Annotated in this window: 119 protein-coding genes and 3 pseudogenes (2 of these 122 running past the window's edge); 68 read left to right on the top strand and 54 right to left on the bottom strand. The window is 64.0% G+C overall.

The features are described 5' to 3' along the window. Nucleotides 1-161, top strand: partial view of an oxaloacetate decarboxylase gene (locus tag KI242_RS13125; protein ID WP_011060752.1) — the end only. Its footprint begins 709 nt before the window's first position; 161 of the gene's 870 nt are visible here — the last part of the coding sequence; its start codon lies off the left edge, out of view; it ends in the stop codon at nt 159-161. Nucleotides 162-194: 33 nt separating this feature from the next. Here the strand turns inward: KI242_RS13125 and KI242_RS13120 are convergent, their stop codons facing one another. Then, nucleotides 195-599 (bottom strand): response regulator, encoded by a 405-nt coding sequence (locus tag KI242_RS13120; protein WP_011060751.1) that lies wholly within the window; start codon nt 597-599, stop codon nt 195-197. A 182-nt stretch (nt 600-781) separates the two neighbouring features. Here KI242_RS13120 and KI242_RS13115 point away from each other — a divergent pair, with 182 nt between their 5' ends. From KI242_RS13115 to KI242_RS13085, 7 genes are all read left to right on the top strand, one after another. Continuing rightward, nucleotides 782-1,531: an NAD-dependent deacylase gene (locus KI242_RS13115; RefSeq protein ID WP_212806237.1), complete on the top strand. Its 750-nt coding sequence runs from the start codon at nt 782-784 to the stop codon at nt 1,529-1,531. 51 nt (nt 1,532-1,582) lie between these two features. Beyond that, nucleotides 1,583-2,248 (top strand): suppressor of fused domain protein, encoded by a 666-nt coding sequence (locus KI242_RS13110; RefSeq protein WP_212806236.1) that lies wholly within the window; start codon nt 1,583-1,585, stop codon nt 2,246-2,248. A gap of 225 nt (nt 2,249-2,473) precedes the next feature. Then, the gene (gene ppnN, locus KI242_RS13105; protein WP_011060748.1) at nt 2,474-3,847 is read left to right on the top strand and encodes a nucleotide 5'-monophosphate nucleosidase PpnN; all 1,374 of its coding nucleotides are present in this window, start codon (nt 2,474-2,476) and stop codon (nt 3,845-3,847) included. Between the two features lie 249 nt (nt 3,848-4,096). Then, complete coding sequence (locus tag KI242_RS13100; RefSeq protein ID WP_174394982.1) at nt 4,097-4,255, top strand: hypothetical protein; 159 nt, start codon at nt 4,097-4,099, stop codon at nt 4,253-4,255. Nucleotides 4,256-4,306: 51 nt separating this feature from the next. After that, a complete protein-coding gene (locus tag KI242_RS13095) occupies nt 4,307-4,507 on the top strand; it encodes a hypothetical protein (RefSeq protein ID WP_161466983.1) in 201 nt (66 codons plus the stop codon). Beyond that, the gene (locus KI242_RS13090) at nt 4,498-6,708 is read left to right on the top strand and encodes a hypothetical protein (protein ID WP_161466982.1); all 2,211 of its coding nucleotides are present in this window, start codon (nt 4,498-4,500) and stop codon (nt 6,706-6,708) included. Before KI242_RS13095 ends, KI242_RS13090 begins: the two co-directional genes overlap by 10 nt. A 119-nt stretch (nt 6,709-6,827) precedes the next feature. After that, nucleotides 6,828-8,591 (top strand): FAD-dependent oxidoreductase, encoded by a 1,764-nt coding sequence (locus KI242_RS13085; RefSeq protein WP_015635200.1) that lies wholly within the window; start codon nt 6,828-6,830, stop codon nt 8,589-8,591. Nucleotides 8,592-8,606: 15 nt separating this feature from the next. On the opposite strand, the gene KI242_RS13080 is transcribed toward KI242_RS13085, so the two are convergent. Beyond that, nucleotides 8,607-8,852, bottom strand: coding sequence for a hypothetical protein (locus tag KI242_RS13080; protein ID WP_244868192.1), 246 nt, complete (start codon nt 8,850-8,852; stop codon nt 8,607-8,609). Between the two features lie 205 nt (nt 8,853-9,057). Between KI242_RS13080 and KI242_RS13075 the strand changes: the two genes are divergently transcribed. Both KI242_RS13075 and KI242_RS13070 read left to right on the top strand, forming a co-directional pair. Beyond that, a complete protein-coding gene (locus KI242_RS13075) occupies nt 9,058-9,432 on the top strand; it encodes a DUF2784 domain-containing protein (RefSeq protein WP_011060745.1) in 375 nt (124 codons plus the stop codon). Between the two features lie 225 nt (nt 9,433-9,657). Continuing rightward, nucleotides 9,658-10,326 carry a TetR/AcrR family transcriptional regulator gene (locus KI242_RS13070; protein WP_011060744.1) on the top strand — a complete coding sequence of 223 codons (669 nt, stop codon included), beginning with the start codon at nt 9,658-9,660 and terminating at the stop codon, nt 10,324-10,326. On the opposite strand, the gene KI242_RS13065 is transcribed toward KI242_RS13070, so the two are convergent. Both KI242_RS13065 and KI242_RS13060 read right to left on the bottom strand, forming a co-directional pair. After that, nucleotides 10,323-11,174, bottom strand: coding sequence for a helix-turn-helix transcriptional regulator (locus KI242_RS13065; protein WP_212806235.1), 852 nt, complete (start codon nt 11,172-11,174; stop codon nt 10,323-10,325). The genes KI242_RS13070 and KI242_RS13065 overlap by 4 nt on opposite strands. 6 nt (nt 11,175-11,180) lie before the next feature. Then, on the bottom strand, nt 11,181-11,633 hold the full coding sequence (locus KI242_RS13060) for a GNAT family N-acetyltransferase (protein ID WP_210456889.1): 453 nt from the start codon (nt 11,631-11,633) through the stop codon (nt 11,181-11,183). A 144-nt stretch (nt 11,634-11,777) separates the two neighbouring features. Between KI242_RS13060 and KI242_RS13055 the strand changes: the two genes are divergently transcribed. Next, nucleotides 11,778-12,179 (top strand): DUF6713 family protein, encoded by a 402-nt coding sequence (locus KI242_RS13055; protein WP_041117504.1) that lies wholly within the window; start codon nt 11,778-11,780, stop codon nt 12,177-12,179. Nucleotides 12,180-12,193: 14 nt separating this feature from the next. Then, nucleotides 12,194-12,523: a DUF2834 domain-containing protein gene (locus KI242_RS13050; protein ID WP_011060740.1), complete on the top strand. Its 330-nt coding sequence runs from the start codon at nt 12,194-12,196 to the stop codon at nt 12,521-12,523. Nucleotides 12,524-12,532: 9 nt separating this feature from the next. On the opposite strand, the gene KI242_RS13045 is transcribed toward KI242_RS13050, so the two are convergent. Next, on the bottom strand, nt 12,533-13,888 hold the full coding sequence (locus KI242_RS13045; RefSeq protein WP_210482260.1) for an MATE family efflux transporter: 1,356 nt from the start codon (nt 13,886-13,888) through the stop codon (nt 12,533-12,535). A 133-nt stretch (nt 13,889-14,021) separates the two neighbouring features. Continuing rightward, complete coding sequence (locus tag KI242_RS13040; protein WP_011060738.1) at nt 14,022-15,005, bottom strand: MDR family oxidoreductase; 984 nt, start codon at nt 15,003-15,005, stop codon at nt 14,022-14,024. A 284-nt stretch (nt 15,006-15,289) separates the two neighbouring features. On the opposite strand from KI242_RS13040, the gene KI242_RS13035 reads away from it, so the two are divergent. The 3 genes from KI242_RS13035 to KI242_RS13025 are packed head-to-tail and all read left to right on the top strand — an operon-like array spanning nt 15,290 to nt 17,408. Beyond that, nucleotides 15,290-16,225, top strand: coding sequence for an ankyrin repeat domain-containing protein (locus tag KI242_RS13035; RefSeq protein ID WP_212806234.1), 936 nt, complete (start codon nt 15,290-15,292; stop codon nt 16,223-16,225). After that, the gene (locus KI242_RS13030; RefSeq protein WP_141323228.1) at nt 16,204-16,434 is read left to right on the top strand and encodes a hypothetical protein; all 231 of its coding nucleotides are present in this window, start codon (nt 16,204-16,206) and stop codon (nt 16,432-16,434) included. The genes KI242_RS13035 and KI242_RS13030 overlap by 22 nt, the downstream gene beginning before the upstream one ends. Nucleotides 16,435-16,466: 32 nt before the next feature. Beyond that, nucleotides 16,467-17,408: a class I SAM-dependent methyltransferase gene (locus KI242_RS13025; RefSeq protein WP_077933885.1), complete on the top strand. Its 942-nt coding sequence runs from the start codon at nt 16,467-16,469 to the stop codon at nt 17,406-17,408. Nucleotides 17,409-17,463: 55 nt separating this feature from the next. On the opposite strand, the gene KI242_RS13020 is transcribed toward KI242_RS13025, so the two are convergent. The 5 genes from KI242_RS13020 to KI242_RS13000 all read right to left on the bottom strand — a co-directional run bounded on the left by KI242_RS13020 (nt 17,464) and on the right by KI242_RS13000 (nt 22,384). Beyond that, complete coding sequence (locus KI242_RS13020) at nt 17,464-17,922, bottom strand: GNAT family N-acetyltransferase (protein WP_077933884.1); 459 nt, start codon at nt 17,920-17,922, stop codon at nt 17,464-17,466. Between the two features lie 129 nt (nt 17,923-18,051). Continuing rightward, nucleotides 18,052-19,170, bottom strand: coding sequence for an agmatine deiminase family protein (locus tag KI242_RS13015; RefSeq protein WP_041117493.1), 1,119 nt, complete (start codon nt 19,168-19,170; stop codon nt 18,052-18,054). A 127-nt stretch (nt 19,171-19,297) separates the two neighbouring features. Then, on the bottom strand, nt 19,298-20,377 hold the full coding sequence (locus KI242_RS13010) for an extracellular solute-binding protein (RefSeq protein WP_053151495.1): 1,080 nt from the start codon (nt 20,375-20,377) through the stop codon (nt 19,298-19,300). 43 nt (nt 20,378-20,420) lie between these two features. Continuing rightward, nucleotides 20,421-21,329 (bottom strand): N-carbamoylputrescine amidase, encoded by a 909-nt coding sequence (gene aguB, locus KI242_RS13005; protein ID WP_077935007.1) that lies wholly within the window; start codon nt 21,327-21,329, stop codon nt 20,421-20,423. Next, nucleotides 21,326-22,384: an agmatine deiminase family protein gene (locus tag KI242_RS13000; protein ID WP_212806233.1), complete on the bottom strand. Its 1,059-nt coding sequence runs from the start codon at nt 22,382-22,384 to the stop codon at nt 21,326-21,328. Before KI242_RS13000 ends, aguB begins: the two co-directional genes overlap by 4 nt. 137 nt (nt 22,385-22,521) lie before the next feature. On the opposite strand from KI242_RS13000, the gene KI242_RS12995 reads away from it, so the two are divergent. Together KI242_RS12995 and KI242_RS12990 are read left to right on the top strand one after the other, a co-directional pair. Next, nucleotides 22,522-23,391: a LysR family transcriptional regulator gene (locus KI242_RS12995; RefSeq protein WP_077933882.1), complete on the top strand. Its 870-nt coding sequence runs from the start codon at nt 22,522-22,524 to the stop codon at nt 23,389-23,391. Between the two features lie 123 nt (nt 23,392-23,514). After that, on the top strand, nt 23,515-24,129 hold the full coding sequence (locus tag KI242_RS12990) for a LysE family transporter (protein ID WP_053150793.1): 615 nt from the start codon (nt 23,515-23,517) through the stop codon (nt 24,127-24,129). Between the two features lie 4 nt (nt 24,130-24,133). On the opposite strand, the gene KI242_RS12985 is transcribed toward KI242_RS12990, so the two are convergent. Further along, complete coding sequence (locus KI242_RS12985; protein ID WP_210671638.1) at nt 24,134-25,027, bottom strand: LysR family transcriptional regulator; 894 nt, start codon at nt 25,025-25,027, stop codon at nt 24,134-24,136. Nucleotides 25,028-25,150: 123 nt separating this feature from the next. Here KI242_RS12985 and KI242_RS12980 point away from each other — a divergent pair, with 123 nt between their 5' ends. The 6 genes from KI242_RS12980 (at nt 25,151) to KI242_RS12955 (ending at nt 31,311) form a co-directional block, all read left to right on the top strand. Continuing rightward, the gene (locus tag KI242_RS12980; RefSeq protein ID WP_212806232.1) at nt 25,151-25,678 is read left to right on the top strand and encodes a GNAT family N-acetyltransferase; all 528 of its coding nucleotides are present in this window, start codon (nt 25,151-25,153) and stop codon (nt 25,676-25,678) included. A gap of 111 nt (nt 25,679-25,789) precedes the next feature. Next, a complete protein-coding gene (locus KI242_RS12975) occupies nt 25,790-26,500 on the top strand; it encodes a FadR/GntR family transcriptional regulator (protein WP_212806231.1) in 711 nt (236 codons plus the stop codon). Between the two features lie 115 nt (nt 26,501-26,615). Continuing rightward, nucleotides 26,616-27,809 (top strand): L-2-hydroxyglutarate oxidase, encoded by a 1,194-nt coding sequence (gene lhgO / locus KI242_RS12970; protein ID WP_174394993.1) that lies wholly within the window; start codon nt 26,616-26,618, stop codon nt 27,807-27,809. A 154-nt stretch (nt 27,810-27,963) separates the two neighbouring features. After that, nucleotides 27,964-29,292 (top strand): MFS transporter, encoded by a 1,329-nt coding sequence (locus KI242_RS12965; RefSeq protein WP_015635186.1) that lies wholly within the window; start codon nt 27,964-27,966, stop codon nt 29,290-29,292. An 87-nt stretch (nt 29,293-29,379) separates the two neighbouring features. Then, on the top strand, nt 29,380-30,174 hold the full coding sequence (locus KI242_RS12960; RefSeq protein ID WP_123430984.1) for a nucleotidyltransferase domain-containing protein: 795 nt from the start codon (nt 29,380-29,382) through the stop codon (nt 30,172-30,174). A gap of 138 nt (nt 30,175-30,312) precedes the next feature. Beyond that, nucleotides 30,313-31,311, top strand: a complete 999-nt coding sequence (locus KI242_RS12955) for a hypothetical protein (protein ID WP_081007125.1) — start codon at nt 30,313-30,315, stop codon at nt 31,309-31,311. Nucleotides 31,312-31,381: 70 nt separating this feature from the next. Here KI242_RS12955 and KI242_RS12950 read toward each other — a convergent pair whose 3' ends face one another. The 3 genes from KI242_RS12950 to mqo all read right to left on the bottom strand — a co-directional run bounded on the left by KI242_RS12950 (nt 31,382) and on the right by mqo (nt 34,847). After that, a complete protein-coding gene (locus tag KI242_RS12950) occupies nt 31,382-32,164 on the bottom strand; it encodes a DeoR/GlpR family DNA-binding transcription regulator (RefSeq protein ID WP_123430985.1) in 783 nt (260 codons plus the stop codon). Between the two features lie 67 nt (nt 32,165-32,231). After that, nucleotides 32,232-32,954, bottom strand: coding sequence for a GNAT family N-acetyltransferase (locus tag KI242_RS12945; protein WP_212806230.1), 723 nt, complete (start codon nt 32,952-32,954; stop codon nt 32,232-32,234). A 255-nt stretch (nt 32,955-33,209) separates the two neighbouring features. Continuing rightward, nucleotides 33,210-34,847, bottom strand: coding sequence for a malate dehydrogenase (quinone) (gene mqo / locus KI242_RS12940; protein ID WP_011060725.1), 1,638 nt, complete (start codon nt 34,845-34,847; stop codon nt 33,210-33,212). Nucleotides 34,848-35,512: 665 nt separating this feature from the next. On the opposite strand from mqo, the gene KI242_RS12935 reads away from it, so the two are divergent. After that, nucleotides 35,513-36,154 (top strand): hypothetical protein, encoded by a 642-nt coding sequence (locus KI242_RS12935; protein ID WP_011060724.1) that lies wholly within the window; start codon nt 35,513-35,515, stop codon nt 36,152-36,154. Between the two features lie 104 nt (nt 36,155-36,258). Further along, the gene (locus KI242_RS12930; RefSeq protein WP_011060723.1) at nt 36,259-36,753 is read left to right on the top strand and encodes a PaaI family thioesterase; all 495 of its coding nucleotides are present in this window, start codon (nt 36,259-36,261) and stop codon (nt 36,751-36,753) included. A gap of 27 nt (nt 36,754-36,780) precedes the next feature. Here KI242_RS12930 and KI242_RS12925 read toward each other — a convergent pair whose 3' ends face one another. Then, complete coding sequence (locus KI242_RS12925; RefSeq protein WP_169893677.1) at nt 36,781-37,236, bottom strand: tautomerase family protein; 456 nt, start codon at nt 37,234-37,236, stop codon at nt 36,781-36,783. A 98-nt stretch (nt 37,237-37,334) separates the two neighbouring features. On the opposite strand from KI242_RS12925, the gene KI242_RS12920 reads away from it, so the two are divergent. The 5 genes from KI242_RS12920 to KI242_RS12900 all read left to right on the top strand — a co-directional run bounded on the left by KI242_RS12920 (nt 37,335) and on the right by KI242_RS12900 (nt 41,697). Further along, nucleotides 37,335-38,294, top strand: a complete 960-nt coding sequence (locus KI242_RS12920; protein ID WP_011060721.1) for a helix-turn-helix domain-containing protein — start codon at nt 37,335-37,337, stop codon at nt 38,292-38,294. Nucleotides 38,295-38,373: 79 nt separating this feature from the next. Then, nucleotides 38,374-39,069: a hypothetical protein gene (locus KI242_RS12915; RefSeq protein ID WP_053157793.1), complete on the top strand. Its 696-nt coding sequence runs from the start codon at nt 38,374-38,376 to the stop codon at nt 39,067-39,069. Between the two features lie 100 nt (nt 39,070-39,169). Further along, the gene (locus tag KI242_RS12910; protein ID WP_170866308.1) at nt 39,170-40,015 is read left to right on the top strand and encodes a CAP domain-containing protein; all 846 of its coding nucleotides are present in this window, start codon (nt 39,170-39,172) and stop codon (nt 40,013-40,015) included. A gap of 214 nt (nt 40,016-40,229) precedes the next feature. Further along, complete coding sequence (locus KI242_RS12905) at nt 40,230-41,282, top strand: NAD(P)-dependent alcohol dehydrogenase (RefSeq protein ID WP_212806229.1); 1,053 nt, start codon at nt 40,230-40,232, stop codon at nt 41,280-41,282. A gap of 196 nt (nt 41,283-41,478) precedes the next feature. Then, nucleotides 41,479-41,697 (top strand): hypothetical protein, encoded by a 219-nt coding sequence (locus KI242_RS12900; protein WP_019094443.1) that lies wholly within the window; start codon nt 41,479-41,481, stop codon nt 41,695-41,697. A gap of 86 nt (nt 41,698-41,783) precedes the next feature. Here the strand turns inward: KI242_RS12900 and KI242_RS12895 are convergent, their stop codons facing one another. Next, nucleotides 41,784-42,458 (bottom strand): ATPase, encoded by a 675-nt coding sequence (locus tag KI242_RS12895; RefSeq protein ID WP_212806228.1) that lies wholly within the window; start codon nt 42,456-42,458, stop codon nt 41,784-41,786. A 246-nt stretch (nt 42,459-42,704) separates the two neighbouring features. Here KI242_RS12895 and KI242_RS12890 point away from each other — a divergent pair, with 246 nt between their 5' ends. Both KI242_RS12890 and KI242_RS12885 read left to right on the top strand, forming a co-directional pair. Next, the gene (locus tag KI242_RS12890; protein WP_041752171.1) at nt 42,705-43,346 is read left to right on the top strand and encodes a LysE family translocator; all 642 of its coding nucleotides are present in this window, start codon (nt 42,705-42,707) and stop codon (nt 43,344-43,346) included. 13 nt (nt 43,347-43,359) lie between these two features. Continuing rightward, the gene (locus KI242_RS12885) at nt 43,360-43,845 is read left to right on the top strand and encodes a hypothetical protein (protein WP_123473175.1); all 486 of its coding nucleotides are present in this window, start codon (nt 43,360-43,362) and stop codon (nt 43,843-43,845) included. On the opposite strand, the gene KI242_RS12880 is transcribed toward KI242_RS12885, so the two are convergent. Both KI242_RS12880 and KI242_RS12875 read right to left on the bottom strand, forming a co-directional pair. Then, entirely contained in the window at nt 43,846-44,028 is a 183-nt protein-coding gene (locus KI242_RS12880) for a DUF1289 domain-containing protein (protein ID WP_011060713.1), read from the bottom strand. Nucleotides 44,029-44,031: 3 nt separating this feature from the next. Beyond that, on the bottom strand, nt 44,032-44,403 hold the full coding sequence (locus KI242_RS12875) for a hypothetical protein (RefSeq protein WP_015635176.1): 372 nt from the start codon (nt 44,401-44,403) through the stop codon (nt 44,032-44,034). Nucleotides 44,404-44,517: 114 nt separating this feature from the next. Between KI242_RS12875 and KI242_RS12870 the strand changes: the two genes are divergently transcribed. Beyond that, nucleotides 44,518-46,398: an amidohydrolase gene (locus KI242_RS12870; RefSeq protein ID WP_212806227.1), complete on the top strand. Its 1,881-nt coding sequence runs from the start codon at nt 44,518-44,520 to the stop codon at nt 46,396-46,398. A 183-nt stretch (nt 46,399-46,581) separates the two neighbouring features. On the opposite strand, the gene KI242_RS12865 is transcribed toward KI242_RS12870, so the two are convergent. Continuing rightward, nucleotides 46,582-48,153 carry a L,D-transpeptidase family protein gene (locus KI242_RS12865; RefSeq protein WP_011060710.1) on the bottom strand — a complete coding sequence of 524 codons (1,572 nt, stop codon included), beginning with the start codon at nt 48,151-48,153 and terminating at the stop codon, nt 46,582-46,584. Nucleotides 48,154-48,306: 153 nt separating this feature from the next. Between KI242_RS12865 and KI242_RS12860 the strand changes: the two genes are divergently transcribed. The 5 genes from KI242_RS12860 to KI242_RS12840 all read left to right on the top strand — a co-directional run bounded on the left by KI242_RS12860 (nt 48,307) and on the right by KI242_RS12840 (nt 52,876). After that, nucleotides 48,307-49,032, top strand: coding sequence for a murein L,D-transpeptidase catalytic domain family protein (locus KI242_RS12860; RefSeq protein ID WP_053157782.1), 726 nt, complete (start codon nt 48,307-48,309; stop codon nt 49,030-49,032). 107 nt (nt 49,033-49,139) lie between these two features. After that, on the top strand, nt 49,140-49,457 hold the full coding sequence (locus KI242_RS12855) for a hypothetical protein (RefSeq protein WP_015635172.1): 318 nt from the start codon (nt 49,140-49,142) through the stop codon (nt 49,455-49,457). Nucleotides 49,458-49,510: 53 nt separating this feature from the next. Next, nucleotides 49,511-50,032: an alpha-ketoglutarate-dependent dioxygenase AlkB gene (locus tag KI242_RS12850; protein ID WP_015635171.1), complete on the top strand. Its 522-nt coding sequence runs from the start codon at nt 49,511-49,513 to the stop codon at nt 50,030-50,032. 87 nt (nt 50,033-50,119) lie between these two features. Further along, nucleotides 50,120-51,001: an alpha/beta hydrolase gene (locus KI242_RS12845; protein WP_041774176.1), complete on the top strand. Its 882-nt coding sequence runs from the start codon at nt 50,120-50,122 to the stop codon at nt 50,999-51,001. 246 nt (nt 51,002-51,247) lie between these two features. After that, the gene (locus KI242_RS12840) at nt 51,248-52,876 is read left to right on the top strand and encodes a methyl-accepting chemotaxis protein (protein ID WP_212806226.1); all 1,629 of its coding nucleotides are present in this window, start codon (nt 51,248-51,250) and stop codon (nt 52,874-52,876) included. A gap of 11 nt (nt 52,877-52,887) precedes the next feature. On the opposite strand, the gene KI242_RS12835 is transcribed toward KI242_RS12840, so the two are convergent. Beyond that, on the bottom strand, nt 52,888-54,222 hold the full coding sequence (locus KI242_RS12835; protein ID WP_174395003.1) for a PLP-dependent aminotransferase family protein: 1,335 nt from the start codon (nt 54,220-54,222) through the stop codon (nt 52,888-52,890). Between the two features lie 108 nt (nt 54,223-54,330). On the opposite strand from KI242_RS12835, the gene KI242_RS12830 reads away from it, so the two are divergent. Continuing rightward, complete coding sequence (locus KI242_RS12830) at nt 54,331-55,227, top strand: DMT family transporter (protein WP_212806225.1); 897 nt, start codon at nt 54,331-54,333, stop codon at nt 55,225-55,227. A gap of 413 nt (nt 55,228-55,640) precedes the next feature. Here the strand turns inward: KI242_RS12830 and metE are convergent, their stop codons facing one another. Further along, entirely contained in the window at nt 55,641-57,929 is a 2,289-nt protein-coding gene (metE, locus tag KI242_RS12825; protein ID WP_212806224.1) for a 5-methyltetrahydropteroyltriglutamate--homocysteine S-methyltransferase, read from the bottom strand. A 212-nt stretch (nt 57,930-58,141) separates the two neighbouring features. After that, nucleotides 58,142-58,471, bottom strand: a complete 330-nt coding sequence (locus tag KI242_RS12820; protein ID WP_015635164.1) for a hypothetical protein — start codon at nt 58,469-58,471, stop codon at nt 58,142-58,144. Nucleotides 58,472-58,890: 419 nt separating this feature from the next. Between KI242_RS12820 and yfcF the strand changes: the two genes are divergently transcribed. Continuing rightward, nucleotides 58,891-59,523: a glutathione transferase gene (gene yfcF, locus KI242_RS12815; RefSeq protein WP_212806223.1), complete on the top strand. Its 633-nt coding sequence runs from the start codon at nt 58,891-58,893 to the stop codon at nt 59,521-59,523. Between the two features lie 72 nt (nt 59,524-59,595). On the opposite strand, the gene KI242_RS12810 is transcribed toward yfcF, so the two are convergent. Further along, entirely contained in the window at nt 59,596-60,126 is a 531-nt protein-coding gene (locus KI242_RS12810; protein ID WP_212806222.1) for a DUF1993 domain-containing protein, read from the bottom strand. A gap of 187 nt (nt 60,127-60,313) precedes the next feature. On the opposite strand from KI242_RS12810, the gene KI242_RS12805 reads away from it, so the two are divergent. Continuing rightward, the gene (locus KI242_RS12805) at nt 60,314-60,751 is read left to right on the top strand and encodes a hypothetical protein (protein WP_019094994.1); all 438 of its coding nucleotides are present in this window, start codon (nt 60,314-60,316) and stop codon (nt 60,749-60,751) included. Nucleotides 60,752-60,764: 13 nt separating this feature from the next. Here KI242_RS12805 and KI242_RS12800 read toward each other — a convergent pair. After that, a pseudogene (locus KI242_RS12800) lies at nt 60,765-61,225 on the bottom strand (isoprenylcysteine carboxylmethyltransferase family protein). Between the two features lie 38 nt (nt 61,226-61,263). Next, nucleotides 61,264-61,821 carry a hypothetical protein gene (locus KI242_RS12795; RefSeq protein ID WP_212806221.1) on the bottom strand — a complete coding sequence of 186 codons (558 nt, stop codon included), beginning with the start codon at nt 61,819-61,821 and terminating at the stop codon, nt 61,264-61,266. Between the two features lie 117 nt (nt 61,822-61,938). On the opposite strand from KI242_RS12795, the gene KI242_RS12790 reads away from it, so the two are divergent. Both KI242_RS12790 and KI242_RS12785 read left to right on the top strand, forming a co-directional pair. Beyond that, nucleotides 61,939-62,340: a GFA family protein gene (locus tag KI242_RS12790; RefSeq protein WP_011060695.1), complete on the top strand. Its 402-nt coding sequence runs from the start codon at nt 61,939-61,941 to the stop codon at nt 62,338-62,340. A gap of 31 nt (nt 62,341-62,371) precedes the next feature. Next, nucleotides 62,372-62,737, top strand: coding sequence for a hypothetical protein (locus KI242_RS12785; RefSeq protein WP_015635158.1), 366 nt, complete (start codon nt 62,372-62,374; stop codon nt 62,735-62,737). Here KI242_RS12785 and KI242_RS12780 read toward each other — a convergent pair. Continuing rightward, nucleotides 62,734-63,357 (bottom strand): cell wall hydrolase, encoded by a 624-nt coding sequence (locus KI242_RS12780; RefSeq protein ID WP_015635157.1) that lies wholly within the window; start codon nt 63,355-63,357, stop codon nt 62,734-62,736. The genes KI242_RS12785 and KI242_RS12780 overlap by 4 nt on opposite strands. A gap of 302 nt (nt 63,358-63,659) precedes the next feature. On the opposite strand from KI242_RS12780, the gene KI242_RS12775 reads away from it, so the two are divergent. The 3 genes and pseudogenes from KI242_RS12775 to KI242_RS12765 all read left to right on the top strand — a co-directional run bounded on the left by KI242_RS12775 (nt 63,660) and on the right by KI242_RS12765 (nt 67,701). Beyond that, nucleotides 63,660-64,193, top strand: coding sequence for an RNA polymerase sigma factor (locus KI242_RS12775; protein WP_011060692.1), 534 nt, complete (start codon nt 63,660-63,662; stop codon nt 64,191-64,193). Beyond that, nucleotides 64,186-65,160, top strand: coding sequence for a FecR domain-containing protein (locus KI242_RS12770; RefSeq protein WP_212806220.1), 975 nt, complete (start codon nt 64,186-64,188; stop codon nt 65,158-65,160). Before KI242_RS12775 ends, KI242_RS12770 begins: the two co-directional genes overlap by 8 nt. 70 nt (nt 65,161-65,230) lie before the next feature. Further along, nucleotides 65,231-67,701, top strand: a pseudogene (locus KI242_RS12765) (TonB-dependent siderophore receptor). 58 nt (nt 67,702-67,759) lie between these two features. Here KI242_RS12765 and KI242_RS12760 read toward each other — a convergent pair. The 3 genes from KI242_RS12760 to KI242_RS12750 are packed head-to-tail and all read right to left on the bottom strand — an operon-like array spanning nt 67,760 to nt 69,708. After that, nucleotides 67,760-68,206 carry an NUDIX hydrolase gene (locus KI242_RS12760; protein ID WP_169893659.1) on the bottom strand — a complete coding sequence of 149 codons (447 nt, stop codon included), beginning with the start codon at nt 68,204-68,206 and terminating at the stop codon, nt 67,760-67,762. 57 nt (nt 68,207-68,263) lie between these two features. Further along, complete coding sequence (locus KI242_RS12755) at nt 68,264-68,893, bottom strand: DUF4375 domain-containing protein (RefSeq protein ID WP_053150720.1); 630 nt, start codon at nt 68,891-68,893, stop codon at nt 68,264-68,266. A 26-nt stretch (nt 68,894-68,919) separates the two neighbouring features. After that, a complete protein-coding gene (locus tag KI242_RS12750; protein ID WP_077933861.1) occupies nt 68,920-69,708 on the bottom strand; it encodes a hypothetical protein in 789 nt (262 codons plus the stop codon). Between the two features lie 434 nt (nt 69,709-70,142). Between KI242_RS12750 and KI242_RS12745 the strand changes: the two genes are divergently transcribed. Genes KI242_RS12745 through KI242_RS12735 form a run of 3 tightly spaced genes read left to right on the top strand, consistent with a single transcriptional unit; the run spans nt 70,143 to nt 71,319 of the window. Further along, nucleotides 70,143-70,523, top strand: coding sequence for a hypothetical protein (locus tag KI242_RS12745; RefSeq protein WP_065363708.1), 381 nt, complete (start codon nt 70,143-70,145; stop codon nt 70,521-70,523). A 27-nt stretch (nt 70,524-70,550) separates the two neighbouring features. Then, the gene (locus tag KI242_RS12740; RefSeq protein ID WP_011060685.1) at nt 70,551-70,880 is read left to right on the top strand and encodes a cyclic-phosphate processing receiver domain-containing protein; all 330 of its coding nucleotides are present in this window, start codon (nt 70,551-70,553) and stop codon (nt 70,878-70,880) included. A 4-nt stretch (nt 70,881-70,884) separates the two neighbouring features. After that, nucleotides 70,885-71,319, top strand: coding sequence for a hypothetical protein (locus KI242_RS12735; protein ID WP_152686122.1), 435 nt, complete (start codon nt 70,885-70,887; stop codon nt 71,317-71,319). 35 nt (nt 71,320-71,354) lie between these two features. Here the strand turns inward: KI242_RS12735 and KI242_RS12730 are convergent, their stop codons facing one another. The 4 genes from KI242_RS12730 to KI242_RS31765 form a co-directional block, all read right to left on the bottom strand. Then, on the bottom strand, nt 71,355-71,930 hold the full coding sequence (locus KI242_RS12730) for a GNAT family protein (protein ID WP_161466966.1): 576 nt from the start codon (nt 71,928-71,930) through the stop codon (nt 71,355-71,357). A gap of 12 nt (nt 71,931-71,942) precedes the next feature. Continuing rightward, nucleotides 71,943-72,794: an EcsC family protein gene (locus tag KI242_RS12725; RefSeq protein WP_093409056.1), complete on the bottom strand. Its 852-nt coding sequence runs from the start codon at nt 72,792-72,794 to the stop codon at nt 71,943-71,945. Nucleotides 72,795-72,878: 84 nt separating this feature from the next. Beyond that, entirely contained in the window at nt 72,879-73,178 is a 300-nt protein-coding gene (locus KI242_RS12720) for a barstar family protein (RefSeq protein WP_212806219.1), read from the bottom strand. A 57-nt stretch (nt 73,179-73,235) separates the two neighbouring features. Beyond that, a complete protein-coding gene (locus KI242_RS31765) occupies nt 73,236-73,406 on the bottom strand; it encodes a winged helix-turn-helix transcriptional regulator (protein WP_019095004.1) in 171 nt (56 codons plus the stop codon). A gap of 115 nt (nt 73,407-73,521) precedes the next feature. Between KI242_RS31765 and KI242_RS12710 the strand changes: the two genes are divergently transcribed. Further along, complete coding sequence (locus tag KI242_RS12710; protein ID WP_174824046.1) at nt 73,522-73,668, top strand: hypothetical protein; 147 nt, start codon at nt 73,522-73,524, stop codon at nt 73,666-73,668. A gap of 131 nt (nt 73,669-73,799) precedes the next feature. Here the strand turns inward: KI242_RS12710 and KI242_RS12705 are convergent, their stop codons facing one another. Together KI242_RS12705 and KI242_RS12700 are read right to left on the bottom strand one after the other, a co-directional pair. Next, nucleotides 73,800-74,732: an alpha/beta hydrolase gene (locus KI242_RS12705; protein WP_011060678.1), complete on the bottom strand. Its 933-nt coding sequence runs from the start codon at nt 74,730-74,732 to the stop codon at nt 73,800-73,802. A 356-nt stretch (nt 74,733-75,088) separates the two neighbouring features. Further along, on the bottom strand, nt 75,089-76,039 hold the full coding sequence (locus KI242_RS12700; RefSeq protein WP_015635145.1) for an AraC family transcriptional regulator: 951 nt from the start codon (nt 76,037-76,039) through the stop codon (nt 75,089-75,091). Between the two features lie 233 nt (nt 76,040-76,272). Here KI242_RS12700 and KI242_RS12695 point away from each other — a divergent pair, with 233 nt between their 5' ends. Next, complete coding sequence (locus KI242_RS12695) at nt 76,273-76,704, top strand: hypothetical protein (protein ID WP_015635144.1); 432 nt, start codon at nt 76,273-76,275, stop codon at nt 76,702-76,704. A gap of 63 nt (nt 76,705-76,767) precedes the next feature. On the opposite strand, the gene KI242_RS12690 is transcribed toward KI242_RS12695, so the two are convergent. Beyond that, nucleotides 76,768-77,193, bottom strand: a complete 426-nt coding sequence (locus KI242_RS12690; protein ID WP_011060675.1) for a GNAT family N-acetyltransferase — start codon at nt 77,191-77,193, stop codon at nt 76,768-76,770. A gap of 113 nt (nt 77,194-77,306) precedes the next feature. Continuing rightward, a complete protein-coding gene (locus tag KI242_RS12685; RefSeq protein WP_041774174.1) occupies nt 77,307-78,158 on the bottom strand; it encodes a hypothetical protein in 852 nt (283 codons plus the stop codon). A 213-nt stretch (nt 78,159-78,371) separates the two neighbouring features. Here KI242_RS12685 and KI242_RS12680 point away from each other — a divergent pair, with 213 nt between their 5' ends. Next, nucleotides 78,372-78,854: a GNAT family N-acetyltransferase gene (locus KI242_RS12680; RefSeq protein WP_155494409.1), complete on the top strand. Its 483-nt coding sequence runs from the start codon at nt 78,372-78,374 to the stop codon at nt 78,852-78,854. A gap of 129 nt (nt 78,855-78,983) precedes the next feature. Here KI242_RS12680 and KI242_RS12675 read toward each other — a convergent pair whose 3' ends face one another. Both KI242_RS12675 and KI242_RS12670 read right to left on the bottom strand, forming a co-directional pair. Further along, nucleotides 78,984-79,907 (bottom strand): NADP-dependent oxidoreductase, encoded by a 924-nt coding sequence (locus KI242_RS12675; RefSeq protein WP_171053474.1) that lies wholly within the window; start codon nt 79,905-79,907, stop codon nt 78,984-78,986. A gap of 75 nt (nt 79,908-79,982) precedes the next feature. Next, complete coding sequence (locus KI242_RS12670; RefSeq protein WP_011060672.1) at nt 79,983-80,423, bottom strand: DoxX family protein; 441 nt, start codon at nt 80,421-80,423, stop codon at nt 79,983-79,985. A gap of 219 nt (nt 80,424-80,642) precedes the next feature. On the opposite strand from KI242_RS12670, the gene KI242_RS12665 reads away from it, so the two are divergent. Then, the gene (locus KI242_RS12665; RefSeq protein WP_077933855.1) at nt 80,643-81,569 is read left to right on the top strand and encodes a LysR family transcriptional regulator; all 927 of its coding nucleotides are present in this window, start codon (nt 80,643-80,645) and stop codon (nt 81,567-81,569) included. A 110-nt stretch (nt 81,570-81,679) separates the two neighbouring features. On the opposite strand, the gene KI242_RS12660 is transcribed toward KI242_RS12665, so the two are convergent. Then, nucleotides 81,680-82,372 (bottom strand): tRNA (adenine(22)-N(1))-methyltransferase TrmK, encoded by a 693-nt coding sequence (locus tag KI242_RS12660; protein WP_026022876.1) that lies wholly within the window; start codon nt 82,370-82,372, stop codon nt 81,680-81,682. A gap of 248 nt (nt 82,373-82,620) precedes the next feature. Between KI242_RS12660 and KI242_RS12655 the strand changes: the two genes are divergently transcribed. The 3 genes from KI242_RS12655 to KI242_RS12645 are packed head-to-tail and all read left to right on the top strand — an operon-like array spanning nt 82,621 to nt 83,646. Then, nucleotides 82,621-82,881, top strand: coding sequence for a hypothetical protein (locus KI242_RS12655; RefSeq protein WP_011060669.1), 261 nt, complete (start codon nt 82,621-82,623; stop codon nt 82,879-82,881). A gap of 52 nt (nt 82,882-82,933) precedes the next feature. Beyond that, entirely contained in the window at nt 82,934-83,149 is a 216-nt protein-coding gene (locus tag KI242_RS12650; protein ID WP_019095014.1) for a hypothetical protein, read from the top strand. A gap of 14 nt (nt 83,150-83,163) precedes the next feature. Then, nucleotides 83,164-83,646: an HIT family protein gene (locus tag KI242_RS12645; RefSeq protein ID WP_077935005.1), complete on the top strand. Its 483-nt coding sequence runs from the start codon at nt 83,164-83,166 to the stop codon at nt 83,644-83,646. A gap of 51 nt (nt 83,647-83,697) precedes the next feature. On the opposite strand, the pseudogene KI242_RS12640 reads toward KI242_RS12645, so the two are convergent. The 5 genes and pseudogenes from KI242_RS12640 to KI242_RS12620 form a co-directional block, all read right to left on the bottom strand. Continuing rightward, nucleotides 83,698-84,471: pseudogene (locus KI242_RS12640) on the bottom strand (hypothetical protein); the annotation flags it as partial. A gap of 41 nt (nt 84,472-84,512) precedes the next feature. Beyond that, on the bottom strand, nt 84,513-87,347 hold the full coding sequence (locus KI242_RS12635) for a TonB-dependent receptor (protein ID WP_212806218.1): 2,835 nt from the start codon (nt 87,345-87,347) through the stop codon (nt 84,513-84,515). A 97-nt stretch (nt 87,348-87,444) separates the two neighbouring features. Next, entirely contained in the window at nt 87,445-88,410 is a 966-nt protein-coding gene (locus KI242_RS12630) for a FecR domain-containing protein (protein ID WP_015635136.1), read from the bottom strand. Beyond that, the gene (locus KI242_RS12625; RefSeq protein WP_011060663.1) at nt 88,407-88,913 is read right to left on the bottom strand and encodes a sigma-70 family RNA polymerase sigma factor; all 507 of its coding nucleotides are present in this window, start codon (nt 88,911-88,913) and stop codon (nt 88,407-88,409) included. Before KI242_RS12625 ends, KI242_RS12630 begins: the two co-directional genes overlap by 4 nt. 68 nt (nt 88,914-88,981) lie before the next feature. Continuing rightward, nucleotides 88,982-89,422, bottom strand: a complete 441-nt coding sequence (locus KI242_RS12620; protein WP_011060662.1) for an Lrp/AsnC family transcriptional regulator — start codon at nt 89,420-89,422, stop codon at nt 88,982-88,984. 139 nt (nt 89,423-89,561) lie between these two features. Here KI242_RS12620 and KI242_RS12615 point away from each other — a divergent pair, with 139 nt between their 5' ends. The 5 genes from KI242_RS12615 (at nt 89,562) to KI242_RS12595 (ending at nt 95,727) form a co-directional block, all read left to right on the top strand. Continuing rightward, nucleotides 89,562-92,609 (top strand): aminotransferase class III-fold pyridoxal phosphate-dependent enzyme, encoded by a 3,048-nt coding sequence (locus tag KI242_RS12615; protein WP_212806217.1) that lies wholly within the window; start codon nt 89,562-89,564, stop codon nt 92,607-92,609. Between the two features lie 188 nt (nt 92,610-92,797). Continuing rightward, nucleotides 92,798-93,586: an ABC transporter substrate-binding protein gene (locus KI242_RS12610; protein ID WP_011060660.1), complete on the top strand. Its 789-nt coding sequence runs from the start codon at nt 92,798-92,800 to the stop codon at nt 93,584-93,586. Nucleotides 93,587-93,649: 63 nt separating this feature from the next. Further along, nucleotides 93,650-94,297, top strand: a complete 648-nt coding sequence (locus KI242_RS12605; protein ID WP_015635134.1) for an amino acid ABC transporter permease — start codon at nt 93,650-93,652, stop codon at nt 94,295-94,297. A 9-nt stretch (nt 94,298-94,306) separates the two neighbouring features. Beyond that, nucleotides 94,307-94,966, top strand: a complete 660-nt coding sequence (locus KI242_RS12600) for an amino acid ABC transporter permease (RefSeq protein WP_015635133.1) — start codon at nt 94,307-94,309, stop codon at nt 94,964-94,966. Beyond that, entirely contained in the window at nt 94,963-95,727 is a 765-nt protein-coding gene (locus tag KI242_RS12595; protein WP_123473163.1) for an amino acid ABC transporter ATP-binding protein, read from the top strand. Before KI242_RS12600 ends, KI242_RS12595 begins: the two co-directional genes overlap by 4 nt. A gap of 168 nt (nt 95,728-95,895) precedes the next feature. Here KI242_RS12595 and KI242_RS12590 read toward each other — a convergent pair whose 3' ends face one another. Continuing rightward, a complete protein-coding gene (locus KI242_RS12590) occupies nt 95,896-96,285 on the bottom strand; it encodes a MerR family transcriptional regulator (RefSeq protein ID WP_015635131.1) in 390 nt (129 codons plus the stop codon). Between the two features lie 74 nt (nt 96,286-96,359). Here KI242_RS12590 and KI242_RS12585 point away from each other — a divergent pair, with 74 nt between their 5' ends. The 4 genes from KI242_RS12585 to KI242_RS12570 all read left to right on the top strand — a co-directional run bounded on the left by KI242_RS12585 (nt 96,360) and on the right by KI242_RS12570 (nt 99,764). Then, on the top strand, nt 96,360-97,439 hold the full coding sequence (locus KI242_RS12585) for an SDR family oxidoreductase (protein WP_015635130.1): 1,080 nt from the start codon (nt 96,360-96,362) through the stop codon (nt 97,437-97,439). 154 nt (nt 97,440-97,593) lie between these two features. Beyond that, a complete protein-coding gene (locus tag KI242_RS12580) occupies nt 97,594-98,493 on the top strand; it encodes an EamA family transporter (protein WP_161466994.1) in 900 nt (299 codons plus the stop codon). A gap of 70 nt (nt 98,494-98,563) precedes the next feature. Beyond that, on the top strand, nt 98,564-99,223 hold the full coding sequence (locus KI242_RS12575; RefSeq protein WP_077933848.1) for a hypothetical protein: 660 nt from the start codon (nt 98,564-98,566) through the stop codon (nt 99,221-99,223). 112 nt (nt 99,224-99,335) lie between these two features. Then, entirely contained in the window at nt 99,336-99,764 is a 429-nt protein-coding gene (locus tag KI242_RS12570) for a hypothetical protein (protein ID WP_077933847.1), read from the top strand. Nucleotides 99,765-99,920: 156 nt separating this feature from the next. Here the strand turns inward: KI242_RS12570 and KI242_RS12565 are convergent, their stop codons facing one another. Together KI242_RS12565 and KI242_RS12560 are read right to left on the bottom strand one after the other, a co-directional pair. Further along, nucleotides 99,921-100,607 carry a hypothetical protein gene (locus KI242_RS12565; protein ID WP_212806216.1) on the bottom strand — a complete coding sequence of 229 codons (687 nt, stop codon included), beginning with the start codon at nt 100,605-100,607 and terminating at the stop codon, nt 99,921-99,923. Further along, nucleotides 100,604-101,212, bottom strand: coding sequence for a TetR family transcriptional regulator (locus KI242_RS12560; protein WP_041752159.1), 609 nt, complete (start codon nt 101,210-101,212; stop codon nt 100,604-100,606). Before KI242_RS12560 ends, KI242_RS12565 begins: the two co-directional genes overlap by 4 nt. Nucleotides 101,213-101,317: 105 nt before the next feature. On the opposite strand from KI242_RS12560, the gene KI242_RS12555 reads away from it, so the two are divergent. Continuing rightward, a complete protein-coding gene (locus tag KI242_RS12555; RefSeq protein ID WP_212806215.1) occupies nt 101,318-102,832 on the top strand; it encodes a 2OG-Fe(II) oxygenase in 1,515 nt (504 codons plus the stop codon). 6 nt (nt 102,833-102,838) lie between these two features. Here the strand turns inward: KI242_RS12555 and KI242_RS31760 are convergent, their stop codons facing one another. Then, nucleotides 102,839-103,492, bottom strand: coding sequence for a hypothetical protein (locus KI242_RS31760; RefSeq protein WP_244868190.1), 654 nt, complete (start codon nt 103,490-103,492; stop codon nt 102,839-102,841). A gap of 696 nt (nt 103,493-104,188) precedes the next feature. Here KI242_RS31760 and KI242_RS12545 point away from each other — a divergent pair. Together KI242_RS12545 and KI242_RS12540 are read left to right on the top strand one after the other, a co-directional pair. Continuing rightward, a complete protein-coding gene (locus KI242_RS12545; protein WP_053157707.1) occupies nt 104,189-104,443 on the top strand; it encodes a bacteriocin immunity protein in 255 nt (84 codons plus the stop codon). 319 nt (nt 104,444-104,762) lie between these two features. Further along, the gene (locus KI242_RS12540) at nt 104,763-105,299 is read left to right on the top strand and encodes a hypothetical protein (protein WP_212806213.1); all 537 of its coding nucleotides are present in this window, start codon (nt 104,763-104,765) and stop codon (nt 105,297-105,299) included. Nucleotides 105,300-106,064: 765 nt separating this feature from the next. Here KI242_RS12540 and KI242_RS12535 read toward each other — a convergent pair. The 4 genes from KI242_RS12535 to KI242_RS12515 form a co-directional block, all read right to left on the bottom strand. Beyond that, nucleotides 106,065-106,472: a hypothetical protein gene (locus tag KI242_RS12535; protein WP_212806212.1), complete on the bottom strand. Its 408-nt coding sequence runs from the start codon at nt 106,470-106,472 to the stop codon at nt 106,065-106,067. Between the two features lie 331 nt (nt 106,473-106,803). Then, nucleotides 106,804-107,739 (bottom strand): PoNe immunity protein domain-containing protein, encoded by a 936-nt coding sequence (locus KI242_RS12525; protein WP_212806211.1) that lies wholly within the window; start codon nt 107,737-107,739, stop codon nt 106,804-106,806. 149 nt (nt 107,740-107,888) lie between these two features. After that, nucleotides 107,889-108,437 (bottom strand): cupin domain-containing protein, encoded by a 549-nt coding sequence (locus KI242_RS12520; RefSeq protein ID WP_015635120.1) that lies wholly within the window; start codon nt 108,435-108,437, stop codon nt 107,889-107,891. A 268-nt stretch (nt 108,438-108,705) separates the two neighbouring features. After that, nucleotides 108,706-109,663, bottom strand: the 3' portion of a protein-coding gene (locus tag KI242_RS12515; RefSeq protein WP_053157697.1) for an FAD-binding oxidoreductase. The gene runs 323 nt beyond the window's last position; 958 of the gene's 1,281 nt are visible here — the last part of the coding sequence; its start codon lies off the right edge, out of view; its stop codon occupies nt 108,706-108,708.

Genomic DNA, 109,663 nt, shown 5'->3' with positions numbered 1-109,663 from the left:
CCTACTTCGCCGCGATCAAGGCCACCTACGACTGCCTGCGCGAGCAGCGGCAGATCTTCACCCAGGCGTCGGACCTGAGCGCCACCGAGCTGGCCCACACCTACACCCAGCCCGAGGAGTACATCGTCTGGGCCAAGGAGTTCATGAGCGTCAAGGAGTAACACCGGCGATTGGCCGGGGTGAGGCGCCACGCCTCAACCCTGGGCCGATTTCAGCGCGCCTTCCACGCAGTCGAGGATCTGCCCGATGGTCCAGGGCTTGCGGATGAAGGACACCGGATAACGCACCCCGGAACTCTCGGGGGTCTCGAAACCCGACATGACCACGATCGGCAACTGCGGCCAGCGCTCGCCGCACAAATTGCTCAGGCTCGCGCCATTGAGGGTGCCGGGCATGGTGATATCGGTCAGCAGCAGGGCCACGTCCGCGGCCTGTTCCTGCAGGAATTCCCAGGCCCGATCCGCGCTGTCCATCGCCTGGGTGGCAAACCCTTCGTCCTGCAGGATCTCGCAGAGAAACTCCAGCACCGTCGGCTCATCCTCCACCACCAGGATCAAACGGGATTGGGCGCCGGGATTGACTGGCGTGGCTGGGTTCATGAGGGTGACACTCCCTGACGGATTGAGGCGGCTACACACAGGACCGCTGACAAGAGTTATGAGCGGCGCCTTGACGATAAATTCATTTACGCTGCAAGGCCGGCGCGTTTTTAGTACCGGTCCGATCCGCACGCGGAAGCGGGCGCCCCGTTCTTTCACCCACGGCAGGAACATCTTCAACCATGCAGTTCGATCCCAAGCGCCTGGCCCTGGCCCGGCATGTGGTGGTATTCAGCGGTGCCGGGGTCTCGGCGGAAAGCGGCATCCCGACCTTTCGTGACGCCCTGACCGGCCTGTGGGAACACTTCGATCCGGCGCGCCTGGCCACCGTGCAAGCCTTTCGCGAAGACCCGGCGCTGGTCTGGGGCTGGTATGAATGGCGACGCCAGAAAGTGCTCCAGGCCCAGCCCAATCCAGCCCATCTGGCCCTGGCCGAACTGGCCCGGCGGGTGCCGCGCCTGACCCTGATCACCCAGAACGTCGACGACCTGCACGAACGCGCCGGCAGCCCCTCGGTGCTGCACTTGCACGGCAGCCTGCACACCCCCAAGTGCTTTGCCTGCAACCGCCCGTTCAAGGGCCAACTGCCCTTGCCGGACTTGCCGGAACAGGGCGCCAGCCTGGAGCCGCCGCGCTGCACCGGTTGCAACGGCAAGATCCGGCCCGGGGTGGTGTGGTTCGGCGAACCCCTGCCCCAGGCAACCCTCAAGGCCGCCTTCAACGCCGCCGAAGCATGCGACCTGCTGCTGTCGGTGGGCACCTCCGGGCTGGTCCAGCCGGCGGCGCGAATTCCCCAACTGGCGCTGCAGCACGGCGCCTGCGTGGTGCATATCAATCCCCAGCCCCAGGCTTGCACCGGCGCCGAGGAATACAGCCTGGAGGGCAAGGCCGGGCAGTTGCTGCCGGAACTATTGCGCCAGGCCTTTGCCTGATTCCCTGGCAGCTCAAGCCGGGCCGCCGCTTCTGTTCAAGGACGCTTTCACATGCCGCAATCCCCCGACTCTTCATGGCTCGAAGCCGCCTGGGCGCAACGTGAAGAACAGATCTACCCGGCGCTGTTCGGCGCACTGGGCCCGGGAATCTATCCCCTGGACATGGCGCTGTTCAGCCAGGTCTTTGGCCAGCACGACGTCGATCCGCGCTGGCTCAGCCACGGGGTCTTCGAATCACCGCCCAATGCCGGACGCAGCAGTTGGCTATACGTCACTTCGGGCCTGTCCAATGCCTGGGAAGATGCCCGGCCCGATGCCGATGGCGAATCCGGCATGGGCCACGAACTACTGCTGGAAACCCGCGAACAGTCACCCTGGGCCCTGCGCCTGTTACGCAATTTCTGCGCCTACCAATTGCTGCTGGCCGCCGGCCGTTGTGGCGAGCAGCCGCCGTTTGGCGAATGGGACCGCATGCGTACCGGCGAGCCGATCAATGGCGGCGACAGCCTGTTGCAGGCACTGCTGTTCATCCCCGCGCCGGGTTTTGCCGGCCCCCGGCAACTGCTGAGCGGGCGCTTCGGATTTCTGCAGATCATCGGCCTGACCCTGGCCGAACACGCCTGGGGCCAGGCCGAGGGCTACCCGGCCCTGATGGAGCGCCTAGCCCTGGCCGGGGCAGCGCCGGTGCTGGACCCGACCCGAGCCAGCCTGGGCTGAAGGCCGGTGAAAAATCCGCCACGACCAGGGCGGATCGTCATTTTTCCCGCCACGCCAGGCCCGCATGAGGTAGATTCAAGCAGCGAACAATCTCGCGACGACGTTTGCTTTCTTGCCCTGCCGCTGGAAACCAAGCCCCGTACCGGTGGCTCTGTTCACTGCCCCGCTATTTTTTCGCCACTGGCCGCGCATGGTGCGGTGGCGACGCTTTCAGGAAATGGATGAATGCCGCAAAGACAAGTGATCAATGCTTCGGTGAGCCCGAAAGGCAGCCTGGAGACCCTCTCGCAACGTGAAGTGCAACAGCTCAGCGCCGCCGGTTCCGGCAGCATCTATACCCTGTTCCGCCAGTGCGCCCTGGCCATCCTCAATACTGGCGCCCACGTCGACAACGCCAAGACCATCCTCGACGCCTACCACGATTTCGAAGTGCGCATTCACCAGCAGGATCGCGGCGTGCGCCTGGAACTGCTGAACGCACCGGCCGATGCCTTCGTTGATGGCGAGATGATCGCCAGCACCCGGGAAATGCTCTTCAGCGCCCTGCGCGACATCGTCTACACCGAGAACGAACTGGACAGCCAGCGCATTGACCTGGACAGCTCCCAGGGCATCACCGACTACGTCTTCCACCTGCTGCGCAACGCCCGCACCCTGCGCCCCGGCGTGGAGCCCAAGATGGTGGTGTGCTGGGGCGGCCACTCGATCAATACCGAAGAATACAAATACACCAAGAAGGTCGGCCACGAACTGGGCCTGCGCAAGCTGGACATCTGCACCGGCTGCGGCCCGGGCGTGATGAAGGGCCCGATGAAAGGCGCGACCATCGCCCACGCCAAACAGCGCATGAGCGGCGGCCGCTACCTGGGCCTGACCGAGCCGGGGATCATCGCCGCCGAGGCGCCGAACCCCATCGTCAACGAGCTGGTGATCCTGCCGGACATCGAGAAGCGCCTGGAAGCCTTCGTCCGCGTCGGCCACGGCATCATCATCTTCCCCGGCGGCGCCGGCACCGCGGAGGAGTTCCTCTACCTGCTGGGCATCCTGATGCACCCGGACAACCGCGACCTGCCCTTCCCGGTGATCCTCACCGGCCCCAAGAGCGCGGCGCCCTACCTGGAGCAGCTCAACGCCTTCGTCCTGGCAACCCTGGGCGAAGCGGCGCGCCAGCACTACCAGATCATCATCGACAACCCGCCGGAAGTGGCGCGGCAGATGACCGAGGGGCTCAAGACCGTCAAGCAGTTCCGCCGCGAACGCAACGACGCCTTCCACTTCAACTGGCTGCTGAAGATCGACGAGAGCCTGCAACGTCCCTTCGATCCGACCCACGAGAACATGGCCAACCTGCAACTGAGCCATGCCCTGGCGCCCCACGAACTGGCGGCCAACCTGCGTCGTGCGTTCTCCGGCATCGTCGCGGGCAACGTCAAGGACCAGGGTATCCGCCTGATCGAGCAGAAAGGCCCGTACAGCATCCACGGCGACCCGGCGATCATGCAGCCCCTGGACCAGCTGCTCAAAGCCTTCGTCGAGCAGCACCGCATGAAGCTGCCCGGCGGCGCCGCCTACGTACCGTGCTACCGCGTGGTCAACTGAGCCCTGCCCTGCCGCCTTGAACAACGCCGCGTTCGCTGCCTGGGAACGCGGCTTTTTTTTGCCCGGCCTGTACCGTTCGCCACGCGTCCCGTCCTGCTCCATGCCACTGCAACGCCCCTCTGGCGGGCCGTGCCTCGGGGTAAGTATTTTTCGTTTTTTTTGCGCCACCGGCGCCGCCGCCCATCATTCACTGCCTGAGTACTATCGCCTCACTGCCACTTCCGGCGGTACCTAAAGGAGATGACTCACATGGCTAAAAAAGCCCCTTCTGCCAAGCCCTCGCCGATGAACCAGCCGGCAGCTTCGCGCATCGCCAGCACCACCGCCAAGGCCGGCAACGGCCAGGTGGCGGCGGACAGCTTCGCTGCCCGGGCCGAACGCGCCGCGGCAAAAAACGCCAATCCTTGATCCTCTCGCCCCCACCGGCCTTCGCCGGTGGGGTCAGGCCAGGAGGCCGACATGACCCATTACAGCAATGACAAGGACATCGCCCGGCTGGTCCGCCAGCAATTACGTCTGGGCTGGCTGTTCCATCATGGCAAATGCCATGGGAAGCTCACTGCCCCAGGCAAGGGCTCGATCCCGGTGCCCTGCACACCCAGCGACTGCCGGGCACTGCAAAACTTCAAACTGATGCTGCGGAGGCTCGAATGCCGATAGCCCGTTCCCCCTTTCCCAGCCTGGGTGAGTGCTACCAACTGCTGACCGCCGCGTTCGATACCAAGGCCAGCGACCCAACGCGGCGCAAGCAACTGGCCAGGCTGGCAGACAGCGATCACGACTGGAGCCTGTTTCCCGCGATCAAGCGTGACCTGCTGATCGAACCCCTGGCCCAGCTGGACTGCGAGTTCGCCCAGTACGTGGAAGCCTTCATCGATTATCTGCAGGCGCACTACCTGGATCTGATCAAGAACGTGGAACTCGATAGCCTGAGCCGCGAGCAGGCATTACCGGTACTGGTCGAACACTATGCCGGCCTGGTCGGCGGCTTCCTCCAGCAACTGCAGCAACGCTTCGGCGGCCCGAACCTGGGGCAACTGCTGGACCCGGACCAGACGGCCTTCGGGCAGGTCTTGCAGTGGTATCAGCAGCACAGTGGCGACTCGCTCCAGCAACTGGCCCAGCGCCTGTATCCCGAGAGCAAGGATGCCCGTGACCAACTGGCCCGCTGGCACAACGGCACACGGCTGGCCGACCTGTCGAGCCTCAAGGTCCTGCTCAAGACCCTGGAACAGGCCGCCAGCCCGCCCCTGCTGGTGCGCAACCTGGGGCGCTGGCTGGTGATTGGCCGGGCCCTTGGCTACCTCGATCAACAGCTGCTCGGCGCCGGGCGCGGAGCTTTTCGCCAGCCGGTATTGCAGGCCCTGTTGCTGATGCCCACCCCGGACAGCGGCCGGCACGCGCTGCGGCGCCTGAATCTGGCGGCCGGCCAGCGCCTGAATATCCTCAAACCCGGGGCCCGATGGCTGAGCGAACACCTTGACCCGAGCCGAGACAAGGACAGTACCTGCCAGGCCCGAACCCGGCAGATGCTGGACGACTTCATCACCCTGCAAACCCGTTATGACGAAGATCACCGCACCGGCTATTTCAGTGCCTGGTACGAGGGCCGCTGGCAGTTGCTCTCGGGCAACTCCCCTGCCGCCCTGCGGCATTACGCCAAGGCCCTGGACGCGGCCCTGTATCGCGCCGGGCCCTTGCAGCTCGGCCTGCTGGAGGAAGCCCTGAGCCTGGCGGCGGCGCTGGAGGACAAGATCCTGCTCAAGCGCATGAAACATCAGGCCGTGGTGCTGGGACTGTTCAGCACCCAGGGCATGGAGCAGGGCCCGGTGATCAGTGACTGGGAAATCATTCAGTTGAAACAGGTCTTCGCACGGCTGTTCCCGCCGCAGGGTTTGTTCCCCCAGGCCGAGCGCCAGGAACTGCAGGTGGAGCGGCCCTTCCTGGCTTTCGACCCTGCCGAGATCGCCCGGATCAAGGTGGACCTGAAGCGCCCCGACCGGGTGATCACCGTGCATGCCCTGGACGGCCAGAAGCGTCGCTATCCGCAATTGCTGTGGTTCGCCTCCGAAGGTCAGGCCGATGCGGTGAGTGCGCTGTTGCAGGCCGGCGCCGACGTCAACCCGGGCGACGAGGCCGCTGGCTCGGCGCTGCTATGCGCCCTGCAATACGCCCACGATAGAAACCAGCGCGGCGCCCTCGACCTGCTCCTGGCCCGGCCTCATGCCGTCGCTACCCTCGACCGCCGCACCCACAGAAAACAACTGACGCCCCTGATACAGGCCATCGACATGGGGGATGCCGAACTGGCGGCCCGACTTCTGCAGATGGGCGCCTCGGCCGACGCGCGAGGGCTGTATCCGCTGCTGACCCCGCTGTATCACTGCCTCGGAAAGCTGTGCCAGGTGCAACGCCCGGACAAGACACTGGAGTTGGTACTCGAAAGGATCGGGCAACAGGACCCGGTCAGCCGCGAAGTCCTGCGCCGGACCCTGGGCAGCAGCGCCGGAACCTTCGGGCAACGGATGCCCATACCACCCGGGCACCCGCTGTATCAACAGGTGCTAGAAATGCTCCTGGAACTGCAGAGTGAACGCTGCGACCCCGGGCAACTGATGCATATCGCGCAACTGCTGCTGCATCACGGTGCCGACCCCAACGCTGTCCACGACTACCCCTGCGCCGGCCGGACCCCACTGATGCTGGCGGCCGAAGACGACCAGTTGGAGCTGTTCAAGGCCATGCTCGCGGCCGGCGGCGAGCCACAGCGCCAGGATCGCGAAGGCGCCGATTGCTGGCAAATCGCCCTGGCCCATGGCGCCCATCGGGTTCTGGCGTGGCTGCGCTCGATGCCGTCCTGAGAACCGTAGCCTGAAACTCCGGGACGGTTTGACAGCGTCCTGAGCAGTGTGGAATAGTTTTCCATAATAATGGAACACAGTTCCATTTTATCTCACTGATCGAAAAAGGCCCTGTCATTGTGAGCGACGTTCCCGCTGCAACCCTCCTGCCCCTGGATTGTGATTTGCTGGTGATCGGCTCCGGCGCCGCCGGCCTGGCCTGTGCGGTGACCGCCGCGTGGCATGGCCTGAAGGTGATAGTTGTGGAAAAGGATTCCACTTTTGGCGGTGCCAGCGCTTGGTCCGGCGGCTGGATGTGGGTGCCGGGCAATCCCCTGGCACGCCGCGCCGGCATCCATGAAAACCCGCAGCAACCGCGCACCTACCTCAAGCATGAGCTGGGGGAGCGCTACGATGCCGCACGCATCGACGCCTTTCTGGATAACGGGCCGCAGATGGTGGCCTTCTTCGAACAACACACGGCCCTGCAATTCGTCGACGGCAATGGCATCCCGGATATCCACGGCCAGGTGCCCGGGGCCGGGATCGAGGGCCATCAGGTGATCGCCGCGCCGTATGACGCCCGGGCCATCGGCCCACTGCTCAAACGGCTGCGCAAGACCCTGCGGGAAACCTCGTTCCTGGGCATGCCGATCATGGCCGGGGCCGACCTGGGGGCCTTTCTCAGCATGACCCGTTCCTTCAGGTCGCTGCTGCATGTGGCCGGGCGCTTTGCCCGCCACCTGCGGGACCTGGCGCTACACGGCCGGGCCATGCACCTGGTCAACGGCGTGGCGCTGATCGGCCGGCTGGGCAAGTCCGCCGAGGACCTGGGGGTCAACCTGCTGGAGTCCACACCGGCCCGCTCGCTGCTGCGCGATAGCCAGGGCGTGCAGGGCGCCCTGGTGGACACGCCTGAGGGGCCGCGGGAAATCCGCGCCCGGCGTGGAGTGCTGCTGGCCGCCGGCGGCTTCGCCAATGACCTGCCCCGCCGCCAGGCGTTGTTTCCCCGTGCCCCGGGGCCGGACGAGCACCTGGCCCTGCCGCCGCGCAGTTGCTGCGGCGACGGCATCCGCCTCGGCGAACAGGCCGGTGCCGTGCTGGCCACGGACCTTGCCAGCCCGGTGGCCTGGGCCCCCGTCTCTCGGGTGCGGCATGCCGACGGCAGCATCGGCCACTTTCCCCACATCATCGACCGGGCCAAACCCGGGCTGATCGGCGTGCTGGCCAACGGCAAGCGTTTCGTCAACGAGGCGGACGGCTACTACGACTACACCGCGGCCATGCTGGAGGCGGTTCCCGCGGGCGAGGAAGTGGCGTCCTGGCTGATCTGCGACCACCGCTTCCAGCGCCGTTACGGCCTGGGTTATGCCCGGCCCTTCCCCCTGCCGGTGGGGCCGCTGGTGCGCAGCGGCTACCTGGTACGGGCCGACTCCATCCAGGCCCTGGCCAGCCAGTGCGGCATCGACCCCCAGGGCCTTGCGGCCACGGTGCAGGCATTCAACCAGCATGCCCGCAACGGCCAGGACCCCGAGTTCGGCCGCGGCTCGACGCCCTACAATCGCAAGCAGGGCGACGCCCTGTATCCCGGGCCCAACCCCTGCGTGGCGCCCATCGAACAGGGGCCTTTCTACGCGGTGAAAGTGCTGCCCGGCAGCTTCGGCACCTTTGCCGGGCTCAAGACCAACGCCCAGGCCCAGGTGCTGGATTCGCACGGCACGGCGATCCCCGGGCTGTATGCCGCAGGCACCGACATGGCCAGCGTGATGGGCGGCTTCTATCCCTCCGGCGGTATCAACCTGGGGCCGGCCATGACCTTCGGCTACATCGCCGGGCGCCATGCGGCCGGGGTCAGTGACTACGAAGTGCCGCTGGATCCTGGTGCCGAGGCCACCCGCGGCTGAGCCGCCAGGACGGGTTCAGGGGCTCCGGCCATTGCCGGCGTCATCATTGACCAGCGGCGCCTGCAGCTGGCGTTCGAGCTGCTGGCCGAGGTAATACACCCCGGCCATGACCCCATGCTCGGGGTCATGCAACTGCCTGGCCCAGGCCTGATCGAAGGCCGCGCCCAGGTCCCGTCGGGTCTGGGCCTGCAGGCCTTCCCGGTCATGGTCCTGGACCAGCACCAGGACCCCGTGGCGGCAGCAGAGCATCGTTGGCCGCAAGGCATGTACCTCCCGCAAAGGCCGCGCCAGGCTCGACAGGTCGCCCTGGCGTTCCAGCAGTATAGGTGGCGCAAAGGCGGGCCCGATCGATTGCGAGCCGGGCTTTTTTCCTGCACCACGAAGAAACACTGCCACCGCCCACCGGCCCTCGGTATATTGCGCCCCGGCGCCTGCGCCACGGATCTGCCCCCTACAAGGAACCCCCATGCTCTACCGTATTGCCGCCGACAGCCTGGTGCTGTTTCACCTGTCCTTTATCGTCTTCGTGCTGCTGGGCGGCCTGCTGGTGCTGCGCCACCCGCGGCTGATGCTGCTGCACCTGCCCGCCGCGGCCTGGGGCGTGGCAGTGGAAGTGCTGCACCTGGAGTGCCCGCTGACCCGCTGGGAAAACCTGCTGCGCCACGCCGCCGGCCAGGACGGCTACGGCGCCGGCTTCATCGAGCATTACCTGATCCCGCTGATCTACCCCGCCGGGCTGACCCCGGGCATTCAGCTGTGGCTGGGCAGCCTGGTGCTGCTGATCAACCTCTGGGTCTACGGCTACCTGGCCCGACGCTGGCTGCGCAAGCGCCGCGCCTGAGCCTGCCGCCAGCCGGAACGGCGCACCGTTCCGGCCTTGCCTCCTCTGTTCGCCCCTCTACGAAACAGCCGAGACAGCAGCGCCGGCGCCTGAGGCAGGTGTTTCGCTATATACTTTTGTATATTGCGATTTCACACCCCCGAGATTTGCCCATGCACTGCCCCTCATCCACCCCGTTTTGCCCGCCCCCCGCAGGCGCTTGAGGCCGACTCGGCAGCGCCCCGGGTGCCAGCGCCAGCCCGCCAGGAACGCCGCTCGCGCCTGCGGCATCGGCAACTGATCCTCGATGCCGCCCGCAACGAGTTCGCCGCCAAGGGCTTCAGTGCCTGCCAGACCCTGGATATCGCGCTGCGCGCCGGGGTGCCCAAGGCCAACCTGTACTACTACTTCCACACCAAGGAAAACCTCTACGCCGAAGTCCTGCAGCCCCTGCTGGAACCCTTGCACCAGGCGTCGCGGCTGCTGCACCCGGAGGCCGATCCGGCGCAGGCGTTGCAGGCCTACATCGAGGCGCGGATGCAGATCGTCGAGGATTTCCCCCTGCGTTCGAAGATTCTCTGCAGCGAGTTGCTGCACGGCGCGCAGCAGTTGCCAGAGGCCTGGCGTGAAAGCCTGGAGGCGCAGAACCGCAGTGAAATCGCTTGCCTGCGCAATTGGGCCGAACGTGGCCTGATCCGCGCCATTGCCCCGGAGCACCTGCTGCTGTTCATAGGAGCGGCGACCCAGACCTACCCCACCCTGGGCTGGCAGATCGCCCTGATGAGCGGCGTAGCCCAGCCCTCCAGCAGGGACTTCCAGAGCGTCGCAGCCACCCTGACCCGCATGGTGCTGGCCGGGGCACTGCCGGCGCTGGCGAGCGCCCAGGGGCTGCCGGCCCGGGCCCTGGCGATCTAACCCGGTTCGAGTTCGCCCAGGCGTTCGCAAGCCAGGGTCAGGGCCTGCCAGGTCGGCTCGTCAGCGGGAATCAGGTGTTCGATGCGCAGCGACGCCACGGTTATGTCCTGGGGCATGCCGAAGGTGGTGAAGGTGGACAGAAAACGCAGCTCGCCCCCGGGCCCGCGCACCCGGGTCAGCAGCAACGGCTCGGCCGGGCTCGGGGTCGCCGGCGATTCTCCGGGGAATGGCAGGCCGGCCAACAGCGCCGCCAAGCCGGGGTCGCCCATGGCTTCCCGGGAGGCCCGCTGCCAGGCCACCTGGCGCACCTCCTCGGCATTGATCAGGCAGTCACCGAAACCACCGGGCTCCAGCAGGGCCGTCAACAGGTTGAAGCCCTGTTCCATGGCGTGTTGCGACAACCCCAGCAGTTGGAACAGCGCCGCGGTAGCCTGATTGGCCGCCAGCACTTGCCAGCCACTGTCGATGACGATCGCTGGCGCCGGGTTGTTGGCCTTGAGCAGGTGCATCAGCGCTGCGCGCACCGGCGCCAGGCCGGGGTCGGCCAGGGGCAAGGCGGCGTAGCGCGGCGCATAGCCCGCGGCGAGGAACACCCGGTTGCGCTGGGGCAAGGGGGTGTCCAGGGTGGTCAGCAGTGCATCCAGCAAGGCCGGGCTGGGCTGGGCGCGACCGGTCTCGACGCAGCTCAGGTGGCGTTGGGAAATCCCCGCCTGCAACGCCAGGTCCAACTGGCTCAAGCGCGCCTGGCGCCGTAACTGGCGCAACTGTGCGCCCATCGGCAAGGGCCCGGCGCGGGGAGCTTCAAGGGTGCAGGGCATGGCGGCGCGACCGCTGTCGGGCACAGGCATCCCGGCTCAGCCCACACGCTTGCAGAAGATCAGCTCGGGGTCCTGCTCGTCGAGGTTCTCGATCACCCCACTGGGCTGGAAACCGGCCTTGGCAATCAGGCCCCGGGCCGCCAGGTTCGACTGGTTGGTGGAGATGAACAGCCGGGGCGTGCGACAGGCCTGCTCGGCGGCGCCGAGCAAGCGCCGGGCCACGCCCTGGCGTTGCTGCCCCGGAGCCACCACCACCAGGGACACGAAGCCATGGTCGAAGAAGTCATGGTTCAGCAGCAGGTAGCCGGCGACCCGGCCGGCCGCCACCTCCACCCAACCCTGGCCACGGCCCACCGCCACGCGTACGGCATCGCCCCGGCTGGCGTGGGCCTGGGCATAGGTGTCGCACTCGAGCATGGCCGGCACATCATCGGGCCCGGCCACGCGGATCACCCGGCCTGCGCCGGGAGCCTGCTGGTTGGAAGTCATCGCTGTTCAATCCTTGAAAGTGAAAGTCGCACCGCCCCAGCTGACAGCCTGAAGCGCCCCGCTGTCTATGACCTGGGGGGTCATTGAGTGACAACAGGCTTGCCACTTAGCCTGTTCGCTCCCGCTTGTTCAAGGATTTTCACCGTGAAAAACACACTCTGGCGACTCTGCATCGGGCTGTTCGCCGGCCATGAGCTGGATGCCGTGGCGCAGCGTGAATGGCGCCTGCTGTATGGCCTGCGCGACCTTGACCCCATGCTCGGGCAGCACCTGTTCATTGCCCTGCACGTCCCCCTGTGTGCCGGGCTGGCCCAGCTGTGCGGCCATCGGCGCCGTCGCGTGCGCGAGCTTGCCCGCCAGTGGCTGGCGGCGCTCGCCCTGGTGCATGCCGGGTTGCATCAACGCCTGCGCGACGACCCGCTGTACCTGTTCGACTCCCTGCTGTCGCAAAGCCTGATCTTTGGCTGTGGCGCAGCCGGCCTGCTGTATCTGCTGCTGGGCCTGGCCACCCGCAACCGCCGCGCCGTACACCCTGCCCATCCCTGATCGAGGACTGCGCCATGCGCCACCCTTACCCCGCCCTGCTGGCTCTACTGGGCTTCAGTGCCTACACCCTGTACTGCCTGTTCCAGGCCGAACAGTCGCTGCTGCAATTCGGCCTGCAACTGCTGTCGCGCCCGGACACCGCACAAGTGGTGATCGACCTGTACCTGATGGCGCTGCTGGCGGCTGCGTGGATGCTGGGAGACGCCCGCGCCCGTGGGCGCTCCTGGCGTTCGGTGCTGCCCTATCTGCTGCTGACGGCGGTCTTCGTCTCCATCGGGCCCTTGCTGTACCTGGTGGTTCGCGACCTGCGCCCGCCCCGGCAGCCACTGGCCGGCGGCGCTTGAGCGCGGGCTTCAGATCAGGCGCTGAATCTCCTTGTGGCGCCACACCAGCTTGAAGTAGCAGACCTGCAGCACCAGCATGGTCAGGTAGGCCACCGGGAACGCCATCCACACCCCTTGCAGGCCGAAATGCGCGTCCAGCACATAGGCCGCCGGCACCTGCACCCCGAGGATGCAGAAGATCGAGATCGCCACCGGCACCAGCACCGTGCCGCTGGCGCGCATGATGCCGCCGACCACCGCCTGGAAACCGAACACCAGGATGCTCCAGAGCATGATGTGCAGCAGGTGCTGGGCCTGTACCAGGGCTGCCGGGTCGATGATGAACAGGCCCAGCAGCCAGTGGGAAATCAGGTAGCCGAGCAGCACCAGGGCGCCGGTGAGGCACAGGTTGATCGCAAGCCCGGTACGCAGGATCGGGGTGATGCGCTCCAGGCGCCCGGCGCCGATGGCCTGGGCGCCGAGGATCGAGGCGGTGATAGCGATCGACAGCGCCGGGAACTGCACGTAGTTGACGATCTGGGTCACCGCGCCATAGGCCGCCGTGGCCTGGGAACCGTGGCGGTTGACCAGGGCCAGGATCACCAGTTCGGAAAGCGAGATGACCACCATCTGCACCCCGGTGGGCAGGCCGATGCGCAGCACCTTGCCGAGAATCGCCCGGTTCAGCCGCAGCGCCGCTAACAGCGCCCGGTCCGGGGCCAGGGGGTGGTCGCGGCCACTCAGGCGCCAGACCAGAAACCCCATGGCCAGGATATTTCCCGCCAGCCCGGCGAAGGCCGCACTCTGGATACCCATGGGCGGCAGGCCCAGCCAGCCACGGATCAACGCCGGGGTCAGCAGCAGCCCCGCCAGGGTCGAGACCATCAAGGCCAGCAGGGGCGACAGGGTATCGCTGACACCCCGCAGCAACTGGGTGTAGAGCACGAACACCAGCAGCAGCGGCATGATCAGCATCATCACCCGGGCATAGCCCACTGCGTCGTCCAGTACATCCGCCGGTGTGCCCAGGCCCTGCAGGGCCGGGCGGGCGAACAGCATGCCCAGCACCGCCCCCAGCAGGCCGATCAAGGCCCCCAGCATCAGGGTACTGCCGGCCACCGACTTCACCGCATCCAGCTCCCGGGCACCCCAGGCCTGGCCGATCAGCACCGAGGCGCCGGCCCCCAGGCCGATCACCAGGGCAATGAAGAAGAACACGATGGGGAACATCCCCGACACCGCCGCCAACGCCTGGGTGCCCAGCAACTGGCCAATGTAGATACCGTTGAGGGTGCCGGAAAACGACTGCAGGAAATTCGACAGCACCATGGGCAGCAGGAAGACCAGGTACACCTGCCAGAGGGGGCGCTGAGGGGAAATGGACATGAAACAGGCAACCTCGGATCAAGAGGACGAAGGGCCGCGAAGAAGCCCCGTGGCACGGGGCTCGCGTCGGACCTGAAACATGTAGCAACCCAGGCCGCGCACGGCGTTCCGACAGCGCGGCCCGGGGTTTATATCAGTGGTTGACGTCGACCACCACCCGCCCGCGAACCTTGCCTTCAAGCAACTCGTGGGCGACGGTCAGGGCCTCTTCCAGGCCCACTTCGCGGGTGATCCGCTGCAGGTGCTGCTGGTCCACCTCGGCGGCCAGGCGTTCCCAGGCATGCACCCGCTCGTGATAGGGACGGGTCACGCTGTTGATCCCCAAGAGGCTCACCCCACGCAGGATGAAGGGCGCCACCGAGGCCGGGAAATCCATGCCCTGGGCCAACCCGCAGGCGGCCACCAGGCCATCGGCGGCGGTGCCGGCACAGACGTTGGCCAGCGTATGGCTGCCCACCGAGTCGATGGCCGCCGCCCAGCGTTCCTTGGCCAGCGGACGCCCCGGCTGGGACAGCTCGGCGCGCTCGATGATGCGGCTGGCGCCCAGCGCCTTGAGGTAGTCGGCCTCCTCCGGACGCCCGGTGGCGGCGATCACCGAGTAGCCCAGGCGCGACAGCAGGCTGATGGCAAAACTGCCGACCCCGCCGCTGGCACCGGTGACCAGCACCTCGCCGTGTTCGGGGGTCAGGCCGCTGCGCTCCAGGGCGATCAGGCAGAGCATGGCGGTGTAGCCGGCGGTGCCGATGGCCATGGCCTGGCGCGCGCTGAAGGCTTCAGGCAGGTGGATCAGCCAGTCGCCCTGCAACCGGGCCTTCTGCGCCAGCCCGCCCCAGTGGCTCTCGCCCACGCCCCAGCCATTGAGCAGCACCTGTTCACCCGGGCGAAAGCGCGGATGGCTGCTGGCTTCGACGGTGCCTGCCAAGTCGATACCGGGGACCATGGGAAACTGCCGCACCACCGGGCTCTTGCCGGTGATTGCCAGGCCGTCCTTGTAGTTCAGGGTGCTGTAGGCCACCCGCACCGTGACATCGCCCTCAGGCAGTTGCGCCTCCTCCAGCTCGCGCAGATGGGCGCGATAACCTGCAGTGTCTTTGTCGATCACAATGGCCTTGAACATCATGGACTCCTGTTGGCAAGGGAGGCTGCAGCGCTGGCTGCAACGGCGTAGAGCGCGAACGCGCCATCCTACGCAAGCCTCCGCAAGGCGTCCATGAGCCTCCCCTCCCCACTCGCGACGCTCGAAACAGCCCACTGCCCACGCCGGCGTCGCGTATCGCAGTACAGCCCAGCGCGCCCGGCCTGCCGGAACCGGGGCGTGGAGTAGCCCGGGCGTGGCAGAACCTGGCCCCAGAGCGCTACCATGCGGCGGCATCTGCCCCCTGACCGAACGGATTTCCGACCTTGTCCCATCTCCTGGAAAAAGCCGCCGCGCGCGGCGACCTTGCTGCTCTCGAGCGCCTGCTGGATGCGGGTGCGGACCTTGAATGGCAGCACAAGGGCACCGGCCGCACGGCCTTGCTGGCCGCCACTATCGCCGGGCACCAGCCGGCCGTGGCGCTGCTGCTGGCGCGCGGCGCGAATGTCCTGCAGCCGTGCAAGGCCCTGGGCTACAGCCCCCTGGCCTGGGCCGCCAGCCACGGCGACACCGCCCTGGCCGAGTTGCTGATCGCCCATGGCGCAGCGCTCGAACAGGCCAGCCCCGAACTGCAACGCACCGCCCTGATGAACGCCGCCCAGGCTGGCCACGAGGCAATGGTGGCCTTGCTGCTCGAGGCCGGCGCCAACCCCTCGCCCGTGGATTTCCAGCAACGCAACGCCTGGTCCCTGGCCGAAGAAAATGGCCATGCCCAGGTCATGCAACAGCTGGAGCAGGCCGGTACCGGGGCACCGCCAGCGCCTGCACCGGCCCCTTCCCTGCCCTGGCCGCCGCTGGTGCCTGGCACTGACAGCAGCGCAGATCCGGTCACCCAGGTGCGGGCCTATACCCTGGCTTTGTACTCTTGGGAACAGCGCGGCAACGCCCTGGGCCACGACGCGCTCGACGCCGCCTTCTGGGGCGAACCGCAACAGTTGCTCGAACGTTTTTGTACCCTGCGACCGCGGGCCTATCCGCGAGCCTCCTATGGTTACCCCACGACCCACGCCGAGGCCGACGAGCTACTGGGCTGCCAGTTGCTCAAGCCCGCCCAGGCCGAAGTGCTGGTGCGCGACCCGGCGTCCCGGGCCCTTTGCTACGAGCATCGCTTTGTGGTCAAGCGGGTTGCCGGCCAATGGCGCATCGACAGCGTCAAGCGCCGCCTGGCCGGCACCCAGAAATGGGCAAACGCCATTCTCTAGCGGGGGCAACGGGCAAGAGCGAACGGGCGCAGCCTGCTCGACGTGCGGCACGGTTCGAGCTCGTCGCCCTTGGCGTGCAGTTACCCGCCATCACCACCGCTGTCGAGATTCGCGTTGAAACACGTGCCGACAAGCCCCTGGCCCGGCAGCAGGCGGCCGCCAGCCAGCAGCAATTGCTGGTTGGCAGGCGGGCTGCTGCCCGTGGTTAAATGCCGCCCCGAAAAAATGACCGGCCCCGCTGATGACCCCTCTCGCCCTCGCCACCCTCAACCAGCACCTGTTGACCGCCCTGGCCGCCGCGCCCGGCGAAACCCGGCGCCTGTTCCATGGCCGCGGCCGCTGCTGGCCGGGGCTGGAACAGCTGACCGTGGACTGGCTGCAGGGGGTAGTGCTGGTGTCCTTGTTCAAGGAACCCGAAGCCGGGCAACTCGAAGCCCTGCAGCAGTTGCTGGCGGACCTGGGCTCGACCCCGCAATGGGAGGCCAGCGGCGCCCGCAGCCTGATGCTGCAACACCGCTACCTGCCCGACAGCCGTGGCGAGTGGCTGCTGGGCGAGGCCATCGACAGTTGCACCATTACCGAGGAAGGCCTGCGCTACCAGGTGGACCTGGGCAGCAAGCAGAACAACGGGCTGTTCCTCGACATGCGCTACGGGCGCAACTGGGTGCGGGCCAATGCCCGGGGCAAGAATGTCCTGAACCTGTTTGCCTATACCTGCGGCTTCTCGGTGGCGGCGATTGCCGGCGGCGCCGAGCGGGTGGTCAACCTCGACATGTCCCGGGCGGCCTTGAGCCGCGGCCGCGACAACCACCGGCTCAACGGCCACGACACCAGCCGGGTGAGCTTCCTCGGCCATGACCTGTTCAAGTCCTGGAGCAAGGTCAAGCAGGGCGGGCCCTATGACCTGGTGATCATCGACCCGCCGTCGTTCCAGAAAGGCAGCTTTGTCCTCGGCAAGGACTATGCGCGGGTGCTGCGGCGTCTGCCGGAGTTGCTCACGGCCGATGGTTGCGTCCTGGCGTGCATGAATGATCCGGCGTTTAGCGTGGATTTTCTTCTGGAGGGGATGGCCGAAGCGGCGCCGGGGTTGCGCTTTGAACAGCGGCTGGAGAACCCGCCGGAGTTTCCGGATGCGGATCCGCAGTGCGGGCTCAAGGCACTGGTATTTCGGCATGGGGCATAGGCCTTGATCCTGGCTGGATAGCCGTTGCTGCAGCAACGGGCATCCAGCCAGGCCCTTACAACTCCATCCGATACTCGATCACCCCCGGCTTGTGCGCCAGCCAGTCATACAACCGTTGCGCCCGCTTGTTGCTCTCCTGGGTATGCCAGTACAAACGAGCGCACTGGTGTTGCCGGGCAAAGGCCTGCACCCACTCGATCAACAGTTTCCCCGCCCCGCTGCCGCGAATCGACGGGGCCACGTACAGGTCTTCCAGATAGCAGAAGTCGCCGACGGCCCAGGTCGAACGGTGCAACACCAGGTTGACGAAGCCGATGACTTCATCGTCCTGCACCGCCACCGCCGAATACATCGGTTCCCGCGAATCGAGGAAACGCTCGAACGTGCGGCGACTGACCTCTTCGCTCAGCGTCACCTGATAGAAATCCTGATAGGCCAGCCACAGCGGCAGCCATTGCTGGTAATCCCCAGGCTGAATCGCCCGTACCGTCACCGCAGGTTGTTGATCGCTCATTGCGCGCTCCTCTTGATCATCCACACCGGGATCAGCCCCGGTTATTGAAGAGTGCGCAGGTTAGTGCGTGAGTGGCGGACTTTATCAGGCCAATTCTGCCATCTGTAACAGACCACTTTGCCCAAACCCTCACAGCCCGGGCTGCTGATGGGTCACGCAGTGAATGCCGCCGCCCCCTGCGGCGATAGCGTCGATATCCAGCTGGATCACCTGCCGTCCGGGGTACAGGCTGGCGAGCAGGCTGTGGGCCTTGGCGTCGGCCTGCCGGTCACCGAACTGCGGTGAGATCACCGCCCCATTGATCACGAAATAGTTGATATAGCCGGCGGCGAAGTCCGGGTTGCCCCGGCTGAAGCGGTTCTGCCGGGGATTCATCGGCGGCGACAGGGTATGCACCTGCAGCTTGCGACCATCGGCGTCACTGGCGGCTCGCAGGATCTCCAGGTGCTCGAGGGTTACCGAGTGGTCATAGGAGTCGGGATCGTTGTCGAGGTTGGCCACCACCACCCCCGGCCTGACGAAACGCGCATAGAAGTCGACATGGGCATCGGTGATGTCCCGGCCCTTGATCCCCGGTAGCCAGATAATCTTGCGCAGGCCGAGGCAAGCCTTGAGTTCCTCTTCGACCTCGGCCTGGCTCCAGCCCGGGTTGCGGTTGCCGTTGATCCAGCTGCTTTGGGTCATGATCCCGGTGCCGTGGCCGTCCACCTCGATGCCGCCGCCCTCGCCCACCAGTTCGCTGCGCAGATAACGGGCGCCTGCAGCGTCGGCCATCTGCCGCGCCAGCCGGGCGTCCCTGGCGTGGCGCTGTTTGTTGCCCCAGCCATTGAAGTTGAAGTCCACCGCGCCCAATCCGCCTTCCCCATCGACGACAAAGTTGGCACCGATGTCGCGCATCCAGATGTCGTCCAGTTCGGTGCTGACAAAAGTGATGTTGTGCGAGCCGCACAGCTGCTCGGCCAGGCCGCGCTCCTCTGCCCGGCAGAACAGGGTCAGGGGTTGATAGGCGGCAATTGCCCGGGCGATCCGCCCCTGGGCCTGTTGCACGTCGCCGGTAAAGTCTTCCCAGATGGCCTCCTGGGCACCAAAGGCCATGAAGGCCCGCTGCTGGTGGTCGCCTTCATCGGGCAGGTACCAGTGGCCCTGCTCCCCGGCCCGGGCACTGCGCGATCCCAGGCCGAGGGCCGGCATGGCGGCGACAGCGGCCAGCAACGAGGCCTGTTTGATCAGTTGACGTCGGGTGGGCATTGGACGGTTCTCTTGTCGAAGGTATTGCATGAAAAGGTTCGGGGGTGCGGCGCGGGCCCTCGCCGACACGCCGGCTCCTACCCGGGAGTGTAGGAGCCGGTTTGCCGGCGAACCGCATGGCGCCCGGTCAGTGGCGGGCAGCGGTGGCCGTCTTGAACTGGGTCCAGGTGCGCATTCGAGCCCGCATATCGGCCTGGGGAATGTCGCGGCCGGGAATCAAGCGTTCGAAGGTGGCGGCATCCGGGTAGATATCCGGGTTGTTGCCCATCTGCGGGTCGACACTTGGCCGCGCCCGGGCATTGGCCGTGGGGTAGCCGGTGAAGTTACTGATGGCCGCCATGTTCTCTGGTCGGGTCACGAAGTTGATGAAGGCATAGGCGTATTCCGGGTGCCGCGCATCCTTGGGGATCGCCATGGTGTCCATCCACACCGTGGTGCCTTCCCGGGGAATGCGGTACTGGAACTCGACCGCTTTGCCTGCGGCGTCGGCGGCGCGCTGGGCCTGGGTCATGTCACCGCTGTAGCCCAGGGACAGGCACAGGTTGCCATTGACCAGGTCGGTCACCGGCTGCGACTGGAACTTGCGGATATAGGGCCGCAGCTTGCCCAGCAGCTCGCCGGCGGCCCGCAGATCCTCGGGCCGGGCGCTGCGCGGGTCGCGCCCCAGGTAGTGGAGCGCCACCGCCAGCACCTCATCCGGCGAGTCGATCAGGGAAATTCCGCAATCGGCGAAGCGCGCCGCCAGCTCCGGCTTGAACAGCAGGTCCAGGCTGTTGACCGGGGCGTCGGGCAGGCGCTCGGCAATCTGCCGGGCGTTGTAGGTCAGGCCGATGGTGCCCCAGGTGTAGGGCACCGTGGCCTGGCGGGCCCCGGGGTACTGGGCGCGCAGCTTCTGCAGGCCGGGCTCGATGTCGTCCTGGCCGGTCAGCCGGGCCGGATCCAGGGTCTGCAGGCTGCCGGCGCGCATCAGGCGCTCGGCCACGGTGTCACCGGGAAAGATCAGGTCGTAGCCGCTGCCGCCGGTCATCAGCTTGGCTTCCAGCACTTCGCTGCCCTCCATCACGTCGTAGATCACCCTGATCCCGGTTTCGGCGGTGAAGCGCGCCAGGGTATCGGCGGCGAAGTAGTCGGCCCAGTTGTACAGGCGCAGGGTCTTGTCCTCGGGTTCGGCCTGGGCCTGGAGCGCTACCAGGGTCAGGGCCAGCATGCCCGCGCAGCGGCGTTTCCAGCGTTTGCCTGTGATCTGCATGTCATGCCTCCCGGGGGTTCCAGCGTGGGTGAAGGTGGTGGCCGTCCAGGCTCAGCAGCGGCCCGTACATCTCCGGGCGACGGTCGCGGAAGATGCCCCAGGTGCGACGCTCCTCGGCCATGGCGGCCAGGTCCAGGCGCTGCAGCAAGACCCCTGTGCTGTCACGATCGGCCTCGGCCAGCAGCCGGCCCTTGTGGTCGCAGATGAACGATGAGCCGTAGAAATCCATGTGCAACGCCGGGTCACCGGTAGCCACTTCACGGCCGACCCGGTTGGCCGCCACTACCGGCAGCAGGTTGGCCGCCGCGTGCCCGCGCATGGTCATCTGCCAGTGATCCCGGGAATCCAGCCCGGCGCTGCCCGGTTCGCTGCCGATGGCGGTGGGAAACAGCAAGACCTCGGCGCCTTGCAGCGCCAGGCACCGGGCGGTCTCGGGGAACCACTGGTCCCAGCAGATGCCGATGCCCAGGCGGCCGAAAGCGCTGTCCCAGACCTTGAAACCGGTATCGCCGGGGCTGAAGTACTCCTTCTCCTGATAACCCACGGCGTTGGGAATGTGGGTCTTGCGGTACACCCCCAGCAAGCGGCCGTCGGCATCGGCGACGCTCAGGGAATTGAAATAGGCCGTACCGGCCCTTTCGAACCAGCTCAGGGGCAGCACCACACCCAGCTCCCGGGCCAGGGCGGCGAAACGCTGGAGCACCCGGCTCGCGGGGTACTCCTCGGCCAGGGCCAGGTGCCGGTGCTGCTGTTCGATGCAGAAGTACGGGGTGGCGAACAGCTCTTGCAGGAGGATCACCTGGGCGCCCCGGGCTGCCGCTTCGCGCACCAGCTGTTCGGCGCGCTCGAGGTTGCCCGGCAGGTCCCAGGTGCAGGGCATCTGGGTGGTCGCGACGGTCAATGGGTTCATGCCTGGGCCCTCGTTGGCCATTGGGGTTGCTGCTGGGTGATGCAATGCACGCCACCGCCGCCGTGGGCCAGATGGTTGATCCGCACCGGCACCACCTGCCGGTCAGGGAACGCCCGGGCCAGCACCTGGGCCGCTTGCTGGTCGGCGGCGATGCCGTAGGCCGGCATGATCACCGCGCCATTGGCCAGGTAGAAGTTGGTGTAGGAGGCGCAGAACACCTCGGCCCGGTGGTCCACCGCGGCGCTGGCCTCGAACAGCTCGATCAGCTCGAAGGCGCGCCCGCGGGCATCCCGCGCCAGCTCCAGGGCACGACGGTTCTCGCGCACCACTTCGGCGTACACCGAGCCCCGGTCATGGGTGGCATCCACCAGCAGCACCCCGGGGCGGGCAAAGGCGCAGATCCCGTCGACATGGCCGTCGGTCATGTCCCCGGTCACGTGGTCCGGGTCCCCCGGCAGCCAGATGATCTTCTGCACACCCAGCAGGCGCTGGAAGATCGCCTCGACCTCGGCCTTGCCCAGGCCCGGATTGCGGTTGGGGTTGAGCAGCACCGATTCGGTGGTGATCAGGGTGCCCTCGCCGTCCACATGGATGGCCCCGCCTTCGTTGGCCAGGGGCGTGCCGAAGCAAGGCAGCCCCAACTGGTCCAGCAGGCGCCGGGCCAGGCTGCGGTCCAGGCTGTGCTCGGACTTGCCGCCCCAGGCGTTGAAGCGCCAACTGACCCCGGCCAGCCCCAGCTGCGGATGGCAGATGAAACTCGGGCCGGAATCCCGGCACCAGCTGTCGTCCACCGCCTGGGGGACCAGCTCGACATTGGCGCCACACAGGCGTCGGGCACTGTCCAGGGCAGCGGGATCGACCACCAGTTTCACCGGTTCGAAACCGGCGATGGCATTGGCCACCCGGGCGAAGTCTGCCTGCACCTCGGCCAGGGTCACGCCCCATACCGATTCCCACAACCCCCGGTTGTGGGGCCAGACCATCCAGGTCGCCGCGTGGGGCGCCCACTCGGCGGGCATCCGCCAGCCACTGTCCTGCCTGTCATTGCCTTGCATGGGCCCTGCACCTCTCAAGTAAGGTTTTGTTATCAATCAACCAACAAGGTTGAAACACAGCGCCCATGCTATGGCTTTGAAAAACCGCCAACAAACGATAGATTTAGCGCACATCTGATTAGCCAGGCTTATCAATCATGCTCAAACACTGGCCACCCCTGAATGCCCTGCGAGGCTTCGAAGCCGCCGCGCGCCTGGGCAGTTTTCACCAGGCGGCGCAGGAACTGCACCTCACCCAATCGGCCATCAGCCAGCAGATCCGCAGCCTGGAAACCTTCCTCGAACAGCCGCTGTTCCATCGCAGCGGCCGCAGCGTGACCCTCACCGACGCAGGGCACGACCTGCGCAGTACCACCCAGTCGCTATTGCAACAACTGGCGGTGGGCATCCGCCGCCTGGAGCAGTACCGCAAGCCCAACCAGCTGGTGGTCAATACCAGCCCGGCCTTTGCCCGCCACTGGCTGCTGCCGCGGCTGGGGGAATTCCATCGCCTGCACCCGGAGGTGGACCTGTGGCTGTTCACCAGCTTCGAGCCACCGGACATGAGCACCCAGACCATCGACCTGACCTTGCGCGACGACCTCAGCGCCCAGGCCGAATGCAGCTACCTGGAGCTGTACAGCGACCGCCTCTACCCTGCCTGCCACCCCAGCGTGCTGGCGCAACCCGAAGCACTGCGCACCACCTTGCATGGCGAGCGGGAAATGGACTGGAGCCACTGGCTGGTGGAAGGCGGCAGCGACATTGGTCAACGCAGCAACGGCCTGAACTTTTCCGACCCGGGCCTGCTGCTGGACGCCGCCTGCGCCGGCCACGGCATTGCCCTGGTCAGCCAGCTTCTGAGCCAGCAGGCCCGGAGCCAGGGCTTGCTGAGCCCTTTGTGCGAACAGAGCGTGCGCGGCCCGACCTGGGCCTGGCTGATTCACCGCGACAGTGAAAGCAGCCCGCTGACCCGCAGTTTCTCGCAGTGGCTACAGGCTGCGCTGCAGGGTTCGGCCGAAGCTTGAGGCGCCCGCCCGGCAAGGACTGGAGCGATGCAAAACCGCTTTCCATTCCTGCCCCTAACCCCACGCGTGGCGGCGACTTAAGCTGGCGCCAGTGCAATCCGCACTGCCTTCCAGGAGCCGCCCGTGCCCCCGATCCACGACATCAACTGGCCGCTGTGGCTGTCCACCATGCTGCCCATGGCCCTGAGCGCCGGCCCCGGCAATCTGATGGTGGCCAGCTCCGGCGCCCGCAGCGGCGTGCGGCGTTCCCTGCGCTTCATCTGCGGGCTGGACCTGACCTACCTGCTCCTGGCGCTACTGGTGGGGCTGGGGCTGTATCACAGCCTGGCGGCGTACCCAGGGTTGCTCTGGGGGCTACGGATAGCGGGCAGCCTGTACATTTTCTGGCTGGGCCTGCGCCTGCTGCTGCGGCCGTTGCGCAAGCCTGGCGAGCAGAGTGAAGCCCTGCAGTTTCGTGATGGCGTGATGCTGCAACTGGGCAATGTGCAGGGTCTGGTGATGCTGCTGGTCATGTTCTCCACCTTCAGCCCGGGCGCCGATGCGGGCACTGCCGTGGTGCTGGCGCTCAGCGCCGCGCTGATCGCGGTGAACCTGTTCGGCCACCTGCTGTGGGCCAGCCTGGGCTCAAGCCTGCAGCGGCTGATGCGCGACCGCCCGCGCCTGCTGCTGGCGCAGAATGCGCTGTTCGGCTTGCTGCTGATGGCGGTGGCCGGGTGGCTATTGCTGCGTGGCGCCTAGCGCGTCAGCCGGCCTTGCCCTCACCCTGCAAGCCCTGGCGCGCCAGCAGATCGCAGAGAAATTCCGCCACCCGCTCGACCCGCTCCAGGCCCTGGGTCGCCAGGTTGCGCAGCAGCCAGATATCCGCGCGGTGAGCCGGAGCCTGGGGCAACACCCGGTGCAGGCCCAGGGGTTCTGCGATATAGGCCGGCAAGGCGGCAATCCCCAGGCCCGCCTGCACCGCCTTGAGCTGCGCCTCCAGGTTGCCGGTGCGCATCCACAACGGCTGATTACCGCTGAGCTGGTCCAGCCAGCGGGCCAGGGGCATATGGGCCAGGGTCTGGTTCCAGCCGATCAGCGAATGCTGGCGCAGCTGCGAAGGCTTCTCGGGGCAGCCATGGGCTGCGGCATAACCTGGGGAACAGAACAGCGCCTGGGTCAACTCGCCGACCCGGCGCAGGGTGAAGTTGCCGGCTTCCGGCCGTTGCAGGCGCAGCAGCAGGTCGCTGTGGCTCTGGGTGAGCTTGACCGAGCGCGCCGCATTGACGAAATCGAAGCTGATCTGCGGGTGCTGCAAGCGAAACTGCGCCAGTGCGGGAATGATCAGGTGGCTGCCCATCAACTCCGGGCATTCGATGCGCACCACCCCGGCCATGCGCGCGCCTGGCCGGGACAACTGACGTTCCATCAGGCGCAAGCGCTCCTCGATCTCCAGGGCCATGGGCAGCAGGGCCTGGCCGGCTTCGGTGAGGAAATAGCCCTGGGTGGTCTTGAGGAACAGCACGCTGCTCAAGGCCTGCTCCAGCACCAGGATCTTGCGCGAGACCGTCGAGGCCGACACTTTCAGCGCCTGCCCGGCGTCGGTGATGTTGCTGGCATTGGCGACGGCAATGAAAAACCGCAGATCGTCCCAGTTCACGCTTACCTGCCCTATCCCTGAAAACCCAGGCCCGGGATCTTATGCGAAATAAGCAGCGCAGCGGTCAGACTTTTCTCCTGTAAAGTGCCCAAAATCTTTCCTGCCCACGGATCGGGAGCCCCCATGATGGAACTGCACACCCCTCGCCTGAACCTGCGCCCCCTGAACGCCCATGACTGGGAGCTGTTCCTGGCCCTGCACAGCGACCCGGAAAACCTGCGCTATGTCTGCGATCCGCTCTCCCGGATGCAGATCGAGGAGCGTTTCACCTCGCGCCTGCCCCATTGGGACATGGATTGCGACCACTGGCTGTGCCTGGTGATCCGCGATCGCCACAGCGGCGAGGAGCTGGGCTTCACCGGCCTGCGAGTCAGCGACCGCTCCAGCGCCGAAGCCGAGGTCGGCTACCTGCTGGCCCCCGGTCATCAAGGCAAGGGCCTGGCCACGGAATCCCTGCGCACGCTGATGCAGTACGCCCGCCACAGCCTGGGCATCAAGCGCCTGGTGGCCACGGTCACCGACGGCAATGCAGCGTCCTGCCAGGTTCTGGAGCGATGCGGTTTCGTCTTCCAGCAACGTGACGAAGGGGCCTTCCGCAGGGGTGGCGAAGACTTCGACGACCTGATTTTCAGCTGCCCCCTGACGGCCTGAGTGCGGGTTTGCGCGACCCCGCCTACGCCTGCCTGGCGTGGGTTTTTCTTGACAGCGAAAATTCCCAACGGCTATTGTCTGACAACCTGACTACCAAGGTTTTACCCACCCATGCTTGAACTCCAGCGACCCGACTCTCTCGTTGTGCGCGTGGTCAATGCGATCCGCACCGAGATCGACTCCGGCCGCCTGGCCCCCGAATCGCGCCTGCCGACCGAGCAGCAACTGGCCGAGCAGTTGAACGTCAGCCGCTCGGTGATTCGCGAGGCCATCGCCCAGCTCAAGGCCGACGGCGTACTGATCGCCCGGCGTGGCCTGGGTTCGTACATTTCCAAGACCCCCGCCGGCACCGTGTTCCGTTTCCCCCAGGGCGATGGCCGCCTGCCGGACCTGGCGCAGATGTTCGAGATGCGTTTGTGGATCGAAACCCAGGCCGCGTCGATCGCCGCCCAGCGCCGCGACGCCGCCGACCTGCAACGGATGCAGGGCGCGTTGCAGGAAATGCACGACAAGCGCAGTGATTACGAAGCCGCGGGGCTGGCCGACGTGGAGTTCCACCGGGCCATCGCCGAGGCCAGCAAGAACGACTATTTCGTGGCCTTCCATGATTTTCTGCGCAGCCAGCTGACCAGCGCCCGCAAGGCCGCCTGGGAGAACTCGGCGCTGCGCATGGTGGGCGGTTCCGCCGATGCCACCCAGGAACACCAGGCGCTGTACCAGGCGATTGCCGCTGGCGACCGCCAGGCCGCCGCCGGTTGCGCCGACGCCCACTTGCGGGCTTCGGCCAAGCGCCTGGGCCTGGAGCTGCCGACTATCGATTGACCCCAGCTTCACGCTTCGAGCCGCATGCCACGGCCTGCGGTTTTTTGTCGGATTAGTTAGTCTGACAACCTGATAACCAGACCGAAACGCATTGGATCCAAGGTACCTAAGAACAATGATTTATGACTTTTGCATCATCGGCGGCGGCATCGTCGGCCTGGCTACGGCGATGGAGATCCTCAAGCGCCAGCCCGGCGCTTCGCTGGTCATCCTGGAAAAGGAAAACGTCCTGGCCAAGCACCAGACCGGGCACAACAGCGGGGTGATCCACGCCGGCATCTACTACGCTCCGGGCAGCCTCAAGGCCGACCTGTGCAAGCGTGGCGCCGAGGCCACCAAGCAGTTCTGCAGCGAGCACGGGATCAAGTTCGAGGTCTGCGGCAAGGTGCTGGTGGCGTCCAACGCCCTGGAAGTGCAGCGCATGGAGGCCCTGTACCAGCGCTCGCAACAGAACGGCCTGAAGGTGGAGCGCCTGGACGCCGAGCAACTGCGCCTGCGCGAACCGAATATCGTCGGCCTTGGCGGGCTGTTCCTCGACGCCACCGGCATCGTCGACTACCGCGAAGTCTGCGACACCATGGCCCGGGTGATCCGCCGCGAGGGCGGCGAGATCTGCCTGAGCCAGACCGTCACCGCGATCCAGGAAAGCGCCGACAGCGTCACCGTCAGCAGCCATGGCGGCAGCTGGCGGGCGAAGAAGCTGGTGGCCTGCGCCGGCCTGCAATCGGATCGCCTGGCGGTGATGGCCGGGGTGAAGATCGACCACCAGATCATCCCCTTCCGCGGCGAATACTTCCGCCTGCCGGCGTCGAAGAACAACATCGTCAATCACTTGATCTACCCGATCCCCGATCCGGAGCTGCCGTTCCTCGGGGTGCACCTGACCCGCATGATCGACGGCAGCGTTACCGTCGGCCCCAACGCGGTACTGGGCCTGGGCCGGGAGAACTACAGGAAGTTCTCCATCAACTGGCGCGACGTGGCGCAGTACGCCAGCTTCCCCGGTTTCTGGAAAACCATCTGGCAGAACCTCGGCTCCGGCACCACCGAGATGAAGAACTCGCTGTTCAAGTCCGGCTACCTGGAGCAGTGCCGCAAGTACTGCCCTTCCCTGCAAGTGGAAGACCTGCTGCCTTATGAGGCGGGGATCCGCGCCCAGGCGGTGATGCGCGACGGCAGCCTGGTGCACGATTTCCTGTTCGCCGAAACCCCGCGCATGTTGCACGTGTGCAACGCGCCCTCGCCCGCCGCCACCTCGGCGATTCCCATTGGCTCGATGATTGCCGACCGGATTTTCCAGGCCGCCTGAAACACCCCGCGCCATCACCTTGCAGCGCAGTGCCCCGGCACTGCCAAGCGGGCCGCGTGTCGCCGCAATACCCCTTGGCCGCCCTTTAGGGCGCGTCGCGCAAGGCTCGCGTCAACTCGACAATAACTACAATGATTCATGAGGATGTACGGATATGACCGCAGTTGAAACCAGCAGTACTGCAGCGGAAACCCCACAGCAAACCAAGAAACGCCTGCGCAAGGTCGCAGCGGCCACCATCTTCGGCTCGATGCTGGAGTGGTATGACTTCTACCTCTACGCCACCATGGCGGCCATCGTCTTCTCGAAAATCTTCTTCGATAACAGCAACCCGAAAAGCGCCACCCTGATGGCCTTCTCGACCTTTGCCATCGGCTTTATCGCCCGCCCCTTCGGCGGCATCCTGTTCGGCTACCTGGGGGACAAGTTCGGCCGCAAGCAGGTACTGGTGCTGACCTTCTGCCTGATGGGCGTGTGCACCGCGCTGATCGGCCTGATCCCCAGCTACGCATCGATCGGCATCTGGGCGCCGATCCTGCTGGTGGCAATCCGCATCATCCAGGGCCTGGGCGCCGGCGCCGAACTGTCCGGCGCGGCGGTCACCTCCTATGAACACGCCAGCGAGGGCAAGCGCGGCAGCCAGGGCGCCTGGCCGGCGCTGGGGCTGAACCTGGGCCTGCTGCTGTCGTCGCTGACCATCTACCTGCTGACCATCAACGGCAACGACTTCCTGCTGGCCGGCGGCTGGCGCATTCCGTTCGTCTGCAGCATCGTCCTGGTGGCCGTCGGCCTGTGGGTGCGCAACAGCATTCCGGAAACCCCGGAGTTCAAGGAACTGAGCAAGGAAAGCCAGAAAGCCAAGGCCTCGCCGCTCAAGGCGCTGTTCAAGAACGACCTCAAGGGCCTGGCCGTGGTGTTCTTCGTGGCGGTGGGCTACAACGCCCTGAGCTACATCTTCAAGACCTTCTCCCTGGCCTACCTGACCCAGTACAAGAACGTCGATGTGCACGTCACTTCGCTGTCGGTGACCATCGCCAGCCTGATCGCCATCGTCGCCGTGCCGTTCTTCGGCTGGCTCTGCGACAAGTGGAGCAGCAAGACCGTGCTGATCCTCGGCGGGCTGTTCTCGGTGCTGTTCGCCTACCCCTTCCTGGCCCTGCTCAACACCGGTGAGAGCCTGATGATCTACATCGCCATCGGCGTCGGCACCGGCATTCTGGCGCCGATGATGTTCGCCCCACAGGGCTCCTTCCTCAGCCGCCAGTTCCCCACCGCGACCCGCTCTTCGGGCTTCGGCACCGGGCGCGAGATCGGCACCGCCATCGCCGGTGGCCTGGCGCCGCTGGGCGCTCTGTCCCTGGTGACGGCCTCGGCCACCCACTCCACCGACGGCGTGGTGATCATTCTCGCCGTCGCCGCGGTGCTGGTGGTGGTGTTCGCCTTCCTCGACCAGGGCCGCAAGCACTCGGCCTTCAAGAACTGAGGCTGGACCCAACCCTGCCCGGGCCGCTCCAACGGCCCGGGCAGACTTTGCTAAGGTGGCCGCTGAACCCGCATTACAGGCCACCCCATGTCACCCGATAGCGCATTCGGCGTCGATGCCGACGGCTTGATCGCCCTTCCTGCCGAACCACCCCTGCAGCCCGAGTACCGAGCCCTGCTCGACGAGCTGTGCGCCGCCCTCACCGCTCCCGCCAGCCCGCCGCTGCATAGCCTGTACCTGTACGGCAGCGTCGCCCGTGGCACAGCCTGGCCTGGAGCTTCCGACCTGGACCTGTGCCTGATCCTGCAAGATCCCGCCGACCCGGTCGCGTGCCAGCATCTGGAAAACCTGCGCCAGGCCCTGCAAGCGCGCCACCCGCTGGTGTCGAAGATCGATTTCGATATCGGCGACCTCAACCAGGTGCTGGAAACGCGGAACCTCGACAGCTGGGGCTATTGGCTCAAGCACCATTGCCGCTGCCTGTGGGGCGAAGACCTGCGCTCGCGCTTTGCACCTTTCAGGCCCAGCCGGGAGATTGCCCTGGCGGTGAACGGTGACTTTCTCGCAGTGCTGGACGACTACGCCGAGCGCATCGACCGCGAACAGATGCCCGCCGAAGTCCTCCGGCTGCAACGGCAGGCCTCGCGCAAACTCGTTCGCGCCACCAACCTGCTGCGCCAGGAGCAGGAGCCGAGCTGGCCCCAGAGCCTGGATGAGCATGTGTGGCTGTTTGTGCAGCGCCATCCCGAGATGCGAGGGCCCATCGGCGAGTTTCGGCAAATAGCCGAAGCAAAGACATTAGCCTGTGACGGTTTCACCACGCGCTTACGGAACATCGCACAGTGGATGGCTCTACAAGCCTTCCCAGACTCTGCAATTTAGTTAACTACTGCTTCAGCTCACCAAGACACTGGCCTGACAGAGGGATAATGCGGCCCTGAAGGCTTCGGCACCTGTCTTGCAAAACTCCAGCTGAAGGCATGGCAAGCCCCTTATTGGCAATCACAAGGAGAATCAAAAGTGCTATCCCAAAAATTGATCAATGCACTAAAGAGCTCGAAGGGTATTGCAGACAATCACTATCTAGAACAACTACAACCAGCCTTGGCAGAACTTGATCAGGCCTACCAAGGCAATCCAGCACTCACTGAATATGTCATGCAACTGGACGAACTCCTGTCCAAGCCTCATTTCGAGCTGGAACCGCACCTCACCAACAAATTTGCACAACTATTGGGTGAGGCACATTTCTGGTTGCTCTGCACTCAGGCAGAGCTGAACCTCAAGCGCGTCTGCGAACAGAACGGCAAAAGAACCCCAGACTTCGAATTGTGCTCACATCCCGGCGAAGCTTTTTTTGAAGTCAAGACGCTTTCTGTCGCGACAGGCGACCTAGGAGTGGCCAAAACCATTGCCGACTCTCTGCTGACTCAACTCGATCTGGAAAGGCAGTTGCATGCAGGCAAGAGAGTCGCTTGCGCAACAACCGAGATCGCATCCTATGGGGAACAGGATCATGGCTGCCCAGACTTATTGCACGCCACACGGGTGCTGATTGAAAAGGCTCGACAAAACTTCAAGACAGATCAGTTCGCCAATCCAAATACATTCCTCGTACTGAATCTTTGCATGCTGCACCCGATCGAAAGCCACCCCCGGATACTGCGCCCCTCCTATCCTGATCTCGATGGCCAATACCCCACTTCAGTCACCGGTCAACTCTGGGCGCTCGCTTTCGGACACCCCGAAATGCTTGTACAAGGCCATTCTGAATTCGAAGGCAAGCCCTTTGTACTCGGCAAACTGGACAAAGAAGGAATCTTGCGCGAGTTCGAAAATATCAAAGGCATTCTCTTCATGATCCACCCGTTGCAAGAGCCTGCTTGTGTCTGGGCGCTGCTACGCAGCTACGAGAAGTTGAATGATGAAAACCCGCAACTGCTCGAAGAAATTCTGCGCCTTACAGGCATCCATCAGTGGAACGATGAATTGGATTGCAACGGCTTCGTCTTGAACTGAAATGCCGCGTTCAAGGAGAGCCTGCGGGCCCCACAGACCTCCTGCACTCTCCGAGACTGGTGCCTGACATTCAGATCTGCAGCACCTCGACTCCCTGCCGACGGTAATCCTCGATATCCCCGGTGATCACCTCCTGCTCGGTAATCAGCCGGTGCAAGCGGTTGCATGGCACCACCACGAAGGGTTCCATGGCGCCGAGCTTGTCGGCGGTGGTCACGGCGATGACCTCGCTGGCACTGTCGAACATTGCCTGCTTGATCGGCACCTCGTCGAAATGCAGGGAGCTGATGCCGATCTCCGGGTGGATCGCGCAGACGCCGGTGAACATCAGGTCGGCCTTGATCCCTTGGATCATGCGCAGTGCTTCATGGCCGCTGGCGGACAGGGTTGCCGGGTTGAGCTGGCCACCGGCGAGAATCACCCTGACCTTGGGGTACTCGGCCAGGGCCACGGCAATCATCGGCGAGGCGGTGACCGCGGTCAGGCTGATGCCCGCCGGCAGCGACTGGGCGATGTGCAGGGTGGTGGAGCCGGAATCGAACAGCACCGTCTGGCCGTCCTGCACCCATTGCACGGCATATTGCGCCAGGCGCAGTTTCGCCTCATTGGTTTCGCCGACCCGGGTGAAATAGTCCTTGCCGCTGTCCTTGGGCCGCGGCAGCGCGCCACCATGGACCCGCTGCACCAGGCCGCCGGCATCCAGCTCCGCCAGGTCGCGGCGGATGGTGTCTTCGGACACCGCGAAATGCCGGCTCAGTTCGGCGGCCATGACCTTGCCGTCGCGCTCCAGCAGCAGAAGGATTTTTTGCCGACGCAAGGATGGCAGCTCGGCTGGCGCGTGTTGACCTTGCATGTTTATGCCCGTTATTGCGTGTTTTCGCCAAGCTACACAGACACTCGGGCAAAAACAAGCAACCCGATCAGTTGATCAGCTGCGGCGCCCGTGAGCGGTACAAGGCCGCTTCCCCGAGGCGCTCGCGCACCAGCGCCTGGGCCTGGCGGGTCATCTGGTCCAACTGCCGGTCGCGCTTTTTCTCCGCTTCCAGCATGGCCTTGCGCCCGTGCTGGGCCAGCAGGTAGGTGTGGATCTGCCGCACTTCCACCGACTGGTAGATCGGTGCCACATCCAGCACCGCCAGCAGGCCGTTGCTGCCATGGTCCCGGGTGTTCATCAGCACCTGCGGGCCGCGGGCGCCCAGCAGCTGGAAGCCCAGGGCCTCGAAACACCCCACCTTGGCCACGTTGCAGGTAAGTTCCGCATGGGGGTAACGCGCCAGCATGGCTTGCAGCATCTGCCGGGCAATGCCCTGGCGCCGGTGGCCTTGCAGCACCGCCATGTACGCCACGGCGCAGGCCTGGGGATCGTCCTTGACCGGCAGGTACAGGGTGAAACCCAGCACCTGGTCCGGGGCCTGTGGGTCGGTGGCCACCACCAGCTCCACCGCGATCCCCCGGGAACCGTCCATGGCCTGCAGGTACAGGTGCACCTCATAGCCGACGCCGTACTGGTACAGGTTGTACAGCGGGTTGCTCGGGGCGATGGCCACCGCGCTGACGTCGGTGATGTAGTCCACCACCATCTGCTGGATCTGGCTCTGGATGGCTTCGGGCGGCGGGGCTTGGAACAGGGTGATGCTGGACATCGAGGCGGTGACTCCGAGGGTTGGGGCATGCCCGGCTACGGCGGGCGCGCCATGATAACCCGGCGCGGGTGACACAGGCGCACAACCGGGCAGCGCATCGGGTGCGTGCATCGGCGAAAAAGCGCGAATGGGATCGGGAGCAAGAGACTGGCTGGCTGCGGCTATGGCGGGGCCATGGCCGCAACCGGCACAGGATACGGATGCACCGGGGCATCCGCGGTGCCCCGCCCGACGAACGCGGGCGGGGCCGAGGGCTTACAGCGCCATGTCGGCCGCTGGGTTGCTCTCTGGCTTGGCCAGGCTGGCCGGAGCCTGAGGCGCCGCGCCCTTGACCGGCGGTGGCGGGGTCAGTTGCAGCACTTCAGCGGTGTAGGCCCATTCTTTGGCCACACGCTCAGGGCTGTCGTTCAGCGCAGTACCGTAGCTCGGCACGATCTGCTTGAGCTTCTCCTGCCAGGCCGGGGTCGCGACCTGGTCCTTGAAGACTTTCTGCAGCACGCTGAGCATGATCGGCGCGGCGGTCGAAGCACCTGGGGATGCGCCCAGCAGGCCGGCGATGCTGCCGTCTTCGGAGGCCACGATCTCGGTGCCCAGTTTCAGCACGCCGCCCTTCTCTTCGTCACGCTTGATGATCTGCACGCGCTGGCCGGCCTGCCACAGGCGCCAGTCTTCCTGCTTGGCGTTGGGGAAGTATTCCTTCAGCGCGGCGAAGCGGTCGTCATCCGACAGCATCAGCTGGCCGGCCAGGTATTCCACCAGCGGGTACTGCTCGATGCCCACCTTGGTCATCGGCCAGAAGTTGTGGGTGGTGGTGCTGGTCAGCAGGTCGAAGTACGAACCTTCCTTGAGGAACTTGGTGGAGAAGGTAGCGAATGGGCCAAACAGGATCACCCGCTTGCCGTCCAGCACACGAGTGTCCAGGTGCGGAACCGACATCGGTGGCGCGCCGACCGAAGCCTTGCCGTAGGCCTTGGCCAGGTGCTGCTCGGCCACGCTGGCGTTGTCGGTCACCAGGAACGAGCCACCCACCGGGAAGCCGGCGTATTCGTTGGCTTCAGGAATGCCCGACTTCTGCAGCAGGTGCAGGGCACCGCCGCCGGCGCCGATGAACACGAACTTGGCGTCAGTCTCGGTTTTCGAACCGTCCTTGAGGTTCTTGTAGGTCACGCGCCACGAGCCGTCTTTATTGCGCTCGATTTCCTGCACTTCGCTGGACAGTTTCAGCGCGAAGTTGGGCTGGGCTTGCAGGTGGGCAACGAACTGGCGAGTGATCTCGCCGAAGTTGACGTCGGTGCCGATCGGGGTCCAGGTCGCAGCGATCTTCTGCGCCGGGTCACGACCTTCCATCATCAGTGGAACCCACTTCTTGATCTGCTCGGCGTCTTCGGAGTACTGCATGCCGCTGAACAGCGGGCTGGCCTGCAGGGCCTCGTAGCGGGCCTTGAGGAACTTGATGTTGTCATCGCCCCAGACGAAGCTCATGTGCGGGGTGGAGTTGATGAACGAACGCGGGTTCTTCAGGACGCCGTTCTTGACCTGCCAGGACCAGAACTGCCGGGAAATCTGGAACGCTTCGTTGATCTCGATGGCCTTGGCGATCTCGATCTTGCCGTCCTTGCCTTCCGGCGTGTAGTTCAGCTCGGCCAAAGCGGAGTGGCCGGTACCGGCGTTGTTCCAGCCGTTGGAGCTTTCTTCTGCGACGCCGTCCAGGCGCTCGACCATCTCCATCGACCAATCCGGCTGCAGCTCATTGAGCCAGACCCCCAGGGTCGAACTCATGATGCCGCCACCGATCAGCAGCACATCCACTTTCTTCGGCTCAGCCGCGTGCGCGGTCGTGAGGCCTATCGACATCGCCAGCCCGATCAGGGCCGTGTTCACTTTCTTAAACATTCTGAGTACCTACGATAGAACGCCATCCGCCGCCCCATCCTCGATCCTGCGTACTCCGGTGATTGCGAAACAGTCATTTCGCAGGTCCTGGACCAACACATTCAAAAGAACTGGAGGGTGGGCACACAAGGCCGACGAGACAGGCTCGACCTCAGTTTTATATCGCTCCGGCGCTGACTTCTTGTCGTTCTTGGCTTCAGCTACTTGAGTGACAGTGTTTCTCAGGGCACGTCACGGGACGCAACCAACAGGCAGTTTCCCCCTGCCCGACCTTGCGCGCCGCAAACTGCCGGACGAACAAGAATGACGCCCGCAACTGCGGGGGCCAACAGGAAATTAGGGGTCGGGTTCAACCAAAGAGGTAAACGAACACTGCCTGACATTACATTCGGCGGGGTCGTGCAGACACTCCCACAGCCTTGCAAGGGACCCGAACAGGCCACTTGAAGCTAAGCACGGGTAAGGTATTTCTGCACAAACGATGAACCGATTCAGCGCAAGAATATCATTACGGCATCAGCCTGTCTTGGCCGGAGCCACGAGCCGCCCGCCCGGGAAAACCTCGACGCTGTACGACACCTGCCGCAATCAATGCGTCACAACGACGCTGGCCGCCCCTCATTCACAGCGGCAAATGCGCCTTCGCCAAGAGGCGACCTTGATGCATGATGGCACCGCGCCACAACACCACCTTCACCCATTTGCTGCAAAGGACGGCCATGCCAGGTATCGACAGTGTTGCAACAGAGTTCCGCGCGTTCCTGAAGTCCTGGGAACAGGAGCGCCCGCACCTTCCCTCGGCCCTCAGCGTGCTCGGCAATGGTTTCGAGGGCTGGCTGAAGTTCGAATTCTATTTCTGGCTGATCCAGCACCGGGGGTTGGCCGGGCCACGCGACGGCTGGCTCGGCGACGTGGGCGTGGAATACAAGGTCGCCCTGGACCAGCGCTGGTCCGACATGGACATTCACCATAAGCAATGTGACCTGTGGATCCGCGACGCAGACAAGCAGCGCTTCCACTTCATCGAACTCAAGGCGCCCTTTGCCAACGCCAACCAAGGCAAGTTGTTCATCTCGGCATCGGACGACTACTGGTACATGACACGCCTGAAGGCCAAGGAAGAAAAGGTCGCCAGCGGCAGCGTGATCATCTTCGGCGTCGGCTTCACAGAGGATAAATGGACAAAGCATCTGGAGGCGGTCGAGGAATACACCGGCTGGGTCGAACACGCCTCCCGCGATATTGGCGAAGTACCCGGGGTCGAGAACCTGCGCTGGGCCGTGCTGACCATGCACTACCCCAGCTAGCTGCAATCCGGCCTTCGATCGTTCAGGCAAATTGGATAGGATGCTGCGCTGCAACGCCGGGAAAGCACCCGGCGCCGCGCCCCCAAGAACAACAAGGAACAACCATGCACCCGACCTCACTGCAAGACACCACCGCCCCCGAAGGCGTGTGCTTCGGCTGCGGCAGCAGCAACCATCACGGCCTGCACATCAAGAGCCACTGGCACGAGGACGGTGTGCACGTGGTGGCCGAGCACCTGCCCGACGCCAAGTACTGCGGCTGGCCGGACCTGGTCTACGGCGGCCTGATCGCCATGCTGGTGGACTGCCACTCCAACTGGACCGCCATGGCCTACCACTACCGCAACGAACAGCGCGAGCCCGGCAGCCTGCCACGCATCGACTGCGTCACCGGCAACCTGGGCATCAAGTTCATCAAGCCCACCCCCATGGGCGTGCCCCTGACCCTGCGCGCCAGGGTCGAGGGTGAAGTAGGCCGCAAGAGCCAGGTGATCTGCGAGGTGTATGCCGGCGATGTGCTGACCGCCATTGGCGATTCGGTCTTCGTGCGGGTCGATACCAGCCAGCTCGCGGCAGCGGCTCACGGTAGAGACGCCTGAGCCGAGGGCCTGGGAAGGCGGTCGGAACTATCGCGCATGCAGGTGGGACAGGTGCCGATAGCCCGCCGCTCGGGCAAAATCCGCCAGCCGCCACAACGAACCGTTGGCCCCCCAGGTGCCATCAGCCACGTCATCCAGCAGGATCGAGGTCATCAGCATTCGCGGATCGTCCTCTGCCAGACAGGCGGCCAGCGCCTGATGCAAGCCCTCGACATAGGCCTGGCGCTGGGCAGCATCGAGCACGCCCGCCGGGACCTTGACCCGGACCATGCAAGGAACCGCCTGGGCACTGGAGTCGGCACCTCCACAACTCCAGAAGCCCGGCGCCAGCTCTTCCAGCAGTACCCAGCACAACGCCCGCTGACGGGGGTCATCACCTATTTGCTCCACCGTCAGGGCCACTTGGGTAACCTCTTGCAAGACCTTGGCACGCTGCCGGGCATCGAAAGCGCCCTGGGGGATCTTGATCAGAATATTAGGCATCGGCATCACCACTTACACAGAAAAGGAGCGGCTATTGAGCCTGTGCTCATCCCTGGCCAACAGCGACCGATTCGACATCTTTCATGCATAATCCGCCAATGAACGATTTCACCGTCTTGCTCCTACCCGGTTCCTTTGCCTCCAGCGTCGCCCTGACCCTGGACATGCTTTCCAGCGCCGCGCTGCTGGCCCCACGCCTGGGGCTCGGGGCTCCGCGCTGGCGGGTTTGTGCCTTGCAGGCTGGCCAGGTAGCCCTGGGCCAGGGCCTGCTGCTCGAGGTCGAGGCCCTGGATGCCAGGGACGATGATCGGTCCTGCTGGATAGTGCCGGGGCTGGGCATTGACACCCCCGAGGCCATCGCCCAGCGCCTGCTGCAAGCAGACATTGCCCCGTTGCTGGATGCATTGCGCGATCATCTGGAACTCGGAGGCGAAGTGGCGGCATCCTGTTCCGCCGTTTTCCTGTTGCAGGCCGCCGGGCTCCTGCCCGGGCGCCGGGTTACGACCTCCTGGTGGTTGGCGCCGCTGCTGCAAGAGTGGGCCGTCGACACCAAGGTGGATCCGGACCAGATGGTTGTGGTCGACCCTCCGCTAACCACCGCCGGAGCAGCATTTGGCCAATCGGATTTGATGCTGCATCTGCTGCGCAGCCGTTTCGGCACGAGCTTGGCAGACGCGGTGGGGCAGACGCTGCTGATTGATCGGCGGCAATTGCAGGCACCGTTTCGGGTACCGGCAATGATGGCCCAGGGCAGCACCCTGATCAGCCGGCTTACCGCCCATATCGAAGCCGGCTTGCCAAACCTGCCCAGCGTCGGCGAACTGGCCGCACAGTTCAGCATGTCCGAACGGACCCTGGGTCGCCAGATACGCAAGGTCACCGGCCACAGCAGCTTGCGCCTGATCCAGAATGTGCAACTGAACCGGGCGAGGGCTCTGTTGCAAAGCAGCAAATATTCGGTGGAGCGCGTGGCCGAACAGGTGGGATACCAGGACGCCACGGCCCTGCGCCGGCTGATGCGCAAGTTGCTCAACGCCACTCCGAGGCAATTGCGCTGAGCCCACCACGGTCCCCAGGCAAGAGGACTTTTGATACATTGCCGCTCCCTTTCTTTCGAACAGGACACCTGCCCTGACCATGGACATTCAGGAAATCCAGCGCCGCCTGGCCAAGCCGGCGCTGCAATTGATTCCCGGCGGTTTTCGCCCCTCCGGCAGCGACGAGGAAAGCTGGCTGGGCCAGGTTTTTCTATTTCGCGAGGATGAAGAGCTGCCGCGCAACAGCGCCGGGGAAACCCTGCTGCCGTTCGCCCAGTTCTATCTGCCGGCGCTGCCCTTCCATAGCCCGCTGCTGGAAAGCGTGCGGGTGCTCACGGTGTTCGTCGCCAACCCCTTTCCCGAGCCCCTGGAACCCATGGGCGAGCGCTGGCTGATCCGTGAATACCGTGCCGAGGATGTGCTGGTGCGCAAGGACCTGACTGCCCCCGGGGCCTTTCTCAAGCCCTTCCCGCTCAAGCCCGAGGCAGTGCCCGCAGACTTTCCGCTGTGGGACGGCGGTGGCGTGCCAGAGGACCTGGAGCGGGAAATCCTCGAACTGGAAAACTCCGGGCAGATCGAGTGCTACTACGACCTGGTGAACCATTGCTACCAGCACAAGCTCGGGGGCTACCCCTCGTTCTGCCAGTCGGGAATCGATGTCGGGGACGGCTTCGAATTCGTGATGCAGATTTCCTCCGACGCCAAGATCAACCTCAACGTGGTGCACGGCGGCAGCCTGATGTTCTGGAAACACCCCGCCAGCGGCGAATGGGCGCTGTACTACGACTTCCATTGAGGCGCAGCGGCTAACACCGATTTCATCCACCGGCGGATGAAATGCCCCGGCGCCGGGTGCATCATGGGCGCTGTCCAATTCCCGGGAGACTTGCATGCCCATGCGCTCACTGTTCTTGCCCGCCACAGCCCTGGCCCTGGGCTTGCTGGCGGCCACCGGCGCCGTCGCCGACGACCAGTCGCAACTGATCGAATCGATCAACGCCTACCGCAGCCAGCCGCAACGCTGCGCCAACCAGGCCTCCTCGGAGCTGCCGCCGCTGACCGGCGACCCACGGCTAATCCTGCCGGTGGACAACGTCGGTGACCTGCAGCAGGCCCTGGCCCGGGCGGCCTACCCCATGGTCAACGTGCAGGCCATCAGCCTCTCCGGCCCCCGGGATGCCCAGGCGGCGATGCAGGCGGTACGCGAGAGCTTCTGCCAGGTGGTGCTGGACCCGCAGTTCGTCGATATCGGTGTCAATCGCCAGGCCAACCAGTGGCGCATCGTGCTCGCGCGACCGCTGCTGTCCGCGCGCCTGGGGGACTGGCAGGCCGAGGGCCAGCAACTGCTCGCGCAGATCAACAGTGCCCGCGGCCAGCCCCGGCAATGCGGTGGCCAGGGTTTTGCCGCCACCGCGCCCCTGGCCTGGAACGCCACCCTAGGCACCACCGCCGAGGAACACAGCCGGGCCATGGCCAACCAGAACTACTTCGACCACAAGGACCATGACGGCCGCACCCCGGGTGACCGCGCGGAACTGGCAGGCTATGCCGGCCAGCAGGTGGGCGAGAATATCGCCGCCGGCCAGGACACGGTGCGCAAGGTGGTGGACGGCTGGCTGGCCAGCCCCGGGCATTGCGCCAACCTGATGAACCCGGCCTACAGCGAGCTGGGCGCGGCCTACGCGGTGGACCCGAAAAGCGATGCCGGCATTTACTGGACCGCGATGTTCGGCGCGCCCTGAGCCCAGTGCCCGGGGCGTGGCTGCCACGCCCTGAAGCTGCAACCGGGCCCCCAGGACAACGAAGGAGCGACACTCACTCACCCCGGCCTGCGCGGTGCGCGGCCGGTTGGCCCGCACAACCATCGGTCGGCCGTCCTCACGGTGCGCCCGGGGCTTCTATGCTTGTAGCCCTGCCTTCGGATCATTCGCTCTCCCTCACACAGGAACGCTGATCATGCAAACCTTCGGTTACGCAGCGCAGTCCGCCGGGGTTCCCCTGGCGCCTTTCACCTTCCAGCGTCGCGCCCTGCGCGCCAACGATGTGGCGATGGAAATCCTCTATTGCGGGGTCTGCCACTCCGACCTGCACCAGGCGCGCAACGACTGGGGCGCCAGCCGCTACCCCATGGTCCCGGGCCACGAGATCGTCGGCCGGGTCACCGCCGTCGGCCCCGAGGTCAAGCAGTACAAGGTCGGCGACAGCGTCGCCGTCGGCTGCATGGTGGACTCCTGCCAGGTGTGCGACCAGTGCCGCAAGGGCGAAGAACAGATGTGCCGCGAGCACAATACCCAGACCTACAACGGCCTGGACCGCCTCACCCGCGAGGTGACCTACGGCGGCTATTCCAAGCACCTGGTGGTGCGCGAAGAATTCGTCCTGCGGGTGCCCGAAGGCCTGGACCTGGCCAAGGCCGCGCCGCTGCTATGCGCCGGCATCACCACCTATTCGCCGCTGCGCACCTGGAATGTCGGGCCCGGCAGCCGGGTCGGGGTCATCGGCCTCGGTGGCCTGGGGCACATGGCGGTCAAGCTGGCGGTGGGCATGGGAGCCAAGGTCACGGTCCTGAGCCGCAGCGCCGACAAGCGCGCCGACGCCCTGGCCCTGGGCGCCGATGCACTGCTGGTGTCCAGCGACCCGCAGGCCATGGCCCGCGCCCAGTCGAGCTTCGACCTGATCATCGACACCATTCCGGTGCGCCACGACGTCTCGCCCTACATGCCCCTGCTGGACATCGACTGCACCCTGGTGATCGTCGGCCAGGTCGGGCCGATCGACGAACAACTGACCCTGCCCATGCTCCTGGGCCGGCGCCGGCTGGCCGGTTCACCCATCGGCGGCATCGCCCAGACCCAGGAAATGCTCGACTTCTGCGCGCGCAAGAACATCCTCCCGGACTGCGAAATGATCGCCATGCAGGACATTAACCAGGCCTTCGAACGCATGGAACGGGCCGATGTGCGCTACCGCTTCGTGATCGACATGGCGTCCCTGGGCAGCGGCGCCTGAAACCCGGCCTGGCACCAGCAGTGAACGCTCGCAAGTGAATGAAGGGTCGATGACGGCACCCTTGCCTATTGCTTTGCACCGCCGTGTCGATAACCCGTCACACCGCTCCCTCTGGCGCGCCGCTGCCCGCATCCGGGCCGCGACGCACCAGAGGGGGTGACCGACCTTCATTCGATAGCGAGACGATTCAATGGTTATGTTCCTGATCCTGTCAGGGCTGGCACTTACGGTGGCGATGCAGTTCGCGATTTTCTGCGTGGCCCTGAAGAATTCTTTGGGCAATGCCATCCTCAGCCTGTTCATTCCCTTCTATGTATACGTCTACGCCAGGAAAGACCCGCAAGCCCGGCCCTTTCTCTGGGGCTGGTACCTGGGCATAGCGCTGCTGGTCGCGGGGGTTCTGGCCTCGGCCTAGGCACCGCGCCACAGGCTGCCCCCGCCCAGGCACAAAGCAAAAGCCCCGAACATTCGGGGCTTTTTTTCATCAGGCCTGCCTGCAACTCATTTGTTGGCCGCCATCTGCCCCGCTTCGCCCTGGCTCACCAGGGCCTTGAGCGATGCGTCGAACTGCTTCAGGGCATCGACCTGCAACTCGGTCTGCTGGTTGATCTGCGCAGCGATCTCCGGCGCCGCCTTGCCCCGTACCCAGACCGACGGCAGTTCCTTGGCCTGGATCCCGGCTGCCTGGCCGATGTACTGCAGGTTGGTGTCATAGAACTTGGCGATGAAGCGCGCCTCGACCTTGCTGTTGCGCTTGGTCACCAGCTGGTTGTAGGTATCGAGCATCACCACCACATCGGGGTGGGCCTGGACCACCGCGTCAAGGCTGTCATAGACGGTCACCGAACCGAAATGCTTCTGCAGCGAAGCCATCAGCCAGTCGATTGCCCGTTTCGGGTCCGAGCTGTTGACGAAGGCTTGGCTGATGCGCGGATCGAGGCCGGCATTCTTCGCCCCGTTGAGCGCCACCGCATGGTAGTGCTCCAGGTATTGCAGAGTGCTGATGGTGTTTTCGCTGTACAGCACGCCTACCGACTGCGCGTGCTGCAGGTCGGTGCTGCTGTCGGCCATGGGCAGGAAGTGGCAGGAGGTGTCTTCAGTGGCGAGGGTGGCCGCAGAAGCCCCGGTTCCCGCGATCAAAAGCACCACGAGGGTCACTAGAGTCGAGATTCTCATCGGGTGTTTCCTTCTGCAGCAAGCACGGTGTAAGCGCTATCTTCCTCCTTTGCCGGAAAAACGGAACCTGCACTTTTTGATGATAACTATCGATTGCAGCAATGGTTGACAATGGGCACCGATGCGCCTCGAAGGCGGTGGCCTGCGCCGCTCGCGCCCTTCGATAAAGCCGTCAATTTCTGGCATACAGCTCGCCCTGGCCCCGATAGAATCAAGCCCCCTTTTTCTGCAAGACGAGTCCGGACCATGGATGCTCACTCGATACTGACCTACACCCTGGTGGCAGCCATCGCCATCGCCAGCCCCGGCCCCGCTACCCTGGTGGCGCTGCACAACAGCGTGGCCTACGGCGCCAAGTCCACTATCTGGTCATCGTTGGGCAATGTCAGCGGGCTGTTCTGCATGTCTGCCGCGGCCATGCTCGGCCTCGGGGCACTGATCGCCAGTTCCGAATGGATTTTCAACGCGGTGAAGATCGTCGGTGCCGGCTACCTGTTCTACCTGGGTGCCAAGCAGCTGTTCAGCAAGAGCCAACTGCTGAGCGAAGCCAGCGCAGACAGCACCAAGGTCGGCAAGCCGCCGCGCCTGAAGCTGTTCAAGTCGGCCTTCCTGACCGCCGCCACCAACCCCAAGGCGACCATCTTCTTCACCGCCCTGTTCCCCCAGTTCATCGACCAGCACGCCGCGCTGCTGCCGCAGTTCTTCATCCTGACCCTGATCTTCATGGCGCTGTCGTTGACCTCCCTCAGCGTCTACGCGGTGCTGGCCTCCCGGGCCAAGGGCGTGCTGACCCGGCCGGCCCTGTCCAAGTGGGTCAACCGGGTGGTGGGTTCCACCTTTATCTTCTTCGGCACCACCATCCTCGCCATGCGCCGGCAAACGGCCTGAGCCCTCAGACGCGATGCAAATAGACCTGCTCAAGGAATCGCTGCTGGGCCACTGGGTAACCACTGCCGGCGTGCTGCAATGCGAATTGCAGTTCGGCAGCCGCCTGGTCTACGTCCAGCACCCCAGCAACGAACCGCCCCAGCGCCGGCTCGCGACCGCGCAGCAAGGGGTACAGGCCGCCTGGGACGACATCCCCCAGGCCCTGGCCTTTGCCGAGCGCCTGTGCGTGCCCGGCATGCGCAAGGTCTGGCAGCTGTACGCACAAGGCCTGCTGTCGTGCCCGCCACTGGAGGTCTACTCGATTCATTTCGAGATCAACAGCCCTTACCCGTCCTACACCATTTCCCAGAACCCGGATTTCGACTGGGAGACCAGCCTGACGGTGGAGGACGAGCAGGGACAGGTGCACCGCCTGTCTCTGGCCGAGTACGAACCTGGGGAAGACTTCTGGCTGAGCGTGCGGCGCCTGGGCGCCGGCCAATTCCAGAGCGATACCTGATCAGCCCTTCTTTTTCTGCAAGGCCTTGAGCCGGATGCCGGCCCGCTGCACGGCGGCCATTTTTTCCGGGCGCTTCATGCGCTTCCATTTGCGGATGTCGTCCTTGCTGCGCCCGCAACTCAGGCACAGGTCGCCACTGAGCTGGCAAAGGGCGATGCAGGGGTTGTCGATTTCCTTGGCCATGGCTCAACCCCGGCCCGGGCGCAGGCGCTTCAGGCGTTGCGCCCAATCGCCACCATTGATCCGCCGGCATTGCTCTTCGCTGTCGAAGAACACACGGGTTTCCAGGGCGTCGAGGTGAACATCGGCCTCTTCCAGGGCCCGGGCCGTCAGTTCGAGCATCCGCGCGCCCTGCCCGGCCGCCAGGGCCTGCTCCTTGTGGGCCTGGGTGTCGAAGACCCAGACCACCACCAGGCTCGCCGCAAAGGCGGCGTAGTCCACTTCGTGGGTCAGCCAGGAAAAACCGACGATTTCGGCCTTGGCGGCTTCGCAGGCTTCGGTCAGGGTGGCGGCCAGCAGGCGCTCCGTGGCCGCCTGCTGGCGTTTGTTGAATGGCATGACAAGCCTTGAGTCGCAGCTAAAAGGCCGCACACCATACCTCAAGCCACTCGCCCGCGGCGGCGCTTTGCGGCTAGGCTAGTGCGCTCCTGCCCGCTTCAAGGAAGAACGCACATGCAAAAGACCTCCTTCGCGCTGCTCGTGGCAGCGCTCCAGCTCGCCAGTGCCAGTGCCCTGGCGGCCACGCCGCCGGTGGCCGACGCCATCTGGTTCAATGGCCCGATCATCACCATCGATGACCAGCACCCCAAGGCCCAGGCAGTGGCGGTGAAGGACGGCAAGATCCTCGCCGTGGGTGACCGGCAACAGGTACTCAAGAACAAGGGTCCGGCCACGCAGATGCTCGACCTCAAGGGCGCGACCCTGCTACCGGGCTTCGTCGACCCCCACGGCCATGTGTCGATGGTGGGTTTCCAGGCTGCCAGCGCCAACCTGCTGCCGCCACCGGATGGAACCAACAACAGCATCCCCGGGCTCCAGGAAACCCTGCGCAGCTTTGAACAGCAGTCGCCGATCCCCAAGCAGTTCGGCGTGCTGTTCGGCTTTGGCTATGACGATTCCCAGCTGCAGGAACAGCGCCACCCCACCAAGGCCGACCTGGACGCCGTGACCCGCGACCTGCCCATCGCCATCGTCCACCAGTCCTCGCACCTGGGGGTGCTCAACAGCAAGGCGTTGGAACTGGCGGGGATCGACGCGTCGACCCCCAACCCGGAAGGCGGGGTGATCCGCCGCGTCGACGGCAGCCAGGAGCCCAACGGAGTGCTGGAGGAAAACGCCTTCTTCAACGCCCTGATCAAGATCTTCCCCAAGCTCACCGCCGACCAGGCGGTGGACATGCTCAGCGCCGGGCAGAAGCTGTATGTCAGCTATGGCTACACCACGATCCAGGACGGCCGCTCTTCCCCGGACCAGGTCAAGACCGCGATCAAGGCCGCGGGCGATGGCAAGTTGCTGGCGGACATCGTCTCCTACCCGGATATCCTCACCCCCGGCGTCAAGCAACTGATGGTCGCCCCCTGGTATCACCCGAGCAACCAGCCGGTGGTGTACAACCAGCACTTTCGCATCGGTGGGGTCAAGCTGACCCTGGACGGTTCGCCCCAGGGCAAGACGGCCTGGCTGAGCCAGCCCTACTTCAAGCCGCCCCAGGGCCAGGACGCCAGCTATGCCGGCTACGGCGTGGTCAAGGACGCCGACGCCCTGGCCATCTATAAAGAGGCCCTGGCCAACCGCTGGCAGATCCTTTCCCACACCAACGGCGACCGCGCCATCGACCAGTTGCTCGGTTCCATGCGTGCCGCGGAACAGGCCTACCCCGGGGTCGATGTGCGGCCGGTAATGATCCACGGCCAGACCCTGCGCAAGGACCAGGTGGCCGAACTCAAGCAACTGAAGATCTTCCCTTCCCTATTCCCCATGCACACCTACTACTGGGGCGACTGGCATCGCCAGTCGGTGCTGGGGCCCGAACGCGCGGAAAACATCTCGCCGACCCAGTGGGTGCTCCAGGCCGGGATGAAATTCACCACCCACCACGATGCACCGGTGGCCCTGCCGGACTCCATGCGAGTGCTGGCAGCCACGGTCAACCGCACCACCCGCAGCGGCTACGTACTCGGCCCGGACCAGCGGGTGACGCCCTTGCAGGCGCTGAAGGCCATGACCCTGTGGTCGGCCTACCAGCATTTCGAAGAAGACCGCAAAGGCTCCATCACCCCGGGCAAGCTGGCGGATTTCGCGGTGCTCTCGGCCAACCCGCTGACCGTCAAACCCGAGACCCTGAGCGAGATCCAAGTGCTCAAGACCGTCAAGGAAGGCCGGGTGATCTATGAGCGTCCGGTAAAGGTGGCAGGCTTGCCGCCGCCGTTCGGGATGCATGGCGATCCGTCATTGCCGGTGCCCCAGGGCATCAAGGCCGTGGCCCAGGGCGACGGCGACCTGGGCCCGGCCCTGGATGTGATCTACGACCGGCTGGCGCCTGTGCAGCCTTGAAACCCGCTATGGAAAACGCCGCGACGCCCATCCAGGCACCGCGGCCTTTTTTCCGCTCGCGCAAAGGCGCCGGTGGCGAGAGAGCCTGCGTCCGCTAGAGCGCCATGAGGGCCTAGGGGCGGCTACGCCACCCAGCGGGAGCAAGCTCCCTGGCCAGGGTTTGCCTTCACCCACACAGCCACATCAGATCTTGCTGCCCAGCGCAGTCGACAGCACCTGATCATGCCCGTAGATGTCCGGGGCATACAGCAGTTGCCCGTGGCTGTCGGCCTGCACCGTCCAGTAGCTGAGCAGGATCGGCACCGGCTTGGCCAGGCGGAACTCGTGGGTCAGGCCGGTGGCCAACAGCTCGTTGGTGCGCAACCGCTCCGCCGGGCTGAGCAGCCAGTCGCGCAGTTGCAGGGCCTGCTCGACCCGCACGCAGCCGGAGCTGAAGGCCCGCGGCCCCTTGCTGAACAGCGCCTGGCTCGGGGTGTCGTGCAGGTACACCGAGAACGGGTTGGGGAAGCGGATGGCGATGCGCCCCAAGGGGTTGCGCGGGCCGGCGCCCTGGCGCAGGAGGATGTTGCCGGGGCGGTCCCAGTCGATGTCCTCGGCCGCCAGGGGCTGGCCGTTGGCATCCAGCACCTGCAGGTTCTGGCGGTTGAGGAAACCCTGGTCGCGGCGGATTTCCGGCAGCTTGTCTTCCTTGAGGATGGTCGGCGGCACGGTCCAGGTGGGGTTCAGGGTCAGCCGGGTGACCTGGGATTTGAGCAAGGGCGTCTGGCGCTCCGCGCGGCCGACCTGGGTGCGGGTCTGCCAGACCACCGCGTCGTGCTGATAGAAGGTCAGCTGGGCGGCGGCGACGTTCACCAGCACCAGGTTCGGCTCGTAATCCTGGGCCAGCCAGCGCAGGCGTTCGAGGTTGATGCGCAGCTGTTCGCGGCGCTCGGCCGGGCTGATGTTCATCTCTTTCAGGGTGCCCGCGCCGACCACACCGTCGGCCTGCAGCGAATGGCCAAGCTGGAAGTTCTTCACCGCGCTGACCAGCTCGCCGCTGTAGGCGTTGTCCGGGTTGACCACCGGGCTTTGCAGGTAGCCGCCGTGGTACAGGCGCAGGGCCAGCTCCGGCACCCGCTTGTCCTGCATGTCCGGGCGCAGCAACGGGCCGCCGGCCACGGCCTGCCACTGGGGCAAGGGTTGCTGGCGCTCATGGGCATAGGCCTGGCGCAGGTTGCGGTATTGCGCGAGGCTGGGGCGCGCCTGCTCGAAGGCCGTGGCGATGTGGGCGATGCCCGGCACGGCAATCGCCAGCAGCGCGCTCTGGCGATCGTCCGGCAGCGGCTGGGCCCGCCACATAGGCTCGAAGCGGCTTTGCGCCAGGCGACCGTAATGCAGGTCCTGCAGGGCTTGCAGGTACTGATGGGTGATATCGATATCGCTGCACAGGCCATCTCCCGCCGGGCTCGCCTGCGGCAGGCGGTAGTGGCCCGGGTCCAGCCCGTCGTCCACCAGTTGCGCCAACTGCGCCTGCAAGCTGGCCAGGCGGCCCGCCACGGACCACACCTGCTGTTCGCCCTGTTGCTGGTAGAAGCCCTGCAACAGCTGCTGGGCCGGGGTATTGAGCCGCGGCGCCAGGGCCGGGCAGGCCACGGCCAGTTGCGTCAGCGCCGTTTGCATCGGGCTCGCCGACAGCTGTGGCAGCTCATCGGCCAGCGCGACCAATGGCGCAGCGAGCAGGCACAGGGTCAAGTAACATGCGGGTTTTTTGAACAACTGCTTTACTCCAATCCGTGGGCGCCCAGCGGGCGGCCAACCATTACGGCAGATGCGGAAAACAATCGGGCCTGGGCATTAAACATATAGACCAGACTGCCGGGGGAACGACAGGACGTCAGGAGCCAAAGTGACCATGGGGACGCTCTATACATGTTGAATTTCTCGTGCCGGTTCTGCCTGGTGGCCATTGCCCTGGGCGCCTTTTCCATTTCGTCCTTCGCCGCCAGCAAAGTCCAGCCCGTCGCCAGCCCCACGCTGTACGCCAGCCTCGCCCACGCCGCCCCGCAACTCAATCCCCAGGCCCTGAAAAGTGCCCTGAGCGCCATGCAATGCGCGGTAGGCAGCGGCGCCCGACAAGCCCGCCACCTGGCGGTGATCGACTACTCGCAGCCCTCCACCGAACGGCGTCTGTGGATCTTCGACCTGCGGACCAAAAAACTGGTGCTGCGCGACCTGGTGGCCCACGGGCAGAAATCCGGGGAAAACTTCGCTACCCAGTTCTCCAATCGCCTGGGCAGCTACCAATCCAGCCTGGGCCTGTTCCGCACCCAGGAAAGCTACGAAGGCAGCCATGGCTACTCACTGCGCATGGACGGCCTGGAACCGGGCTTCAACGACCGGGCCCGGGACCGCGACATCGTGATCCATGCCGCCGACTACGTGAACCCCTTGTGGAGCCAGCGCCAGGGCCGCATCGGCCGTAGCCAGGGCTGCCCCGCGGTGCGCCCGCAAGTAGCGCGCCAGGTGATAGACAAGCTCAAGGATGGCCAGTTCATGTTCTCCTGGTACCCGGACCAGCGCTGGTTGAAAACCTCGCCCTACCTCAACTGCCAGCCACGCCAGGTGGCGAGCATCCTCAGCGCCAACGGCGGCTGAGCAAGCCGGCCGGATGCTCGGCGCCTGCCCTCTTCGCAGTTGCGCCGCACGCCGGCGGCGAGATACCGTTACCGACCTGGAACGCCACCTCGCCCGAGCTCCACGCCATGCCTTCGCCACATGCCCTGCTTCTGCAACAGCCCGGACCACGCCCGGCGTTCTACCGGGTGGCCGAACACCTGTGGGGCGCTGGCTGCAATGTGGATTCCGATGGCGACAGCCGGACCACCGACGATGACCAGTGGACCGAGCTGACCCTGATACTGCGCAATTCCAGCCAGCAACGGCTGGACATCGAGCCACTGTCCCTGGCGCCCCTGGTCCTGCTGATCCGCGCTTCCCAGGCGGACCTGGGGCAAAAGGCCGCACAGTTTATCCAGTCGGTGGCAGGCGGCACACTCCAGGCCCCCATCAAGGACCGATAAGGATCACGCCCTGCCCCCCGCAGGCGCTGTCCTTCACGACAGGCAGTACTCCCATGACTCCACCCGAAATCGACTTTTTCCCCGACTTCATCGCCGACCCGCATCGGCTGTTCAACCACCTCAAGGACTCCGTGCTGTGGGACGAGCGCATGCGTGCGCGCAAGACCGCCAGTTTCGGCGCGCCCTACGACTACTCGCAGATCACCTACCCCGCCGTGCCGATGCCCGAAGCGCTGGAGCAGTTGTGCGGGCCCATCGAGCAACTGCTGGGCTTTCGCCCCAACAACTGCCTGCTCAACTGCTACCCCGACGGCCAATCCTCCATGGGCTTTCATTCCGACGCCAATGAACAGTTGGTGACAGGCACCGGGGTGGTGATCGTCTCCCTGGGCCACGCCCGGGCCATGGTCTTTCGCCACAAGGAAAGCGGCGCCACCTTCGACTACAGCCTGGCCAGCGGCTCGCTGCTGCACATGTCGGACGAACTGCAGAAACACTGGCTGCACGCGATCCCCAAGGCGCCGGACGCCGGCGAGCGCATCAGCCTGTCGTTTCGCCAGCTCAAGACCGGCTAGTGCTGGACTCGGTCAGGATCGGCCCTTGACTCAAGGGCCGGGCCATCGACAATGCCCGGCTGTATTCAGCGTTTGCCCCGAGGCCCCATGCAGTTGCTTCCCTGGTCCTACCCCTGTCCCGAAGGCTTCACCCTGCGCGGCCTGCGCTCCGCGCCTTCGGGCAAGCCCCTGCTGCACTTTCTGCACGGCAACGGTTTCTGCTCCATGGCCTATCAGCCGATGCTGGCGCTGCTGGCCGAGTCCTTCGACCTGTGGCTCAGTGACGTCCAGGGCCACGGCGATACCGACCACGGCGGCCCGTTCCTCGGCTGGAACCGTACCGCGGAACTGGCAGCCGAGGCCTTCGAAGCCGGGCTCGATGCCTATGGCGAGGTACCGCGCTATGCGCTGGGCCACAGTTTTGGCGGGGTGCTCACCTGCCTGATCGTCGCCGAACGCCCGCAACTGTTTCGCAAGGCGGTGATGCTGGACCCGGTGATCTTCACCCCCTCCATGATCGGCTCCCTGGGCGTTCTGTCGGCCCTGGGCCTGAACCGCCGCCACAGCCTCGCGCGCAAGGCCGCCGCCCGCCGCCGGCGTTGGCCGGACCGCGCCGCCGCCAAGGCCGCGCTGGCCAACCGGGGCATCTTCAAGGGCTGGAGCGACGCGGCCCTGGCCGCCTATGTCGAACACGGCCTGAAGGACGACGAACAAGGCGTGGCCCTAAAATGCGCCCCCGAGCGCGAAGTGGATATCTACAGCTCCTTTCCCCGCCGCCTGTGGCGCTCGCTGCGCCAGGTGAAGACCCCAAGCCTAGTGATCCACGGCCGCGACAGCTACCCCTACGTGGCTCGCTCGATCAAGCGCTGGGCGGCCATCAACCGGCACCTGAGCACCCAGGTGATCGACGGCCAGCACTGCTTCATGCAGGTCGACCCGGCCACCAGCGCCCGCTCCATCCAGGGCTTTCTCCAGACCGAAGGCCGGTGAAAGCCGCGGGCCAGGCGCCCGCGACAGATGTCACCGTGCTATCATTGGCGGGTTTTCCAGGCAGGCCGTGCAACCTGTCGATCCTGGAAAGCACTGGACAAAGGCGCCGATCAGATGCGCCTGCCGCCTGCCTTGTGTGCAAAAAGCCGACGGTGCCGTGGGGCCTGGCCCCACCGCGCACCGCACCGATGCAAACCGCGACTCGCCTCGCCGGTTGTACTTTTTGCCGCCACAAGGAACACAGTCATGCTCTTGAGAACGATGAACATTTCCCGCCGCGCAGGGTTCAGCTTCGCCCTGATCGCCCTGCTGGCCCTGGCCCTGGGAGGTTTCTCCCTGCTGGAAATGCAACGCATGAACCAGCAATCCCTTGAGGTCGACCAGAACTGGCAGCCATCCATCGTTGCCGCCAATGCCCTGGCCCTGACCAGCACCCAGATCCGAACCCTGACCCTGCGCATGCTGGTGGTGCGCGACAGCGGTGACGTGCAGACCTTGCTGTCGCGCCTCAGCGAGCTGGAGCAGCAGCAGGATCGGCAACAGCAGGCCTATGAAAAACTGATCAACGTCGACGACGAACGCGCCGCCTACGAGCGTTTTGTCGAAGCCGAGGCGCTGTACCTCAAGGACCAGCACCGGATCACCGACCTGATGCGCCAGGGCCACAAGGAAGCGGCGATCGACATCGTCGACGGCGGCCCGTTCCTGGCCAATGCCGACGCCATGCTCAAGGAATTGCTGACCATCATCGACGTCAACACCCGGGGCGGTATCGCCGCGGCGGCGCAAAGCAACCAGGTGTTCAAAGGTGCCGTGGGCATGGTCCTGCTGATCATGCTGGTCGTGGTGGCCCTGACCGTGGTCCTGGCCCTGTTCCTGACCCGCAGCATCGTGCGCCCCCTGGGCCAGGCCGTGGAGGTAGCGGAAACCATCGCCCGCGGTGATCTCGGCCAGAGCATCGCAGTCAGCGGCAAGGACGAACCGGCGCGCCTGCTGCACGCCCTGCAGACCATGCAGGCCAGCCTGCGCGGCACCCTGCAGCGGATCGCCGATTCGTCCAACCAGCTGGCCTCCGCCGCCGAGGAACTGCACGCGGTCACCGAGCATTCCAGCCAGACCCTGCACCAGCAAAGCAATGAAGTGGAGCAGGCGGCCACCGCGGTCAATGAAATGACCGTCGCCGTGGAGGAAGTGGCGCGCAATGCGGTGAGCACCTCCGAAGCCTCCCAGGAAACCGACCGCACGGCCCATCACGGCCGCGAGCAGGTACAGCACACCGTCGACTCCATCGGCCAACTGGCCGAAGACGTGACCCAGACCTGCCAGCGGGTGGAAAACCTGGCGGTGGACGTGCGCAATATCGGCCAGGTGCTGGAAGTGATCCGCTCGATTGCCGAACAGACCAACCTGCTGGCGCTCAATGCCGCCATCGAGGCCGCGCGGGCCGGGGACGCCGGACGCGGCTTCGCCGTGGTCGCCGACGAAGTGCGGGCCCTGGCCCATCGCACCCAGCAGTCGACCCAGGAAATCGAAAGCATGATCAACACCATCGAGGAAGGCACCGAAGGTGCGGTCAGTGCCATGCGCAACAGCAACGAGCGCGCCCACCTGACCCTGGAAGCCGCCCGCGCTTCGGGGCTGGCCCTGGACCAGATCACCCAGGCCATCACCACCATCAACGAGCGCAACCTGGTGATCGCCAGCGCCAGCGAGGAACAGGCCCAGGTCGCCCGCGAGGTGGACCGCAACCTGATCAATATCCGCGACCTGTCGACCCAGACCTCGGCCGGGGCCAACCAGAGCAATGCCGCCAGCCAGGAGCTGTCACGCCTGGCGGTGGACCTCAATGCCCTGGTGACCCAGTTCAAGCTTTGACGCTTGCCGCTTCAGAAGGCGTAGCGGCCGATCACCTGCCGGACCCTGGCTAGCGCCACGCCCAGATCGGCCATGGCCACCGAGCCCAACGCCAGGCGAATGGCGTGGGGCACCGGGCCGGCGCCGACAAAGGGCTCGGCGGTGGACACCGAGACCTTCTCCCGCAGCAGCGCCATGGCCACCTGATCGGCCCGGACTTCCTCGGGCAAGGGCAGCCAGAGGAAGTAGGAGTTCGGATGGCTGACATAGGCCAGCCCGGCCAGGGCTTCCCGGGCCAGGGCCTGGCGGGCCTGGGCATCCTCGCGCTTCTGGTGCTCCAGGCGCGCCACCGTGCCGTCCTCGATCCAGGCACAGGCCATGGCGGTCATCACCCCCGGGGTGTTCCAGGTGCTGGTGCGGATCGCACGCTCGATCAGCGCCACCCAGGCCGGCGGCGCCACCACATAACCGACCCGCAGGCCGGTGGCCACATTCTTCGAGAACCCCGAGATGTAGACCGTGATCTCTGGTGCCAGGGCAGCCAGCGGCGCGGGAGGATCCAGGGCCAGGAAGGCGTAGGCGGCGTCTTCGATGATCAGCAGCCCGTGGGCCCGGGCAATCGCCACCAGGCGCTGGCGCCAGGCCAGGGCCAGCACCCAGCCCATGGGGTTGTGCAGGGTCGGCATGGCGTATACCGCGCGCACCCGCCGCCGTTGGCACAAGCGCTCGAAGGCCTCCAGGTCCGGCCCCTGCTCGCTCAGGGGAATGGCCAGCAGTTCCAGCCCGTGGGCCTCGGCCACCACCTTGAACCCGGGGTAGGTCAAGGCATCCACCGCCACCACATCACCGGGCCTGAGCAACGCCATCAGGGTGGTCGACAGGCCGTGCTGGGCGCCGCTGACCAGCAGCACCTGCTCGCCCTCCACCACCAGCCCATGGCCTGCCAGGTAGCGCGCCACCGTGGCCCGCTCATGACTGCGCCCGGCGTGGGGCTGGTAGCGCAGCAAGGCTTCCAGGTCGCCGGTCGCCGCCAACTGGCGCAAGGCGCTACGCAGCAGTTCGGCCTGGCCGGGCAACGCCGGGTAGTTGAAGTTCAGGTCCAGGGTGCCCGGTGCCGTAGCGGGCTGGTCCACGCCCTGCCCTGGCGGCAAGGCGGTTTCCCGGACATAGGTCCCACGCCCGGTTTCGCCGCTGACCAGGCCCATGGCTTCCAGCTCGGCGTAGACCCGCGATGCAGTGACCAGGGCCAGCCCTTCCCGCGCCGCCAGCTCGCGATGGGTGGGCAGGCGGGTGCCGGGGGCCAGGATGCCGGTACGGATATCGGCGGCAAAGGTGTCCACCAGTTGTTTGTAGCGGGCACGGGCCATAGGCGCTGTATCCATGACAATTTTTTGATTGTGCTGATTTTCAATCCTAGGATGGGCTCGACACAAGCCCCCGCCGCTGCGGCCTCCCACTTCTTGAGCACTCCCCGAATGGAACGGACATCGACCCTGCAATCCCCAACCCTGGAAAAAACCGCCAGTGGCTGGCTCAACGGCTTTATCGGCGTGCTGATCTTCAGCGGCTCACTGCCGGCCACCCGGGTCGCGGTGCTGGAGTTCGACCCGCTATTCCTCACCGTGGCCCGGGCCACCATCGCCGGGCTCCTGGCGTTGTGCATCCTGCTGCTGTTCAAGCAGCGCCGTCCGAGCCGCACCCAGCTCCTGCCCCTGACCATCGTTGCCCTGGGCGTGGTGCTGGGCTTTCCGCTGCTCACGGCCCTGGCCCTGCAGTACGTGACCTCGGCCCATTCCATTGTGTTCCTTGGCCTTTTGCCCCTGGCCACCGCGGTGTTCGGCGTGCTGCGCGGCGGCGAGCGGCCGCGCCCTGTGTTCTGGCTGTTCTCGGTGCTCGGCAGCCTGTTGGTGGTGGGCTATGCCCTGTCCCAGGGCCTCACGGCTTCACCCGAGGGTGACCTGCTCATGCTCCTGGCCGTGCTGGTATGCGGCCTGGGTTATGCCGAAGGCGCCAAGCTGTCACGCACCCTGGGCGGCTGGCAGGTGATCTCCTGGGCCCTGGTGCTGTCGCTGCCACTGATGGCCGCACTGACCCTGTTCAGCATGCCCGCCTCCTTTAGTGGCATCAGCCTGCCGGCCTGGGTCAGCCTGGGCTACGTATCGCTGTTCAGCATGCTGATCGGTTTTGTCTTCTGGTACCGCGGGCTGGCCCAGGGCGGGATCGCCGCCGTCGGCCAGTTGCAGTTGCTGCAACCCTTTTTCGGCCTGGCCCTGGCCGCCGGCCTGCTCCACGAGCACGTCAGCCTGGGCATGCTCGGGGTCACCGTGGCGGTGATCCTCTGCGTGGTCGGGGCACGAAAGTGTTCCAAATAAGTACAAGGCAGTGGCAGCGCTTGCCGGGCTGCCACTGATTGCGCGGGGATATGAAGCAAGAGCCGCAAAGGGCTCGGGGGTCAGGTCGGAGAGATAGTCGCGAGCGCACCGAGCGCGATGGTCAAGGCTAAAAATCCAAACAAGAAAAACGCCATCTTAGTCATCAGGCCTCCTGAACAGTAGGTATGCGGTGCAGCGGGCCCGGTCTCCAGCCGTAAAGCCGGCCGGGCGCGCCATTTTCAAACCATGGCTGTTCTGATAACAGACGCAGATGCGCAAGAAAAATACGGATCAGATGCGCCGCGCCGGCCTCCGCTACCTGCTTGCTCGCCCTCGCACCACTTGCCCCCGATGCCATGCTGGAAGCAGAAAACCGGAGCACGCCGACGTGCTCCGGTGGCGGGGTTGGCCGATCAGGCCAGTTCTTTACGCAACTGACGGGCCGCGGTGACCATGTGCACCAGGGCTGCTTCGGTTTCCGGCCAGCCGCGGGTCTTCAGGCCGCAGTCCGGGTTGACCCACAGGCGCTCGGCAGGGATGCGGCGGGCGGCCTTGCGCAGCAGGTTGGCCATTTCCGAGGCATCCGGCACCCGTGGCGAGTGGATGTCATAGACGCCCGGGCCGATCTCGTTCGGGTAGGCGAAGGCTTTGAAGGCGTCCAGCAGTTCCATGTCCGAACGCGAGGTCTCGATGGTGATGACGTCCGCATCCATGGCGGCGATGGACTCGATCACATCGTTGAATTCGCTGTAGCACATGTGGGTGTGGATCTGGGTTTCATCACGCACGCCAGAGGCGCACAGGCGGAACACTTCGGTGGCCCAGTCCAGGTAGTGCTGCCACTGCGCCCGGCGCAGCGGCAAGCCTTCACGGAACGCGGCTTCGTCGATCTGCACGATCCTGATGCCGGCGGCTTCCAGGTCCAGCACTTCGTCGCGGATCGCCAGGGCCAGTTGCCGGGCCTGTACTTCGCGGCTCACATCTTCGCGCGGAAAAGACCACATCAGCATGGTCACCGGGCCGGTGAGCATGCCCTTCATCACCTTGTCGGTCAGGCCCTGGGCGTAGCGGATCCACTCCACGGTCATGGCTTTGGGGCGGCTCAGGTCACCGAAGATCAGCGCCGGCTTGACGCACCGGGAACCGTAGCTCTGCACCCAGCCGAAACGAGTGAACACATAGCCGTCCAACTGCTCGGCGAAGTACTCGACCATGTCGTTGCGCTCGGCCTCGCCGTGCACCAGCACGTCCAGGCCCAGGCGTTCCTGCACCAGCACCGCGTGGCGGATTTCGCTGTGCATGGCTTCGGTGTATTCGGCCACGCTCAGCTTGCCCTGCTTGAACGACTGGCGCGCCAGGCGGATCGAGGCGGTCTGCGGAAACGAACCAATGGTGGTGGTGGGGAACAGCGGCAGGTCGAGGCCGGCGCGCTGCTTGGCGATACGCTGGGTGAAGGCCGAGCGCCGCTGGCTGTCCTTGGGGGTGATGGCCGCCACCCGAGCCTGTACCGCCGGTTTGTGGATGCGCGGCGAGGCCGCGCGGCTGGCCTGTACGGCGCGGCTCTGCTCCAGGGCCTTGAGCACCGCCTGGGCCTGCGGCTGGTTCACCGCCTGGGCCAGTACCGCCACTTCCTGGCATTTCTGCACGGCGAAGGCCAGCCAGCTCTTGAGCTCGGCGTCCAGCTGGTCTTCACGGTCCAGGTCCACCGGGCTGTGCAACAGCGAGCAGGAAGGCGCCACCCACAGGCGCTCACCCAGGCGCTCATGGGCGTGCTGCAGGGTGGCCAGGGCTTTTTTCAGGTCGCAGCGCCAGACGTTACGCCCATTGACCAGGCCCAGTGACAGCACCTTGTAGGCCGGCAGGCGATCGAGGATGGTCGGGTACTGCTCGGGAGCACGCACCAGGTCGATGTGCAGGCCATCCACCGGCAGGTTCGCGGCCAGGCCGAGATTCTCTTCCAGGCCACCGAAATAGGTCGCCAGGAGTTTTTTCAGCGGCTCGCGCTGGATCTGGTTGTAGGCACGTTCGAACGCGTTTTTCCAATCCTGGGGCAAGTCCAGCACCAGGATCGGCTCGTCGATCTGCACCCACTCCACACCCTGGGCCGCCAGGCGCTGGAAGATCTGGCCGTACAGCGGCAGCAGGCGGTCCAACAGCTCCAGCTTGTCGAACTCGGCGCCCTTGGCCTTGCCCAGCCACAGGTAGGTCAGCGGGCCGATCAGCACCGGCTTGACAGCGTGCCCCAGGGCCCGGGCCTCCTCGACCTCTTCGAAGAGCTGCTCCCAGCCCAGCTGGAATTGCTGGTCGGCGCCGAATTCAGGCACCAGGTAGTGGTAGTTGGTGTCGAACCACTTGGTCATTTCCTGGGCGTGGGCACCGCCGCAGCAGCCGTCGCTGACGCCACGCGCCATGCCGAACAGGGTCTGCAGCGTGGCTGGGCCATGCTGCGGACGGAAACGCTGGGGGATCACGCCGAACATCAGGGAATGGGTCAGAACCTGGTCGTACCAGGCGAAATCGCCTACGGGCAGCAGGTCGATACCGGCGTTTTTCTGCAGCTCCCAGTGAGTCTTGCGCAGATCACGGCCCACGGCGCGCAGGCCGGCTTCGTCGAGTTCGCCCTTCCAGAACGCCTCTTGCGCTTTCTTCAGTTCACGGTCGCGGCCAATGCGCGGAAATCCTAGAGAATGGGCCAAAGCCATGACATGCAACTCCCCTGTGTTTGATGGGAGCCATTGTCGGCACTCGGCCCTTGGTGAGACAAACTCATTTTAATCGCGATGATCACAAGTTCCATTCATGATCAAACAGGCAGATCAGACACTGCCGCAGGAGGCCGCGCCCCCTTCAGGCTCCTGCCCGGGGCGGCCCGGGCCAGCTACAGGCCTGCGACCCGGTGCAGATCTGCGCCCCCTCAGCGGCGAGCCAACTTATACCTCAGGCAATCCTCGTTAAAGCTTTTGCGCAGTGCCTCGGGCTTGATCCGCGAGGGGCTGTCGTAGGTCTGCTCGGTGATGCCCAGGGCCATCATGCGCATCCAGCCCTTGCTGAACTTGTAGGTCTGGATCTTCTGCCGCGCCGCATACAGCGACACCCCGGACAACTTCAATTCCTGGGCCCTGGCGGCAGTGCCCGCCCCCCAGCTGCAGACATACCGGTCATTGGCCGCCAGCTCCCGGGCCTGGGCCGCAGAAGCCCCGCCCAACAGGGCAAACGAAGTCAGCGTAATCAACACATGGCGCATTTTGCGGTCACCTAACCACCTGAAAATAAAGTGATTTTGGCGACACTTCAGACTGCCCGGGGCCAGTACTTTGCCTTCTCGATCAAGGCAATGTGCCTGCCAATGCTGGCCACTCGCGCGGCACAGGCGCACCCGCCGCTGACGCCAGTCGATCAACTGCAACACGCTGAAGCCGGGTTTTTCCGCACCCCGGGAGGGCCCACCGTGGGCCGACTCGATAACCGACGCTAGCCACTGCTGCACGCCCCGGTCCGCCTCCGACGCCCGCCCGCGACTCCAGAACCGCATCGCCACGGCTGCATCGCGCACGGAGGCCGAAACGCCAGTATTCCTACGAGGAATGCACGGATAAAAAACCTGCATTTTATTTATCGACCAGGATCTCCTAGCGTGGGCGCTCCCCCCTTGGAGAGACCGCCGTGACCGCTTCCCGCCCGCGCCTGTACGTCGATGCCCAGTTCACCAGCCCCTATGCCCTGTCCGTGTTCGTGGTGCTGCGGAAAAAGGGTATCGACTTCGACCTGCTGCCCCTGGACCTGGACGCCGCGCAGAACCGCGAGCCGGCCTACACCCGCCTGTCCCTGACCCAGCGCGTGCCGACCCTGGTGCTGGACGATTTTGCCCTGTCCGAATCCTCGGCCATCGCTGAATACCTGGAACAGCTATTCCCGCACAACCCGGTCTATCCCCAGGACCTGCGCCAGCGTGCCAAGGCCCGCCAGGTCCAGGCCTGGCTGCGCAGCGACCTGCTGCCGATCCGCCAGGAGCGCACGACCCTGGTGGTGTTCTACGGCTGCAAGGGCGAACCGCTGTCGCCCCAGGCCCAAGCGGCGGCTAACACCCTGGTGGAGGCCGCGCAGGAGCTATTGGCGGATGGCCGCGACTTCCTGTGCGGCCAGTGGTCGATCGCCGATGTCGACCTGGCGCTGATGCTCAACCGGCTGATCCTCAACGGTGACCCGGTGCCGGCGAGCCTGGTGGACTATGCCCGGCGCCAGTGGCAACGGCCGGCAGTGCAGGAATGGGTGCAGTTGCCGCGGCCGGCGCTGTAGGGCCTGGAGCGCCGGGTGATGCGGCCATCGGCGTTGACCTGACGCTGGCCGGGGAGTCTGCGGCTGGCGCGGCTAGGCTTCTTGCGGTTGGCGCAGGTAGGCGAACATGTGCTGGGCATAATCGGCCTTGCCCAGGGGCACACCGTTGTGCCGCAGGATGTTGTAGGCCGTGACCAGGTGGAAATAGAACTGCGGCGTCGCCCAGTTGCGCGCGAACTCCTCGCCGTTCATGTCGAAGGCAATACCGTTGTGCAGCTCGATGGCGATGGCCCGCTGGCCACTGCTGTCGATCAGCTCGCGGTCCGCCGCCGCCAGGAACGCCAGGGTGTCTTCGATCAGTGCCCTGGCCTCGGCCATACCGGCCGGCGCCTGCAATGCAGTCACAGGCTGCCCGCTCAGGCGCTGTACCGTTTCCCGGGCCTGGGTGCAGGCAAAACGCACCTGGGCCGCCAGGTCATACATGTCCGGTGCCAGCCGCGACTGCAACAGCACCTGGGGTTCGAACCCCCGCTCCCGGGCCTGCTCTTCGCCCTTGGCGAGAAAGCCCTCCAGGGCGCGCAGCATCTGGGCAAAACAGGGAACGGTGAGGGTGTAGATCGACATGGGTGTTCCTCGATGAGATCAAGACACAGGGGCTGGGTGCTGCCCGTCGCCCCGCCATAAAAGCCGATGGATCCTAGCAGATGTCCCCCCTCTCTCAAGCCGCGGACAATGCCAGAAAAGTACCCCTGGGCCGATCCGGCTGGTATGGTGCGCCCCTTGAGAAATACACCGCCTGACAGTGAGGAAAATGACCTTGAGCAGTGAAGCAAAAATGACCGGGGACCTGTTCGAAGTCGACAAGCGCCTGGCCCTCAAGCCCATCGTCGATTTCAACAGTTACCTGCGCGCGGCCTTCGCCGATGGCCCCTGCTCCTGTGGTCGCTGCGTCGCCAGCCAGGGTGACGAGAGCGGCTACGACTACCAGCACACCTTCAACTTCGCCGGCCGGGTGGCCAACCGGCGCTTCGCCTCCACCGCCGGCAGCGATGTGCTGCAGGCCCTGAAGAAAGCCTGGCTGTCCTTCACCAAGGCCGAGCTGCCGGCGAGCGGCGATCTGGACCTGGCAACGGTCAAGGAATTCGTCGACCCCCAACTGCACAAATTGCTGGTACCGCTGTTCGTTGCCAGCGGCCTGACCCGCGAAGTGGATGGCCAGTTGCAACTGCAGGCGCAAGTGGCGGCTTGAACAGCCGTACCGCCTAAAGCCAGCGCCGCACACGCTGGCGATACGCCGCAAAATCAGCCCCGAACAACTGCCCGAGCGCCCGTTCTTCGGGGTAGATCTGAAAGCGGTTCATGTACAGGACGAACCCCAGCACGCCGAGCAGCACCAGGGGCGAGGCCAGGTACAGCCCCCAGGCCAGCAGCCACAGGGCAAAGCCGACATACATCGGGTTGCGTGTGTACTGGTAGATCCCCGAGGTGACCAGGGCCGAGGCGCTGGCGGGTTTCAGCGGGTTGACCGTGGTCTTGGCCCGGCGAAAGGCAAGCCCTCCGGCCAGGACAAACAGCAGCCCGGCCATCACCAGCGGCAGCGCCAGCAACAGGCGTGTGCCCAAGCCCGGATCCAGGCCCGGCAAGCTGCGCGCGAATAGCCCCATCAACACGGCGAACAGGGCCGCGACAAGGGGGGTGGAATGCGGTTTTCCAAGGCCTGCATGGTGCCTCTCTCCTCTGCCCGGGTTCAGGTCCGGGGCGTTACAGGTTGTCCGTCACCCGGCACAGCTTGCTGTCTTTCAACGGGGCCGCAGCATATTCCTTCGAGCCAAGCGGCGCCTGCTTGAGCATCACCGCGCACTTGTACATCCCCGAGGCTTCCAGCTGGTAGTCCATGCCTGCCTTGGGCACGAAGCTGAACAGGTTGTAGCACTGGTTGCCCAGGTAGTGGAACGCCATGGGCTGCCCGGCCGGCACCAGCACTTCGGTCCGGGTACCGGGCACTGGGGGAGTCTGCGGCGCCGCCATGCCCAGGCTTTCACCGTTACGGTTGGCGTAGCCGTCCCGGGCAGCCACCACGACCCCGGCACCGGGCAGGCGGAAATCCACGCAGTCGGACCTGGGCACACCGCGCACCATGCCGTCGCTGATCACCCGCAGGCGCACGGTTTCGCCACCCGGCGGCGTGGAATAGGGCGTGGAAAAGGACCGCACATCGGTCAGGGCGCCGCAGCCGGCCAGCGCCAGCAGCAGGCCGGCGAGACCCGGCAGGCGCACGCGCCCTATGCAGGTGTTGAGGGGATGAGGCGATTGACTCACTATGTCGCTCCTTGCGGGTCGGGTTCCTGGGCAGCTGCTGCGATCAGCAGCCGGCGTTTTATAAAGGGTTCACCCACTCGCGGCAATGCTGGCCCTGAAACTTCGGAAACCCTGACCATGCAAAACCAGCATCAAGGCAGTTGCCTGTGCGGCGCGGTGACTTACCAAGTGTGCGGCGCGCTGAAAGCCGTCACCCACTGCCATTGCCACAAGTGCCAGAAGGGCCACGGCGCGGCCTTTGCTTCCTACGCCAGTACACCGCGTGCGAATCTGGAAATCCGCGACCAGAGATCGGCGCTTAAGGTGTACGAATCATCCCCTGGCGTGCTGCGTCAGTTCTGCTGCCACTGCGGCTCTTCGTTGTTCTGGCAGGACACCCAGGGCGAATATCGCCAGTGGATTTCCATCGCCATTGCCACCCTGGACACGCCCTTCGCAGCCCCCAGGCAACAGCATTACTGCGTAGCCATGAAGGCCGACTGGTATGCAATCACCGATCAGTTCGACCAAGTGCAATAAGCCACGCCGCACCCAGAGGAATGCCCCTGTCATGACCCGGCACTTCAGCTACGTCTGGCTCCTGCCGTTGCTTGAACGCCCCTACGAATCGGTCGCAGCCGACCTGCCTGGCGCCCTCGCCGGGCTCAGGATAGAACCCCCGCCGGGTGAACCGCTGTGCCTGCGCCAGTTGCTGCTGAGCGCCCTGGGGTCCGGCTCCGAACACTGGGAGCACTGTGCTGTGGCATGGCTGGAAGCCGGCTTCCCGCTGGATCGCGAGCTGTGCGAAAGCCTGCTGCACCAGGTCTCGCAAAAAATGTTCAGCCAGCCCATCCGCCATCGGCTGACCACCCTCGGCAAACGCTGGCTACGCCAGGACAACCAGGCCCGTACCCACGACTCAAACCCACGCCACTAGCGCGCCGCGACGTCCTTGGGTTTGTAGAAGCTGAAGCTGCCGATCTCGGTGGTCTTGATATAGGCCCGGGACCAGTCCGGCGAAACACTGCGGTCGTGAAAGAACAGCGCGCCGCCGGTACGGTCCTTGAGCTGCTGGTTCAGCGCCTTGCGGGCAATTTCCTTGGCGATGGTATAGCGGCCCTCTTCCTCCACCTGGTCGGGCCGGCCATCGCACCACCAGGAGAACTGGCAGGGGCTTTTTTCCGAACCCTGCTTGACCACTTCGCACACCGTCCCGGGAAAACCCTCATGGCCCAGGCGGTTCAGCACCACATTGGCCACGGCCTCCATATCGGCGCTTTCACCGCCCTTGGCTTCCCAGTAGATGGTCCGCGACAGGCACGTGATGGCGTCGTCCACCGGGGCCTGGCCGGCCGGGTCCACGGCCTGCACTTCGGTCTTGGTGATGGGTGCCGCCTGGGGCTCGGCCTTCGGGCTCTCCTTGTCCGCGGCTTTCTGCTCCAGCGCCTGGGCCTTGTCCTGGGCAGCGGCCTGCACCGCCGGCTGCGGGTCGGCGGCCCAGAGCTGGGCTGCGGGCAACAACAAGGCAAAACACAGGGTCCTGACAATCCAGCGCATGATCGATCCTTCCCGAAAAACCTTTACCCCCTGCCAGCGCCGCCCCTGAACGTACCTGGCGGCAGAGCGGCGCAACCGGTTGCAGCATGGCCGGCACAATGGCGCGTCGAGGGGGAGCGAACGGGTCACCGGGGGCCATGTTGAATCGACCATGGGCCGCGCGAATCATTCCCTGGTGCCGCAAGCCCTGCACAAAGCCCAGGACAAGGCTCCCGTGGAAATTCGCTGGTAATGATAAGAATTCTCATTAGAATGCCCAGCCATTCACGCTGAGCCGTATCAGGTAGTGGGAGCAGTGGGCGATGGAAACCGGAGACGACCAGCAACAACTCAGCGCGCTGTTCATTGCACAGCGCGGGGGGCTGATCCGCATGCTTGCGCGGGTGGTGGGGTGCGCCAACCTGGCCGAGGACCTGGCCCAGGAGACCTACCTGCGGGTGGCCAAGGCGCTCAACGCCCGCCCCATCGAGCACTTGCAGCCGTTCCTCTATCAGACCGCCCAGTACCTGGCCTTCGATCACCTGCGCAGCCAGCGCAGCAAACGCCGCTTCGAGTACCAGCCCACCGACGCCAGCCAGCTCAGCGAAGTGCCCACCGCTGCCCCCGGGCCGGAAAGCCATGTCCAGGGCCAGCAGCAGTTGCACTTGCTGCAACAGGTACTGGCCACCCTGCCCAAGCGCCAGCAACAAATCCTGGTTTTGCATAAACTGCATGATCTTTCGCAAAGCCAGATTGCCCAGCGCTTGCAGGTTTCCCTGAGCACGGTGGAAAAGGACCTGCGCCATGCACTCAATGCCTGCATCAAAGCCACCGACCGGCAGAACCCCGATGACTGAACACCTCAGCGCCCTTCCCGGCGACGCCATTCGCGAGCAGGCGAGCTACTGGTTCACCCAGCGTGAGGCCATGACCCACAACCTGCCGCTGCGCCAGCGCTTTGAACAGTGGCGCAACAGCCATGCGCAGCACGCCGAGGCCTACCGCGCCCTGGAAGACCTGTGGCAGGCCAGCGCCTTCGAACAGGCCCTGGAACAGCTGGCGCTGGGCCTGGACCTGCCGGCCGCGCCGGCCCCCGCCACGCCGCGCAGAAAACGCCACCGCACTCGCTGGCTGGCCGCCGCGGCCACGGTGCTGGTGATGCTCGGTGCCGGCTGGTTCGGCGACCTGCCACTGCGCCTGCAGGCCGATCACCTGAGCGCGGTCGGCGAACTCCAGCGCTTCGACCTGGCCGATGGTTCGCACATCGTGCTGGGCAGCGACAGCGCCATCAGCAGCGACTTCAGTAACGCCCGGCGGCGCATCCAGCTGCTGCGCGGCGAGCTCTATGTCGAGGCCTTCCACGACCCGTCCCGGCCGCTGACCATCGAGGCCGGCAGCGCCACGGTGACCGTGGTCGGCACCCGCTTCAGCGTCAGCCGCCAGGCCGACGGGGTGACCGTGGCCGTACGCGAAGGCCGGGTACGCCTGGCCGACGAAAACGGCCAGCAGAGCCTGCTGCAAGCCGGCAACTGGCAACAGTTGCAGGGCCACCAGTTGCTGCCCCTGAACCCCGAGGGCAGCGAACGGCAACTGGCCTGGATCAACGGCCGCCTGTCCTTCCAGGACGCACCCCTGGCCCAGGTTCTGCAAGAGCTGCGGCGTTACTATCGCGCACCGATCCTGCTGTTCAACGCCGACGCGGCGCAGCAGAAAGTCAGCGGCAACTACCAGCTCGATGACCCGCAGGCCATTGTCCGGGCCCTGAGCAAAGTCACCGCCACCGAGCTCACCCGCCTGCCGGGCGGCATCCTGGTACTGCGCTGAAACACTGCCCGGGGGGGCTGAAAAAAAGTTTTACGGCTTTGCCGAGGCCAACCCGTCAGGGTGTTTGCTTATGCAAATCATTCCTATTTCGTACGGGACTTCCATGCACCTTCCAACACTCACCCCGGCCCGCAGCATCCTCGCGCTGGCCATCTGCCTGGCCTGCAACCCCGTGATGGCGGTCGAGCCCACCACCGCTACCGGCAACCAGGCAGCCGCCACCTACAGTTTTGCCATCGCCCGCCAGTCCCTGGCCAATGCCCTGGACCAACTGAGTACCCAGAGCGGTTTGCAGATCGCCTACTCCGCGGCACTGGCCCAGGGGATCGAGTCGGCGGGGGTCAGCGGGCGCATGAGCGCGGAACAGGCACTGGGCAAGCTGCTGGCAGGCACCGGCCTGGGTTTTGAACGCAACGGCGCCAACGCGGTGCTGCTGACGCGCCTGCCCCAGAGCAGCCAGGCCGTGGAGCTGGAGGCCACCCAGATCGTCAGCAACCAGTTGGGCACCGTCACCGAAGGCAGCGGCTCCTACACCCCAGGCACCATCGCCACGGCGACTCGCATGGTGCTGACCCCGCGGCAGACACCGCAGTCGATCACCGTGGTCACCCGGCAGCACATGGAAGATTTCGGCCTCAACAACGTCGACGACGTGATGCGCCACACCCCGGGCATCACCGTCTCGGCCTACGACACCGACCGCACCAACTACTACGCCCGCGGTTTCTCGATCAACAACTTCCAGTACGACGGCATTCCCTCCACCGTGCGCAACGTCGCCTATTCGGCTGGCAACACCCTCAGCGACATGGCCATCTACGACCGGGTGGAAGTGCTCAAGGGTGCCACCGGCCTGCTGACCGGCGCCGGCTCCCTGGGCGCCACCATCAACCTGGTGCGCAAGAAGCCCACCGCCCAGTTCCAGGGCCACGCCTCCCTGGGCATGGGCTCCTGGGACAACTACCGCAGCGAACTGGACGTCAGCGGGCCGCTGACCGAAACCGGCAATGTTCGCGGCCGCGCAGTGGCGGCCTACCAGGACAAGCAGTCGTTCCTCGACCACTATTCGCGCAAGACCTCGACCTACTACGGCATCCTCGAATTCGACCTGTCCCCCGACACCCTGCTGACCGTGGGCGGCGACTACCAGGACAACATCCCCAAGGGCTCCAGCTGGTCCGGCACCTTTCCGCTGATCAACGCCACTGGCGGGCACAACAGCATGTCGCGCTCCTACAACAACGGCGCGACCTGGAGCGGCTGGGAGCAATACACCCGCACCGCTTTTGCCATGCTCGAACACGACCTGGGGGATGGCTGGGTCACCAAGCTGCAACTGGATCACAAGATCAACAGCTACCACGCCGAACTCGGCTCGATCCAGTTCGACGAACCGCAGACCGATGGCACGGCCAAGGTCAACGCACAGAAGTACACCGGCGACACCACCAGCGATTCCGCCGACCTGTACCTGAGCGGCCCCTTCAATCTGTTCGGCCGCGAGCATGAACTGGTGCTGGGCGGCTCCATCGCCAACTCGCGCTGGACCGGCAAGGGCTACTGGTCCCCGGACTTCCCCGGGGCAAGGGTAACGTGGTGGACTTCTACAACTGGCACGGCAAGATCGAACGGCCCATCTGGGGGCTGCCGGCCCAGCGCACCGACGACACCGTGCGCCAGACCGGCACCTACATGACCACCCGCCTCAACCTGATGGACGACCTGAACCTGTTTCTGGGCGGGCGCGTGGTCAACTATCACCTCACCGGCCTGACCCCGTCCTACAAGGAAAGCGGACGCTTCGTGCCCTACGTCGGCGCGGTCTACGACCTCGACGACCACTTCTCGGTCTACGCCAGCTACACCGATATCTTCATGCCCCAGGAAAGCTGGAACAAGGACAAGGACAGCAAGCTGCTCAACCCGGACGAAGGCCAGAACTACGAGCTGGGGCTCAAGGGCGAGTTCTTCGAAGGCCGCCTCAACAGCAGCCTGGCCTACTTCGAAGTGCACGAGACCAACCGCTCGGTGCCGGACGATGCCTACAACAACCAGACCCCGAAGCCGGACAACTACGCCTTCAAGGGCGCCAAGGCGGTCACCAAGGGCTACGAGCTGGAGATTTCCGGCGAACTGAGCCCGGGCTGGCAAGTGCAGGCCGGCTACACCCACAAGATCGTGCGTGATGACGAGGGCGACAAGATCTCCACCTTCGAGCCGCAGGACCAAGTCAACCTCTACACCAGCTACAAGCTCAAGGGCGACCTGGACAAGCTGACCGTCGGTGGCGGCCTGCGCTGGCAGAGCGAGGGCTGGTATTCGGTCTACAACGCACCGCGCAAGATCAACGAAGACATTTCCCAGGAGGCCTACTGGCTGGTGGACCTGATGACCCGCTACCAGATCACCCAGAACCTGTCGGCGACCCTCAACGTCAACAACATCTTCGACAAGTCCTACTACACCAACGTCGGTTTCTATAACTCGGCGGCCTACGGCGAACCCCGCAACTTCATGCTCAGCACCCGCTGGGACTTCTGAGCCGGCGGCCCTGCCGGGCCACCCCGCCCGGCAGGGCACCAAGCAGCATCAGTGCCCGTCAGCCAAGCAGGCCCGCCTGCTTGAGCAGGTCCGCCAAGCCCGCGGGAACCAGCGGCGTCTGCTCGGTGAAGCTGGCGCTGCCCTGCCAGCGGGCCACGAAGGGCGCGCCATCGCTTTCCCGGGCATCGAGCTGGGCACGCTGGTAGACACTCGGATCGTCGAAGCGGGCGTCGTAGACCTGGACGAACTCATGGCCGGGCTTGCCGGCATAGGTGAACAGGCTTTCCAGGGTGCCGATCAGGCGCAGGCTGTTGATCGACAGCCCCAGCTCTTCCTGTATTTCTCGAACGATTGCCTGGGCACTGTGCTCGCCAAAGTCGATGCCGCCACCCAGGGGGCGAAACAGCATCTGTTGCTTGTCGGCATCAAAGAACTGATTGACCAGGATCTTGCCCTGGTGATGGAAGATGCACAGCGCGAGCGCGCGGATGCGGGGTTCAGACATGGGGTGAAGTCCATTTGCCGAGACGAGGCGCGGCATTAGAACACGGCGCCAGGCCCCTCAGCCAACGTAAAAATATTTCACCGCCAAGGCCGGGACCTCCTCCATCGCCGACCACAGTTGCTCGTCCAGTTCGCCACTGATCAGCTCATGTTCCTCGTCGCTCAGCAGCCCGGGAATGTCCCACAGTTGCTCCAGTTGCGGGTGGTCTTCCAGGTGCGCGATCAGCTGGCGCTGGCGGCTGACCAGGGCCCGAGTGTTGCGCGCGCCGATCGCGGCCAGGGTGCTGAGCGCCAGCTCGCAGGTCTGCGGCCCCCAGTTGCAGAAGAACTGCAGGAAGCCGCCGTTGTAGCCGTCCGCCTCCAGCCGCCACAGCGCGACGATGGCCTGGTCGTCCGCCGGCAGTTGCTGCAGTTGCCAGTCCAGGGCCTTCAAACGAGCCATGGACTCATCGCACAGGCATTCCCAGATCCAGTCGATGGCGTTGAGACTGAGCACCGGCTCGCCCAGGTGCGGCCAGGACACGGACCAGCCCCGAGGTGCGATGGCAAAATCCGCCCGCTGCTCGGGCGTAGCCTCCCGCAGCCGGCTGTAACGGCTCAGGGGCTGGCGCAGCCGCAAGCCGTCGGCCCAACTCAGGCAGAGCATTTCATCCTCGAAGGCGACGTGGGTGATGGGGCTGAGGTTCATCAGACAGGACCTTTGGGCAATCTAATTCAGTCGTAAGCGGCCGGACAGCGGCGCGGGCCGATGCCGTGGAGCACCGTGAACAGCCCACCGCCCAGCAGCCCCAGCAGCAGGAACGGAAAGATCCCACGGTTGAGCAAGGGGATCCAGTAGTCCAGCCCCGAAGCCCCCTTCAGAGACCCGGCGAACAGCCCCGGGGCGCCGGACAGCAGCCAGATCAGCACGCCACTGAGGCCACCGCCGATCACATAGCGCCAGCCAGTGGCGAGAAAGCGCTCCACCAGCCACAGCACCGGCCAACTGACCAGCATGCTGATCCAGGCACCGATCATGGCCCCCAGCAAGAATACCGGCAGGCTTTCCGCGCCCTTGGGATAGAGGGTTACCGCGACGCCTCCCAGGGTCAGCGCCCCCGACAGCGGCACCGCCAGCAGCCGCCGCAAGCTCTGCCCTCGCCCATGGGGCGGCACCGACAGCTGATCAATCCCACGGCTCAGCAGGCTGTACAAGCCAGCCAAGGCCAGCCCGCCCGCCAGCGGCAGCAGCAACAGCTGCATCCATGAAGTACGCACCAGCACCGTGGCCACCAGGCTCAGGATCAGGCTGATCCACAGGTAGCGCGCCCTGGCCTGCGGGCAGCGCCGCTCAGTCCACAGCAACAGGGGAATGCCCAGGACCATGGCGATCACACTGCCAAACAGAAACCCGGAAAACAGCTCCGTGCCATTCCAGCCCTTGATCAGGCCCTTGATCACGGCGTAGACCAGGCCAGCGCACAGGGGCAGTGCAAACAATCGCAGTTCGGCGTTGGGCCGCATGGGGTTCTACCTGGGGTGGCAACGGGTGCCGGGTTGAAGGAAGGTGCGTTTCTACACAAGTGCGGCGGACTAATCCAGTGCCGGAGAAACAATGCAACCTTGAGCCCGGCAATGGCTTATTGCTCAATATCGGGGTATACAGCTGGGCGAAAATTCATCCAGACATCCACCGTAAAAGACCACCCACCGCAAGTCGCTGCACTGCTGTCAGAGCAGAACAAGCATTGGCTTACAGGCAGCCGCCGAGTCCTGTTGCAAGCTCAACAGCAGCTCTGCGACCAGGGCGTGCCCAGCACGATCACCTTGGCACCTGAAACAGCCGGCGCCATTCCTCTGGACAGGCCACTCTGCCACGCTGACTCGGTCCTGTCAGCGCTCCGGCGCAGGTTGCAATGACCCAGCGTTGACCGACGCGATACGAAAGGAAACTCGACGTGCTGGCAAGACTGAACGGGCAGGAATTGCATTTCTTTGGCACACCCAAAGCATTCAATGCCATGGCACGAGCCATTCGCAAAGGCCGGCACGGCGACTCTCAATCAATGCCGCTGGAGCAAGAGCAATCCAGTTTCAGCACCTTGTTCCTGAGTTGCTCCGGTCAATCGAGCAGGATCTGGATTGAGCACAGCGAGGTTCATATCCAGTATGCCGAGGCCAGTAAAAACCGACTCTACCCTTGCCTCTCCATGCCCGCTGAAACAGCGCCGGGTGCGCTTTTTTTCATCGACAAGCGGCATCAGGATCACCCACCGCTGCTCACCGACGACTCGCTAAGCCTTGTGCTGCATGTCATCGCGAACGACGCCGATGCTTGAACTGCATCAGAAAGAGTAAACAGGCCCATGAAAATCTACCTCGACGACGAACGCCAAACCCCGCAAGGCTGGGTTCGCGCCTACTGGCCGGACGAAGTGATCGCGCTGCTGAAGGCCGGTGGCGTCGAGGACATCAGCCTCGACCACGACCTCGGAGATGATCAGCGCGGCACCGGTTACGACGTGATCCTGTGGATCGAAGAGGCCGTGGCCCTCAATGGTTTTCATCCGCCGCGTATTCACATCCACTCGGCCAATGCCAGCGCCGTGGAAAAAATGCGCGCCGGCGTGCAAGCGATCGATCGACTGGCCCGCAACAACGGATGCCGCCAATCAACCCATAACGCAGGCAACTGACCCCATGAGCGGCAACCTGTATGGATACATCCATTGCTTTGACCCTTCGCCGGCTGCCGAAGCGCACAATCGTGCGGTGCTGCAAAGCCTGCCAGTGACGGGGGCGCAGATCACCCGGGCGCTTTTCAGCGTGCTGCCAAACAGCCGGGGGCACTGCTACTTCGGGCATATGTTGCACTTCGCCACCTCCCCCAAAGGCAGTTACATCTTCGATGATTCGTGGCTGGCCGAGTACGAAGCCCTACTGGAGCGCCTGTTCTGGGACAACTCGGAAGTGGTGCATACCTACTGCGGCGAACGGCGCACCTGGGACTCCAGTAAAACCCACGGGCTCGAGCAACCGACAGGCTTGAAGATCAGTAACAGGAAGGTCTTCCCCTCCTACCACGACCTGGAGCCCGTCGACGACAGCGATGCGCCGACGCCGGGCAACAGCTGAGCTGCCAGCGCCCGCTTGATAATCGCGCTATTGGGCTACGCAGAACCTGCGGCGAGCGGCGCCAGACTGAGCCAGTCGGCCCTCAACAACCCGTACTGCACCAGATCATGATGAGTCCCCAGCCAGTATCCCGCCTGCCGTGAAAGCCCTTCGCGGACAAAGCCCGCCCGCTCCAGCAATCTGAGGGACGCCAGGTTTCGCGGATGCACCTGGGCCTCGATACGGTTGAGCGCCATATGCTCGAAGCCCCAGCCAACCACGGCCTCCAGCGCCTCGGTCATCAGCCCCTGCCCTTGCGCCGCACGCCCCAGCTCGAAACCGACGGCGCAGCTGCGCCACTGCCGGTTCCATTTGAACAGGCCGCAGGTGCCCAGCAGGCCCGGTTGGTTGTGGCGTTCGATGGCCCAGCGCGTCCCCGGGTTGGGCAGGCTGCGCCAGCTGGCAAACAGCGCCAGCAGTTGCTCGGCCTGCGGGTAGTCGGTGATGGGGTCGGTGCCGAACCACTGCATGGCATCGGCGTCGCTGTGGATCGCGAACAATGCCGGGACATCGGCCGGGCACAGTTCCCTGAGGATCAGGCGCGGGGTGCGGATAACGGGAAAGTCGCTCATGGGGATACCGCCCTAGCCTGCCAGCTGCTTGCGCAGGATCTGCGCATACTCGTCCTTGATCTGCTCAAAACCGTACTTGTGCTCCAGGCGCTTGACGGTGAAGTGCCCACGGGCCATGTCCTGGTAGAAGTCGGTGAACAGCGCATTGATGGTGGCGCCGGTAAAGGCGCCGATCACCGGCACCGCCTGGGCCGCGAACTTGCTGGAGATGGTCACGCCGTAACGGCTGGCGACTTTCTCGATCAGCAGTGCCAGCCACTTGCCCACCTGCCCCGGCGACAAGCTGCCCACCGCCCCGGCACCGCGCTTGGCGGCAATGGCCGCCAGCTCCTTGGACAGTTGCTGCATGGCCTGGGTGGTGAAGCTGCGGGTGATGTAGTAGCCAGTTTCCGTGGCGTCGTCGGCCTGGCTGTTGCCGCCCATGGCGAACACTTCGATGCAGGCCTGCTTGGTGGCAAAATCCGCCAGATCGAAGCCTTCGCTGCGGGCCACATCGGCCACCGAGCGCATCATGATGGTGGTGGAAATGGGCAACTCGACAAACAGCGCGGCAAAACCGAAGGCCCCGCCCACAGCGCCGGAAGTGGCCGCGTACATCTTGTGCAGCAAGGTCGATGCCGGCTTTTTGGGCGCGTTGTCCAGGCTCCACAGCGCCGCATCGGCGGAGCTGTGCAGGGCCGCCACCACCGCGCCGTTGATCTTTTTCGCCACCACCGCCGGCAGCGCCTTGACCGCACTTTCGATGGGCGAACCCAGCAGCCCGGACAGGCGCGCCGTCAGTGAAGGCGACTCCAGCAAGGCGACGGCGCGCTTGAGGTCCTGGTAATCCGCGGGATGGTCTTTGATGCTCACAGGCGTCTCCATGGGTGGCTGTTCACTGCCTCGGGAAAGAATAAACCGTTGCCTGGCAGCGTCGTGGCTCAATTGCGCGTCCGGCGATAGGCAGGACTAAGGCTTGGCTGGCTCCAACAGCAGGTCCGCAGCCTGCGTCGGGTATTGGACCTTCATCCGCTCCAGGCATTGCAGCAGCAGTTGCGCGTCCCGGGGCAGGCGCCGGGACAATGCTGGCAAGCCGCTGATATGCAACTGTTCGGGCATTTCCACCAGCCCGGTAATGGCGTCCCAGAAGGCGTCCCAGTTACAGCCGTACCAATGGGGAAAACCCAGGGCATCGCGCAGCACCAGGTGCAGTTCAGCGGTGCTCGTCACCTGGCTCAGGTCGATGTGTTGCAGGGGCAGGCGGCTCATTCGTCATTCCTTGGGGTGATGGCTTGAAGGGGCTTTCGCTGGCTGGCCACAAGGGCTTCAGGCCAGCGGCTGGACACCCGGCTGGCGCTGCAACTGCTCCCAGCCCAGCTTGCAAAAGCTCTCCAGCAGCTTGGCCAGATGCGAACTGGCGGTCTGCGGTGACATCCCCGCCGCTTCGGCCAGGGCGCTGGCGGACAGCGAGCTGCCATCGGACAGGATGATGAGCATGCCCCCCGCACCGGCTCGGCGAAGGTTTCGCCGCACACTTCGATCCAGCCCGAAGCATTGTGTGCAAAAAGGTTCGTATAGTCGCACCGCACTGCGGCAAAGGAAATACGCCCCCATGGACCTCAAGCACCGCCTGCAACGCCAGGTACTGATCGCCCCCTGCCGGAGCTATGGGGTGGTGATCCTCGACACCTCGATCGTCAATGTCGCCCGGGAATCCATCGCCCGGAACCGGGATGCCGGCATCACGGCCCTGCAATGAGTCATCAATGCCTACCCCCTGAGCTTCGCCAGCCTGCTGCTCACCGGCGGCCTGCCGGGGGAGCGGTTTGGCGCCCGGGCTCAACAAAGCCGCCGTCGCCGGCCAGGCGACAGCGGCGGCTGCCTCTCCCCTTACAGGTGCTGCTGGAAGAACGGCACCAATTGCGCCATGGCCAGCGCCACCGTTTCGGCGCGGTCGTACAGGTCGTAGTGGGACCCGCCTTCAGCGACCACCAGATGCTTGTCCCGGGAGGCCGCGCGGCCATGGATTTCCAGGCCGTCGCGGTAGGCACCGAAGCCGCCGGGCTTGTCGCCGACCACCACCATCAGTGGCTGGGTCAGCAGCACCTCGGCCTGCAGGAAGGCATCCCAGCCAAAGGCCGCGCTATTGAAGGAAAACAGACCGCTGGTGGCGCCGTTTGGCTGCTGGCCCCGGGCGGTCTTGTAGTACTCGGTGGCTTCCAGTACGTCTATGTCGCTGATGCCGTTCTGCTGCGCCTCGGCTACCGATGCTGGCAGGTAGTCGATCACATGACGCGCCTCGCCCCGGGCCTCGGCGGTGCGCTGCTTCGCCATGGCGTGCAAGGCGCTGACCGGATCGAAGTTGCTGAAACCTTCGCGGATCAGGCGGCCGAAGTTGACCCCGGTAATGGAGGCCAGGGCCTTGATCCGGTAGTCGGTCATTGCCGCCTGGATGGTGTAGCCACCGCCACCACAGACACCGATGGCACCGATGCGCTCGGGGTCGACATAAGGCAGGGTCACCAGGTAGTCGATGGCGAAACGGATGTCCGACACGCGAGTGGCCGGGTCTTCGATAAAGCGTGGCTGGCCGCCGCTGGCGCCCTGGAAACTGGCGTCGAAGGCGATGACCACAAACCCGGCCCGGGCCAGCCCGGCGGCGTAGATGTTGCCGGAGGTCTGCTCCTTGCAACTGCCGATGGGATGGGTGCTGACGATGGCCGGGTAGCGCTTGCCCGGGTCGAAATCCGCCGGCAGATAGATGTCCGCGGCGTTGTTCCAGCCGAAGTTGGGGAAGCTGACGTGTTCGATGCTATTGCTCATGACCGTACTCCTTGAGCCGCCCTGGGCAGGCTCGTCTGGATCGATAGGCGGACCGCTCGCTCCCGTGTGCGGGAGTGCGGAGTCGGGCGTTACCGAAAGCGCCCGGGACACGGCAGGCCTTGGGGCTGCTGCGTCGTCGGGCACCAGTATAGAAATGGCTCGCGGCGAAACCTTGCCTATTCTGACGGCAAGTTTGCCTGTTTTGCGGATTCTGCCGGCTCACCCCGAAGGCTGTTTCGCTGCAACACAAACAGCTAGAAACAGGCCTATCCGTGGCGGATCGAATGGTTAGGCGCCCAGAGCCGCGCCACAGCCTGTTTGCCTATTTCGCTGAACCCTGCACTGCAACCTGGCCCTTACCCGGCCTCGCGCATCCTGCGGATATCCCGCTGCGGCGGCGCGCCGAACACCCGGCTGTATTCCCGGCTGAACTGCGAAGCACTTTCATAGCCCACCAGCCCCGCGGCGCGCCCTGCATCGATGTTCTGGCTGAGCATCAACTGCCGGGCTTCCTGCAGGCGCAACTGCTTGTGGAACTGCAACGGGCTGACGCCGATGATGGCGCGAAAATGCTGGCGGAAGGTGGACGGGCTCATATGGGCGCGCTGCGCCAGATCATCGACGCGCAACGGCTGGGTGAAGTTCTGTTTGAGCCAGGCCACGGTCTTGAAGATCTGCTGGGTCGGCGAACCCACCGCCAGCAACTGCTGCAACGCCAGGCTGTAGGGCCCGGCCAACAGCCGGACGATGATTTCCTGCTGGATCAATGGCGCCAGCTGGGGAATCAGCGCCGGCTCGTCGAGCAAGCCCACCAGCCGCTCCAGAGCGCTGGCCAGCCCCGGCTCCAGTTCATCCACCACCACCGTCCGATAATCGCTGGCCCGCGAAGGCGGTGGCGGCTGCATCTGCGCGGCGGTTTGCAGGATCTGGTGCATGTCCAGGGTCAGCATCATGCCCAGGAAAGGTTCGGCCGCCGAGCCCTGGGTCACCCGGGCCACCACCGGCTGGTCGATGCTGGTCAGCATGCCCTGCCCGGCCCGGTAATTGATCACCGCCTCTTGCAGCAGCACCTGCTTGCCGCCCTGGGCAATCACCCCCAGGCCCAGGCTGTAGATGCAGGGAATGGCCGAGGTCGGCGTGGAACGGCGGTGCAAGGTCAGGTTGGGCACGGCGCTGGGAAAGTCGCCGGAGTGCGGGGTGTGCCGGGCAATCAGGGCCGCGAGTGCGGTGGAGGTTCGGGGCTGGGTCATGGGCGGGCAATCGGAAGTGGCAACAGTACAGGCGGCCACTGTGCGCCGATTGGCCATGCAGATCGAGTTTTTCTTCACGGCCTCCAGGGCGGCGGACACGGGTCGATATCCGCCTCGGGGCAGTAGTGGCTGGCAAAAGCAGGCGATCCAATGGCAATCCCTTGCCCACTACGGCCAACTTCTGCCCGCCATTGCTGCTGGCGCCGCTGCCAACGCCGCGCCGCATCATGTTCAGGGCTCATGGCCCGGGTTTTGCTCTGCTTGGCCAGAACCCACCCAGGAGCAGTCTCATGACAGGAAGCATCTCAAACTCGACATCCCTCGTAGCCATGGGCCTCAAGGGAATCACCAGGGCGCTAGAGAATGGCACGCTGAAGTCCATGAAAATCCAGGTAGAGAATGCGACGCCACAAATGCAGGCGAAGATCGACGCCAGTTTTCATGAATCGCAAATCTCGGACGCCAAACTGATAGCCCAATACAGAGCCAACCCCACCTGGGCGACATTCGACGACAAGAGCAACTCCGTCCAACTGCCCGATGTGCAGTCCCTGGGCAAGGACGACGCCACCCATGTGCTCAAGGGCCTGCAATACCTGATGGAAATCGGGCGCCTGGACGGCAAGACGGTCGTTGCCAAAAACGGCGGCCAGACCACCGACAGCCCCGCGCTCTATCAGGACTGGCTGCTGGCGCGGATCGGCGTCGATGCCCACGCCTGAGTAGCCGCAGCCCAGGCTGCGGGAACGCGCTGCATGCGGGTTCGCCAGCCAGGGCTCGAGGGTTCAGACCAGGCGTTTGTGCAGGAAGAAACGCCGGTGCTGCGGCGGGAAATCCTCCAGCCGGCCGAATTCGCTGAAGCCATGCCGCTGATAGAACTGCGGCGCCTGAAAGTCGAAGGTATCGAGCCAGATGCCGATACAGCCCTTTTCCCGGGCCAGCTCCTCGGCCATGTTCAGCAATTGCGAGCCCGTGCCCTGGCCCCGTGTCTGCTCGGGGACCGCCAGCAGCTCGATGAACATCCAGCGATAGAAAATCTCCGCCTGCAGGCCACCGAGAATCTCACCGCTGTGCTCGTCGCGAACCACCAGGGCGATGGCCTCGGGCTTGGGATCGCCCGCCTGGGCCCGGTTGTGGGCCCGCAAGGGCTCGAGGATCGCAGCGCGCACCTCCGGCCCCGGGTTCATCAGCATGTCGATACGCGTACTCATTCGCCGTTTCCTTGGATGATGGCTGTGCCGGACCGGGGTGAAAGCGCCCCACGATCCTCTCTGGAGGATCGTGGGTTTGGCAAGGCTGCGCTACCTGGCCGTCGCTGTCGCAACTAGCGGCTGACGTACTGCTCGGTCTTGCTGTCGTAGACATAGGTGAGGTTGTCTGCGGCCGCCAGCGAACGGACCTTTCCCGGGCCCTCGAAGGTAGTGCCGCTGACCTTGACCTGCACCTGCGGCAGCGGCTCCTGGCCGGCGACGAAGCTCAGCTCACCGTCGCTGCCGATGCAGGGCATGACCGCGCCGTCGTCGCAGGCCGCGGAGTTGTCCTCGCCGGTGCGCACCTGGCCCACATAGGACCAGACCCAGCCATCGTCTTCGGGTTTCTTGTTCGGATTGAACACCAGCATGGTGTAGCCCCTGGTGATCACCCCATTGTCGAAAGTGGCCGTGGGCACCGCCAGCAGTAGGCGGCCGTCAGCGGTACGGTGCTCAACGGCCTTGCGCTTGGTGTCCACTTCCTCGGGCTTCTCGCCGCCGCCGAAGAAGCCGATCTTGCGTTCGATGCTGCGAATGGAATAGGCCTGCTTCTGGCCCGGGTTGGTGAGTTCGAAGGTGGCATCGGCCAGCCGTACCTGAACCTCCGGCGCGGCAAAATCCTCGCCCTCGCGGGCGGCGCGGTCCCGGGTGTGCCAGACAAAGGTGGCGTAGTAGTGCTTGCCGTCGAAGTCCAGCTCCTGGCCGTACCAGAAGGTGGCGGTAACGCCGTCTTCCAGCTCCACCTCTTCATCCTGGTCCGGCACCTCGACGTTCTGCATCACCGCCAGCACTGCGCCGGGAGGGATCGGCGCACCGGCCTGGGCCAGCATCGAAGCCGCCAGCATGCACGGCGCCAGCAACCAGCCGGCCAGTCGCGCAGCCAGCCGGCCTTCCTTGTGCAGACCTGTATTGCTCTTGATTTTCATCCCTGGAACATCCCTGTAGAACCGATGAGAAAACGCCGGCCACGCAAGTGGCCAATGGCATGACGCGCGATCATATAGCCAGCGTTTCATCAGCGACAAGATGCTGGCAAATGGCAAGCGCAGGCCGCCGGCAAGCGCAGCACCGGGCAAGGCGCGCTTGTTCCTGCGCCAGCCTTGTGAGAGGTTGCTGCCTCACTCGACTTGAAGACCGCCATGGATATTCGACCGACGCAAACCAAGGACTGGAGGCTGTTGAAGCAAGTTCGTCTCGCCGCGCTGCAGGACGCCCCGACCGCGTTCGGGGTCAGCTACCAGAGTGCCGCCCGGTACAGTGACCAGCAGTGGCAGGACCGTGCCTCGGGCGCGACCAGCGCATTCTGGCTGGCCATCGAGGATGGCCAGCCCCTGGGAATGATCGGCGCCGCAGTCAGTGAGGCAAACCGCTACAACCTGATCGGCATGTGGGTCGCACCCGCGGCCCGTGGCTCCGGCGTGGCGGCCCGGCTGGTGGAAGCGGTGAAGTCGCGCGCACGGGAACAAGGCCATGAGCGGGTGTTCCTCGACGTCTCCCCCGCCAATGCCAGGGCCGCGAGTTTCTATCTGCGCCAGGGGTTCGCGTTCATTGATGAGTGGGAGCCTCTGCAAAGCCACCCCCACATCCAGGTGCAGACCATGCTCTGGACAGTGCAGGGCTGACTGCAACGGCCTCTTCGGCATCAGGCCCGCCGGTTAGCCCTCGCCAATGCCGCAAGCGGCAGGCCCGTACCCTGGACCGCCGCCCTGGCTTGCCGGTGGTGCCGGCTGTTCTGGGAGCCCGCCAAGCGATCAGCGGGCCATGTCGAGGACCAGCCTGCCATGGCCATGGCGGCCCCTGCTTTTTTCCAGCGCCTGCGGGGCGTCACTCAGGGGGAAGGCTTGGACAGCGACCTGCAAGCGGCCCTGGTCGAACAGCTCGGCAATCCTCGCCAACTGGCCACCATCACCACGGGTGGCGAAATTCACCGGGGTCACGCCATAGTCGTTGGCCAGGGTGATGTCGGGCTGGCTCACCGGGGAAACCAGCACCCCGTGCCGTTTCAACAGGGCGAACGACAGCGCCTGGGTTTGCTCCCCCACCAGGTCCAGGACCACATCGACCGCGGGCCGCCATTGAGTGAAATCCTGGCGGCGATAGTCGATGACCTGATCGGCCCCTAGCCCTTTGAGGTAGGCATGGTTGTCCGCCGAAGCGCTGGCGATGACCTCGGCCCCCAGGTACTTGGCGATCTGCACCGCCATGCTGCCCACACCTCCTGCCGCGGCATGGATCAACACCTTCTGCCCGGGCTGTACGCCGGCATGTTCGGTCAGGGCCTGCCAGGCGGTCAGCGCCGTGGCGGGCACGGCGCCGGCCTGCAACGCAGTGAGGGAACGGGGCAGCAACGCCAGCGAGGATTCCCGGGCAACCGCCTTGCCGGCATAGCCGCCCGTGATGTTGATGAAACCGAACACCCGGTCACCGACCTCGAACCGGCTGGCGCCCCGGCCGGTGGCAAGCACCCGCCCGGCCACCTCCACCCCCGGGGTGAAAGGCAGTGGCAACGGGATGAATGCCTGCATGGCACCGGACAGGATCTTCCAGTCGATAGGGTTGACTCCAGCACCGGCGACATCGATCAGCACTTCACCTTCGCCGGCCACAGGGTCGGCAACTTCTTCCAGGCGCAGGACATCGGGACTGCCGTATTGGTAGGCACGTATGGCTTTCATGGACACCTCGATCAGGCAAGAAAACACAGGGAAACCGCAACCGCCGCGAGGGAACCGGCCCCCGCTGGCGGGTGATCAGCGACGGCGGGCGTCGAGGCTGAAACGACCGGCACCGAACGCCACGACCTGCAACAGGCCACCGGCCATGGCCAGGTTCTTGAAGAAGTGGATGAACTGGTTCTGGTCGCCCAGTGCGTTATGGAAGGCCAAGGCAGTGACCACGCTGAACAACGCCAGCAATGCCGCGACAGTGCGGGTCCGCCAGCCAGCGACTAGGGCCAGGCCGCCGCCGATTTCAACGATGACCGCCAGGGCCAGGGCCAGCTGCGGAAATGGCAAGCCGACAGAGCCGATGTAGCCGATCATCATCGCCGGTGCCGCCAGCTTCGAGACGCCGGACAGCAGGAAGATCGCGCTGAGCAGCACTCGGCCAGCCAGTGCGGCCACGGCCTGGGGAGTATCGGAGCGGCTTTGTTGGCGAGTGTCGGGCTGAGCAATATGGGCAGAAGCGGACATGAGGTATTTCCTTCAGTTGGGTGCGATCCGAGATGAATCGCCCGGGTGAAGAAAGCTTGCGCCGCCACAGCTTCTCTGAATAGCCGACTAATTTAGATCATTAGGTTCGATAAAATAGGCAAGAATACAACGCTCACTGGACACTGCCTCAACCCCTCCCCGGCTGGAATCGATCACACTGCCGGGGCGTCAACGCCGATAACGCTCAAGGAACCCGAGATGATCTCCGACCCCGGCACCCCGACGCTGGACCAATTGCGCGTATTCCTGACCGTGGTGGAAGTCGGCAGCTTCGCCGGCGCCGCAAGAAAACTGCACCGCGCTACGTCCGTCATCAGCTACTCCATCGCCAACCTGGAAATGCAGCTCGGGGTCTCGCTGTTCGACCGCCAGAGCACGCGCAAGCCGCAACTCACCGAGGCCGGACGCACCGTGCTCGTAGAGGCCAGGACCATCGCCAACGGCGTCCATGGCCTGCGTGCCAAGGTCAGGGGCCTGTTGCAAGGCCTGGAGGCCGAGGTCCACCTGGTGCTCGATGTGATGCTGGCCCCCGAGCGCGTGGTGGACGCCCTCAAGGCCTTTCGCGAAGCCTTTCCCACGGTGGCCCTGCACCTGCACATGGAAGCCCTGGGAGCAGTCACCGAGCGGGTGATCGAGCGCGGCGCAGTCGTCGGCATCAGTGGGCCGATGAACGAAAGCATCGACGGGATCGAAAGAATCGGTGTGGGCAGTGTCGAGCTGATTCCGGTGGCCGCGCCGGATCATCCCCTGGCCGCCAGCGATGCCAACCTGACCGGCGCCGGGCGCGAATTCATCCAGCTGGTGCTGTCGGACCGCTCGACGCTGACCCGGGGCAGGGATTTCGCGGTGCTGAGCAACCGCACCTGGCGGCTGGCGGACCTGGGCGCCAAGCACATGTTGCTGCGTGCCGGCATCGGCTGGGGCAACATGCCGCGGCCCATGGTCGAGGAGGACCTGCGCAGCGGCCGGCTGGTGCGCCTGAATCTTCCGGAATATCAAAGCGGGATCTACCCCTTCGACGCCATCTACCGCAGCGACACGCCGCCGGGCCCGGCGGCGCGATGGCTGATCGAACGGTTCCTGCAACAGGTTTCGACGCCGCCGGCCATCCAGCCCCAGGCATAAGGCCTGGAGCCGGCAACGCGCTGAGCGTGGGACATTGCGCGGCTCGGTAGCGTGTCGTACGGGCCGGCGGTGATTGGCACCGGGCCCTGGCAAGCGGCCGCCTGGCGCACTCAGCCCAGCAACTCGCTGATCCAGCGCACCTGCCGGGCCATGTCCTGCACCTTCTCTTCGGGCACCGCCTGTGCCCGGCTGAAGTTTTCCAGGGTGCGCTGTTTCAGGCGCAGCAGGCGCTGCCATTTGGCCAGGAACGCCGGGCTGCGGGCCTGCAGTTGCAGAGGGCCGAAGTACAGCTCCCGGGGGCTGTAGCTCACCGGCCCTGTGCGCTCGGCGACGATGATTTCGTAGTCGAAACGGTTTTCCCGCAGCACCTCTTCGCACAGGATGCGGTAGCCGTTGTCCATCAGCCACTGGCGCAGGGGCTGCTCGCCACCGTTGGGCTGCAGGATCAACCGCTCCTGGCCATTGAGGCGCGCCTTGCCGGCTTGCAGCAGGTCACGGATGGTCTCGCCACCCATGCCGCACAGGCTGATGGCGCTGATGGCGTCGCCCGGTTCGATCGCCGCCAGGCCATCGGCCAGGCGCACGCTGACCTGCTGCTCCAGGCCGTTGTCGCGCACCGTGCGCCGGGCCGCGTGGAACGGCGTCAACGCCACCTCTCCGGCCACCGCCGCGCTGATGCTGCCGCGCAGCAGCAAGGCCACCGGCAGATAGCCGTGATCCGAGCCGATATCGGCCAGGCGTGCGCCGGTTGGTACATGCGCCGCCACGCGCGCCAGGCGCATGGACAATGTCTGCTGATTCAACTGCTGCCCCTTTTCACCACCAAGGTCCGGCACCTTGTGCCGGATCGGGGGGCGATTCTGGCGAGCAATGCCGGGCATTTCAAATTTATGCGACCGGGGCCGGGGATGCGGGTGCCGCAAAGGCCCGCTCCGGACAGGGTCGAAAGCAGCGTCCTCCATGGCCGGTTTCTGAGCGCAGGCAGACCTTCGTTGCTGGCCGCGTGCAACCTGGTCAGTGATAGACTGCGCGCCCATGGGGAGGTGAAAAAATGCTGTGTCCGGAATGTGAACAAGGCGAAGTAACCCAGGTTCAAGTGCGGGCAACGCAGGAAATCCTGCACCTTTGCCAGGAGTGCGAGTTGCTCTGGCTCAGCGCCGAGGTCATTGGTACCGAGCCTTTCAACAGCTTCACGTCCTACATGGAGGAACTGGGTTTACCACCGCTCTGGAGCTCGCTGTATGTGCTTGAACCCGAAAAGATCACCAGCCCTCAGGCACGGAAATACCTGCGTTCGGTCGGCTCGATCTAGGTTGCTCGAGCCACAACGACGATAGCCTCCCCCACACTCAGAAGCGCAAGAGATGAACTACCAACTCTGGATGGAACCGGATGACTGCCAGACCTTCTGTCTGAGCGGCCCACAGGGAAACACCGCACGCAAACTGCTTCACCCCGACGCCCGGCTTGTGTGGGAAGTGGAAGCCCCCAGCCACTTCGAAGCAATGACCCGGTACTACGCGTACATGCAGTGGGGCGAATACAAGAGCGACCTTCCCGAACAGGAGCCCATGCCTTGAACACCGCCCAGCAGGTGGGCATAGCCCCCGAGTTCATCATTCTGCAAACCGACCATTGGGTGCTCAATCATCACCTGTCGTCCGCCCTGCCCGGCTACCTGATGCTGGGCTCGCGATCCCGGGTCAATTCACTGGCCGAGCTGCCCGAGAGCGCCCTGACGGAGTTGGGGGGCCTGCTCGCCAGGGTGCAGAAAAACCTGGAGCTGCAGCTCAAACCCAAGTGGCTGTACATCAGCCGGTTCGGCCATGCCCCCGGCTACCCCATCCATTTCCACTTTATTCCGGTGTACCCCTGGGTCGAGGAGCTGTTCTGGAGTGATCAGCGCTACCGGCTGCTTGAAACTTTCGCCCATGAGGAAAACGCCCTGTCACTGACTGACGGGGCGGAACTGACCCTGTTCATCTGGCGCGAATTCGGCGAAAACCCGCAACCGCCGGCCATTCAAGGGCCCTCCATCGAACAGGTCATCAAAGGCTTGCGCAGCTCCTTCAACTAGCAATGGCCCGTGGCGCTGCGCGCTGTTCTCCGCGCCCCAAGGCAAGCCCCCTTACCTGGCGGTTTTCTTCAGGGAAACCGGGATGCCCCACACCAGGTCTTCCATGCCGGTGTCCCCTTGCAGGCGGGTTTTCATCGGTTCGATACGCGCCAGCACCCGGCGGCCTGTGTCGTTGACATTCGCCAGCTCCTTGTCGCTGAACTTCTTGACCAGTTCCACGGGGGCCGGCCTCACGTAGACCTGGATATCCCGCAGTGCGCATTTGATGTTCTGCGGGTCGATAGCCTTGCAAGTCTTCTTGTCGTAGCTCACGGCCGGGGTTTTCAGGTGGAAGCGGTCGCTGAGCAGTATCTGGCCGGGCTGGATACTGAAGGCCAGGGGCGCGTAGGCGTCGGGGATCTGTGCCTTCAACTTGACGGACTGGACATCACGGATCTTGGTGCCTTCGGTCCAGCCGCCTTCCGACACCTGCCGGCGCGTGTTGTATTGCTGCTCTTGCCAGGCCACGCACTGACCGGAGGCGACATGCACGGTACTGCAGACATTCTGGGTGTGGGTGGTATCCGCGTAGGAAGCGTCGCGCCAGTATTGTTCCTTGACGAACTGGCGATACAGCACCGCAGACATGTCCACCGAACCACGGGCACTGCTGGCCGGCTGGCCCTTTGCGGCGCCTACCTGGGCCAGGCTGCTGTCGATCCTGTAATCAATGCCGCCGGACATCAGGTAGGTTCCCGGCGGGACGATGTGCACTTCAAGGAAGTCCCAGAGAAATACGGTTTCCTTGATTTTCTCCAGGTCGTTATTGGCGAAGGACTGCATGTAGCCCTACCTTGCTGCCTGGTCCGGAGAGGGCCGCCCGCATCCTAGAACTTCGCCTGCATCCCCACCCGCAGCGTGCGCCCCGGTGCCGGCATGAAGCTCTGCGCCAGCGGGTCCAGGTAGTAGCGGTCGGTGAGGTTCTGCAGCGACACGTTGAGGCTGGCGTCTTCCTTCAGTTTGTAGTTGAGGAACAGATCGAACAACGCCACTTCGCGGTAATTCAGTTGCGGCGTGGTGGCGCCGGTCTGCCAGGGCTTGTCGGCGGTAACCGTGGGGCCGGAGGTGTAGGTGATGCGCGTGCCGAGGGTCAGGCTCTGGTCGAAGAAGCGCAGGCCAGTGGTCAGGTTGCCGGCAAAGCGTGGCGGGTTCTGGGTGTTGGTGTAGGAGCCCATGAAGCTGCCCGGGGTGCAGTCCGGAGTGTCGGCGGTTTTCTGGTAGGGGTTGCTGGTGGCGCGCAGGGTGGCCGCGAAAGCCGCGTCGCAGGTTTCGGTCTTCAGGTAGTAGGTGGACGACAGGTCGGCAAACACCCGCCCGGCATCGTAGCGGGTCTGCAGTTCCAGGCCGCTGGTTTTGTAGCTGTCGGTGTTGCTGAAGCGCATCAGGCCCCACAGGCCCGGGCTCGGGTCGTAGTAGCGGGTGATGTAGTTCTTGATGGTGTTGTTGAAGTAGGCCAGCTTGAACGCCGCCGAGTCGTCATCCACCAGCAGGCCCTTTTGCAGGGTGCTGGCGCCGATCTCCCAGTTGCTCGAACGCTCGGGCTTGAGGCCCTTGCCGGGCATCGTCTGCTGCACGCCCTGGCTGGTTTCGAACAGCGACGGCATGCGAAAGCCCTGGGTGTACGAGGCATACACGAAGGTGTCCGGCAGCACTTCGATATTGATACCGAAGGCCGGGGCAAAGGCGCCACCGCTGTTGCTGTTCTTGCCGGAGTAGTTGTAGCCGGTGACCACTTCGCCGACCTGGGACGGATAGACCGTGGAGTCGGTGGCGCCAAAGTCGTTGTAGCGCACGCCCTCGAAGGGGAAGTTGGTGTTCTGGAAGACGATGCCGTTGTTCAGGCGCGGGTCGGTGGCGTCGGTGTACTGGCCGTTCTGGTCGGGGAACCACATCATGTTGCCGGAATTGTCGCCGTTGGAAACCCGCAGGTAGCGCAGGTCACGTTCCTCGCGACGCGCCGTGGCCGTGGGCACGTGATCCTTGCTGCGATAGTGGGTGTAGCGCCCGCCGCCCCACAGGGTGAGGCTGTCCACCGGCTTGTACTCCAGCTTGCCGTTGAAACTGAACTCTTGCCGCGAACCTTCGCGCAGCATGCGGTTGGCGTTGATATCGTCCTGGGTGGTGGCCACGCTTTTCTGCGGGCGCAGTTCCTCCAGCTGGAACGAGCCGCCCAGGTCCAGCTTCAAGTCGCCGTAGCCGGTCTCGAAACGCGAGGTATTGGCCAGGCCACCGCCCACCCGGCGATCGGCCTGGCGGCTCCAGTTGCGGTCCGAACGGTAGGCCTGGGATGCCGGCGCCGAGACGGCGGTCAACTGGCTGGTCTGCGCATCGGTCATCCACAGGTCGGCGCTCAGGTCCACCAGCGGGTTGCCTGCAGGCAGGTAGTTGTAGCGCGCGGTGTAGGTGTCGATCTGGGTGTGGCCCAGGGGGTACTGGTAGATGCCGCCAGTGCCGAAACGGAAGATGTCCGAGGGCATGATCTCGCCGATGCGTCCGTCGTAGCGCCGGTAGCCCAGGTCGAAGGTGTGGCCGTCCGCCGGGCGCAGGGTGGTCTTGAGCAGCCAGGATTCGGTCTTCGACGAGGAGTTCAGCACCTCTTCCCCGGCGTTGTAGGTGGTGGCGACGCTGGTCTCTTCATCGCCGTAACGGTCATAGGTGCGGTAGCGATCCTGGCCCTTCTTGCCGGCGAAATAGTTGCCCTGATTGCGATGGGCGTAGGCCGCCACCACATCGAAGAATTCATGGGAATAGGCGAACGCGGCACTGCCGGCCTCGGCCTCCGAGCCGAACAGCCCGCCGCGGCTCTGATGCGGCTCGGAGTACAGGTCCTGGGTCTTGGAGTGCGGATCGCGGGAGGCCGGGGCCACACCGTTGTTCCAGACATCACCCTTGAGCCGCAGGCCGATATTCTGACCGTCCTTGAGGATGTCGCCGACCCCGAGGGTGCGCATCTTCACCGTGCCGCCTATGGCACTGGAGGTCAGGCTCGGGCCCTTGTCGATGGCGATGTCGCTGATCATGTCCGGGTCGATGTAGCTGCGTTGCTGGGTCCCGGCATAACCGCGATAGACATCCAGCGCCTGCTGCGAACCGTCCACCGTCACCGCCACCCGGCTCTGGCCCTGGATGCCGCGGATGTTCACATCCAGGCCGCCGCCATTGCGGCTGTCACCGACCTGGACCCCGGGCTGGCCCTTGAGCATGTCGCCCACCGACACCACGCCAAAGCGCTGCATGTCGTCGGCAGAGATGTACACCGATGAACGCGGTGCCCGGTACACCTCTTCCTCGTCAGGATTTTCGCCCTTGACCTTCTGGGTCGGCAGCGACACCGCATCAAGGCGCAGGCGCAAGGCATAGCCGCCGTCGGCCTGGCGCACGTAGCCCAGGCCAGTGCCCGCCAGCAGCTGGTTCAAGCCCGCCTCGGTATTGAAATCCCCTTGCAGGCCCTGGCTGGTCTTGCCTGCGGTGAGCAGCGCACTGCCGGCCATGCTGATGCCCGCCTCGGCGCCAAAGCGCGACAGCACCTGGTCCAGGGGACCGGCGCCGATGCTGTAGTGGCGCTCGCCGGCAGCCAACACCACTTCACTACAGAGCGGCTGCAAACCGAGCAACAGCAGGCCGAAGGTATGGGTACGCAAGACACGAGCAGGGAAAATCATGCAGGGCTCCTAGGGATCGAAACCCACCTGTGCCGGTGGGTAATACCTGAAGGCCAAGCCAGATCGAAAAAACTATCGCACCGGTGAAAAAAAAGTTTCAGGCCGGCACCACGGTCACCCAGTAACGGGTTCTTCGCTCGATGCGCACCGGCAAGGTATTGGCTACCAGGGCCAGGGCGGCATCGGTGTCGTCCAACTGGAAACTGCCGGTTACGCGCAGGCCCGCCACGGCTTCGCTGCAACGCAAGAAGCCCGGGCGATAGCGCGACAGCTCTGCCAGCAACTGATCCAGGCGCATGCGCTCGGCGGGCAGGATGCCGCGCATCCAGGCCTGGGCCAGAAACGTATCGATGGGGCTTGGCCGCCCTGCTCCCCGGCCATCGACTCGGGTTTGCCAGCCGGCCTGCAACGCCAGCGGTGCTGGGTGCTGCCGTGCGCTCACCTGCACCAGCCCGCGCAACACCGTCACCTGGGTGCCCAGGCGATCGTGACGCACCAGCAGGTTGGCACCACGGCTATAGAGCACCGCATCCGGGGTCGACAGTTGCAGGGATGCAGAGCCCGCCGGGGTGTCCAGGGCCAGTTCGCCCTCGATCAGTTGCAGGCTGCGCTGCCGGGCGCTCAGGTCCAGGTTCACCGCACTGGCGGTGTTCAGCCATAGCGAGCCACCGTCGGCCAGGGCCCAATGGCGTCGCTCGCCGACGCCGGTGCGATAACTGGCCAGGGCTGAGCGCACCAGGGTGGAATCCGCCCCCTGCCAGGAAATGCCCCCCAACAGCCCCAGGGCCAGCAGGCACTTGAGCACCTGTCGCCGTCGCTGCGGATCGGCGCCCGCCGCTTGCAATGCCCGGCGCGCCGTGGCATCGGCCAACAGATTGGCCCCTGGCTGCAACATCAGCGGCAGGCTGCTGACCCGCTGCCACGCGTATTCATGCTCGAGGCTGGCTTGCCGCCACTGCTGCAGGGCCTGATGGTCCGCGGCGCTCATCAGCCCGGACTGCATCCGCACCAGCCAGTCGATGGCGTTGTCCCGCACTCGGGGATCGACCGCAGCGCCACTCATTCAAAACGGCTCGCGTAACAGACACTGAAGGCCTTGCCCATGGCCCGCTGCACCTGGGCCACGGTCAAGCCCAACTGCGCAGCGATCTGCGGATAGGTCAGGCCATCGAGCTGGGACAGAAAGAAGATCTGCCGCACCCGCGACGACAACCCCACCAGCAGCGAATCCAGCTGCAACAGGGTCTCGATCATCAGATGCCGCTCCTCCGGCGAAGGCTCCTCCCCCACCGGCCGCGCCGCCAGGGCTTCCAGATAAGCCCGTTCGATCGCCTGGCGGCGCCAGCGATTGATCAGCAGGCCGTTGGCAATGGTGGCCAGAAAGGCCATGGGCTGGCGCAACTCACGCACATCCTCCTGGGAGCGCAGCACCCGGATAAAGGTGTCATGGGCCAGGTCCTCGGCATCGGCACTGTGCCCCAGGCGCCGGTGCAGCCAGCCCCGCAGCCAGCCGTGATGGTTCGCATACAACTGGGCGACGGGCGAAGAGAGGCTGTGGTTGTGCATGGGAGATTCGCATTAATGATAATGCTTCTCATTTTATTGTTTCAGTGCGGGAGTTGTACAGCGGCGAATCAGGATGTCTGTCGATCGATATCGCGGCGAAGAACCACAGCCGTGGTGATGTCCTCAACGGACTCGTGACTGGCTACGGCATCCCGGACTCGGTTCAGGTCATCAATGGTCCGGGATTCGATCTCGATCACCAGATCGAGCTGGCCACTGACCGAAGAGATGCGTCGCACCTGGGAGTGCTGGGCCAGCATGTCCAGCAGGCTGATGGCCGGCGTGCGTTTCAGGCACACCAGAAACATGGCGCGAATCACGTTGGCGTCGATTTCGCCAATATCCGCCCGGTAGCCCCTGATCACGCCATTGCGCTCAAGGTTGAGGACACGCTCGCTGGTGGCGCTTCTGGACAGTCCGATTCTCGCGGCCAGGGCCTTCAGGGCAATCCGCGCTTCTTTAGACAGAATGTCCAGTATTTCGCGATCTTTCACGTCCAGGTCGCGCATCAAGACTCCTCACTTTGACTACCGAATTTGTGCCGGTCGATTCCGACAATATGCAGGCCAACACCGACCGCATACCTACTGCCGTCAAGGATTTCGCATGCCAAGCTAACTGAAAACAATAACTTGGAAAACCATTACCATGACCAACCTTTCCCATCCCGCCCCGCAGTTCTCGCCCCGCGATGCCGAACAACTGGCCGAGCAGCTTTTCAATGTCGTCGCCACGGCCTCGCCCCTGGATGGCGAGCGCGACTGCAACTACCGGTTGAACACTGCAAGCGATGCGGGGTGGATTCTGAAGGTGGTCAATTCGAGTGAACCGCGAACTGAAAGCGAGCTGCAGACGGCCATCCTCAGCCACCTCGCCAGCTACAACCCCGAGCTTGCCGTGCCGCAGCTGAAGAAGAGCCTTGCCGGTGGCTTCCTCGCCTCGGCCGTGGCGCCCTCCGGTGAAACCCATGCGGTGCGCCTGGTGAGCTGGCTGCACGGCACTCCCCTGGCCGAGGTCAAGCGCACCTTCGCCCTCATGCGCAGCCTGGGCCAATCGTTCGCCGACATGGATCGTGCGTTGCAGGGCTTCATGCATCCCGGTGCGGTGCGCGACCTGGACTGGGACCTGCGGCACGCCGCGCGCTCCAGATCGCGCCTGCATTTCGTCAAGGACCCTGGCCGACGAGCCATTCTGGAGCGCTTCATTTCCGCGTTCGAAAACACCGTGCAACCCAGGCTTGCGCGGTTGCGCACGCAGGTCATTCACAATGACGGCAATGACTGGAACATCCTCGTCGACCCGCAGACTCATCAGCAGGTCTCGGGCATCATCGACTTTGGCGATGCCGTGCATACGGTGCTGATTGCCGAAGTCGCCATCACCTGCGCCTACTCCATTCTCGACATGGAGGACCCCATCGGCGCGGCCGCCGCCCTCACCGCCGGCTTCCACGAGCGCTACCCGCTTCAGCCGCAAGAACTGGACGTGCTGTTCAACCTGATCGCCATGCGCCTGGTCATCAGCGTCACCTTGTCGGCCTCGCGCCACGAGCAGACCCAGGACAACCCTTACCTGGCCATCAGCGAAGCCCCGGCCTGGCGCCTGCTGGAAAAAATGGACCGCATGAACCCGCGCCTGGCGACGGCGATCCTGCGCAAGGCCTGCGGTTATGACGCGATAGAAGGTGCCGGGGCGGTTCGCCGCTGGGTGGATGAAAACCGCCACGCCTTCGCGGACATCGTGCATCCGGCGGCGGCGACCCTGAACAAGGCCATTGTGCCGTTCGCCGATGCCGCCCATGTGCTGACGGTCGCCTCCGCCGAGCAGCGTCCGGCAGAGGCGGCGAAATGGTGGAACGATTTCGCGGCTGAACATCAAGTGCCACTGGGCATCGGCCCCTGGGGCGAAGAACGGACCATCTACACCGATGCGGCATTTGAATCGCGCTTCATTGCAGGGCAACGTCGGATCATTCACCTGGGCGTCGACTTGATCATGCCGGCCGGAACGCCGCTGTACACACCGCTTGCCGGCGTAGTGCGCAGCGTCGAGGTCGAGCGTGAACCGCTGGGCTATGGCGGCTTGATCATGCTTGAGCATTCGCCTGAGGGCTGCCCGCCGTTCCTGACCCTGTGGGGGCACATGGCCCACGAAGCGCTGACCCGCCTCAAGCCCGGGGACCGTCTTGAGGCGGGCGCCCTGGTGGGCCACATGGGCGCAGACACGGAAAACGGCGGCTGGCTGCCCCATGTGCATTTCCAGATGTCCACCGACACCCAGTTGCAAGCGAGCGAGTTCATCGGCGTCGGTGAGCGCGCCTACCTTGAGGTGTGGGCCGACCTGTTCCCGGATGCATCGACCCTGGCCGGAATCCCTGCGGAAACCTACAGCCAGGAAGGCAGAAGCAAAGCAGAGATCGTGGCCAAGCGTAAACAACTGCTGCTGCCCAACTTGTCGATTTCCTACTCGGACCCGATCAAGTTCGTACGCGGTGATGGGGTCTGGTTGATAGACAACTTTGGCCGGGCCTACCTGGACTGCTTCAACAACGTCTGCCACCTGGGCCACTCCCATCCCGACGTGGTGCAGGCCCTGGCGCGCCAGGCTTCACGCCTGAACACCAACACCCGCTACCTTCACGACAGCATCGTGGAGTACGCCGAGCGGCTCACCGCGACTTTGCCCGAAGGCCTGGCGGTGGCCTCCTTCGGCTGTTCAGGCAGCGAAGCCAATAGCCTGATGCTGCGCATGGCGCGCAATCACACCGGGCGCAACGATGCCATCGTGCTGGACTGGGCCTACCACGGCACCACCCAGGAGCTGATCGACCTCAGCCCCTACAAGTACAAGCGCAAGGCCGGCAAAGGCCGTGCAGAACACGTATTCGAGGCGGCGGTGCCGGATGCCTACCGCGCTGCGGATCACTGGCCATTCGAGGAGCTGGGCAAGCGTTTCGCGCAAAGTGTCGCCGAGCAGATCGATAGCATGCGCAAGCAGGGCCGGGCCCCGGCGTTCTTTCTCGCGGAGTCCATTCCCAGCGTCGCCGGGCAACTGTTTTTCCCGGAAAACTACTTGCAGGAAGTCTATGCAATGGTGCGTGCCGAGGGCGGCCTGTGCCTGGCCGATGAAGTCCAGGTCGGCTTTGGTCGAGTGGGCAGCCACTGGTGGGCCTTTGAAACCCAGGGCGTGGTGCCCGATGCGGTGTCCATGGGCAAACCCATTGGCAACGGGCACCCGATGTCGGCAGTGGTGACCACCCGCGAGATCGCCGACAGCTTCAACAATGGCATGGAATACTTCAACACCTTCGCCGGCAACCCGGTTTCCTGTGCCGTGGGGCTCAGCGTTCTCGATGTGATTGAACGCGACAACCTGAAACTCAACGCACTGACGGTGGGCAACTACTTGCTCGATGGCTTTCGCACGCTGCAGCAGCGCTACGATGCCATTGGCGACGTACGCGGCCTGGGGCTGTTCCTCGGGATTGAACTGGTCACTGATCGCAAGAGCAAGGCTCCCGCTACGCAACTGGCCAGGAAGGTCGCCGATGGTGCCCGGGAGCGCGGGATTCTGATCGGCACCGAAGGCCCCTACGACAACGTACTGAAAATGCGCCCCTCGATGATTTTCAGCCAGAAGAATGCCGACTTCCTGCTTGAGGTCCTGGACGAAAGCTTCAAGGCGGCACTGCGCTAGAGCATCAGGATCGAGGCCGCAGCGCCCCAAACCGGGCTGGCCGACATAGTGTCGGCCAACTCCGGCAATGTGTCCGGCACGCGGACACCTTGCCGGGTGCTTTGCGCAATGACCTGTGCAAAGCTTTTCCCGAGGCCAGGGTGAAGAGCCCACAACAAAAAATAATAATTCTTCAAAGGTGCCATCCCATGCTAACCAGAACGCTCAAGGGTCTGCTTGCCGCATCCACCGTCGCCGCCGCGGCGCTCCTCTGCCCCGCAGCCGCTCAGGCTGATGACTTGCAATCGATCCGGGAATCCAGAGAGATCCGCATCGCCATGAGCGGGCAATACTCGCCCTTCAGCTTTGCCAACGAGCAGAACCAGATCGTCGGCTTCGACGCCTCCATCAGCGAAGCCCTGGCCCAGCGGCTTGGGGTGAAGGTCAGCATTGTCACCACGCCCTTCGACGGGATCATTGCCGGGCTCCTGGCCAAGAAATACGACGCCATCATCGCCTCCATGACCATCACCCCTGAACGCCTGAGGGCCGTGGATTTCGTCGGCCCCTACTACCACGCCGGCCGCACCATCGTGGTGAAGGAAGACTCGCCGATCAACAGCCTGGCTGACCTGAAGGATGTGACGGTGGGCGTCACCCTCGGCGATGCCCACGACAAATGGGCCAGGGCGCGCGGCAACCTGAAGGTCAAGACCTACAAAGGGCTTCCCGAGATGCTGGTCGACCTGGAAGCCGGGCGCCTCGACGCGCTGGTGATGGACAGCGTTCCGGTACTGGTGGCCGTCAAGGAAACCGGGCAGAAAGTGCGCATCATCACGCCACCCGACAGTGACGGTGGGGTTGAAGGCATGGGCATTGCGCTGCGCAAGAACAACCCCGAACTCAAGGCAGCGATGCAGCAGGCACTGAACGACATGCTCGCCGATGGCAGCTACGAAAAGATCTCGATGAAGTGGATCGGCAAGGACATTCGCTGACTCCTCTTCAGCCTGGCTCGACCTGGGGTCGGGCCAGTCAACCTGACCTTTTCGAGCCTGCCCATGGATCTGACACTCATACAGCGCACCCTGCCGTTTTTTCTGGAGGCGGCCTGGGTCACGGTGCACGTTTCGCTACTGGCACTGCTGCTGGGCCTGCTGGTCGCCATCGTGCTGGTGGCGGCCCGGCTGTCCGGCTTTTTCCTGCTTCGCTGCCTGGCCAGGGTCTACATCAGCGTTTTTCGCGGCACGCCCTGCCTGGTCCAACTCTTCCTCCTCTACTTTGGCGGCCCGCAGATCGGCCTTGAGCTGGAGCCGTTTTCCGCTGGCGTCATCGGCCTGGGCCTGAACATCGCGGCCTACATGGCTGAATCCATTCGCGGCGCCATCAGCAACGTCGATCCCGGCCAGGTCGAAGCGGCCCGCTCAATCGGTTTCGGCAAGGGCCAGACCCTGTGGCTGATCACCCTGCCGCAAACCGCCAAGCTGATGATCAGGCCACTGGGGGTCAATGCGGTCGCGCTGATCAAGGGCTCGGCCCTGGTGTCGACCATCTCGGTGGTGGAACTCTCCTACACGGCGCAGCGCTTTATCAGCTCCACCTACAAGCCATTCGAGATCTTCACGGTGTCGGCCATTTTGTACATCGCCATGGTCTACACGGTCAGGCTGATGGTGGACCACCTCGATAAACGCTTCGCGGCAAAGTGAGACGCGTCAATGCAAAGCCTCGATCTCAGTATCCTCACCCCCTATTCCGAGCTGCTGGCAACCGGACTCTGGTGGACCATCGTCCTGTTCCTCTGCTCCAGCGTATTGAGCCTGATAGCGGGCATAGCCTTCGCCCTTATCGTGCTCTACACCCCCAAACTGGTATCCCTTCCCATACGCTTCATGACCTGGCTGCTGATGGGCACGCCCCTGCTGCTTCAGCTGTACCTGATCTATTACGGCCTGGTGCAAGTGGGGATCGATATCCCGGCCCTCGCGGCCGGCATCATCGGCCTGAGCCTGCATTTTGCGGTCTACAACGCCGACGTGATTCGGGCCGGAGTCCTGTCGGTCGACCCCGGGCAGATTGAAGGTGCGCGCTCCATTGGCCTGAGCCGCAGCCAGGCGCAACGCTACGTGGTGGTGCCACAGGCACTACGCAATACCCTGGCCCCGCTGGGCAACAACCTGATCGTCCTGCTCAAGGACACCTCCCTGGTGTCGATCATCGGCATCGCCGAACTGGTCTACAGCGCCCAGCGCGCCGTGAGCGAAACCTACAGCCCGTTCGAGTTCTATCTGGCCGTCGCGGTGATTTATTACGCGGTCAATCTTGTCCTGGAAGCTGGCCTGCACCTTCTTGAAAATAAGGTAGAGATGTCACGATGACCACCGAAAAGCTCATGGTTGAAGTCAAGGGCGCGCGCAAGGCGTATGGCGCACTTGAAGTGCTCAAAGGCATCGATCTGTCTGTCTCGCGCGGACAGATCATCGCCATCATCGGCCCCAGTGGTTCGGGCAAAAGCACCCTGCTGCGCTCGATCAACCACCTGGAAGTGCTGAACGAGGGGGAGATCTGGCTGGAAGGCGAACACGTCAACCGACCCTTGAAAGGTCGAGCCTTTGAACAGCACATCAATAGCGTGCGCCAGCAGATGGGCATGGTGTTCCAGCACTTCAACCTGTTCCCGCACCTGACCGTGCATGAAAACATCGCCCTCGGCCCGATCAAGCTCAAAGGGCTGACCAGGCCAGCCGCTCACGAGCTGGCCATGGAGTACCTGTCGAAGGTCGGCCTGGCCAACAAGTTCGACGAGTACCCTTCTCGCCTGTCCGGCGGGCAGAAACAGCGCGTGGCCATTGCCAGGGCCCTGGCGATGCGCCCCAAGGTCATGCTGTTCGATGAAGCCACCTCGGCGCTGGACCCCGAGCTGGTGGAAGAGGTCAACCAGGTCATGAAGCAACTCGCCGCCGAACACATGACCATGTTGATCGTCACCCATGAAATGCGCTTTGCCGGCGAAGTGGCGGACCGGATCATCTTCATGGACGGTGGCGTGGTGGTCGAAGAAGGCGCGCCACAAGAAATCCTGCAAAACCCGACTCACGAACGAACTCGGTCGTTCTTGAAAAAGCATTTGCATGCCTGAGGCACAGAGTCAAAGGGGGATGTCGGGGGCCGTTGTAGATGACATGCTCTCGCGCCATCTCGAATTTGCGCATGACCCGGCGCAAGCGAGACGCCTTGCCGCCAATGGAGACACCGCAAACAAAAGCCCTGATATGGCGACAACTGGCCGCCAAAAATAGCTGAGCGCTCAGCTGGAAGCGTCGTTCAACCGCTGCAGCGCTAGTTGCTCGGCAGCACTGGCTTCGAGCTTTGCACGCTCTTCATCCAGATACCGATAAATGCTTTGGAAGTTGGCGATTTTCTGTTTGATTTCTGCCATCTTTTTTTCAATGAGCTTGGCGCCCTCGGCGCAGTCGATCAGCTTGTTGCGCTGCGCATCGAGAATCTCGCCTATTTCCCCCAGGGAAAACCCCATGCTTTGCGCGCGCTGGATGAAGTCAAGATCCTGCAGAGTTTGTGCGTTGTAAACACGATAGTTGTTCGTTCGCCGCTGCGATGAGATCAGGCCGATTTGCTCGTAGTAACGCAGCGTATGACGGCTGGCGCCGCTGCGGGCCTCGATTTCACCAATTTTCATGAAAACACCACTTGACCATAGAGTTGGGTCGATAGTTTACGCTTGGTTTCTCACCTTCAACAAGGAACAGGGAAATGAGCGTGGAGTGCTTTGTCACCGGGGGTACCGGCTTCATCGGTCAACATTTGCTGGCACACCTGAGTGCAAAAGGTCACACCGTTCGGGTGCTGATGCGTCGCCCGGAGCGACTCGCGGCACTGCGGGAGCAAGTCGACCATTTGGGCGGCTGCGCCTCCCGGGTATTGGCCGTGGCCGGCGATCTGGAACGGGATCAGCTCGGGCTGAGTCCTGCCGACCGAGAAGCGTTGAGGCACGCCAGAGTCGTCTTCCACCTGGGTGCCCACTTCGCCTGGGGGCTTACCTTGGAACAGTCTCGTGCGGTGAACGTGGAAGGAGCCAAGCGCGTGGCGCTGCTGGCGGCTGAGCAAAACAGCCGGTTGGTGATGATCGGCGGCTACATGCTGCAAAATCATGAACACCTGCGACGCATCGGCATCGATCCTCACCATCCGCAGCGGACCGATTGGCCTGCGCTTTACCGGCATGTCGGTGGTTACGAGGCGAGCAAGCTGGAAGCGCATTTTGTGACCCTGGAGACCATGTCCGCCAAGGGCGGAGAGCTGACCGTTGTCCACCCCGCGACAGTGTGTGGCCACAGCCGCACGGGGCATATCCTCGACGGCCAGCCGCTGGTGGCGCTGATACGCAACCTGGTGCAGGGAAAGCTCACGGCCGTGCCCGGTACCGCCAGGCACTGGCTGCCACTGGTCACCGTGGACTACCTGGTGGAGCTGATGACGGCGAGTGCTTTTGATCCGGCCATGGCGGGCCAGGAACTGCTGGCGCTGGATGCGCAAACGCCCAACTTGCGAGAAATGTTGGTGCAGGTGGCACAACCTTTGGGCTTGAAGTCTCCCAAGCATCACGTTTCGCTCCGACTGCTGAAGTGGCTACTGAGCATTCCTCCCGTCGCGCGATTCATGAATACCCAACCCGAAGCCTTGGACTTCATCCAGACCACTCGTTTTGATACCGCGGCCGTCGAGCAATTTGCTAGCAGGCATGGCATAGCCAAACCGGATATACGTCAGTCGTTGCAGCACACTGCAACCTTCGTCAACGCTCATTGCATGGCCAAGGGTCAGGCCGGCTGACCTCTCCCTTCAAGGTCGGCAGTGTCCTGCCGGACGAACTCACTTACCCCCATCACCACCGGGAGTGCCGGGAGTTTCGTCCACTCAAACTGTGCGCCGCCGATGTAGAGCGGCATTCTATCGAACAACCATTCAGCGACAGGGATCGTCATCGATGCCATCCACTTTCAGCAAAGGCGTCATATTTGCACTGTGCGCTGCGGCACTGAACGCAACGATCGGTGTACTCAGCAAAGTCCTCATGAATAATGATTTCACCGCGAGCAGTGTCGCTGTCATCAAGACCCTACTGGGTTGCGTGCTGCTATCAATCTTGCTGTTTTTCCTCAAGCGCCCGGCGACATCGAGCCAATGGATCCAGGCGGCTATCTGCGCTTTTCTCGGCATCTTCGTGCTGTTCCATTTCGAGACGTCCGCCTATCGACACTACGCGGCGGCCGGCGTGGTGGTGGTTCTGATGGCCAGTGCGTCCATTTCCTCGATCATCCTGGGGCGCATCTTCCTCAAGGACGCCATCACCGCGAACGCCAGCGTTGGCGCCGCCTTGGCCATCGCTGGGATCTCGGTGATCTTCGGCGGCGACCTGCAGCAGGGCTTTAGCCTGCAAGGTGCTGCGCTTGCCTCCGTGGCCGGCTGCGGCTATGGGGCCTTTTCGGTTGCCATGAAGCGCATGGGGGTATCGGGAGGGCTGCACTTCACCCGCCAATTGTTGTTGTTCGGCGGCCTGTACCTGCTGATGCCGGCGGCGGCCGACGGCTTCACGATGGGCGAACTGTCGCCACTGGCGATCGCCACCCTGCTGGCGCTGGCCACGTTGCCGACCATCCTGGGCTTCTTCTGCACCACCAAGGCCATCGAGTACCTCAAGCCATCCCAAGTGCAAGCGCTGGAGCTGACCGAGCCACTGTTCGCCGCGCTGCTGGCGTTTGTCGCGCTCAATGAAGTTCCGCGCGACAGCCTGTATGCAGGAGCGGCACTGATCATTCTTGGCCTGTGTTTCTCCAATGAACTGATCCGCTTGGGCAGCAAGGCATCCGTGCCTTCGATCGAATGAGCTATTCTCGCCCCCGAATCCGCCTGAAGATGACCACGGGCACTGATCGCACCATTGAAAGGACTCTGCCATGAACAAGCTGATCTATAGCCTTTTTGCCTCGACACTGGTCCTGTCTGTTGACGTCGCCCATGCCGCTTCCGTGGCCGAAGTCTTCACCGGTGACATGCTGGGCACCAATCAGCGTTACTTTGAATCCATCGCCGGAATCCCCCGGGAATCCTTCGGCGATGAGCACAAGTTCAAAGTCCAGGGTTGCGACATCACCGCCACGGTAGAGGGCGGCAAAGTCAGCAAACTGCGCATGGAGCTGACGCCCAAATGCCAGGCCGACCTGACCCAGTTCGTCGGCACCTACGCCCCGGCGCCAGGCAAACCCCTCACCGTCGGCGCCTTTACCGAGTCGTCCGGTGGCGGCCTGAGCTACAGCGCCAGTTGCCTGAGCATGTGCGGCAACGCCGCCGACCCTTCGGTCTATGCCCACTGGGAAGGTCCTCATGCCGTAGATTTCAAGGAAGTGCTGCTGGAGGTGGTGCTGGCCTCGGATGCCGCGCTCAACGCCGCAGATCAGTGGGAATCGCAGATGCGCAAAGCAGAGGGCGAAGACTACGTGATGGAGACACGCTTCAACTGCGGCCAGAAATACGACGCCGCCGCGCAGAAGGCCTTTGAGAAAGTGCAGGTCAACGCGGTCACCATCGGCACCGGGCTCAAAGCGTCCGGTTGCTGACATTCAGCACGAGAAGCCACACAGCAGTCGGAAGTGGATAACGACCGGCTGCGACACTGCCGTCTCCACTCGCAACCCCACGCCCCCCCAAAAATACGCCCAAGGGATGGAGATGAAATTCTGGCCCCTCCATGCAGGCACGCGCCGGCCATGGTACCTAAAGCTGCTCTGGATAACGCTGCTGTTTGGGCTGGTCACTCATTGGGACCTCGCGTTGCCAAGAGTGACTGTTCACTACTCCCAAGCCGGCCAGGATGAGCTCAGGTACATCTGGAATGTCCAGGATCGGATTGATAAAGGAGGAATGCTTCCCGGAGGCGGCGCAACCGATCATGGCGCGCTCTTCCCGGACGACGAATTCTTTATGGAGTTTTCCTGGTGGAGCAAGAACACCGGGCGTAATCACTGCATCAGCATCACCCCGCAATGGCCCAACACCCATATCTACCTGAACGCCGACGGCGACATCGACAGGCGAGAAAAGAGCGGAACCGATGTGCGCCGGTTGGCCGAGTGTCGATGGGATCGGGCCAAGCCTTAGGTCGAGATCAAGGGCGCAACGGCAGCCTATGTGACCTACGGCCATGTTTTTTTGGCCCGCTATGCCCCGTCATCTGTTTGCGGTGACGGCTTGAACTGCAGAATGACCAGGCGCCTGTGAAGGCGAAATTCCCGCCTCCCACTGGGCGTCCGTTCCTCAGCCGAGGCGGTCGATGGCGCTTGCAAGATTGACGCGGGCTTGCTGTTCGAATGCATCGAAGTACGGTGCGGTCGTATAGATGCGCCCGCGTGCCAGGAAGCCCTCCAGGACCTGGCGCCGCTTTCGGCGGTACACAAACAGCGGCACATGTCGGTACTCGCGACGGACTTGGCGGTCGTACTCCTCAAACCGCGCGGCCGATGCCCCAAGGATCGCCAGATCCGTGTCCACCAACACGGCCTCGTCTGCCGACGCTGGAGCGCCGTCGTGTCGCGTCACCATGATCAGGCCGTAAAGCCTGCGTCGGATTTCATCCCCCAGGCCGCTATCGCGTGCCACGTCGTCCAGCCATTGCGCACTGCGCAGCTCGTTGTCGCTGCGAAGGGGGTCGTATATGGCGTCATGAAACCAGAGTGCGAGGTCGACTTCAGCGGGGGCATGGCAGGCAGCGTTGATGAGCCGGCGCACCTGGAGGCATTCCTGCAAATGCTGGCAGTTGTGATACGCACGATGGGGCTCGCGGTAGCGTCGAAGGAGCTCTTCATAGGTTGCTCGCGCCGGGCATCCGACGCCAAGCTCCGCCCAGACGCGCGCCCAGGCGGCGAAATCCACACCGTCAGGCACCTCGGGGGCGCTGTGCGCGCCGACCGGGAAGAGGCTGCGCCCTTCAGGTGTTCCCCTCATCGCTCCTCCTCCCCATCAATGTAACGCTCGACCCAGGCGCTCAACGTCGGTGCGGCGAAAGCCGTCGGCAGCAATGGCCGCGCCGTGGTGGACAGCGTGAACGCCCCCTGGATAAAGCAGGTAATGCCCGCCACCAGCGCATCGAGCCCTCGGGCGCGGCGTCCGCGTTCAGCGAACCGCTGTCGGAGCAGGCCCTTGAGAAGCTTCATCTGCGCCGCTAGCACAGCCTGATAGACCTCGCGCACGTCGGGGTCGTGGGCCGACTGCTCGCCGATCATCACCCAGGCCGCCACCGCATCGGGCTGCGCGTCCGAACCGTAGGCAAGGTGTGCTGCAATGTAGGCCTGAAGCCTTTGCTCGGCGGTCTGGGCCTCAGCGGCCCGGGACTCGTAGCGCTGATGGGCGTAGCCGGCCAGTGAGTCGACCAGTGCCACCAAGATCTCGCGCTTGTCCTTGAAGTGGTAGTGCACGAGGCCAGGCGCTAGCTCCGCATGCCGGGCGATGGCCGCTACGGTTGCGCCAGCGTAGCCGGCCTTGGCCATGACGGCCTGGAGTGCCGCCACGATCTGACCGCGTCTTTCATCAGTGTTCGAGCGCCGTGCCATGTCACCTTTCCAATGTTGGTTGCGCGACCAGCTTAGCATTGACATCGACCTCGCCACACCCTAGCTTTCCAAATATTGGTTATTAGACCAACTTTGGAGATCATGATGAATTCCTTCGCTGAAAAACTGGTGGCCGGGGCCACTGCTGCGTCGGCCTCGGTCGAGCTACCGCTGGGTGACCGGGTGCGGTGTGTCCTGGTCCACGGGTTTCTTTCGGCCAGCGAGTGCGAGGCATTGATAGAAGCCACGGAGCAGCGCGGGTTCGCCAGCGCAGGGTCGGACTACCCGTCCTCCTACCGCGATAATGACCGGATCGTGGCAGACGACCCAGCTCTGGCCGGACGACTATTTGAACGTTTGAAGCACTGCGCCTCGCGGATGCCGAGGCTCGGGACGGTGATCGATGAGGACGGCTGGCGTCTGGTCGGCATCAATGAGCGGCTGCGCTTCTGCCGCTACCGGCCCGGAACCCAGTTCCGCGCCCATCAGGATGGTGTACACCACCGCCAGCACCAACAGTCACGCCTGACCTTCATGATTTATCTTAACGACGATGCATTCAGCGGCGGAGAGACCGTGTTTTTCGAGGGACGGTCCGCAGCCATGTCGAACCGGGATTCCACGCTCAGGCTGCGCCCCCGAAAGGGCAGCCTGATCGTATTCGACCACACCCTCTGGCACGCCGGCGCCTTAGTGGACGCTGGCCAAAAATACGTCATGCGCAGTGACCTGATGTACGAGCCACAGCAATCCTTGCACGTCGACGGCCCCTTCCAGCCGGGCCACCGCGGTTACGTATGGGCGCTTGCCGACCTTGGCGACAGGGGCTTTGCAAGTGCCGGGCGTGACGCAACCATCCGGCTGTGGGATCACGAGGGCCGGTGCCTGGGCCAGCTTGACGGACATACACAATCCATTCTGGGTCTGGTGGACGTGGCGCCCGGCGAGCTTGTTTCTCACTCGCGGGATCGAACAGTCCGGCATTGGTCCTTGGCGACCGGCAAGTCAAGGTTGGTCGGCACATCGGATTCGGCCGTCCTGTCCTCGGCAAAGTTAGGCGCTGGCCGCTTCGTAACCGGGGCTGCTGACGGTCGCGTGACAGTCTGGAACCTGGCGACAGGTGCCACGGACAGACGTCAGGCCCACGCCTGCTGGGTCTGGGCGATCGCGCCTACGGCCAAGGGTGGTTTCGCCACCGCATCGGAGGATGGAACCGTCAGGCTGTGGCAACCCGAGGAGCGGGACTGCGTACAAGTGCTCGATCTGGGCCGCCCCCTGAGAACGCTGGCGAGCTGGATCGACGCCAATGGCAGCGTCACCTTGGCCGTTGGTGATCTCGACAGCGCGGTGCACCTGCTAGCGACCGAACCGATGCTGGCGCTCCTGGATTGCCTTGCCGCTCATGACGGGCCTGTCCGACGCGTGCGCTTCGAGGCGCGACACATGCTGCTGACCTGCGGCGAGGACGGATTCGTCAAGCGCTGGAACCTGCCCTCACGGCAAGGGGTGAGCATCGGCTCACACGACAACTTTGCAACCGATGTGCTCCCCACCCGCTCCGGTGGCTGGATCAGCTGTGGGTATGACGGCCGGATATTGGTGCATGGCGACAAGGGTTAGGACGCCCTACTCCTGCGCTACCCAATACCCGTGCTTTCGAGCGCACATACCGCAGTGATACCCGAAGCGCCCAGCCCGCGAAAAGACGCAACGTAAATAGCGGCATTTTGATGGCAACCACTGGGGCCCGATGTTTATGATGCAACCTATGCTCGGGGCGACAATCTTGGCGATACGCCCATGAACAGCTGGAAATGCCTGCATGAAGATTGCGACACGGATCAAGCCCCTCGATATCACCGGAACGCTTGCGAGTGCCGCCTTCAAAAGCACATCACTGGAGCCTGATTGGACATTTACCCCACTGGAACTCATCTTATTGTTGGTCGAGGTCTCTATACCCACCACGGGATTTTTGTCGGCAGAAATCGCGTGATCCACTATTCCGGTATGGGCTCGGGTCTTCATAAGGGATGTATCGAGTCGACCTCTCTTGAAGCCTTCCTGCAAAACAAGAAAGCGCGAATCAAGACCTACAAAAAGGTCTACTTCCGCGGGCCCGAAATCTGTCGTCGGGCGCGCTCCAGGCTGGGCGAGGATGAATACAATCTTCTGTTCAACAATTGAGAGCATTTTGCCACCTGGTGCGCCACCGACCGGCACTCCAGCGAACAGATCAACGCCGCGACCGAACGCCTGAGTAGCAACCTCGTAACCCATCTGCTGATGCGCCAAGTAGCAAAGCAAACGGCCGAACAAACGACCAAGGTTCTACTCACTAAAGCGGGGACCTCGGCCGCAGGCAAAATACTGGCCGGCCAGGTAACCAAGACCGCAGCCAATCACGTAGCACGATCATTGGCTGGACAGGCCCTGGCCAAGGGTGCAGTCAGCACCGTTGCCGGTTTCGCGGCTACGGGTGGAGTTTCCAGCATGACGGCTGTGGGATTGAGCACAGTCGGTATCGTCGGAGGCACAGCCCTTGCCCCGGCGGTGGCAACAGCAGCCGTCGCAGTAGGCGCGGCCTATGTGGTCAGTAGCATCTGGGATTTGGTTACGGACTGGTGGTAAGTCGTTGAGACCTCGGCAAAGGCCTGCCCCCTCCAGTAAAAAAGCGACGCATTGCGTCGCCTTTTTCGTATTTTCAGAACTCAACCGGGGTGTACGCAGGATCAGCCATGCCCCATGGTTCTCTCACCCAAGGCGTGCAGCAGATTGCAGCCATCGCTAGGCAAGTTGCATCGACCGGTTGCATCCGCAGCCAGAAGCGGTCAATCAAAGAATCTACAAAGTGAGAGCCATTCAGACACCATCTCGAGCGCATTGTGGACGTTGGGGCGGTATAAGACGCAGAAAGCTTGAGGGTTAAAAACCCACAAAATCACATTAATCTTCACAAGAAAAAATAGGCACAACGTGGAAGATACTTCTGATTTTACCGAAACCGAATTCATTTCCTTCGTCAGAAACATACGGGTGGTCAACAAGGGCGGGACGGACGATGAGCTGGGTGAGTTGCTTGAAAAGTTCAGCAAGCTCTCAGGCCATCCAGATGGCTATGACCTGATTTTCCACCCTGAACCCGGTGCGGATAACTCCGCCGAGGGTGTTACTAAGACAGTGAAGGAATGGCGGAAAGCCCAGGGGCTGCCGGGGTTCAAGAACGACTGATTGCAGCGCTTACCCACATAAAGAGACACGCTCATAATTAAAAACAGCCAATAGCGGACGTTTAGGGTAGAGAAATAAATCTGTCCGTGTTTCTTGGGGCGACCACTCCAGTTCAGCTTTCATGTAGAAACGCGGGTTTCGATTTTTACTTGGGCTCTTCACACCGCCTGGGCCGGAAGCAGACAACTGTCGAGATGGGATTCGGTAGCCGAGTTAAAGGGCCTCCTTGCCTTTCTGCGCCTTTGGCCAACAGGTCGCTGGTATGATCCGCGTCCGGAGCCGCCTGCTGGAGGCGGTGTGTTTGAGCACAGGAAGTCCCATGAAAAGAATGCTGTTCGGTGTGTGCCTGCTATCACTGGCCGGTTGTGTCAGCTCGCCCGATACCTCCTTCACCCAGGCCACCCCAGGTTGCAAAGCGGCCACCGCTGAGGTCAATGGGAAACCGGTCACCACGCAGTTCTGCATCAAGACCATCGCCTTCAAACCCTCACAATACCGAGTCACTGTTAACGACCAGGTGCTGTTCACCGGTACCGACTACCAACGCGTCGCCTTTACCAAAACCATCAAGGAAGGTCCGGCCAAGGGCACATGCAACGAGCTGATCGAGTTGCAGGGCTCCGGCTCGACAACAGTGCCATTGAACGAGTTGCCCACCGAATTGGTGGCAGGCTGCCGAATTACGGCAGACGCGGCCGGTAACTCCCAAGCCTTTAGCAAAGACGACGCCTGTGACAAGGTGTTCTACAAGTCGCTGGCGCCGTTGCTGGGCAAGGTGATGCCGGCTGAAGTGGCCCGCCAATGCAGCGTGACGGTGGACGAGCAGACCGTGTTTGACCAACGTTTCAACTTTTAGAAAAAAGCACTGGAGCAGAGGGGCAGATTGACTTTCTCTGCTCTAGCCGATAGCAATCGGCACAAAACAGCGTTAACCGTCGAACAATGGCTAAGAAATCTGATCACCTATCACTACGATAGATACTCCGAACGTTACGCTAGATAGCCGGGTAAGCTCAGCCAATGCCCGCAAAGGGGCAGGCAAGTCGTAAAGTCTTAATGGATTCAGTGGACGGTATTGCAGCTCATATCCGTTCAAGGCTTGGTGTGCATCGCGATGAACGTCCGACCAGTCGTATGCAAACAATCCACGTTTGGCAAAGGCAACGAAAGCGTTTGCGCTAGACATGGAGGTGACCAGACTTACATCGGACACCTCCGGCAATGAACAGACCCATTCTTCGGAGTGCTCGACGGAGGGAATTGCGGAGTCAGGAATCGGCCCCGGACCAGCCGTAGTGAAAAGCGCAACCTGCCCGATGGCATCAGTGGCGATCCATCCAACATCAAAGCCCTGAAGATCGTGGAGAGTAACCATTGGCACCTACTTAGAAAAAAGAGGCTAGTTGATTTTTAAACCCTAGTTTCCCAGATCTGAGTGTGTAAAAGCGCGTCGACGAATTGCCAAGTCGGGAAGAAATGCGACGATATTATCTCCCCGCTCCAAATGTCCGATCCTGGCCGATTGCGGCCTGTCACGAACGGTAGAAATCGGCCAAATGCAGTCATTGAGTATCAAGAGGCGGTTCAGTAGAACCGCGGCCTGTAGATCCTTTTGCGTTCTTCAGTTCAATGCAGTGGCCTTTTTTTCAACTAGCCCAGCTCCCACTACCAGCATTTCAGGCAAGCTTTTTCTATCTTCGTCTGATGCAGCGCCGATATGAACATCACCTTTCCACAGCTCCCCAGCTACAACTCTAAGATCTAGGTCTGTCTGAGTGCTTCTTAAATCCTCGTGCCCAACGTAGTGCCAGCGTTTTTTTTGAATAGGTGCTTTTGATGTGTAAAGCAGGAGATCAAATCTGTCAGGTAACTCGTCCGAAAGTCTTTGTTCAGTAGAAAAAAATTTATATATTCCAAGCAAAATGGTGTCTTTGTATCGCTCTGATACATACAAAACCTTAGCTGGCTTAAATCCTCCTTCTACAGAGATCAATACGATGTCACCAGCTATCGTTTTCTTGAGTTTCACAGTCCGAGTCTCTTCAAAGTTTCATTAAATAACTGATCGGTACCGGTTAGCGACGGCCCGTCTTCGGCCGTCGCTATGCATGGTCAAACCTCAGTCTGCTTCGTCCTCTCCAGGGCGTCATCGGTCTCAATACCCAGATATCGAACGGTGCTCTCCAGCGTTGTATGGCCGAGCAGCAGTTGAACCGCCCGCAGGCTCTTTGTCCTGCGACTTGAAGCCTTACTCGGATGGCCGAGATTTCTCTCAGGATGCCGTTGAGTCGATAGCAGCCCCTTCTGCACTCGACCAGAAACTAGCGTTGGAAAACGCTACAACGAATGGCAGCCCACCCCTACCCCTGCGCCACCCAGTACCAAACCGCTCCCCCCTCAAACGCCGGCATCACTTCCCCCTGCGCAAAGTAGCGCCGCGACTCCGGCGCCGCCGGGGTAAACCAATAACCGGCTTTGCTGCAGGACTGCCCCGCCACCACCGGCGCTACATGTTTCGGGTGACTTGGCTGAAGATTTCTCGCATAGGCCAGCAGATCCTTGGGATAGACCCTGTGCTCGACCCCGCTGTCATCAAGGCCATACAGAAAGGCAATGGCAGCCGCCTCGAACGCCCAATACCCGCAATAGCTGCCCTCGTCCCCTTGCAGGTGGCTGTCGTGCCAGGGTGCCTGTTCGAACGCGGGGTACCAGTCGTCACAGTACTGCTGCAGAAGGTCGCTGGCCTCGGTCGGGTCGTCGGCGTAGATGGCTTGTATCAGCGGTGTGTAGACGTCGTGGTACCAGTCATCGACGTCATATCGGTCGGGCAGCAGTTTGCACAGCAGGTCTTCGTAGAGGGTGTCGTCCCCGGCGTAACCCGCGGGGTCGATCAGGGCCACGAAGCGTTGGAGCAGGTCGGTGCGGTGCAGCAGGATGCACAGGCTGAACACCTGGACGCACTCTTGGTACTGGTCGAGCCAGTCGTCGATCGCCAAGGGGGTGATGTTCGGAATCTGGTTGTACTGGGCCAGTTGTCTTTGCAGGTGTTCGTAACTGTCCACCAGGGTTTCCAGCAGGGGAATCAGCAGGTCGATGCTGTGGCCGGCGGTATAGCGGATGAGGATTTCCTTGAAGATCCACTTCTGGAAATGCCGGGCCCTGAGGGACTTTTCCTGTGCTTCGGAGTCGGACTCAAAGGTGTTTTCGGCAAAGAACTCCACGCTGTGCTGGTAGTTGCTGAAGAAGTTCGCAAGGCGCGCTGCGCTGAGGAATGCTTGTCGTCTGTCCTTGATCATGGGTCTTCCTTGTCTGAACGGCGCCCGCTCCAGGCGTTGCCGGCAAGCGCGGCAACGCGCAGTCACCGGTCCAAAAAACAAAGCCCGCGACACAAGGCGCAGGCTGGATAGGGTTGCAACAGGTCGAGCCGGATCAGTTACCCGGCCCCTTAGAAGTTCGCCGGGGTGTTGGCGCTGATGATTTCCGCCTCATCCTGGCCAATGTTGCGGAAGCTGTGGGGCAAGGTGGTGGGGAAGTAATAGCCATCCCCCGGGTTGAGCACGCTGACTTGCCCGTCCACGGTCAACTCCACGGTGCCGCGGGTCACCAGGCCGCACTCCTCGCCTTCGGAATGCACGATGGCTTCTTCGCCGGAGCTGGCGCCGGGGGCGTATTGCTCGCGCAGAAAGCGCATCTGCCGGTTGGCCACCGGGGCGCCGATCATCAACAGGCGCAGGCCGTCGCGACCGAGGTCGGGCTGTTCGTTGGCGCGGAACACGTATTGGTGCTCACGGGGCGGCTGGTCGAAGGTGAAGAAGTCGGCCAGGGACATGGGGATGCCTTCCAGCAGCTTTTTCAGGGAGCTGACGGAGGGGCTGACGCGGTTCTGTTCGATCAGGGAGATGGTGGCATTGGTTACGCCGCTACGACGGGCCAGCTCGCGCTGGGAGAGTTTGTAGCTTTCGCGAACGAGTTTGAGTCGGGTGCCCGTGTCCATAACAGCCTTATGTGAGAAGTACTTAAGGGTATTTTTGCGGCGGTTGGGTCGCGAACGTCGCGATTTGGCTGCCCTGGAGCCTGAAAAAGCGGCTATTTAAACATGTTTGACAGGCAAGCTGTAAAGACTGGCGATGGGCGTGAAGGCCGGGTGATGGAGTGCCGGTTTTCTGGGGCTTTGCGGGGCTTTTCCTGGAGTGGGTCAAGGGCCGGAGCTTCGCGAGCAAGCTCGCTCCTACAGGAGTGGGGGCTGTAGGAGCGAGGTGGCGTCAGATGCCGAAGCGGTCGCGCAGGGCGTAGTACGCGGCGCCCATGGCGGTCAACGGGGCCTGGAAGGTGCGCCCGCCGATCATCGGCATGTGCGGCAGGGAGGCGAAGGCGTTGAAGCGCTCGGCGTCGCCGCGGATCATTTCGGCAATCAGCTTGCCCGCCAGGTGCGAACAGGTGACGCCGTGACCGCTGTAGCCCTGCATGTAGTAGGCGTTCTTTTCGATACGGCCGAATTGCGGCATGCGCGACATGGTCAGCAGGAAATTGCCGGTCCAGCGGTAGTCGATCTTCACGTCCTTGAGCTGGGGGAAGGTCTTGAGGATCTTCGGCCGGATCAGTTGCTCGATGTCGTCCGGCTCCCGGGCGCCGTAGACCACGCCGCCGCCGTACAGCAGGCGGTTGTCGCCGGTCAGGCGGAAGTAGTCCAGCAGGTAGTTGCAGTCTTCCACACAGTAGTTGTTGGCGATCAGGCTGCGGGCCAGTTGTTCCGGCAACTGCTCGGTAACCACGATCTGCGAACCGCAGGGCATACTCTTGCGGGTCACGCGGGGGTCGAGGTCTTGCTGCAGGTAGGCGTTGCCGGCGATCAGCAGGTACTTGGCCCGCACCACGCCTTTGGCGGTACGCACCACGTTGGGTTCGCCGTAGGTGATTTCCACCGCCGCCGATTGTTCGAAGATCTTGCCCCCCAGGCCGATGATGGCGCTGGCTTCGCCCAGGGCCAGGTTCAGCGGGTGGATGTGGCCGCCCTGCATGTCCAGCAGGCCGCCGATGTAGTTCTTGGTGCCGACTTCGCGGTCGATCTGCGCCTTGTCGAGCATCTTCAGGTTGTTATTGCCCAGGCGCTCCCAGTTGCGCTTCTGTTCCGCCAGGCCCTTGAGCTGCTTGTTGTTCAGGGCGGCGAAGATGCCACCGGGGCGGTAGTCGCACTGGATGTCGTAGTGCTGGATGCGCTGG

The sequence above is a fragment of the Pseudomonas sp. Eqa60 genome (genome assembly GCF_018326405.1).
GTDB classification, from domain to species: domain Bacteria; phylum Pseudomonadota; class Gammaproteobacteria; order Pseudomonadales; family Pseudomonadaceae; genus Aquipseudomonas; species Aquipseudomonas protegens.
The sequence above is the reverse complement of the archived record's forward strand: the minus strand, read 5'-3'. Positions and strand labels throughout refer to the sequence as shown.

Coding starts and splice junctions, on each gene's coding strand:
- KI242_RS13120 (WP_011060751.1), bottom strand. CDS start 599: ATGAACCCAGCCACGCCAGTCAATCCCGGCGCCCAATCCCGTTTGATC.
- KI242_RS13115 (WP_212806237.1), top strand. CDS start 782: ATGCAGTTCGATCCCAAGCGCCTGGCCCTGGCCCGGCATGTGGTGGTA.
- KI242_RS13110 (WP_212806236.1), top strand. CDS start 1,583: ATGCCGCAATCCCCCGACTCTTCATGGCTCGAAGCCGCCTGGGCGCAA.
- ppnN (WP_011060748.1), top strand. CDS start 2,474: ATGCCGCAAAGACAAGTGATCAATGCTTCGGTGAGCCCGAAAGGCAGC.
- KI242_RS13100 (WP_174394982.1), top strand. CDS start 4,097: ATGGCTAAAAAAGCCCCTTCTGCCAAGCCCTCGCCGATGAACCAGCCG.
- KI242_RS13095 (WP_161466983.1), top strand. CDS start 4,307: ATGACCCATTACAGCAATGACAAGGACATCGCCCGGCTGGTCCGCCAG.
- KI242_RS13090 (WP_161466982.1), top strand. CDS start 4,498: ATGCCGATAGCCCGTTCCCCCTTTCCCAGCCTGGGTGAGTGCTACCAA.
- KI242_RS13075 (WP_011060745.1), top strand. CDS start 9,058: ATGCTCTACCGTATTGCCGCCGACAGCCTGGTGCTGTTTCACCTGTCC.
- KI242_RS13065 (WP_212806235.1), bottom strand. CDS start 11,174: ATGCCTGTGCCCGACAGCGGTCGCGCCGCCATGCCCTGCACCCTTGAA.
- KI242_RS13060 (WP_210456889.1), bottom strand. CDS start 11,633: ATGACTTCCAACCAGCAGGCTCCCGGCGCAGGCCGGGTGATCCGCGTG.
- KI242_RS13050 (WP_011060740.1), top strand. CDS start 12,194: ATGCGCCACCCTTACCCCGCCCTGCTGGCTCTACTGGGCTTCAGTGCC.
- KI242_RS13045 (WP_210482260.1), bottom strand. CDS start 13,888: ATGTCCATTTCCCCTCAGCGCCCCCTCTGGCAGGTGTACCTGGTCTTC.
- KI242_RS13040 (WP_011060738.1), bottom strand. CDS start 15,005: ATGTTCAAGGCCATTGTGATCGACAAAGACACTGCAGGTTATCGCGCC.
- KI242_RS13030 (WP_141323228.1), top strand. CDS start 16,204: ATGGGCAAACGCCATTCTCTAGCGGGGGCAACGGGCAAGAGCGAACGG.
- KI242_RS13025 (WP_077933885.1), top strand. CDS start 16,467: ATGACCCCTCTCGCCCTCGCCACCCTCAACCAGCACCTGTTGACCGCC.
- KI242_RS13020 (WP_077933884.1), bottom strand. CDS start 17,922: ATGAGCGATCAACAACCTGCGGTGACGGTACGGGCGATTCAGCCTGGG.
- KI242_RS13015 (WP_041117493.1), bottom strand. CDS start 19,170: ATGCCCACCCGACGTCAACTGATCAAACAGGCCTCGTTGCTGGCCGCT.
- KI242_RS13010 (WP_053151495.1), bottom strand. CDS start 20,377: ATGCTGGCCCTGACCCTGGTAGCGCTCCAGGCCCAGGCCGAACCCGAG.
- aguB (WP_077935007.1), bottom strand. CDS start 21,329: ATGAACCCATTGACCGTCGCGACCACCCAGATGCCCTGCACCTGGGAC.
- KI242_RS13000 (WP_212806233.1), bottom strand. CDS start 22,384: ATGCAAGGCAATGACAGGCAGGACAGTGGCTGGCGGATGCCCGCCGAG.
- KI242_RS12995 (WP_077933882.1), top strand. CDS start 22,522: ATGCTCAAACACTGGCCACCCCTGAATGCCCTGCGAGGCTTCGAAGCC.
- KI242_RS12980 (WP_212806232.1), top strand. CDS start 25,151: ATGATGGAACTGCACACCCCTCGCCTGAACCTGCGCCCCCTGAACGCC.
- KI242_RS12975 (WP_212806231.1), top strand. CDS start 25,790: ATGCTTGAACTCCAGCGACCCGACTCTCTCGTTGTGCGCGTGGTCAAT.
- lhgO (WP_174394993.1), top strand. CDS start 26,616: ATGATTTATGACTTTTGCATCATCGGCGGCGGCATCGTCGGCCTGGCT.
- KI242_RS12965 (WP_015635186.1), top strand. CDS start 27,964: ATGACCGCAGTTGAAACCAGCAGTACTGCAGCGGAAACCCCACAGCAA.
- KI242_RS12960 (WP_123430984.1), top strand. CDS start 29,380: ATGTCACCCGATAGCGCATTCGGCGTCGATGCCGACGGCTTGATCGCC.
- KI242_RS12950 (WP_123430985.1), bottom strand. CDS start 32,164: ATGCAAGGTCAACACGCGCCAGCCGAGCTGCCATCCTTGCGTCGGCAA.
- KI242_RS12945 (WP_212806230.1), bottom strand. CDS start 32,954: ATGTCCAGCATCACCCTGTTCCAAGCCCCGCCGCCCGAAGCCATCCAG.
- mqo (WP_011060725.1), bottom strand. CDS start 34,847: ATGTTTAAGAAAGTGAACACGGCCCTGATCGGGCTGGCGATGTCGATA.
- KI242_RS12935 (WP_011060724.1), top strand. CDS start 35,513: ATGATGGCACCGCGCCACAACACCACCTTCACCCATTTGCTGCAAAGG.
- KI242_RS12930 (WP_011060723.1), top strand. CDS start 36,259: ATGCACCCGACCTCACTGCAAGACACCACCGCCCCCGAAGGCGTGTGC.
- KI242_RS12925 (WP_169893677.1), bottom strand. CDS start 37,236: ATGCCTAATATTCTGATCAAGATCCCCCAGGGCGCTTTCGATGCCCGG.
- KI242_RS12920 (WP_011060721.1), top strand. CDS start 37,335: ATGAACGATTTCACCGTCTTGCTCCTACCCGGTTCCTTTGCCTCCAGC.
- KI242_RS12915 (WP_053157793.1), top strand. CDS start 38,374: ATGGACATTCAGGAAATCCAGCGCCGCCTGGCCAAGCCGGCGCTGCAA.
- KI242_RS12910 (WP_170866308.1), top strand. CDS start 39,170: ATGCGCTCACTGTTCTTGCCCGCCACAGCCCTGGCCCTGGGCTTGCTG.
- KI242_RS12905 (WP_212806229.1), top strand. CDS start 40,230: ATGCAAACCTTCGGTTACGCAGCGCAGTCCGCCGGGGTTCCCCTGGCG.
- KI242_RS12900 (WP_019094443.1), top strand. CDS start 41,479: ATGTTCCTGATCCTGTCAGGGCTGGCACTTACGGTGGCGATGCAGTTC.
- KI242_RS12895 (WP_212806228.1), bottom strand. CDS start 42,458: ATGAGAATCTCGACTCTAGTGACCCTCGTGGTGCTTTTGATCGCGGGA.
- KI242_RS12890 (WP_041752171.1), top strand. CDS start 42,705: ATGGATGCTCACTCGATACTGACCTACACCCTGGTGGCAGCCATCGCC.
- KI242_RS12885 (WP_123473175.1), top strand. CDS start 43,360: ATGCAAATAGACCTGCTCAAGGAATCGCTGCTGGGCCACTGGGTAACC.
- KI242_RS12880 (WP_011060713.1), bottom strand. CDS start 44,028: ATGGCCAAGGAAATCGACAACCCCTGCATCGCCCTTTGCCAGCTCAGT.
- KI242_RS12875 (WP_015635176.1), bottom strand. CDS start 44,403: ATGCCATTCAACAAACGCCAGCAGGCGGCCACGGAGCGCCTGCTGGCC.
- KI242_RS12870 (WP_212806227.1), top strand. CDS start 44,518: ATGCAAAAGACCTCCTTCGCGCTGCTCGTGGCAGCGCTCCAGCTCGCC.
- KI242_RS12860 (WP_053157782.1), top strand. CDS start 48,307: ATGTTGAATTTCTCGTGCCGGTTCTGCCTGGTGGCCATTGCCCTGGGC.
- KI242_RS12855 (WP_015635172.1), top strand. CDS start 49,140: ATGCCTTCGCCACATGCCCTGCTTCTGCAACAGCCCGGACCACGCCCG.
- KI242_RS12850 (WP_015635171.1), top strand. CDS start 49,511: ATGACTCCACCCGAAATCGACTTTTTCCCCGACTTCATCGCCGACCCG.
- KI242_RS12845 (WP_041774176.1), top strand. CDS start 50,120: ATGCAGTTGCTTCCCTGGTCCTACCCCTGTCCCGAAGGCTTCACCCTG.
- KI242_RS12840 (WP_212806226.1), top strand. CDS start 51,248: ATGCTCTTGAGAACGATGAACATTTCCCGCCGCGCAGGGTTCAGCTTC.
- KI242_RS12835 (WP_174395003.1), bottom strand. CDS start 54,222: ATGGCCCGTGCCCGCTACAAACAACTGGTGGACACCTTTGCCGCCGAT.
- KI242_RS12830 (WP_212806225.1), top strand. CDS start 54,331: ATGGAACGGACATCGACCCTGCAATCCCCAACCCTGGAAAAAACCGCC.
- metE (WP_212806224.1), bottom strand. CDS start 57,929: ATGGCTTTGGCCCATTCTCTAGGATTTCCGCGCATTGGCCGCGACCGT.
- KI242_RS12820 (WP_015635164.1), bottom strand. CDS start 58,471: ATGCGCCATGTGTTGATTACGCTGACTTCGTTTGCCCTGTTGGGCGGG.
- KI242_RS12810 (WP_212806222.1), bottom strand. CDS start 60,126: ATGTCGATCTACACCCTCACCGTTCCCTGTTTTGCCCAGATGCTGCGC.
- KI242_RS12805 (WP_019094994.1), top strand. CDS start 60,314: ATGACCTTGAGCAGTGAAGCAAAAATGACCGGGGACCTGTTCGAAGTC.
- KI242_RS12790 (WP_011060695.1), top strand. CDS start 61,939: ATGCAAAACCAGCATCAAGGCAGTTGCCTGTGCGGCGCGGTGACTTAC.
- KI242_RS12785 (WP_015635158.1), top strand. CDS start 62,372: ATGACCCGGCACTTCAGCTACGTCTGGCTCCTGCCGTTGCTTGAACGC.
- KI242_RS12780 (WP_015635157.1), bottom strand. CDS start 63,357: ATGCGCTGGATTGTCAGGACCCTGTGTTTTGCCTTGTTGTTGCCCGCA.
- KI242_RS12775 (WP_011060692.1), top strand. CDS start 63,660: ATGGAAACCGGAGACGACCAGCAACAACTCAGCGCGCTGTTCATTGCA.
- KI242_RS12770 (WP_212806220.1), top strand. CDS start 64,186: ATGACTGAACACCTCAGCGCCCTTCCCGGCGACGCCATTCGCGAGCAG.
- KI242_RS12760 (WP_169893659.1), bottom strand. CDS start 68,206: ATGTCTGAACCCCGCATCCGCGCGCTCGCGCTGTGCATCTTCCATCAC.
- KI242_RS12755 (WP_053150720.1), bottom strand. CDS start 68,893: ATGAACCTCAGCCCCATCACCCACGTCGCCTTCGAGGATGAAATGCTC.
- KI242_RS12750 (WP_077933861.1), bottom strand. CDS start 69,708: ATGCGGCCCAACGCCGAACTGCGATTGTTTGCACTGCCCCTGTGCGCT.
- KI242_RS12740 (WP_011060685.1), top strand. CDS start 70,551: ATGAAAATCTACCTCGACGACGAACGCCAAACCCCGCAAGGCTGGGTT.
- KI242_RS12735 (WP_152686122.1), top strand. CDS start 70,885: ATGAGCGGCAACCTGTATGGATACATCCATTGCTTTGACCCTTCGCCG.
- KI242_RS12730 (WP_161466966.1), bottom strand. CDS start 71,930: ATGAGCGACTTTCCCGTTATCCGCACCCCGCGCCTGATCCTCAGGGAA.
- KI242_RS12725 (WP_093409056.1), bottom strand. CDS start 72,794: ATGGAGACGCCTGTGAGCATCAAAGACCATCCCGCGGATTACCAGGAC.
- KI242_RS12720 (WP_212806219.1), bottom strand. CDS start 73,178: ATGAGCCGCCTGCCCCTGCAACACATCGACCTGAGCCAGGTGACGAGC.
- KI242_RS31765 (WP_019095004.1), bottom strand. CDS start 73,406: ATGCTCATCATCCTGTCCGATGGCAGCTCGCTGTCCGCCAGCGCCCTG.
- KI242_RS12710 (WP_174824046.1), top strand. CDS start 73,522: ATGGACCTCAAGCACCGCCTGCAACGCCAGGTACTGATCGCCCCCTGC.
- KI242_RS12705 (WP_011060678.1), bottom strand. CDS start 74,732: ATGAGCAATAGCATCGAACACGTCAGCTTCCCCAACTTCGGCTGGAAC.
- KI242_RS12700 (WP_015635145.1), bottom strand. CDS start 76,039: ATGGCCAATCGGCGCACAGTGGCCGCCTGTACTGTTGCCACTTCCGAT.
- KI242_RS12695 (WP_015635144.1), top strand. CDS start 76,273: ATGACAGGAAGCATCTCAAACTCGACATCCCTCGTAGCCATGGGCCTC.
- KI242_RS12690 (WP_011060675.1), bottom strand. CDS start 77,193: ATGAGTACGCGTATCGACATGCTGATGAACCCGGGGCCGGAGGTGCGC.
- KI242_RS12685 (WP_041774174.1), bottom strand. CDS start 78,158: ATGAAAATCAAGAGCAATACAGGTCTGCACAAGGAAGGCCGGCTGGCT.
- KI242_RS12680 (WP_155494409.1), top strand. CDS start 78,372: ATGGATATTCGACCGACGCAAACCAAGGACTGGAGGCTGTTGAAGCAA.
- KI242_RS12675 (WP_171053474.1), bottom strand. CDS start 79,907: ATGAAAGCCATACGTGCCTACCAATACGGCAGTCCCGATGTCCTGCGC.
- KI242_RS12670 (WP_011060672.1), bottom strand. CDS start 80,423: ATGTCCGCTTCTGCCCATATTGCTCAGCCCGACACTCGCCAACAAAGC.
- KI242_RS12665 (WP_077933855.1), top strand. CDS start 80,643: ATGATCTCCGACCCCGGCACCCCGACGCTGGACCAATTGCGCGTATTC.
- KI242_RS12655 (WP_011060669.1), top strand. CDS start 82,621: ATGCTGTGTCCGGAATGTGAACAAGGCGAAGTAACCCAGGTTCAAGTG.
- KI242_RS12650 (WP_019095014.1), top strand. CDS start 82,934: ATGAACTACCAACTCTGGATGGAACCGGATGACTGCCAGACCTTCTGT.
- KI242_RS12635 (WP_212806218.1), bottom strand. CDS start 87,347: ATGATTTTCCCTGCTCGTGTCTTGCGTACCCATACCTTCGGCCTGCTG.
- KI242_RS12630 (WP_015635136.1), bottom strand. CDS start 88,410: ATGAGTGGCGCTGCGGTCGATCCCCGAGTGCGGGACAACGCCATCGAC.
- KI242_RS12625 (WP_011060663.1), bottom strand. CDS start 88,913: ATGCACAACCACAGCCTCTCTTCGCCCGTCGCCCAGTTGTATGCGAAC.
- KI242_RS12620 (WP_011060662.1), bottom strand. CDS start 89,422: ATGCGCGACCTGGACGTGAAAGATCGCGAAATACTGGACATTCTGTCT.
- KI242_RS12615 (WP_212806217.1), top strand. CDS start 89,562: ATGACCAACCTTTCCCATCCCGCCCCGCAGTTCTCGCCCCGCGATGCC.
- KI242_RS12610 (WP_011060660.1), top strand. CDS start 92,798: ATGCTAACCAGAACGCTCAAGGGTCTGCTTGCCGCATCCACCGTCGCC.
- KI242_RS12605 (WP_015635134.1), top strand. CDS start 93,650: ATGGATCTGACACTCATACAGCGCACCCTGCCGTTTTTTCTGGAGGCG.
- KI242_RS12600 (WP_015635133.1), top strand. CDS start 94,307: ATGCAAAGCCTCGATCTCAGTATCCTCACCCCCTATTCCGAGCTGCTG.
- KI242_RS12595 (WP_123473163.1), top strand. CDS start 94,963: ATGACCACCGAAAAGCTCATGGTTGAAGTCAAGGGCGCGCGCAAGGCG.
- KI242_RS12590 (WP_015635131.1), bottom strand. CDS start 96,285: ATGAAAATTGGTGAAATCGAGGCCCGCAGCGGCGCCAGCCGTCATACG.
- KI242_RS12585 (WP_015635130.1), top strand. CDS start 96,360: ATGAGCGTGGAGTGCTTTGTCACCGGGGGTACCGGCTTCATCGGTCAA.
- KI242_RS12580 (WP_161466994.1), top strand. CDS start 97,594: ATGCCATCCACTTTCAGCAAAGGCGTCATATTTGCACTGTGCGCTGCG.
- KI242_RS12575 (WP_077933848.1), top strand. CDS start 98,564: ATGAACAAGCTGATCTATAGCCTTTTTGCCTCGACACTGGTCCTGTCT.
- KI242_RS12570 (WP_077933847.1), top strand. CDS start 99,336: ATGAAATTCTGGCCCCTCCATGCAGGCACGCGCCGGCCATGGTACCTA.
- KI242_RS12565 (WP_212806216.1), bottom strand. CDS start 100,607: ATGAGGGGAACACCTGAAGGGCGCAGCCTCTTCCCGGTCGGCGCGCAC.
- KI242_RS12560 (WP_041752159.1), bottom strand. CDS start 101,212: ATGGCACGGCGCTCGAACACTGATGAAAGACGCGGTCAGATCGTGGCG.
- KI242_RS12555 (WP_212806215.1), top strand. CDS start 101,318: ATGAATTCCTTCGCTGAAAAACTGGTGGCCGGGGCCACTGCTGCGTCG.
- KI242_RS31760 (WP_244868190.1), bottom strand. CDS start 103,492: ATGGGTTACGAGGTTGCTACTCAGGCGTTCGGTCGCGGCGTTGATCTG.
- KI242_RS12540 (WP_212806213.1), top strand. CDS start 104,763: ATGAAAAGAATGCTGTTCGGTGTGTGCCTGCTATCACTGGCCGGTTGT.
- KI242_RS12525 (WP_212806211.1), bottom strand. CDS start 107,739: ATGATCAAGGACAGACGACAAGCATTCCTCAGCGCAGCGCGCCTTGCG.
- KI242_RS12520 (WP_015635120.1), bottom strand. CDS start 108,437: ATGGACACGGGCACCCGACTCAAACTCGTTCGCGAAAGCTACAAACTC.